The organism is Micromonospora sp. NPDC049051 (assembly GCF_043197575.1).
In the GTDB taxonomy this organism is placed as follows: domain Bacteria; phylum Actinomycetota; class Actinomycetes; order Mycobacteriales; family Micromonosporaceae; genus Micromonospora.
The window spans coordinates 1-102,836 of the sequence record NZ_JBICTL010000011.1 but is presented as its reverse complement, the minus strand read 5'-3'; the positions used below and the strand labels follow the sequence as shown (position 1 = coordinate 102,836).

The window sequence follows — 102,836 nt, the reverse complement described above, 5'->3', positions numbered from 1 at the left end:
GCACCACCCACTCCTTCGAAGGCGGCCACTACATCAGCGTCGTCGGCTACCGCGACAACGGCAACACCGTCACCATCGCCGACTCCGCCAACCCCGACCAGGCCTCCTACCGCATGAACATCGACAACCTCGCCGACTGGATCGCCACCCGCGGCTACACCTCCTGACACCCACCACGAACGAACGAAAGGGCCGGCCCCCGACCACGGGGACCGGCCCTTTCGGCGTCTACGCGTGCCGCGCACGCATCGCGCGTCCCTCAGCCGCCCGAGTCGGCCAGTTCCGCGCCCTCGGGGACCGTGTCGTCGTCGCGGCTGGCCAGCCACCCGTCCGGCAGGAAGACCTTGCCGGGCGAGTTGGTACGGCCTCGCGGCTGGCCCAGCGTGGCCACCGGAAAGGGCTCGGTCGGTTCCAGCTTGCCGAGCAGGTCGTCGAGCTGGGCCAGGCTCTCGATCATCGCCAGCTCACGGCGCAGTTCGCTGCCGACGGGGAAACCCTTGAGGTACCAGGCGACGTGCTTGCGGAAGTCGGTGCAGCCGTCCCGCTCGCCGCGACTGGGTGTGCGGGAGCCTGCGGTGAACTGGTCGACCAGCAGTTCGGCGTGGCGGCGCATCGTCCTGGCGACCTCGCCGAGGGTGGGCAGCCGCCGCTCCGGGCGGCCGTCGAACGCGGCCTCCAGGTCGGCGAAGAGCCACGGCCGGCCGAGACAGCCCCGGCCGATCACCACTCCGTCGACGCCCGTGTGCGCCACCATCCGCAGCGCGTCGTCGGCCTCCCAGATGTCGCCGTTACCGAGCACCGGCACGTCGAGGGCCTGCTTGAGCGTGGCGATGGCGTCCCAGTCCGCCGTGCCGGAGTAGCGCTGCGCGGCCGTACGCCCGTGCAGGGCGACCGCCGCCACGCCGGCGTCCTGGGCGGCGAGGCCCGCCTCGACGTACGTCAGGTGGTCGTCGTCGATGCCCTTGCGCATCTTGACCGTGACCGGCACCCCGGCGGGTGACGCGGCGTCCACCGCGGCCCTGACCAGCCGCGCGAAGAGCCGGCGTCGCCACGGCAGCGCCGAGCCGCCGCCCTTGCGGGTGACCTTGGGCACCGGGCAGCCGAAGTTGAGGTCGATGTGATCGGCGAGGTCCTTCTCCACCACGATCCGCACGGCGGCGGCGGTGATCTCGGGGTCCGTGCCGTATAGCTGGAGGCTGCGGGGGCGCTCGTCGTCACCGAAGGCGATCATGCGCAGCGTCTTCGGGTTCCGCTCGACCAACGCGACCGTGGTGATCATCTCGCAGACGTAGATGCCGCCGCCCTGTTCCCGACAGAGCTGCCGGAAGCCGACGTTGGTGATGCCGGCCATCGGCGCGAGCACCACCGGCGGCCACACCTCGTGCCGCCCGATGCGCAGCCCACGCCCCTCGCCCGCCCCGCTCCCAGTCACGAGGACAAGTGTAGGGAGGGGTTCCTGCCCGACGTCCCGCGCACCGGCGCGGAGCGCCCGTACCGCCGGGGTGCCCTGTCGGTCGGTGCGTCCTTCGTCACGGCAGAGCAGACTGACGTCGAACGAGTCGATGCGACGCGAGCGCGGGAGGACCCATGACCTCAGCTACTTCAGAACAAGATCGGCGCCGTGCGCAGCGGCTCGCACGCTACGACGAACTCCGTGTCGAACGACCGGAGCTGTTCGTGAACCCGGCCGGCGCGGCCTACGAGATCATGTTCGACCCGGACGTCCAGACCCTCGTGGCGGACAACTCGGCGGCGATGCTGCGCGAGCGCGGTAAGCCCGAGGAGCACGGCGACATCGGTGTCGTCTACGAGGACGCCTTCGTGATCGCCCTGCGCGACGCCGTGCGCTTCCGTAACGGACGGTTCGGGCCGTACATCCGCGTCCTGCCGGCGCATCCGGGCACGGGCGCCGCGGTCCTGCCGGTGCTGGCGGACGGCCGCCTGGTGCTGGTCCGCCACTTCCGGCACGAGTTGCGGACCTGGCAGTGGGAGATCCCCCGGGGCTTCGCCGAGCCCGGATCCGACGGTGCCACCACCGCCGCCCGCGAACTCGAGGAGGAGGTCGGCCTCCAGTCGGACAAGGTGGAACTGCTCGGCAGCCTGACGGGCGACGGCGGCAGGGACGAGGTGTACCTGGCCCGCCTCGACGCGCGGGCGCTGCCGGAGACGGGGCCGGCCGGCGCCACCGAGGAGGGCATCGACGAGTTCCGCCTGGTGACCCCGATGGAGCTGGCGCGGATGATCGCCGCGGGCGAGGTGTCCGACTGCTATCTGCTCGCCGCCTTCGCGTTCGCCACGGCCCAGGGTCACCTGGGCGGGTGAGGCCGGCCGTACGATCCATTTTGGATGGTGGATCCGGCGTTCAGTCGTACGTCCGACAGAACAAGCGCCACTGCCTGTGATCTCGTTGATGCCCTCGGCGAGGCGAAGGGCGGATGCGGATGACAGGGAACCGGCTCCCCGTGCCGTGGTCCGCGACCGACGCCGCCTTCGACCTCGCCGCGTTCACCAGCGAACTGCGCCAGCAGGGCAGCCCGGAGTCCCTCGATCTGGCCAGCGCGCTGACCTACGCGCAGCAGCGGGTGGGCGGGCCGGACCCGGGCTCGGCGACGGATGGCAGCGTCCAGCACGCCCAGGCGCTGGTCGAGCTCGCCGTCGAGTGGCAGCTGCCGCACGTGGAGTCGTGGGCCGTCTCCTGGCTGGCGGCCCTGGCCGTTCCCCATCTGCGGCTGCGCTGGTCGTCCCGTTCCCACGACGGCCGGTTCCGCCGCACGGGCCGGGCACCGCAGCTGGTCAACACGCTCAGCGCCGCGCCGGGCGGTGTGGTGCTCGGCGGCCGGGACGGCTCGCTCGACAGGTGGGCCGGCGAGGAGGGCGTCACGCATGTGGGTGACCTGGGAAGCCCGGTCTGGGTGATCGCGGCCGACGCCGGGCGCGTCGTCGGGGCGGGGCCCCACGGACGCCTCGTCTCGGTCGGATCGTCACTGTCCGGCCCGCCCCCGCGGCGGGCCGGCATCCGGGCCCTCGCCCTGGGCGCGGACGGCAGCCTGGCGTGCGGCGACGAGGAAGGGCACGTCTTCGTGCAGCCGCCCGGCCACCCGTGGGTGACGACACCCGTGCGCCCCGGTGTCGTGGTGCGGGCCATGGCCTTCCACGAGAGTGTCCTGCGGGTCGCCTGGGCTGACGGCCTGGTGACGGAGATCGACAAGGCCGCGACTGAGGCAGGCTGGCGATCGGTCGGGCAGCTCGACCGGCCGTTGGCGACCGCCGCCTGGGACAGCACGGGCACCCGCCTCGGCTGGATCTGCGGGTCGGAGATCGGTGTCTGGCACGACGGGACAACTCACCAGCTCTGGGAACACCGCGGTGGCACCTGCCTCGCGTGGTCCGGCGACGGCCTGCTCGCCTCAGGAGGGGCCGACGAACGGATCCGGTTCGGGGCCGCCGTACCGGAGGCCGAACAGGAGCACATCAGCACCGAGGGTGCCGTGGACGCCCTCGCCTTCGCGGGCGATCACCTGCTGGTCAGCGCCCACGGTGACGAGATCGTCCACTGGGACCTGCACCGGACGGGCAACGACGACCCGAGCTTCTCGGCGTCCGACGCCATCACGGCCGTCGCCACGGATCCCGCCGACCGGGGACGGACGGTCGCCGGCAGCCGGCTCGGGACACTACGGGAGTTCGACCGCTACGGTGCGGTCGTCCGGCAGACCTGGCGCCGTCTGGGGCGCGTCCATCAGGTGGTGCCCTACGACGACGGTTGGCTGGTCGCCGCGCAGCACGGCCTGCATTTCTGGCAACCGTCGACCGACGAGGTCTCGCTGAAGGGCTCCGTCAGGACCCTGTGCCTCGCCGTCGCGGTTCTCGGTGACCGCTACGCCTACGCGGCAGCCAGCGAGGTGCGGGAGTCGACCGGCACGAGATTCCAGATGCGGGCCACGGTCAGGGACATCAGGTACGGCCCCGACGGGTCACTCGCCGCCCTGGCCGAGGACGGGCAGCTGAGGGTCGTCCGGACGGACGGCTCCGAGCACGTGGCACGGGTCGACATGGCGGCCCGGTTGCTCGAGCTGAACGCCGACGAGGTCGTCCTGTTCCTGCCGGACGGCTCCGTGGAACGGCTCGACGCCCACGATCCGTACCTCGCACGCCGGGCGATCGTCCCGGCCGCCACGGCCCGCGCCCGGCACGCCGCGCTGCTGCCGGACGGGCGGCTGGCCATCGCCGACGCCGGTCGGGGCCTCGCCATCCTGACGCCCGACGGTGCCCGCAGCCTGGAGGCGACCGGCCGGCTGGAGCTGATCGCCACGGCCGACCGTCGGGTGGTCGTCGCAGGCGGCGTACGGCTCGCGGCCTACGACCTCATGGACACCCCCGACGGGGACCCGGCGGAGACGACAGTCCCCGCGGAGGTCGAGGTGAAGGTCGACGTCGGCCTGAAATGGCGGCTACGGCTGCCCCACGACGACGGGTCCGTCGACCTGGAGGCCGACGTGGTGCAGGAGCTGCGGAGCCTGGCCGACAGCCAGGAGATCAGGAGGCTCTCCGAGGGCGTCCGGCTGTCGGGGATCCTGGGCGACCGGCTGTGGTCGGGCGGACTGGACCGCGCCGTCGACCGCGCCCGTGGCCGATGGCCGCACCGTCCGGTACGGATCGCCTGGTCGGCCCGCGACGGGCAGGGCTCCGAGGTGCCCTGGGAACTCCTGCACCCCTCCGCCGAGCCGCTCGGCTGGTTCGGCGACCCCCTGGTGACCTCCGTGCGGCGCGTGCCGGGCGCACCACCCGCCGAGCGCCCCGAGGACGCCCCGCTGCGGCCCCACATGCTGGTCCTGCGCGGTGAGGACATGCGGCGGGGCCAGGACCGGCTCCGCCCGGTCGATGTGGCCTTCGAGCAGCTACGGCGACGGACCCGACGCATCGGTGTCCGGCTGCTGGACGGCATGCCGCGGGTCGTACGCCAGCGTGGGGATCTTCCCGACGGGGGGACCACCGCCCACATCGTGCACCTGTGGGCGCACAGCGGAGCGGCCAGAGTGAGGTTCACCGACGACTTCGCCATGACGACGGCGGAGTGCGGTCAGGCCCTCGCCATGCTGCGCCCCCGCCTCGTGATCCTGCTCGGCTGCACCTCGGCCGCGCTCGCACGGGAGCTGCTCCGGCACGGAGTCGAAGCGGTGATCGCGATGCGGACCGCCGTGTTCCAGGAGACGGTGCAGCCGCTCGCCGAGGACGTCACCGTCCGGGCGCTGGCCGGCGAGCCCGTCGACGTCGCCTTCGCCGCCGCGCTGCGTCGCTACGTCCTGACCGGGCAGCCCGGCGCGGCGGCCGTACCCCTGTTGCATCTGGCCGCCGGCTCCACCGGCGTGCTCTTCCCGCGTCCTGAGGGAGTGTCATGAACATGGTCTTCCACGAGTCGTTCGACTCCACCCGGGCGACCGCCGAGAACCAGGCCGACCATCCCAACCTCGCCCAGGCCCAGGCCGAGGCGGTCATCAGCCTCCTGCTCGGTCGCACGATCTCGGTCAGTCAGACGTACGCCTTCGACTCGCGCAGCTTCCTGGTCCTGGCCGAGGCGGTGCTCGGGACCTACGACGAAGCACGACGGGAGGCCAGCGCGAGTGCGGCGGAGCGCATGCGCGCCCAGCGGCCCTTCGCGCTGCACCGTTTCCGGCAACCGAGCTATCTGGCCGCCTGCGCCAGCATGCTCGCCAACCTCCGGGACAAGGCCGAGGGGGAAGGGCTGCGGCTGTCGGCCTGGCAACCCATCGACTACGACGACTCGGCCCGCACCGAACTGGCCCGCGTCCTCAGGACGGCCGACGCGGGCGGCGGGCCGACGGGCGGGGTGCCGTCGTTGCTGACGCGTCACTACCCCGGGCTCGCCGAGCACTGGGAGACGGTGATCCGGCTCGACGAGTACTTCACCGGTCCGCAGCGGGACGCCGAGGCTGAGTTGCCCGAGGTCAGCCTCGTCGACTACCTGAGCCGCCTGGCCGGGCTGGACGACGCCGGCCTGGGCGTCCTCGCCCGGGGACGCTGCCCGGTCGACACGGCCATCGATCTGCGCGACCGCGTCAAGGCCCAGTTGGCCAGGCACAGGAACGACGCGAAGAAGGCGTTCAACAGCCGGGCCTGGGCCCATGACGCCATCACCGAGCTCACGGCGGCGCGCGGCACCGACGCCGGCGCGGACGCCGACGAACTGCTGCGCCGGGAACTCGTACGGGAACTCGTCGACACCCTCTACAACGCGGTGCTGGCCTACTCCGGCCGGGCCCAGTGGGGGTACATGTCCTCGGTGCCCCGCTCGGACGGACGCGACGAGCTGAAGGAGGTCAACGCGTTCGCCCTGGCGCTGGTACGGCTCCGCCGCGACGACGAGGCGCAGAGCGAGCCCACCATGTCGGGCGCGTTCTCGGCCGCCGAGACCCTGCCGAACCTGCCGGTGCGGCCCTTGCGGCAGGTCTTCGCGGCGTACTGGGAGCTGGTGGCCGACGACGACCGCTGGCCCGCCTGGGAGGCCTCCTGCGAGCGACTCGACCACCTCCTGCACAACCGCCCCGCCAGCCGCGGGACAGGTGCCACGAGTGCGCTGCGTGACGCCTGGGCAGCGCATCTCGACACGCTGGCCGGAGCGCTGCCGCACGTGGTGCGCGCCGACCGCGGCGAGTTCCTCGTCGCCGGTCGTCACGAGGGTCACGAGTACCAGCAGACGCACCAGCTCGCCGCGCTTTCCGCCCGGAGCATGGACGACTCGCTCGCGGCCGGTGAGTATCTCGACGGCCTGCGGCGCACGGTCGTGGACTGACGACGACCCGGGACGGAGGACGCGAGGATGACGGCGGCACAGGACGAGTTCCGGCGGTTGGTGTGGGCGGACGGCGACCCGGAGCGCCCCGACGCACCCGAGCCGACTCTGCTGCCCTGGCTGGCGGCGCACACGCCGCTCGACGACCACGCGGTTCGGCTGATCTCCGAGGCGGCAGCGCGGTGCGGCGACCTGGCCACTGCCCCGGGCTGGCCGGTCGTCTCCGACGCGACAGCCGAGCTCCTTGCCGAACGAGCGGTCGCCTCCGCCTACCTTCCGCCCGCCGGGTTCGACCCGGCCGACCCCGCGTCGCTGGACCGGCTGTCGCTCACGGAGATCGCGTACCTGTTTCCCCGCTTGTCGCCCGCCGTCCGCGCGGCGGGCGCGGACCTCGCTGTTTCCGCCGTCCGGAACGCCCGCCGCCGGGAACCCTGGTACGTCAGCGCGCTGTGCGCCCGGATCGCCCCGTTCCTTGCGAGCAGGGACCGCAACAGGTTGCTCGCGGTCGCCGAGGGCCTGCCGCGCTCCTGGACCCGTCGCCTCGACGGCACGATCCGGCGCCAGGCACTCTGGTCGTCGGCCCGGGAGGAGATCGCCGCGAGTCACCCGGCGACGGCGCGGCTCGACGAGATCGCGGCCCGCCTGCCGGCGGCGCCACTGGCCGCGCTCTGTCTCAGTGCGATCGAGGCCATCCACCAGCGCGCGTCCACCGGGCCCGTGACCGATGCCGCGGTCGCCTGGCCCGTGACCGATGCCGCGCCCATCCAGGCCATGCCGTTGGAGGACAGCCCGCCCAGCAGAACGACGAGGCCCAGGCTCACGCCGGACCGGCTTCCGGGGGTCTGGCTCGAAGACACGGCGGCCGAAGCGCCAGCGAGGTGGGTCAGCACGGGAATCGCCGACGTGGCGACACCGGGGATCCCCGTCGACCCGACGACCAGTCTCGCCCCCGACACCGCGTACGTGTTCTGGCTCCAGGTCGGCGAACCGGTGGACGGCGCCATTCCGGTCGAGGAACCCCGCAGCCTGGTGATGCCACCCGACGCCGGCCCGGGATCCCTGCTCACCGTGGCGGTCTTCGGCTACCCCGGCGGGCTGCGGCCCCGGGCCGGCGCGGACGTCGGCAGCCTGGTCCTCCGCGAGGACGGCACGCTGGCGGTGCACCGCCAGCCCGACGGCCGCCCGGCAACGGGAAGCCGCCTGTACTTCCCGGTCAGGACCGGTGCCGGCGCCGGCGACCAGCGGCTGCGCTGCAACATCTACTGCAACGGGACGCTGCTGCAGTCCCGGGTGGTCACGGTCTCCACCGCGCCCGGCGGGCCCGCACGGTGGTCCTCGGTGCTGGACTACGCCGTGGAGACCCGGCTGGGAGCGGACAGGTTGAGCCGGATGCCGGCGACCACCCTGTCGGTGTTCGTCAACGACAACGGCGGCGGCACCCACGGATTCCGGTTCCTCAGCGGTACGGACAACCTCAAGGGCGACGTCGTGCTGGGCGACGAACTCCAGGGGCTCGTCGACGGCGCCCGCCGGGCGCTGCGCCGCACCAGTTGGGGAGACGAGCATCCGATGCGCGGGGACACCGTTTTCCGCTACCACGACAAGGTCCCCGCCGACTTCGACCGGGACCTGATACGTCTTGCCGTACGGGGTTGCCTGCTCTGGACGAAGCTCGCCGGAGAGGTGGCGGAGACGATCGGCGCCGATTCGCCGGACGAGGCACCGATCCGTTGGCTACGGGACAGGATGCGCCGTCCGGGGATCGTCGAGATGGCGAGCAAGGTGACCTCCCGCCTCGTCGTGCCGGCCGCCCTGTTCTACGACCATCCGCTCGACCAGGGGGCCGACGGGCTCCGGCTCTGCCCCGACGCGGCGCGAGCCATCGCCCACGGGGCCGACCTCGCCAGCGAGCCGTGCTTCCTCGGCGACTGCCCCCACTACGACGACAGGACCGTCGTCTGCCCGGCGGGGTTCTGGGGCTTCCGCCACGAGATCGGCCTGCCCCAGTCCGTGCTGCCAGCCACCCAGGGACTGTCGAACCCGCTCGTGAGCCACAGCCACGAGATCGACTGCGGGCCCCGCCCGCGCTGCCTGGTGCCCATCTCCACTGAGTTCGACGGCGACCACGTGAACTGGGTGAAGAATCTCGGCGACCACGACTCCAAGGTGCTCCGGGACCGCGGTGAGGCGCTGGTGGCGCTCGAGTCGGACCGCCCGCCCACCCATCTGATCTATTTCTTCGGCCACGGCGCGATCGTCGACGGGCAGCCCGTCCTGCTGGTCGGCCCGCCGACGGCGAACGGCATCGGATATCCACAGATCAGCGACGGCGGGATGTGGTGGCCGCAGGGTCGACCCCTGGTCTTCCTCAACGGGTGCCGGACCGCCGCGACCGAGCCCCGGTACGCGATGAGCTTCGTCGAGGCGTTCGTCCGGCGGGCCAGGGCGTCCGGGCTGGTCGGCACGGAGATCGAGACGTACGACTCACTCGCCGTCGAATTCGGGAGGGCCGTTCTCGACCGCTTCGTCACCCGGCGGCTGAGCCTGGCGGCGGCGATCCGCGGCGCCCGGCTCCAGCTTCTCTCCCGAGGCAACCCGCTCGGCCTGATCTACGTGCCGTACGCGTCCCCGCACCTCCGCCTGGTCGGCACGCCGGCGGGGTGATCCGTCGCGGGATCAGTCGAATTCGCTCGTCCGGATGGCGCCGTCCGCAGCCTCACGGGCCCGGGGAGGCGCCTCGGTCACGACGCCCATCCCCCGCCCGGCCCTCGCGACAGCCTCGACCTTGTCCTCGAGCGGTGGCCGGCGCCCGTCGAGGAACCACTCCATCGTCCAGCCCTTCGACGTCCGCACCAGGATCAGCAGCACGAGGAAGTAGGCGAAGTAGCCGGTGGCGAGGCCGATCCCGTACGCCGCGAAGGAATCCGTCTCCTCGGGGAAGAGCGTCAGGACCGCGCCTCCGCCCAGCGCGCCGATGATGGTCAGCACATCGGCCAGCTTGATGTCCGTGCGGTAGCGGGTGACCTGGTAGGTGAACCAGCCGATGACCGCCCCGAAGGCGAAGGCGCCCCACTGCAGGAACGTCATCGTGCCGCCCCCGCCCCGGTCCGCACGGCGGCGCGCATCAGCAGGTGCGCGGCGGCGCCCGCGAGCACTCCGGCGATGACGACCGGCACCGCCGCACGCCCCTCGTTGAGATCGACGAGCACGGCCGCCACGACGACGAGCGCGGGGACGGCCCACCGCTGCGAGCGCCCGGGCCGCAGCCACGCGGCCCACCACCCGAGCACCGCGCCGAAGGCGGCCACACCACCGGTCACCATGTCGCATCACCCCACATCGCCCGCCGCACCGTCAGTCGATTGTGGACAGCATAGAGTGTTCGGGCGGAACCGGGTGCAGTCGGAAAAGGGACACCACCCGCGGCGGAAATGCCCTCCCGATCCAGCTCAGCAGCCGGGCAGCCGCTCCATGAGGTAACGCTCGACCTGGTCCAGCGCGATGCGCTCCTGGGCCATGGTGTCCCGGTGCCGCACGGTCACCGCGTCGTCGTTCAGCGAGTCGAAGTCGACCGTCACGCAGAACGGGGTGCCGATCTCGTCCTGGCGGCGGTAGCGGCGACCGATCGCCTGGGAGTCGTCGAACTCCACCACCCAACGCTTGCGCAGATCGGCGGCGAGGCGCTTCGCCTTCGGCGAGAGCGCCTCGTTACGCGACAGCGGCAGCACCGCCACCTTGACCGGGGCCAGCCGCGGGTCGAAGCGCAGCACCGTGCGTTTGTCCACGCCGCCCTTGGTGTTCGGCGCCTCGTCCTCGTCGTACGCCTCCAGCAGGAACGCGAGCACCGCGCGGGTCAGCGCGGCGGCCGGCTCGATGGCGTACGGCACCCAGCGCTCGCCCCTGGCCTGGTCGAAGTAGGACAGGTCGACGCCGGAGTGCCTGCTGTGTGCGGTCAGGTCGAAGTCGGTGCGGTTGGCGATGCCCTCCAACTCCGCGAACTCGGTGCCGTCGAACTGGAAGCGGTACTCGATGTCGACCGTGCGCTTCGAGTAGTGCGCGAGCTTCTCCTTCGGGCGCTCGCGGAAGCGCAGGTTGCCCTCCGACAGGCCCAGGTCGACGTACCAGTTCCAGCGCTCGGCGAGCCAGTACTCGTGCCACTGCTCGTCGGAGCCCGGCTCGACGAAGAACTCCATCTCCATCTGCTCGAACTCGCTGGTGCGGAAGATGAAGTCGCCCGGGGCGATCTCGTTGCGGAACGACTTGCCGGTCTGGGCGATACCGAACGGCGGCTTCTTGCGGGCGACGGTCTCCACGTTCCGGTAGTTGACGAAGATGCCCTGCGCGGCCTCGGGTCGCAGGTAGTGCACGCCCTCCGGGCCCTCGACCGGGCCGAGGAAGGTCTTCATCAGGCCGTTGAACATCTCCGGCTCGGTGAAGGCGCCCCTGGTGCCGCAGGTGGGGCAGTTCAGCTCGGTCAGCGCGGTTGGCGGCCTGCCGTGCCTGGCCTCGTACGCCTCCTTCAGGTGGTCGGCCCGGAACCGGCTGTGGCACGACTGGCACTCGGTCAGCGGGTCGACGAAGGCGTCCAGGTGGCCGGAGGCGGCCCAGACGTCGCGGGCCAGGATCACGGCGGAGTCGAGGCCTACCACGTCGTCGCGCTGCTGGACCATCGTCTTCCACCACTGCCGGCGGATGTTCTCCTTCAGCTCCACGCCGAGCGGACCGTAGTCCCACGCCGACCGGCCGCCGCCGTAGATCTCGCTGGAGGCGAAGACGAAGCCTCGGCGCTTGGCGAGGCTGACGACGGCGTCGATGCGGTCGGCTGGCATGTTGACCTCCTACACCGACTGGCGGTCGGCGGGGACGCGGTTAGGACGGAAGGAACAGTTCGGACAACCGTATGACGCGCGCCGTCCCGGACCCAGCAGGATACCGGCGGGTCAGCTCACGCCGCACACCTCCATGCCGCCGGTCTGCTGGTCCTGCCCGAGGGTGACCTGCTGCCGGTCCTGCTGGCCGCCCCGGTAGGTGACGTCGACCGGCACGGTGAGGGAGACGGCGTCCACCTCGCCCACCCGGAAGGTCGCGATCTGCGGCTCGGCGGCCACCCGGCGCTCGAACTCCCGGCGTGACTCGCGCCGCTGCGCGTCGTCGCAGAGCTGGTCGTACGCCGCGCCGTACTTCCGGTCGACGAGCGCCTGGTAGTAGTCGGTGGAGACGGTGCGACCCTGCTCACGTACGGCCTGCACCCCGGTCACGACCAGGCCGACCACGGCCGCGCCGCCCCCGCCGCAGCAGATCAGCACGGCGAGCGCCCCGGCGCCCAGCCCGAGCCACAGCCGGGTGTTGCGCCCCTCGGTGGGTGGCGCCGCGAAGGGCGGGGCGACGCCCGGTCCGGCCGGCGGGGCGGGCACGCCCGGGTCCGCCGGCGGGCCGGGCACGGCGGGCGGCGACGCCCCCTGGTGGCCGGGCGACGGAGGGTACGGCGGTGGGTTCGCCGGTCCGGGAGCGCTCATGCAAGCAATGTAGTGCCCACGGGCTCAGCGGTAAGGACCAGCGGCCCGATCGCTGGCGGTCGGAACGACGGCCCCGCCCGGGGCGGCGCTGGCGAGCGCCTCGTACGCCGACGGCTCGTCGATCGACTCGGCGAGCAGCGGCACCGCCGTGATCTTGACGTCGAAGCCGCCGAGGGCCCGCCGGTAGGTGCCGACCGACTCCCACTCGGTGACCAGGCACCAGTGCCGCGGGTCGTCGAACGCCCGGACGAGCTGACCGCGCAGGTAACCGGGGCGGGCCGCCAGCGCGGCGAGGGCGGCGTGCGCCCGCTCGGTGAACTCGTCGGCGACATCGACGTCGACCACGAACCGGTTCGTCACCAGCACGGGGTTCCTCCTCGTAGAGTCTGTGGCATGCAGCGTACGCAGAGCCCCCTGCCGGCCCGGCTGGCCCGGGCGAACCCGACGACGGTGTTCCTGGTCACCCTGGTGCTGGTGCTGGTCGCCTTCTTCACCCCCGGCGTGGTCGGCGGGCTGCTCACCCTGCTGCTCGCCGCGGCCGTGGCCGCGCTGTTCGTCACCACCTGGTCGGTGCAGACCGTGCCGACCCGGGTGATCCGGCTCGTGGCGCTCACCCTGATGGTCACCGCGGGCCTGGTGAAGCTGTTCTGACATGCAAGCATGCGTTTTTGACAATCATTATCGTTGTCGCGGACAGTTCATGGCATGAACATCCGCTCCGCCCCGCGCACCCTGGCCGCGGCCACCACCGCCCTGCTCGCTCTGGGCGGCGTCACGGCCTGCTCGGACGACGGCGCGGCCGGCGCCGACCCGCAGCGGGTCGACGTGGTGGCCGCCTTCTACCCCCTGCAGTTCGTCGCCGAGCGCGTCGGCGGTGACGCGGTGAAGGTCAGCAACCTCGTCAAGCCCGGGGCGGAGCCGCACGACCTGGAGCTGAACCCGGGCCAGGTCGGCCAGGTCGTCGAGGCGGAGCTGGTCGTGCTCCTCAAGGGCTTCCAGCCCGCGCTGGACGAGGCCGTCGAGCAGAACGCCGGAGACCGCGCGTTCGACGTGTCGACCGTGCAGCCGCTGCTGGACGCGGCGGCGGGCGGCCACGACCACGACCACGAGGGCGGGGAGCACGGCCACCCCGAGGAGTCGGGCGGGGCCGAGGAGCCCGGCCGCGACGAGGGCGCCGCCAAGGACCCCCACCTCTGGCTCGACCCGACCCGCCTGGCCACGGTCGGCGACAAGCTCGCCGAGCGGCTCGGCCAGGTCGACCCGGACCGCGCCGCCGACTACACCGGCCGCGCCCGGGCGCTGCGCGCCGAACTGGAGAAGCTCGACGCCGAGTTCAGGGCCGGGTTGAGGACCTGCCAGCGGCGGGAGATCGTGGTCAGCCACACCGCCTTCGGCTACCTCACCTCGCGCTACCAGCTGGCGCAGATCGGCATCTCCGGGCTGAGCCCGGAGAACGAGCCCTCCCCGCAGCGCCTCGCCGAGGTGATCGAGGAGGCCCGGAAGCACCAGGCCACCACGATCTTCTTCGAGACGTTGGTCAGCCCGAAGGTGGCCGAGACCATCGCCAGGGAGGTCGGCGCCAGGACCGCCGTGCTGGACCCCCTGGAGGGGCTGACGCCCGGCGCCGGCGACTACCTTTCGGTGATGCGTACCAACCTTGCGACCCTGAGGACGGCGTTGAGCTGCTCGTGACAACCCCAGTCATCACCGTCGCGAACGGGGTGGTCGGCTACGACGGCCGCCCCGTGCTGCGCGACGTCTCCCTGACCGTGACCGCCGGCGAGGTCGTCGCGGTGCTCGGCGCCAACGGCTCCGGCAAGTCCACCCTGGTCCGCGCCGCGCTCGGCCTGGTGCCGCTCAGCTCCGGGTCGGTCACCCTCTTCGACCGCCCGTTGCGCCGCTTCCGGCAGTGGCACCGCATCGGGTACGTCCCGCAGCGCCTCGGCGCCGGCAGCGGCGTGCCGGCCACCGTCCGCGAGGTGGTGGCCTCCGGCCGGCTCGCCCGGCGCGGGGTGCTGCGACCGCCCGGAGCGGCGGACCGGGCCGCGGTGGCCGCCGCGCTGGAGGCCGTCGGGCTCGCCGACCGGGCCCGTGAACCGGTCGCGACGCTTTCCGGCGGGCAGCAGCAGCGCACCCTGATCGCGCGCGCGCTGGCCGGGCAGCCGGAGCTGCTCGTCCTCGACGAGCCGACCGCCGGGGTGGACGCGGCCAGCCAGGAGGCGTTCGCCAAGGCGCTGCACGGTTTCGTCGCCGACGGCGGCACGGTGCTGCTCGTGGCCCACGAACTCGGGCCGCTACGGCCGCTGATCAGCCGGGCGGTCGTCGTACACCAGGGTGGGATCTGCCACGACGGCGCGGTGCCCGAGCCCGCCGGCCACCACGCGGAGCCCGACCACGACCACGTGCACCCGCACGGTCCCGACGAGCCCGCCGGGCTGTGGAGCAACTGAGCATGGAACTCTTCCAGTACCCCTACATGCAGCGCGCCCTGGTCGGCGCGCTGATCATCGGCCTGGCGGCCCCCGCGCTCGGCATCTACCTGGTGCAGCGGCGGCTCGCCCTGATCGGCGACGGGGTGGGGCACGTGGCGCTCACCGGCGTCGGCGCGGGCCTGCTGCTCAACCGCTCGCCGGTGCTCGTCGCGGTGCTCGTGGCGACCGCCGGCGCGATCACCATCGAGCTGGTCCGCGCGCGCGGGCGCACCTCCGGCGACCTGGCCCTGGCCCTGCTCTTCTACGGCGGTATCGCCGGCGGCGTGACGCTGGTCGGGCTCTCCGACAGCACCAGCGCCAGCCTCAACGCCTACCTCTTCGGGTCGCTGAGCACCATCAGGCCGGCCGACCTGACCACCATCGCGGTGCTCGGCGCGGCGATCGCGGTGACCATGCTGGCGCTGCGCCCGGCGCTGTTCGCGGTCTGCCACGACGAGGAGTACGCCCGCGTCTCCGGCCTGCCGGTGCGTACGCTCAACCTGCTGCTGGCCGTGGCCACCGCGGTCACCGTGACGATCGCCATGCGGGCCGTCGGGGTGCTGCTGATCAGCGCGCTGATGGTGGTGCCGGTGGCCACCGCGCAGCAGGTGACCCGGGGGTTCCGCAGCACGATGACGGCGGCGATGGCGCTCGGGCTCTTCGCCGCCGGCTCCGGGGTCTGGGTGGCGGCGAACGCCGACACCGCCCCGGGCGCCTCGGTGGTGCTGATGGCGATCGCCTCGTTCGGGGTGGTCGCGATCGGCGGCGCCGGATGGCGGATGCTGCGCCGGCGACGTACCCCCGATGCCGCGCCCGCGCCCGAGCCGCACGAGGTCGTGCTCCAGTGATCCTGGTCAGGGGCGTGTCGGTGGGATTGGTTACCGTTACGGGGTGACCGACGGATCAGGCTACGACGCCTTCGAGGGCGCGAGCGAGCTGTTGCGTGCCCTCTCGGCGCCGATCCGGCTGGCCATCGTCAGCGAGCTCGCCGACGGCGAGCGCTGCGTGCACGAGCTGGTCGACAAGCTCGGCGCGGCGCAGCCGCTGGTCTCCCAGCACCTGCGGGTGCTGCGGGGCGCCGGCGTGGTACGCGGCTCCCGGCGGGGTCGCGAGATCGCGTACGCGCTGGTCGACGAGCACGTCGCACACATCGTGGCCGACGCGGTGAGCCACGCCGGGGAGGGATCATCGTCATGACGGGTGCCACGATCCGCAACACCCGGCAGCGCTCGGCGGTGAGCGCGCTGCTCGGCGAGCTGGAGGGCTTCCACAGCGCGCAGGAGCTGCACGCGATGCTGCGCGAGCGCGGCGAGCGGGTCGGGCTCACCACCGTCTACCGCACCCTCCAGGGGCTCGCCGACACCGGCGAGATCGACGTGATGCGCCCGCCGGGCGGCGAGCACCTCTACCGCCGGTGCAGCGAGGGCCACCACCACCACCTCGTCTGCCGATCCTGCGGCCGCACCGTGGAGGTGGCGGGGCCGACGGTGGAGAACTGGGCCGAGCGGGTGGCGGCGAAGCACGGCTACGCCGACGTCAGCCACACCCTGGAGATCTTCGGCACCTGCCCAACCTGCACGGGCTGACCGCTACGAGCCCACGATCGCGGCGCGTGCCGGGCGGCGCCGGACGTGACACGCTGTCCGGCGTGAAGATCTACGCTGATCGTTTCCCGACCGCCGTCCGACAGTTGATCACCGACCTGCTCGTCGTCGCCTGGGTGTACGGAGCGATCCGTGGCGCGCTGTGGCTGCACGACCTGGTGCAGAAGCTCGCCGTACCCGGGCAGAAGCTGGAGGGTGCCGGTGGCGGCCTGGCCGACAACCTGGCCGAGGCGGGCGGCAAGGTGGGCCGGGTGCCGCTGGTCGGCGACGAGCTGACCGCGCCGTTCGAGCGGGCCGCCACCGCCGCCCGGTCACTCGCCGACGCGGGCCGTGACCAGCAGGAGCTGGTGGACCAGCTCGCCCTCGCGCTGGCCGTGGCCGTGCTGGTCTTCCCCCTCGGCCTGGTGCTCTTCGGCTGGCTGCCGCTGCGGGTGCGCTGGATGCGCCGGGCCGGCTCCGCCGTGAGGCTGGCCGCCGCCCCCGCCGGCCGGGACCTGCTCGCGCTGCGCGCGCTGGCCACCCAGCCGTTGGGGCGGCTGACCCGCATCGCGCCGGACGTGGCCGAGGCGTGGCGACGCGGCGACGACGACACCATCGACGCCCTGGCCACCCTGGAACTACGCCACCTGGGCCTACGCCCCCGCTGACCCACCCAACCCCACCCCACCCCCACCCGGCCCGGCGCAGCCCCGCCCCGCCCCGCCTCGCCCCGGCCCGCCCCAGCCCAGCCCAGCCCAGCCCAGCCCAGCCCCGGCGATCATGCAGTTCTGGTGCCCGGAGCGCCCGTTTCCGCCCCTTTCGCGGGGCACCACAACTGCATGATCGACGCCCGGGTGAGGGGGTGGGGTGACGGGGTGGAGTGACGGGGTGGGTCAGGAGGTGGGTGGGGGCGGGACGCGGCGGCGGACGTCGTCGGCGGCGGACGGGCCCGGCGACCAGCGGGCCACCCACGGCAGGTCGTCGGCGGGAGTGAGGACGCCGTCCTCCAGCGCGGCGTAGCGCCCGGCCAGGATCCGCTTCGCGGCCGCCGTGTCGACGGAGTCGGTGTTGTCCCAGAGGGCGGCGAAGAGGGCGTCGACCCGTACCCGGGCCTGCCGGCAGAACAGGTCGGCCAGCTCGACGTTCTCGGGGCGGGTGTCCCGCTCGGCGTAGGCGCGTACGCACACGGCGGACATGGCGAACAGCTCCGCGCCGATGTCCACCACCCGGCCGAGGAACGCCTGCTTGCGCTCCATCTTGCCCTGCCAGCGGGACATCGCGTAGAACGTCGACCGGGCGAGCTTGCGCGACGAGCGCTCCACCTGCCGCAGGTGACCGGCGAGGGGACCGAACTCGGCGTACGCCGAGGGACGCTGTCCCCGGCCGACGGCGAGGGTGGGCAGCCACCTCGCGTAGAACGCGCCCGCCCGCGCCCCGGCCTTCGCCTTGCGGCCCAGCCCGGCGTCCGGGTCGATGATGTCGCCGGCGACCGACAGGTGCGCGTCGACCGCCTCCCGGGCGATGAGCAGGTGCATGATCTCGGTGGAGCCCTCGAAGATGCGGTTGATCCGCAGGTCGCGCAGCAGCTGCTCGACGGCGGCGGGGCGCTCGCCCCGAGCGGCGAGCGAGTCGGCCGTCTCGTAGCCGCGACCGCCGCGGATCTGCACCAGCTCGTCGGCGATCTTCCAGGCCATCTCGCTGGCGTAGAGCTTGACCAGCGCGGCCTCGATCCGGATGTCGTTGCGGTCGTCGTCGGCGAGCAGGCAGCAGAGGTCGAGCATCGTCTCCATGCCGTACGTCGTCGCGGCGATGAAGGAGAGCTTCTGGGCCACCGCCTCGTGCTCGCCCACGGGCCGCCCCCACTGCACCCGGTCGGCGGCCCACTCCCGGGCCACGTTAAACGCCCACTTACCGGCGCCGACGCACATGGCCGGCAGCGACAGCCGCCCCGTGTTCAGGGTGGTCAGCGCGATCTTCAGGCCCTTGCCCTCGCCGCCGATGACGTTCTCCTTCGGCACGAAGACGTCGTGGAAGCGGGTGAGGCTGTTCTCCAGCCCACGCAGGCCGATGAAGGCGTTGCGCCGTTCGACCGTGATGCCCTCGGTGTCGCCCTCGACGACGAAGGCGGTGATCCCGCCGCGCCGGCCCTCTGCGGCGGGCACCCGGGCCATCACCACGAGCAGGGTGGCGACGGTGCCGTTGGTGGCCCACAGCTTCACGCCGTTGAGCCGGTAGCCGGTGCCGTCGGGCGTGGGCTCGGCGGTGGTGGCCAGCCGGGCCGGGTCGGAGCCGACGTCGGGCTCGGTGAGCAGGAACGCGGAGACCTCACCGCCGGCGAGCCGGGGCAGGAAACGCTGCTTCTGCTCGGCGGTGCCGAACATCTTCAGCGGCTGCGGCACCCCGATCGACTGGTGCGCCGAGAGCAGCGCGCCGATCGCCGGGCTGACCGAGCCGGCGAGCATGAGCGCCCGGCAGTAGTGCAGGTTGCTCAGCCCGAGCCCGCCGTACGATCTGTCGATCTTCATGCCGAACGCGCCGAGCCGGGCCAGGCCCTGGAACACCTCGTCGGGGATGGACGCGTCCCGCTCGATGGCGGCGCCGTCCACCTCGGAGGCGAGGAACTCGCGGAACCGGCCGAGGAACTCGTCGGCGCGGGCCACGTCCGCCGGGTCGGAGCGCGGCCAGGGGTTGATCAGGTCGAGCCGGAAGCGGCCGAGGAAGAGTTCCTTGCCGAAGCTGGGACGGTCCCAGGAGGACTCCCGGGCCGCCTCGGCGACCTGGCGGGCCTCCTTCTCGGAGACCTGACCGGCTTCCGTCGGCAGTGGCCCGGCCGCGCCGGTGGTCGGCGGGCTGTCGGCAGCGGTCGTGGCCGGCTGCTCGGCGCCTGATCCGTCGGGCGCGGGTCGGCTGTTCTCTGTCGTGGTCACGGCGGCCCCCTCGAAACCTCGGTCCGGCTGCGTCAACGTCTGGTCCTGGCTGCGCCACGTCGACCAGAGCGGCGTGCTCGACAAACAGCACGCTACCCCCGGGTGTTACCCAGAGGTAGCGCTCGGTAAATATCGAGTCTGATCGACTTCGGTCAGTCGGACAGGGAGGACGGATCGTTGTCGTCGTCGTCCTCGTCGTCGTCGCCCCAGTTGCGCCGGGCGAACGGCAGGAACGCCCAGAAGGTGAGGAACCAGAGCCCGATGAAACCGCTGAGCACCAGGGCGACGCTCCGGTCCAGCACGAAGTCGGTGATCAGCAGCACCGCGCTGACCATCGAGATCAGCATGAAGGCGAGGCCGCCGGTGGCCATCCGGTGGGCGAAGCGGACCAGCTCCGGCTTGCGGCCCTGCCGGAACAGCGCCCGGTGGAACGCCACCGGCGAGATGATCATCGCGGTGGCGGCGGCCGCCGCCAGCAACGCGACGATGTAGACGTCCTTCTGGAAACCGCTGGTACGGGTGAAGCCGTTGCTGAACGGCAGGGTGAGCAGGAAGGCGAAGAGAATCTGCACGCCGGTCTGGGCGACCCGGAGTTCCTGGAGCAGGTCGGCGAAATTGCGCTGCCAGCGCTGCTTCTCGGTTTCCTTGGACACGCGCTACCTCCGGTCAGACGGTACTGCCGGCGGGGGCGGCCGGCGGCAGCATCGCTGATGCCCCACCCGTCGACGCACGAAACCGACTCGCGTCGCTGTCTGCCGCGCGGGCTCCCGGCGTCGGCGAACCGCGAGCACGGCGAACTGTGACCCGGCTTCCGGCGTCGACGAACCGTGAGCACGGCGAACTGTGCCTCGGCTCCCAGCGTCGGCGAACCGCGAGCACGGCAACTGGCACCCCCGGCTCGCGCCGTCAGGAGCCCCGCCGGATCCGGCCGGACGCCGTCAGGAGCCCCGCCGGATCCGGCCGGCGTACCGGGCCTCCAGGGCGTTGTTGTGCTCGTCGCCGCCGGCGATGTTGGCCGACAGGTAGACCGGGGGCTTCTCCCCCGCCGCCAGCAGCCGGGCCACCACCTCGACCGTGATCTGCTGGGCCAGCAGCGCGGCGGTGATCGACGAGACCGCGCCGACCGCGCCGCCACCGGGCAGCGGCAGCGTCGCGTCGCCGTACGGGGCGCCGTTGTCGAGCACCACGTCGGCGAAGTCGGCGAGCTTGCGCCCCGACGGGTGGCGCGAGGTCATCTGCCCGGAGTGCTGCGCCGAGGTGATCGCGATCAGGCCGTGGCCCTTCTCCTTGACCAGCGACGCGAACTCCACCATCGCGCCGTTCACGCCGGAGTTGGAGGCGAGCACGAAGACGTCGCGTGCGCTGACGGGGGCCAGCTCGTAGAGGCGGTGCGCCACCGACGGGTCGCGCTCCAGCAGCGGCCCGAGCACGTCCGCCGGGGCGCCGCCGAGCAGCACCAGGTCCCGCAGGGCGATGCGGTTCGTCGGGACCAGCCCGCCGGCCCGCCCGGCGATCTCCATCGCCAGCGCCTCGGAGTGGCCCGTGCCGAACGCGTGGACCACGCCGTCGGCGCGTACCGCGTCGGCGATCAGGTCAGCGGCCTGCCCCACCGCCTCGCGCTGGCTCTCGGCCACCCGGTTCATCGTGGCGGTCACCACGGCCAGGAATTCCTCGGCGCTCACCGGCATGTTCGCTGCGTCCATTCGTAGCTCCGTCGAAGGTGGGGGCCCGGCGTCCACCGGGCGGTGTCGGGGGCGCTCGGACCGGGTCGTAAACCCGGGCGGGATCGCCTCGGGGCGGTCAGACCGGGTCGTGCACCCGGGCGAGGATCGCCTCGGCCAGTGGGGCGGGCGCCTCGTCGGGGATCCAGTGACTCACCCGGGGCAGCTCGACGAAGCGGTAGTCGGCCCGTACGTGCTCGCCGCACGCCTCGGCGGCGGTCCGGCCGATCGCGATGTCGCGACCGCTCCACACGTACGTGGTCGGCACCGTCACCGGGCCCGTGGCCGCCAGGTCCCGGCGGGACATGGCGCGGTACCAGTTCAGGGCGGCGGTCAGCGCGCCCGGCTCACGCATCGGGTCCGCGTACGCGGCCACCCGCGCGTCGTCACCGACCCCGTGCAGCATCCGGCGCAGCCCGGTCGCGTTCAGCGCCAGCAGCGCCCTCTCCGCCGTGCCCGGCTTGCGGAACACCGTCATGTACACCGAGCGCGCCTTCTGCCCCGCGTCCTCGGCCAGCGCCCAGGCCATCGCGGCGGGGTGCGGCACGGAGACGGCGGTCAGCGTACGGACCCGCTCGGGGTGCTGCGCCGCGACGGCCCAGGCCACGATCGCGCCCCAGTCGTGTCCCACCAGGTGCGCCGCGTCGACGCCCAGCGCGTCGAGTACGCCCACCGCGTCGGCGACCAGTTCCGGCAGCCGGTACGCTCCGACCGCCTCGGGCCGCGCGCCCGGCGAGTAGCCGCGCTGGTCCGGCGCGTACGTGCGCAGCCCGGCGGCGTGCAGCGCGGGCACCACGTCGTCGAACTCCCCGCCGTGCTGGGGGAAGCCGTGCAGCAGCAGGACGGGCGTGCCGCCCTCCGGTCCGCCGACGCGGACGTCGAACGTGCATCCCCGGGCCTCGATCCGCATGATCGTGAGCCTACCCACGGCCGCACCCGGCCGCCCGGGACCGAGGGCCGCCGTCACTCGTACTGTTGCCGGGGTACGGGCACCTGCCGCCAGGACTCCACGTCCAGGTAGGGGATCTCCGCGTCGTTGACCGGGTCCCGGGCGACGCGGTCGCTGTAGCGGCCGGTGGCCTCGATCCAGGTGTCGTCGGCGAGCCCGTCGGGGACCGCGCCGGTGAGGCCCAGCTTGACCGGTCGCCCGTCGGCGGCGCAGCAGGAGAGCACCATCCGGGCCAGCAGCGGCCGGCCGTCGGGGCCGGTGGTCACGAAGCCGGTCAGTTGGACCCGGCGGTCGCCGATCGAGGTGCCCCGGTCGAACAGGGCCCGGGAGGCGTAGTCGAGTACGGCGACGCGCACCGGGTCGCCGTCGGGCAGCGGCGGGTAGTCCGACGGCTGCTGCCGGGTGGCGACGACGGTGCCGGCCTGCCCGGCCGCGTACGAGCCCAGGGCCGGCGGGGCCACCAGCAGCAGGCCCAGCACGGGCAGGATCAGCAGCCAGCCGGCCCACGGCTCGCGATGCCCGTGCCCGTCGTGCCCGTCGCCGTCGTGCCCGTCATGGTCACCACGAGCGTCGTGGTCGACGGGCGTGCGCCGCAGGAGCGGGCTCAGCTCGTACCAGAGGGTCATGACCGCGGCGGCCACCAGCAGCAGGCCGGCGGCGACCAGGAAGGGTCGCAGCCCTTCCTTGACGTAGCGCAGGTGCAGGTCGGTGAGGCTGGCCCGGATCACCGCGCCGCCGAGCAGCAGCAGGACGACCGCCTGCGCCTGCCGGTTCACAGCAGCACCGCCCCGGCCGCGGCGGCCACCACGACGGCCACCGCGAAGGTGGTCGGGGCGAACCGCAGCGCGAACCGCCGGCCGAAGACCCCGGCCTGCATCGAGATGAGCTTGAGGTCGACCATCGGCCCCACCACCAGGAAGACCAGTCGGGAGGTCAGCGAGAACTGCGACAGCGACGCGGCGACGAAGGCGTCCGCCTCGGAGCAGAGGGAGAGCAGCACGGCGAGCGCGGCCAGCGCGAGCACCGACAGCACCGGCTCGTCGGCGAGGGTCTGCAACCAGCGCTCGGGCACCACGACGTTGATCGTGGCGGCGGCCGCAGCGCCGATCACCAGGAACCCGCCGGCGTGCGTGACGTCGTGCCGGACGGCCCCCCAGAACGCCCGCCCGCGCGAGCCGCCGTCGAGTTCCGGCCGGCGCGGCAGCCGGATCCAGTCGGCCCGGCCGAGACGCAGCCACAGCCAACCCATGACCATGGCGACGAGCAGGCTGGCGACGGCCCGGCCGAGGACCATCGCCGGGTCGTCGGGGAAGGCAACGGCGGTGGCGGTGAGCACGATCGGGTTGATCGCCGGGGCCGCGAGCAGGAACGCCAACGCGGCGGCCGGGGTGACCCCGCGCCGGATCAGCGACCCGGCGATCGGCACCGCGCCGCACTCGCAGCCCGGTAGCACCACGCCGGCCGCGCTGGCCACCGGCACCGCGAGCGCGGGGTGGCGCGGCAGCGCCCGGGCCCAGAACGACCGGGGTACGAAGACCGCGATCACCGCGGAGAGCAGCACGCCGAAGACGAGGAATGGCACCGCCTGCACCAGGACCGAGACGAAGACGGTGGTCCAGGTCTGCAACCGGGGCGCGGACAGGGCCCGGGCGACCGGCTCGCGGAAGACGAACAGCAGGATCAGCAGGCCGGCGAGCACCTCCACCGACCCGATCCGCCGGTCCGGGCCGCGCGGAGCCGCCGGCGTCTCCCCGCGTACGCCCGGGGCACCCACCCCGTCCGGCGCGCGGCGGTCAGCCTCGGATGTCACGTACGTGTCCCTCTGCCGGGTTCCCAGTGGCCGCCCGAGAGTACCGGGGGAACCGACAGCGTCGGTTCCCCCGCGTGGTGAGCAGCGCAGAGATCACCTTTGCTGGATGATCTTCGAAGGTGTTAGCGTCGGGCCACAACTTCACATCCGACAGGGGAGCGCACAGCGCTGAGAGTGCGGGCACCGCCCGCAGACCCTCGAACCTGATCTGGGTAATGCCAGCGCAGGGAGTTCGGTCGACCTCCAGCCGCGTCGACGTCCGGCACGTTCCGGGCGCGGCGTGCGTCTTCTCCTGGTTCTCGTTCGGGACTGGGAGCAATCATGCGAGACAACAACACCGCCACCCGGTGGCGTACCGTCGACGTCGTCGTCGCCGCGGTGATCGCGGTCGCCTTCGGCGTCATCTTCTGGGCGTGGGGCCTGCTGTGGCGGGCCGTCGACCCGGCGTTCGCGTTCTTCCCCGCCGGTCAGGCGATCATGTACGGCGTGTGGCTGGTCCCGGCCGTCCTCGGCGGCCTGGTGATCCGCAAGCCCGGGGCGGCCCTCTTCTGCGAGGCGGTGGCCGCGACGGTCTCCGCGCTGCTCGGCTCGGAGTGGGGCGGCGTCACCATCGTGCAGGGCCTGATCCAGGGGCTCGGCGCCGAACTGGCCTTCGCCGCGTTCCGGTACCGCTCGTTCCGGCTGCCCACCGCGCTGATCGCGGGCGCGCTGACCGGCCTCGGCGCGGCGCTGTTCGACTTCGTCGTCTGGAACAGCGAGACCGCCCTGGCCAGCTACCGCATCCCGTACGCCCTGCTCACCGTCGTCAGCGCCACGATCGTGGCGGGCGCCGGGGGCTGGGCCCTGACCCGTTCCCTGGCCACCACAGGCGCCCTGGACCGCTTCCCCGCCGCCCGCGACCGCACCCCGATCTAACCCCCACCCACCCGCACCGGCCGCGTTGATCATGAAGTTGTTGCCACGACACGCCGCGCCGAAGGACAACAACTTCATGATCAACGCCTGCGGGCGGGCAGGAAGGAGGACGGCGTGGGGGCGGTGACGCTGCGAGGGTTCGGGTGGCGGCACGCCGGACGTCGGGCGTGGGCCCTGCGCGGGGTCGATCTGCGCGTCGAGGCCGGCGAGCGGGTGCTGCTGCTCGGGCCCTCCGGGGCCGGCAAGAGCACGCTGCTCGCCGCGCTGGCCGGGCTGCTGCCCGAGGACTCGGGCGAGCAGGAGGGCAGCGTCGAGATCGACGGGCTCGACCCCCGCAAGGCCCGGGAGCGGGTGGGCATCGTCTTCCAGGACCCGGAGACCCAGCTCGTGATGGCCCGCAGCGGCGACGACGTGGCGTTCGGGCTGGAGAACCGCGGCACCCCCGCAGGGGAGATCTGGCCCCGCGTCGACGAGGCGCTCACGCGCGTCGGCTTCCCGTACCCCCGGGACCGCCCCACCGCCGCCCTCTCCGGCGGCGAGCAGCAGCGGCTCGCCCTGGCCGGGGTGCTGGCCCTGCGCCCCGGGTTGCTGCTGCTCGACGAGCCCACCGCCAACCTCGACCCCACCGGCGCGGCGCTGATCCGGGCGGCGGTGGCCGGCGCGCTGGACGCCGAGACCACGCTGATCCTGGTCGAGCACCGGGTCGCCGAGGCGCTGCCCCTGGTCGACCGGGTGGTCGTGCTCGAACCCGGCGGCGGCGTCCGCGCCGACGGCACGCCCGAGGCCGTCTTCGGCACGCACGGCGACGCGCTCGCCGCCGAGGGCGTCTGGGTGCCCGGGCGGCCCGTGCCGCCCCGCCACGCCACCGCGCCGGCCGGCGACGTGTTGCTCACCGCCGACCGGCTCGGCCTGCCGCCCCGGCTGGCCGCCGTCGATCTGACGGTACGCGCCGGCGAGGCGCTCGCCGTCGTCGGTCCCAACGGGGCCGGCAAGTCGACCCTCGCCCTGCTGCTCGGTGGCCTGCTCAGACCCGGAGCCGGCCGGGTCACGGCGACCACGGCACTGGCCGGCGGCGACGCCCGCACTCCCCCGCACCGCTGGCGCGCGCCCGCGCTGGCCCGCCGGATCGGGTCGGTCTTCCAGGACCCCGAGCACCAGTTCGTCACCAACACCGTCTTCGACGAGCTGGCTCTCGGCCCGCGCCGCACCGGCCAGCCCGAGGCGGCCGTACGCTCCACTGTCGACGACCTGCTGGGCCGGCTGCGGTTGGCGAAGCTCGCGGCGGCCAACCCGTACACCCTCTCCGGCGGGGAGGCGCGGCGGCTGAGCGTGGCGACCGCCCTGGCCACCGCGCCCCGCCTGCTCGTCTGCGACGAACCGACCTTCGGCCAGGACCGGCGCACCTGGCTGGAGCTGGTGGATCTCTTCGCCGAGCTGCGCGACGCCGGGCACGGCCTGGTCGCCGTCACCCACGATTCGGAGTTCGTCGCCGCCCTGGCGGATCGCCGCCTCACCCTGGAGCGCCCGTGATCAGCGACAGGACCGCCGCACCGGTCACCCACCCAGATCGCCGCGTCACCCTGGAACGCCCGTGACCAGCGACAGGACCGCCGCACCGGTCACCCACCCAGATCGCCGCGTCACCCTGGAACGCCCGTGATCAGTTTCGAGGCGGTCGCCGCGCCGGAGGCGCCGCTGGCCCGGCGCAATCCGGTGGCGAAGCTCGTTGCGGCGCTGGTGTTCTCGTTCATCCTGATCGCCACCGTGGACCCGGTGGCCCCGGCCATCGCGATCGCCGTCGAGCTGGCCCTGCTGCCGCTGTTCGGGGTACGGCTGCGGGTGTTGGCGCGGCGGGCCTGGCCGCTGCTCGTCGGCGCGGTCGGCGTGGTGGTGACGCTGGTGCTCTTCGCGGCCGAGCGCTCCGGCCGCGTACTGGTCGAGGCCGGCCCGGTGGTGGTCACCTCCGGTGTGCTGCTCACCGCGCTGGGCCTGGTGCTGCGCATGTTCGCGGTGGCGCTGCCCGGCGTGATCGTCTTCGCCACCACCGACCCGACCGACCTGGCGGACGCGCTCATCCAGAACGCGAAGGCGCCGGCCCGGTTCGCCATCGGGGCGCTGGCCGCGTTCCGGCTCGTGCCGCTGCTGGGCCAGGAGTGGCAGATGATCTCCGTGGCGCGCCGCGCCCGGGGGGTCGAGGCCGGCCGCAACCCGCTGGCGAAGCTGCGGCTGTTCGTGTCGACGGCCTTCGCGCTGCTGGTCGGGGCGATCCGGCGGGGCACCCGGCTGGCCGTGGCGATGGACGCCCGGGGCTTCGACGCCGGAGTCCCCCGCACCGTCGCCCGCCGGCAACGCTTCGTCGCCGCCGACGGGCTGCTGATCGTCGGCGCGGCGGTGCTCGCCGGGGCCGCGCTGACCGTCAGCGTGCTGCTCGGCACCTTCCGCCCGCTGATCGGCTGACCCGCCACGGCAGGCCAGGTCCACGATCGCGATCCGCTGATCGGGGTCGGCGGGCGAATTGCGGACGGGTCGGGTCGGCGAGGCACGAACCGGGGAGCCGTCGCCCGTCCGATCCGCCGACGGGCCGGGCGGAGCCGCCGGTGACGAAGACTCCGCCCGGGCCGGCACCGTCAGCTGCGCCGGAAGGCGTACCGGCGGGTCTGCCCGGCCTTCTGGCCGCGCAGCGCGCCGGCACGGCCGGCGCCGGAGACCGGCGGACCTGCCTTCGGCGGCGCCGGCCGGTCGACCGGCAGCACCGGCACGACCGGCGCGACCGCCACCTCGTCGAGGTTGGCGGGCTTCAGGTCCGCGCCGAACGGCGTGGCGACGGTGGTACGGGACTTCTTCGGGTTACGCCTGGCGGGCATCCGGTGCCTCCTCGGTCTGCGGGACCTCCCGTACCGGAGCGACGTCCGGTGAGCGGGGCCCGACTCGTTAGGCGACCGTCACGCGACGGTCGGGGCGGGACGGACTGCTGCCCGGGACCGACCACGGAAGACACCACCGTCTCGACGGCAGGTGCGGAATGCGGACGCCCGGGAGCACGCGGACCCGCGGCGATGCGGCGGGTCGGCTCGGAGGTGGGGCGTCAGTTACGCATGCCCACACGCTAGCCGCCCGGCCGGCACCGCGCACCCGAATTAGCGGCACGGTCAGCGGGCTGCCCGAGACGGCCTCCGGGCCGTCGCGCCCGCGATACGGTCGCAGCGGCGGTGTCGACGGTGGAAGGTGTGCGGATGGCCGGGCGGGCGGCGGCGCGGATCGGCGTGACGGGACTGGCGGTGATGGGCCGGAACCTGGCCCGCAACCTGGCCCGCAACGGCTTCGTCGTGGCGGTGCACAACCGCTCGCCGGAGCGCACCCGCAGCCTCGTCGCGGAGCACGGCGACGAGGGGACCTTCCTACCCGCCGAGTCGATGGCCGACTTCGTCGCGTCGCTGGAGCGACCCCGGGCGGTCATCGTGATGGTCAAGGCGGGCCGTCCCACCGACGCCGTGGTCGACGAACTGGTCCCGCTGCTCGACGCCGGCGACATCGTCGTGGACTGCGGCAACGCGCACTTCGCCGACACCCGCCGGCGGGAGGAGGCGCTGCGCGCCCACGGCCTGCATTTCGTCGGCACCGGCGTCTCCGGTGGCGAGGAGGGCGCCCTGCGCGGCCCCAGCATCATGCCGGGCGGGTCCGCGGAGTCGTACCGCACGCTCGGGCCGATCTTCGAGCGGATCGCCGCCCAGGTGGACGGGGTGCCGTGCTGCCGGCACATCGGGCCGGACGGCGCCGGACACTTCGTCAAGATGGTGCACAACGGCATCGAGTACGCCGACATGCAGCTCATCGCCGAGGCGTACGACCTGCTGCGGGCCGGGCTGGACGCGCAGCCGGCACAGCTCGCGGAGATCTTCCGCGGGTGGAACTCCGGCGAGCTGGAGTCCTTCCTGATCGAGATCACCGCGGACGTGCTGGCGCACACCGACGCGGCCACCGGACGGCCGTTCGTGGACGTCGTACTGGACCGCGTCGAGCAGAAGGGCACCGGCCGCTGGACGGTGCAGAGCGCGCTGGACCTGGGCATCCCCATCACCGGCATCGCCGAGGCGACCTTCGCCCGCTCGCTGTCCGGGCACGCCGACCAGCGCGAGGCGGCCCGCCGGGCGTTCCCGGACGCGGGCACGACCTGGCGGGTGGAGGACTCCGACGCCTTCGTCGAGGACGTCCGCCGGGCGCTGCTCGCCTCGAAGATCGTCGCGTACGCGCAGGGCTTCGACCACATCCGGGCCGGCTCGCGGGAGTACGACTGGGGGATCGACCTGGGCGGCACCGCGACGATCTGGCGGGGCGGGTGCATCATCCGGGCCCGCTTCCTCGACCGCATCCGGCAGGCGTACGACGAGCGGCCCGACCTGCCGACGCTGCTGGTGGCGCCGTGGTTCGCCGACACCGTCAACGACGGCGTGCCGAGCTGGCGGCGGGTGGTGGCCGAGGCGGCCCAGGCCGGGGTGCCGGCTCCGGCGTTCGCCTCGTCGCTGGCGTACTTCGACGCGCTGCGCGCCCAGCGGCTCCCCGCCGCCCTGATCCAGGGACTACGGGACAACTTCGGCGCGCACACCTACCAGCGCGTGGACCGCGAGGGCACCTTCCACACCGAGTGGCCCACCGACCGCACCGAAACCAAGACCTGACCCACCCCACCCCACCCTCCCCGCCCGCCCAGCGGTCGATCATGCACTTCTGGTGGGCGGAAGGCCCGATACGGGGCTTTCGCGGGGCACCACAACTGCATGATCGGCCGCGCGGGGCGGGGCCGGGTCGGGGTGGGGTGGGTGGCAGGCTTAGAAGAAGCGGCGGCGCTTGGCCTTCTGGGGGCGGAGCATGTCGGCGCCCTTGGTGAGCAGGCGGCTCATGCCGGACGGGCCACGACGGGCCTCCAGCGTGTGGCTGAGCCGGCGCGCGCCCGCCGCCGCCAACGGCACGGCGACGGCCATCATCGCCCACTGGGCAATACGCTTCTGGATCATGTGGGTTCACCTCCGTCGGTGGCTGCTGGTCACCGTGGTACCCCGTACCGGCGAGCGGTAAGCCTCAGACCGGCGGGGCGACGGGGTTGGGCAACGCGCCGCCGAAGCGCCGGTCGCGCTGCGCGTACAGCTCGCAGGCGTACCAGAGGTGGCGGCGGTCGAAGTCGGGCCAGAGCGTGTCCAGGAAGATCAGCTCGGCGTACGCGGTCTGCCAGAGCAGGAAGTTCGAGATCCGTTCCTCGCCGGACGGGCGCAGGAACAGGTCCACCTCCGGGATCTCCGGGTGGTAGAGGTACTTCGCGACGGTCTTCTCGTTGACCTTCTCCGGGTCCAGCCGGCCCGCCGCGACGTCGCGGGCGATCGCGGCGGCGGCGTCGGCGATCTCGGCCTGGCCGCCGTAGTTGACGCAGAACTGGAGGGTCAGCGTCGAGTTGTCCCGGGACATCTCCTCGGCCGTCTGCAACTCGGAGATGACGCTCTTCCACAGCCGCCCGGCCCGACCGGACCAGACCACCCGCACCCCCAGGTCGACCAGCTGGTCGCGGCGGCGGCGGATGACGTCGCGGTTGAAGCCCATCAGGAACCGGACCTCCTCCGGCGAGCGCCGCCAGTTCTCCGTGGAGAAGGCGTACGCCGAGAGGTAGGGGATGCCCATCTCGATGGCGCCCTCGACCGTGTCGAAGAGGGAGAACTCCCCCGCCTCGTGGCCCTTGGTGCGGGGCAGCCCGCGATCCTTGGCCCACCGGCCGTTGCCGTCCATGACCACGGCGACGTGCTTGGGCACCGCGTCGGCGGGCAGCGCCGGCGGTCGGGCGCCCGACGGGTGCGGTGTCGGCGGCACCGGCTCACGACGCCCGGCCCTCAACGATCGGATCACTCAGTTCCCCCTGTTCACACCGTCTGCACCGGAGCCGACGCCGGGCGGCGGCGGGACCGGACCGGCCGCCGGGGCGCCCCGGTCGACCAGCGGCAGCGAGCGTAGCGCGCGCTCCAGGTGCCACTGCAGGTGCGCCGCGACCAGCCCGCTGCACTCCCGGCGTACGCCTGCCTCGGTGGCGTCGGCGACCCGCCAGTCGCCGGTGGTCAGCGCGGACATCAGGTCGACGGTGGCCGGGGCGGGATGGGCCGCGCCGGGCGGCCGGCAGTCCGGGCAGACCGCGCCCCCGGCCGGTACGGAGAACGCCCGGTGCCGGCCCGGCGTGCCGCAGACGGCGCAGGCGGTCAGCGCCGGCGCCCAGCCGGCGAGCGCCATGCCCCGCAGCAGGTACGCGTCGAGCACCAGGGTCGTGGCGTGGCTGCCCTCGGCGAGCGCCCGCAGCGCGCCCAGGGTGAGCTGGAACAGCCGCAGCGACGGCTCCCGTTCGACGGGGGTGAGCCGTTCGGCGGTCTCGGCGATCGCGCTGGCGGCCGTGTAGCGGGAGTAGTCGCCGAGGAACCGCTTGCCGTAGAGGTCGATGCCCTCGACCTGGCTGACGGTGTGCAGCGAGCTGCCGTGGTTGCCCTTCGGGTCGCCGGCGAGCTGGAGGTCGACGTGACCGAACGGCTCCAGCCGGGCGCCGAACTTGCTGCTGGTGCGGCGGATCCCCCGGGCCACCGCGCGCAGCCGGCCGTGCCGGCGGGTGAGCAGGGTGATGATCCGGTCGGACTCGCCGAGCTTCTGCACGCGCAGGACCACCGCGTCGTCGCGGTAGAGCTGTCGGCGGTACCCGGCCATCGGACCATTCTCTCTCGGGGTGCGGAATCAGGGTCAGCTCGGGGTGTCGGCGCGGCGAACCCCGATGCGCGCGGCGCGGCCCGCCTCGTAGCGTGCTTCCCATGGCTCTGCACCGCACCGCCGCAGCGCTCGCCGCGGCCACCGCCCTGATCGTCTCCGCCGGGTGCGACAACCTGTCCTTCCGCCGGCTCGACTACGACAACACCGAGGCGGTCCGGATCAGCAGCATCCGGGTGCTGCCGGGGACCGGCGACGTGACCGTCCGCGCCACCGGCGCGCAGGACGAGGTGCGGATCAAGCGGGTCGTGCGCTACCAGGGCGGCCAGCCCGACGCGACGTACGAGATCAAGGGCACCGAGCTGGTGCTCGACACCGACTGCGGCTCCCGGTGCAGCGTCTCCTACGAGGTCACCGCCCCGGACGGGGTGAGCGTGAAGGGCGAGACGGGCTCCGGTGACGTCGACCTGAGCAGGGTGGGCCCGGTCGAGATGCGGCTCGGCTCGGGCAACATCCGGGTGACCTCCTCGACCGGCCCCGTACGCGCCGAGACCGGCTCGGGCAACGTCCAGGTGTCCGGCGCCGGCGGCCCCGTACGCGCGGAGACCGGTTCCGGCAACGTCGAGGTCAACGAACTCTCGGCCGCGGCCACGCTACGCACCTCGTCCGGCGACATCACGGGGCACCGCCTCGACGGTGGGGTGGACGCGGAGACGGGCTCCGGAGACATCACCATCGACCTCACGACGCCCGCCTCGGCGCGGGTGCACGCCTCCAGCGGGAGCGTCGAGCTGGTCGTGCCGACGGGCCGCTACCGGGTGCGCTCCAGCACCGACGGCGGTGACGCCGAACTGGGCGTCACCGACGACCCGTCCGCCGCGCTGCTGCTCGACCTCTCCACCGGCAGCGGCGACATCACGGTCACCCAGCGTTGATCTCGACGGTCTCCGGTTCCCGGGCGGACCGGGGCGACGGCACGGGCGCCCGCCCGGTGACCGGGGCGTCGCCGCTGCCGGTGTCGCCCGCGTGGACAGGGGCGGGGCGGGCGCGGGCGCGGGCACGGTCGGGGGCGGGGCGGGCGCGGCCGGGGAGCAGTTCCGGCGGCCTGTGGGCCGCCACGTCCTCCACCCAGCCGACCATGGCGGTCACCGCCGCGACCAGCGCGAAGACCAGCACCACCCGGATCGCCAGGCCGACCGGGTCCTGGTGCGACCAGCCCACCACGTCGACCAACGGCGTGAGCACCACCACGAAGGGCATGTGCCACAGGTAGACGGTGAGCGCCCGCCGGTTGAACACGGTCACCACGCGGCTGAACGCGGCGTTGCGGTCGACCCAGGCCGCGCTGGCCGGCCCCCGACCGAGCAGCACGAGGACGAAGGCCGCCGACCAGAGGGCGTTGCCGAGGGGGTTGTCGTTCAGGTCGTACCCGCGCGGCCCGGGGTGGGTGAAGATCCAGGCGGCGCCGGCGGCGGCGAGGGCCAGCACGACCGGCACCAGCACCCGGTTGGCCATGCGGCGCAGCATGCCGGCCTGGTGGGCGAAGCCGAGCAGCCAGGCCCCGAAGTAGAGCCCGAACTGGTGCAGGGCCACCGGCAGCGCCGGGAGCAGGCCCAGTTCGGCCGCCACGAGCAGCGCGTACGGGGCGATCAGGGTGGGCACCGGGGCGCGCCGGAACAGCCAGAGGGCCACCGGCGAGGCGAGCACGAACCAGAGGTAGTCACGCAGGTACCAGATCACGCTGAGCGCGATCGCCCCCCAGCCGTTGGCCGGCGGATCGGCGATGGGGAAGAGCCAGAGCAGCACCTTGGGGGTCAACGGCAACCCGGTGAGCAGCATGGCGGGCACGAACACGGCGGCGAGCACCCAGAGCGACGGCAGCAGGCGCCGTAACCGGCGTACGACCGCACCCGGCCCCCATCTGTGCAGCGAGGCCGCCATCAGCGAACCGGCGAGCGCGAACATCACCGACATCGCCGGGAAGACGAGGGTCAGCGTTGCCCAACCGGTGACGTGGTAGACGACGACTCGAACGATGGCCAGGAAGCGGAGCAGGTCCAGGTATCGGTTTCGCATCAGCCTGCATCTATGTCCGGGGATACGGGGGTGCTGTCCTACCCCTACCCTCCGGGCCGCGTACGGCAAACAAAAGGGAACCCGCCAGAAGGTGACATCTCCCATATTCCTGACCGTTACCGATCAGGCGGCATGCGACGGGTCAAAGGGGGCGGCCACGCGCCGGACGGACACCGGCGCCGGGACCCGTCAGCCCCGGCGCCGGCGTCAGAACCCCAGCTTGCGCAGCTGTTTCGGGTCCCGCTGCCAGTCCTTCGCCACCCGCACGTGCAGGTCGAGGTAGACCCGGGTGCCGAGCAGCTCCTCGATCTGCCGGCGGGCCGTGGTGCCGACGTGCTTGAGCCGGCTGGCCCGGTGGCCGATCACGATCGCCTTCTGGCTCGGCCGCTCGACGTAGACATCGGCGTAGATCCTCATGAGCTGCCCCTCGGGGACCATCTCCTCGACGACCACCGCGATGGAGTGCGGCAGCTCGTCGCGGACACCCTCCAGGGCGGCCTCCCGGATCAGCTCGGCGACCAGCACCTGCTCCGGGTCGTCGGTGAGCATGTCGTCCGGATAGAGCTGCGGCGACTCGGGCAGGTAACCGGTCATCACGTCGACCAGCGTGTCCACCTGGTGCCCGGAGACGGCACTGACCGGCACCACCTCGGCGAACTCGCCCAGCTCGCTGACCGCGAGCAGTTGCTCGGCCAGCCGCTTGCGGTCCACCAGGTCGGTCTTCGTGACCACCGCCAGGACGGTGGCCTTCAGCTCGGCCAGCTCGCCGGTGATGAACCGGTCGCCCCGCCCGATCGGCTCGTCCGCCGGGATGCAGAGGCCGATCACGTCGACCTCGCTCCAGGTCTGCCGGACCAGGTCGTTGAGGCGCTCGCCGAGCAGGGTGCGGGGCCGGTGCAGGCCAGGGGTGTCGACCAGCACGAGCTGGGACTCCGGGCGGTGCAGGACGGCCCGGATGATGTGCCGGGTCGTCTGCGGCTTGTTCGAGGTGATGGCGATCTTCTGCCCGACGATCGCGTTGGTCAGCGTCGACTTGCCGGCGTTCGGCCGGCCGACGAAACAGGCGAACCCGGCCCGGTAGGGACGCGGCTGGAGATCACTCACGCCGCCGCCCCGCTCCACGTGGCCCGAGGTGCCACGAGGCCCCGCCCGCTCACTCGACCACCGTGCCCAGGACGGTCCCGTCCGGGGCGGCTACGTGGACCGGCGCGTCCGCGGCGAGGTCGCGTACCGCCGCGTGCCCGGCGCCGTCCAGCGTCGACGCCTCGGTGACCACCACGGCCGCCTCCAGCCGGGTCGCGCCGGCCGCCACCGCCGAGGCCACCGCGAGCTGGAGCGCGGTGATCGTCAGCGAGGGCAGCGAGACGCTGGCCGCGGCGTACGTCCGGCCGTCCTGGTCGCGGACCGCCGCGCCCTCCACGGCGCCCACCCGGCCACGCGCGCCCCGCGCCAGGACGACCAGCTTGCCGTCCTCGGCGCTCAGCTCGACCGGGTCGGACGGGGTGGGCCGGGCGGCCGGTACGGCGGGTGACTCAGGCATCGGCGGGTTGCCTCTCCTCGGATCGGTTCGTGTCGTCCCGGGGTTCGGCGGACTCGCCACGGCCCGGGCCGTTGTGTGTGTCGGTCGACTCCGCCCGGCTCACCAGCACGGTGTCGATCCGGTTGCGTCGGCCGGTGGTCCCCTCGGCGATCAGTCGGAGCCCGGCGACCTCGACCTGCGCCCCGGGGATCGGGACCCGGCCCAGGGACTGGGCGAGCAGGCCGCCGACGGTCTCCACCTCGTCGGTGGGGAGCTCGGTGTCGAACAACTCGCCCAGGTCCTCCACCGGAAGCCGCGCGGTGACCCGCACCGCCCCGTCGTCGAGGTGCTCGACCGGCGGGCGCTCGACATCGTACTCGTCGGTGATCTCCCCGACGATCTCCTCCAGGATGTCCTCGATGGTGACCAGCCCGCCGGTGCCGCCGTACTCGTCGACGACGATGACCAGGTGGTTGCGGGCGGCCTGCATCTCCGAGAGCAGGTCGTCGACCGGCTTCGACTCGGGCACGAAGGTCGCGGGGCGCATCAGCTCCGCGACCGGAAGCTGCCGGTCCTCCGCCGCGCCGCCCTGCGTACGCCGGATCAGGTCCTTGAGGTAGAGCACGCCGAGCACGTCGTCGACGCTCTCGCCGATGACCGGGATCCGCGAGAAGCCGGAGCGCAGGAAGAGCGCCAGCGCCTGGGAGAGCGTCTTGCGCTCCTCGATCCACACCATCTCGGTACGCGGCACCATCACCTCGCGCGCGATGGTGTCGCCGAGCGCGAAGACCGAGTGGATCATCTGCCGCTCGCCGTGCTCCACGACACCGCGCTGCTCGGCCAGGTCGACCAGCTCGCGCAGCTCCACCTGGGTGGCGAACGGCCCCTCCCGGAAGCCCCGGCCCGGCGTGACCGCGTTGCCGATCAGGATCAGCAGCGAGGCGAGCGGATTGAGCGCCCGGCCCAGCCAGCGCACCAGCGGGGCGACCGAACGCCCGACCACGTACGCGTGCTGCCGGCCGATGGTCCGGGGGCCGACGCCGACCACCACGAAGCTGATCACGGTCATCGCGCCGGCGGTGACCAGCGCCGCACGCCAGCCCGCGCCGAAGGTGTCCACCGCGACCAGCGCCACCAGGGTGGTGGCGGTCAGCTCGGCGAGCAGCCGCAGCAGCAGGAGCAGGTTGAGGTGGCGGACCACGTCCCCGGCGACGGCCTGGAGCGTGCGCGCGCCCCGCGCGCCGTCGCGGGCCAGCTCGGCGGCGCGGGCGGGCGAGACCGCGGCGAGCGCCGCCTCGGTCATGGCGATCAGGCCGGCCAGCACCACGAGGCCGGCGGCGAAGACCAGCAGTTGCAGGTCGGGCAGGCCGGTCGCGCCGGCCGCCAGTGTCGGGGTGGTCATCACCGGGACCGCGTCGACCGCCAGCTGGCCAGCAGCCGAGCCTGGAGGGCGAACATCTCCCGCTCCTCCTCCGGCTCGGCGTGGTCGTAGCCGAGCAGGTGCAGCACGCCGTGCACGGTGAGCAGGTGCAGCTCGTCGGCGGAGGTGTGGCCGGCGGTGGCCGCCTGCTTGGCCGCCACCTCCGGGCAGAGCACGATGTCGCCGAGCAGCGCGGGCTCGCCGCCGGCGGTGGACGTCTCGCCGGGCCCGTGGTCGACGCTGCCCTCGTCCATGGGGAAGGCGAGCACGTCGGTCGGGCCGTCGCCGCCCATCCACCGGTGGTTGAGCTCGGTCATGTAGTCGATGTCGACCAGCAGCACGGACAACTCGGCGAGGGGGTTGACCCCCATCTCGTCGAGGGCGTGCCGGGCGACGGCGAGCACGGCGTCGGTGTCGACCTCGACACCCGACTCGTTGGCGATCTCGATGGACAACTGTCTTCCCTCGGTCTTAGCGGCGCCGGCCGGCCCGGCCGCCCTGGGCGGAGCGCCCCGGCACGGCGTGCACGCTCTGCGCCTGCTGGTTCTCCCGCTCGTCCCAGCGGGCGTAGGCGTCGACGATCTCCCCGACCAGCCGGTGGCGGACCACGTCGGAGCTGGAGAGCTGGGCGAAGTGCACGTCCTCGACGTTCGCCAGGATCTCCCGGACCACCCGCAGGCCACTGGTCGTGCCGCCGGGAAGGTCGACCTGGGTGACGTCACCGGTGACCACGATCTTGGAACCGAAGCCGAGCCGGGTGAGGAACATCTTCATCTGCTCGGGCGTCGTGTTCTGCGCCTCGTCGAGGATGATGAACGCGTCGTTCAAGGTCCTGCCCCGCATGTATGCCAGCGGCGCGACCTCGATCGTGCCCGCCGCCATCAGCTTGGGGATGGTGTCGGGGTCGAGCATGTCGTGCAGCGCGTCGTAGAGCGGGCGCAGGTAGGGGTCGATCTTCTCGTTGAGCGTGCCGGGCAGGAAACCCAGCCGCTCCCCCGCCTCGACCGCCGGCCGGGTCAGGATGATCCGGTTGACCTGCTTGGCCTGCAACGCCTGGACGGCCTTCGCCATGGCCAGGTAGGTCTTGCCGGTGCCGGCGGGGCCGATGCCGAAGACGATCGTGTGCGCGTCGATCGCGTCGACGTAGCGCTTCTGCCCCAACGTCTTGGGACGGATGGTGCGACCGCGCCGCGAGAGGATGTTGAGCGTCAGGACCTCGGCGGGTCGCTCGGCGCCGCCCTGCTCGAGCATGCCGACGGTACGCCGGACGGCGTCAGTGGTCAGGGTCTCGCCTTTCTCGATGAGTTCGAGCAGCTCGCTGAAGATCCGCTCGGCGAGGGCGTTGTCGGCGGGGGCGCCGGTGATGGTGATCTCGTTGCCCCGGACGTGCACGTCGCTGTTCACGGAGCGCTCGACCAGCCGCAGGATCTCGTCACCCGCGCCGAGCAGGTTGACCATGATCTTGGAATCCGGGACGGTGATCCTGGTCTGCACGCCGGGCTGGCCAGGAGGTGGGGTGCCGGTCATAGGTCGGGCCGAGGGGCCCTGCGCCACCTGCTCTCGATCTCGGCACCGGCCTGCTGGCGCGGCGCGCTGACGTTACTGCCATCTTATCTTTCCAAAAGCGGTGGCACCCTGCCCATTTCAGCGTCAGGCGCCGGATCGGAAGTCGTACCGCTCGAAGGTCTCCTGGTGGCGGGTGAACCGGTAGGTCGCCCAGTGCATCCGTACCACCGTGCCCTGCTCGTCCCGGGTCAGCCGGAGCAGTTCGCCGGCCTCCCGGCCGGAGACGGTACGGAACACGTCCGGCCGCTCCGGCAGCGGGACGAACACCGAGGGCGGCCGGCCCGCCGGATCGTCGGCGCCCCGCGCCCGCAGCTCGCCGTCGTGCCAGGAGAAGACGTACTCGAAGCCCTCCCCCCACCAGCGGCCGAGCAGCCCGCGTACGCCCTCGGGGGCGGGCGGGCCCGGCCGCCACGGCGTGATGTCGGCCGGGTCGTGCTCGACGGCGGCGGCCAGCAGCCGGTGCGGCAGTTCGAGGACCTCGCCGGCGGTGCCGGAGGAGCCGAGCACCGCGACCCCCATCGCGCCGGGGGTGCCCTCCCCGCCCCGCCGGCCGTAGACGCCGGCCAGGAAGCCGGGCATCGCGCCGTCGTGGCCGACATGCATGATCCGCTCACCCTGCGGCACCAGGATCAGCCCCAGCCCGAACCCTCCGGCCCAGAGCGTCTCGTCGGTGACCGTCGCCGGCCAGCGCATCTCGTCGAGCGTCGCCGGGGCGAGTACGGCACCGGCCGGGTCCAGCGCCGCCGGATCGGCGAGGAAGGCCGCCCAGCGGGCCATGTCGGAGGCGGTGCTCCAGAGCTGCGCCGCCGGGCCGACCGCCCCGAAGTCGGTCGGCGGCTCGGGGCGCGCCTCGTCGGAGTAGGCGTCCACCAGGAAGCCCGTCGCGGCGTGCGGCCCGGGCACCGCCGAGGTCGCGGCCAGCCCCAGCGGGGTGAGCACCCGCTCGCCGAGCACGTCCGCCCAGGTGCCGCCCCGCAGGTGACCGACGAGCCGGCCGAGCAGCGCCATGCCCAGGTTCGAGTAGTGGTAGCGGCGGCCCGGGGGCAGCACCCGCTCGGCCCGGGCCAGGTCGGCGACCAGCCCGTCGATGTCCGGCGCGCGCAGGGTGTCCCAGATGTCGCCGTACGGTTCCCGTTGCAGGCCGGCGGTGTGCGACAGCAGCCGGCGCACCGTCAGTTCGCCGTGGGCCGGCAGGTCCAGGTGCCGGCCCAGCGGGTCGTCGAGGTCGAGCAGGCCGTCATCACGGCACTGGAGCGTCAACACGGCCGTGAACGTCTTCGTGACCGAGCCGATCCGGAAGCGGGTGCCCGGCCCCAGCTCGGTGTCGTTGCCGGTGCCGCCGACGGCGCACGTCCAGAGCGGCCGGTCCGCCCGGTGCAGGGCCGCCGACACCGCCGGCACCCGGGCCTGCGCCTGGACCGTACGGACCATCCGCGACAGCCGGTCGGCGACCACCGTCACGCGAGGTTCCGGGCCAGCATCGGGCCCAGCGGCGCCCCGCCGAGCACGTGCGCGTGCGCGTGGAAGACCTCCTGGCCGCCGTACGCGCCGGTGTTGAACATCAGCCGGAAGCCGTCACCGAGCAGCCCCTCGTCCTCGGCCACGGCGGCGGCGGTGGCGAGCACCTCCCCGGCCAGCCCCGGATCGCCCTGGCCGAGCGTCGCCACGTCGGCGTAGTGCTCCTTCGGGATGACCAGGACGTGCACGGGCGCCTTCGGGTCGATGTCGCGGAAGGCGAGCGTGGTGGCGGTTTCCCGGACGATCGTGGCCGGGATCTCCCCGGCGACGATGCGGCAGAAGAGGCAGTCGGTTCCCATCGGGGCAGTGTAAGGAAGGGCCCCCTGTCGACGCCTCCGGCGGAGGGCGGTTCCTTGCTGACGACGGACAGGCCGGCGCGCCCGCGCGGAACCGGCGCACGCCGGACAGGCCGGGCTCGGGCCGGGGCGGGGGCCGGCACGCGGCGGACAGGCCGGCGCACGAGGCGGGGCCGACGCACGAGGCGGGGGCCGACGCACGAGGCGGGGGCCGGCCAGGCATGATGGCCGGCGTGACTTCACGGGCGGTACTGGTGACGGGGGCCTCGCGCGGCATCGGGCGGGCGGTGGCGACCGCGTTCGCGGCCGGCGGCGACCGGGTGGCGATCCACCACCGGGACTCCGCGGAACTGGCCGAGGGGCTGCGCGCCGAACTGCCCGGTGAGGGACACGTGGTGGTCCGCGCCGACCTGACCGACCCGGAGGCCGTACGGGCCATGGTGGACGAGGCGGCCGACCTGCTCGGCGGGCTGGACGTGCTGGTCAACAACGCCGGCGTGTACGGCGAACGGGATGCCCCGCACCCGGTCTTCGGCGCTTCCTACGAGCAGTGGCGCGCGCAGTGGCGGCAGGTGCTGGAGACCAACCTGACCGGCGCCGGCAACGTCATCTGGTGCGCCGCGCAGCACATGCGCGCGCGGGGCGGGCGGATCGTCAACGTCTCCTCCCGGGGAGCCTTCCGGGGCGAGCCGGAGCAGCCGGCGTACGGGGCGAGCAAGGCGGGGCTGAACGCGCTGGGGCAGTCGCTCGCGGTGGCCCTCGCTCCGTACGGCATCACGATCGCGACGGTCGCGCCGGGCTTCGTGGAGACCGACATGACGACCGAACACCTGAGCGGAGAACGAGGTGCCGCGATCCGGGCGCAGAGCCCGTTCAACCGGGTGGCCCGCCCAGAGGAGATCGCCGCCGCCGTGCACTGGCTCGCCTCCCCGCAGGCGGAGTGGGCCTCCGGCACCATCGTCGACCTCAACGGCGCCTCCTACCTCCGCAGCTGACAGCCCTCACCCCACCCCACCCCCGCCGGCCTTCCCTGCCCTGTCCCCCGCGATCATGCAGTTGTGGTGCCCGAAAAAAAGGCCGAAAAGGGGTTTCCTGCCCACCAGAACTGCATGATCGACGCGGCGGGCGGCGGCGCGAGGCCCGCTGACAGGGGGCGCGGGCAGCCCGGACGGAGGCGCGCGGACGGGGCGGGCGGCGCGGGGGCTACCAGTGGTTCAGGCGGGTGGCGAGGACCGTTAGGGCCGCCACGCCGGCGGTGGAGGTGCGTAGCACCGAGGGGCCCAGGCGGACCGGGCGGGCGCCGGCGGCGCGGAACGCGTCCAGCTCCGCGTCGGCGATGCCGCCCTCCGGGCCGACGACCAGCACGATCTCCCCGGCGGTGGGCAGCTCGACGCTCGTCAGCCGCTCCTGCGCCTCCTCGTGCAGCACGAACGCGGCGGCGGCGCCCGAGATGCGGCGGGCCACCCGGGTCGTCGACTCGTCCGGCGTCCCGGCGACCACGGGCAGCCAGGCACGGCGGGCCTGCTTGGCCGCCTCCCGGGCGGTCGCCGCCCACTTCTCCCGCGCCCGTACGCCCCGGTCGCCGCGCCACTGGGTCACCGAACGGGCGGCCGCCCAGGGCACGATCTCGTCCACGCCGACCTCGGTCATCGCCTGCACGGCCAGCTCGCCCCGGTCGCCCTTGGCGATGCCCTGCACCACCACCAGGCGCGGGACGGACGCGTCGACGTACCCCCGCGAGGTGATCTCGACATCGAGGGTGCCCCGGCCGACGGCGGTGACCACCGCGGCGGCCGTGCCGCCCCGGCCGTCGGCGAGCAGCAGCCGCTCGCCGACGCGCAGCCGTTGCACGGTGGCGGCGTGGTGCCCCTCGGGACCGTCGAGGGTCAGCCGGTCGTCGGTGGGCAGCGGGTCGACCAGGAACAGCGGCGCGGACACGACGATCAGGCTAGCCGCCCCGGCGGGCGCCGGGGCGGTGAGCCCGGGAGGGGCCGACAGGCAGGCGAGCCGCCAGGTGCGAGCAGGCGGGCGCTGGCACAGGCGGGCGGGCCGTCCCGGTGAACGGGCAGGCCGGCACGGTGAACGGGCGGGCCGCCGCGACTGTGGGCGGCGACCCGAACTCCGTCAGGCGTGGCCGTTGAAGGCGTCGCGCATCCGGGAGAAGAAGCCGCCCTGCTTGGTCAGCTCGGCCACCTCTTCGCCCCGGGTCTTGGCGAAGTCGCGCAGCATCCGCTCCTGGTCGGCGTCGAGCTTGGTGGGGGTGCGCACGTCGAGGTGGACGTAGAGGTCGCCCCGGCCGGTGCCGCGCAGGTGCGGCACACCCCGGGCGCGCAGCCGCAGCGTGCTGCCCGGCTGGGTGCCGGCCTTGACGTCGACCGTCTCCTCGCTGTCCAGCGTCTTGATGGTGAGCCGGGTGCCGAGCGCCGCCGCCGTCATCGGCACGGTGACGCGGCAGTGCAGGTCGTCGCCCTTGCGGGAGTAGACGTCGTGCGGCCGCTCGTGGATCTCCACGTAGAGGTCGCCGGCCGTGCCGCCGCCGGGACCGACCTCGCCCTGCTGGGCGAGCCGGATGCGCATCCCGTCCTCGACACCGGCCGGGATCTTGACGGTCAGCGAACGCCGGGTGCGGACGCGGCCGTCCCCGGCACAGGTCGGGCACGGGTGCGGGATGGTGGTGCCGTAGCCCTGGCAGACCGTGCACGGCCGGGCGGAGACCACCTGACCGAGGAAGGTGCGCTGCACGGACTGCACCTCGCCCCGGCCGGCGCACGCCTCGCAGGTGGCCAGGTGGGTGCCGGCCGCCGTGCCGGCGCCGGAGCAGGTGGTGCAGAGCACGGCGGTGTCGACGGTGATCGGTGCCTCGACGCCGAACGCGGTCTCGTGCAGGTCCAGTTCCAGCCGCAGGATCGCGTCGGCGCCGGGCCGGGTCCGGGGCCGGGGGCCACGCGAGCCGCCGGCCGCGCCGCCGAAGAACGCGTCCATGATGTCCTGGAAGCCGACGAACGGCCCCGCGCCGCCCGGGCCGCCGGGGCCGCCCGCGCCCCCGCCGCCGGGGGCGAGCGGGTCGCCGCCCAGGTCGACGATCTGCCGTTTCCGGTCGTCCGAGAGGACCTCGTACGCGGCGTTGATGTCCTTGAACTTCTCCTGTGCCTCCGGATCCGGATTCACGTCCGGGTGGAACTGTCGCGCCAACTTGCGGTAGGCGCGCTTGATCTCGTCGTCGGAGGCTTCCCGGCTCACGCCGAGAATGCCGTAGTAGTCCCTGGCCACTGCGTTCCGTGTCCTCATGTTCGTCTCGCGTTGCGCCGGTCGGCGGCCGGAGCCGGCCGTCGGCCCTGACTGGTCAGTTCTGGGCCAGCAGCTCGCCCACGTAGCGTGCCACGGCCCGCACCGTGGCGATGGTGCCGGGGTAGTCCATCCGGGTCGGCCCGAGCACGCCGAGGCCGCCGACGCTGGTCGTACCCGGCCCGTAGCCGGTGCTGACCACCGAGGCGGCGCGCAGGTTGTCGACCTCGTTCTCGTCACCGATGAGCACCCGGGTCGTGCTCGGCTCGGCCTCGCCGATGAGCTTGAGCATGACGACCTCCTCCTCCAGCGCCTCCAGGATGGGGCGCAGGGAGCCCTGGAAGTCGAGCAGCCCGCCTCGGGTCAGGTTGGCCGTGCCGGCCAGCGCGATCCGCTCCTCGTGCCGCTCGATCAACGTCTCGAGCAGCACGCTGGAGAGGGTGGTCATGGCCGGCCGCAGGTGCGGCGTCGACTCCTCGACCAGCGCCTGCACCAGCGGCGGGGTCTCCGACAGCCGGGTGCCGACCAGCTTCTCGTTGACCAGCCGGCGCAGGTCCGTGACGTCGTCGGGCGGGATCGGCGCGGGCAGCTCGACCAGCCGCTGCTCGACCCGGCCGGTGTCGGCGATCATGACCAGCATCAGCCGGGTGGTGGAGATCGGCACCAGTTCCAGGTGACGCACCGAGGAGCGGGCCAGGCTCGGGTACTGCACGACGGCGACCTGCCGGGTGAGTTGCGCCAGCAGCCGGACGGTGCGGTGCACCACGTCGTCGAGGTCGACGGCGCCAACCAGGAAGCGCTCGATCGCCCGGCGCTCGGCCGGACTGAGCGGCTTCACCCGGGACAGCCGGTCCACGAAGAGCCGGTAGCCCCGGTCGGTGGGCACCCGGCCGGCGCTGGTGTGCGGCTGGCGGATGTAGCCCTCCTCCTCCAGCACGGCCATGTCGTTGCGGACGGTCGCCGGCGAGACGCCCAGCTGGTGTCGCTCGACCAGCGCCCTGCTGCCGACGGGCTCCTGCGTGGCGACGTAGTCCTCGACGATCGCGCGCAGCACGGCGAGCTTGCGGTCGTCGAGACCCATCCTCCCCACCTCCTGTCGCTCGTCGGCCCCCGCAGGCGGGGGCCGGGCGGGCTGCTGGCACTCGACTGTAGCGAGTGCCAGTCTACGTCGGCGGGGCCGCCCGCGCGATGATCGACCTGGGGCGACCAGTCCGATCAGCGACCGTGGGTCCGGCCGCCAGTGGTCGGGAACCCGGTCTTTCGGACATGTCGACGACGTCAGGCTGGTGCCGAGTTGCCGGCTGCCCCTACCGTGACCTCCATGACCGAACCACCTCGCCCTCCCGGAGCAGGGGATCCTGGCCTTCCGCCGGACCCGACCGCCCCGTCCGGGTTTCCCGGCCCCTCCGGCTTCGCCGAACCCACCGCACCACTGTCCGGGGCCCCCGGCCCGGGAAGCTATCCCCCGCCCGGTGGCTATCCGCCGCCCACCGGTGACCAGCCGCCGTCGGGCGGTTACCCCCCGCCCGGCGGCTTCCCCCCGCCCGGGGCCGGCTACCCGGGCGCTGGCGGCTACGGCCAGCCGACGGGCGGCTACGCCAACAACGACGACAAGACCTGGGCCCTGATCGCCCACTTCGGCGGCCCGCTCGGCGTGATCGTCGGCGGCGGCCTGCTCGGCTGGGTGGCGCCGCTCATCGCGCTGATGGTCCGGGGGCAGCAGTCGCCGACGGCCCGGGCGCACGCCGTCGCGGCGCTGAACTTCCAGCTCACCTGGGCGATCGTCGGGGTGCTGAGCTGGGTGGTCGCGCTGATCACCTGCGGGGTGCTGTTCTTCGTTCCGATGCTCGTCTGGCTGGTGCCGCTGATCTTCGGCATCATCGGCGGCGTCAAGGCCAACGAGGGCGTGCTCTACCGCTACCCGATGACCTACGCCTTCACCAAGTGACCCGGGCCGGCCGCTCCCCCGGCCGGCCCCGGCACGCGGTTCAGGGCAGCAGGTCGCGCACGACCGCGTCGGCGAGCAGCCTGCCCCGCAGGGTCAGCACGGCCCGGCCGGCCGCGTGCTCGTCGGCCGCCAGCAGCCCGGCGTCAAGGGCCCGCGCGGCACCCGCCCGGCCGGCGTCGTCGAGGGCGTCCAGCGGCAGCCCCGAGGCGAGGCGCAGCCGGAGCATGACGTCCTCCATGTGCGCCTCGTCGGCGGTGAGCACCTCGCGGGCCAGGCCGGGCGACCCGCCGCCGGCCAGCCGCTTCGCGTACGTCGTGGGGTGCTTGACGTTCCACCAGCGCACGCCGCCGACGTGGCTGTGCGCCCCCGGGCCGAGGCCCCACCAGTCGGCGCCCGTCCAGTAGAGCAGGTTGTGCCGGCACCGGGCCGCCTCGTCGCGGGCCCAGTTGGACACCTCGTACCAGGAGAGACCGGCCGCGCCGAGAGCGGCCTCCGCGGCGAGGTAGCGGTCCGCGGCGACGTCGTCGGAGGGGTACGGCAGCTCGCCGCGCCGCATCCGGCCGGCCAGCCGGGTGCCGTCCTCCACGATCAGGGCGTACGCGCTGACGTGGTCCACCCCGGCGGCGACGACCTGGTCGAGGGAGGCGGCGAAGTCGGCCTCGCTCTCCCCCGGCGTGCCGTAGATCAGGTCGAGGTTGACGTGGTCGAACCCGGCGTCGCGCGCCTCCCGGGCGGCGGCGACGGCCCGGCCGGCGCTGTGCGTACGGTCGAGGATCGCCAGCACCCCCGGCGCGGCGGACTGCATGCCCAGCGAGATCCGGGTGTAGCCGGCGGCCCGCAGCGCCTTCAGCGACTCCGGCGTGACCGACTCCGGGTTGGCCTCGGTGGTCACCTCGGCGTCGGGCGCGAGCCCCCAGGTGCGGTCGATGCCGTCGAGGATCCGCGCCAGGTCGTCGGCGGGGAGCAGGGTCGGGGTGCCGCCACCGACGAAGACCGTGTCGACCCGGGGCGGTGGGGCGTCGCCCAGCACCCGGCGGGCGAGCGCCAGCTCGGCCAGCACGGTGTCGGCGTACGCGTCCCGGTCGGCTCCGCCGCCCAGCTCGGCTGAGGTGTACGTGTTGAAGTCGCAGTAGCCGCAGCGGCTGGCGCAGAACGGCACGTGGACGTACACGCCGAAGCCGCGCGCGCCGACGGCACGGGTGGCGGTGGCGGGCAGCGACCCGTCGACGGGGACGGTTTCGCCTTCTGGAAGGACGCCGGGCATGGCCACTAGTGTGCCCTTCCATGACCTCTCCCGACGTGCTCGTACGGGCCGCCACGGCCCGCGGCGTGACCACGCTCACCCTGGACAGCCCGCACAACCGCAACGCGCTCTCCACGCCGCTGATGACCCAGCTGCTGGCCGGCCTCGCCGAGGCGGTCGCCGACGACGCCGTACGGGTGATCGTGCTCGACCACGCGGGCCCGGTCTTCTGCTCGGGGGCGGACCTGAAGGAGACCGCCGCCGCCTACGCCAGCGGGACCGTGCCGGCCGGGATGCTCGGCGACGTGCTCGCGGCGGTCTGGGACTGCCCGAAGCCGGTGGTGGCGAAGGTGGCCGGCCCCGCCCGGGCCGGCGGTCTCGGCCTCGTCGCGGCGGCCGACCTGGCGGTGTGCGCGCAGGAGGCCACGTTCGCCTTCACCGAGGTGCGGATCGGCGTGGTGCCGGCGGTGATCTCCGCGACCGTGCTGCCCCGGCTGCACCCCCGCGCGGCGGCCGAGCTCTACCTGACCGGCGACACCTTCGACGGCCGGCGGGCCGCCGAGATCGGCCTGGTCACCGCCGCGGTGCCGGCGGCCGGGCTGGACGCGGCGGTTGCGGGGTACTGCGACTCTCTGGTGCGGGGGGCACCGAACGCGCTGGCCGGGGCAAAGCAGTTGCTGCGCCGACCGCCCGCCACGGACCTGCGGGCGGAGATCGCCGAGCTGTCCGCCCTCTCGACGGGGTACTTCCTGTCGGAGGAGGGACGCGAGGGCGTCCTGGCGTTCCGGGAGAAGCGGCCGGCGCGCTGGGTGCCGGCCGACGGCGACGCCACGGCGGGCGACGACCGGTAGGGCGCGCGACGACCGGTAGGGCGGGCAGCGGGCGGCGCGGGGCCACAACGCGGCGGGGCGGCTGCGCGGGTCACGGCTGGCGGGCGGGGGCGGGGTGAGGCCAGGCGGGAAACGGGAACGTCCGGACTCCGCCCCGGCGCCCCGCCGGGCGGCCGGTGCCACGCCCGATGCTCCCGGAGAACCGGTCGGACGCCCCGGAAGGCGCCACGGGGGACGTACGCTTGGCGGACTGTCGATCAGGGGGTGTGGGTGCGTACTCGCGCAGTCGTGGCGGGCGGCGTCGTCCTCGTCGTCCTCGCCGCGGTCGGGATCTGGGTCGTCATCCGGCAGGTGGGCGGAGAGCTGCGTCTCCCCCTGGCCAGCCGGACGTGCACGGTGCAGGCGGACGGCCGGGTGACCCTGGACGCCGACCAGATGGCCAACGCGGCCACGATCGCGGCCATCGGCATCCAGCGCAAGATGCCCGAGCGGGCCGTCGTCGTCGCGCTGGCCACCGCCTACCAGGAGTCCGGCCTGCGCAACCTGACCGGCGGCGACCGCGACTCGGTCGGGCTGTTCCAGCAGCGCCCGAGCCAGGGTTGGGGCACCCCGGAGCAGATCCGCGACCCCCGCTACGCGGCCCGCAAGTTCTACGCCGCGCTCAAGAAGGTGCGCGGCTGGGAGCAGATGCGGGTCACCGACGCGGCGCAGAAGGTGCAGCGGTCGGCCTTCCCCGAGGCGTACCAGAAATGGGCGGACGAGTCCGAGGTGCTGACCCGGGCCCTCGTGGGGCACGCCACCGGCGCCGTCGCCTGCACGGTGGGCCGCGACCCGGCGATGCGCGGCGAGGCCGCGGCGAACGCGCTGACCCGCGGCCTGGCGCTGGACTGGGGGCTGGCCGGCGCGAGCACGGCGGCGGACCTGACGGGCCTGACGGTCCCGGCCGCCGACGAGCGCCGGGGCTGGCGGTACGCGCACTGGCTGGTCTCCCACGCCCAGGACCACGGCGTGAAGCGGGTGCGCTTCGGCGGCCTGGAGTGGACGGCGCGGGGTGGCACCTGGAACCGCATCGACGACGCCCAGGCCGACGGTCGGGTGGTCGCCGAGGTCTTCGCCGAGGCGTAGTGGCTCTGATCTCTTTACCGGCAGTCACCGCGTAAACCGGCATTCCAGTCGATAAGGCTCGCCGCAGCGCAGGCGCGCGACTCCGCGTCACCGGACTGCTCCCCACGGTCCCGACAGCAGTCGCATATCGGGCCCGGCAGTGTCCCGGCCCGGAATGAGCGCGTTACGATCGGCGGCCTGTGCCAGGAATGCATTCGCCTCATGGGGAGGGGTACGTCGAGGTGTTCGACTACGGCGACCGGACCGGTTACGAACCGATCAGTGACACCGACCGCAAGGAGTTCCACGAGCAGGGCTTCCTCCTGCTGCGCAACGTCCTGACGGAGGACCACCGGGCGGCGCTGGAGGCTGCGGTGGACCGCGTCTACGCCGAGGAGCAGGCGAAGGGCACCACCACCAAGGACGGCACCCTGCACCTGCTGGGCTTCCTGGAGCGCGACGAGCTCTTCGGCGACCTGCTGACCCACCCGATCGCGTTCCCGTACATGTGGGGCCTGGCCGGCTGGAACATCTACACGCACCACAACCACCTGGACGTCACCCCGCCGGCGGCGGAGCCGGAGAAGCCCTACTGGGGGTGGCACCAGGACGGGTACCGGCAGAACTCCGACCCGGAGACGATGGACCCGAACCTGCCGCGGCCGATGTTCTCGCTCAAGGTGGCCTACGTCCTGTCCGACCTGTCGGAGAAGGGCCGGGGCGCCACCAAGGTGATCCCGGGCAGCCACCTGTGGAACTCGCTGCCCCGCCCGGAGGACACCTCCGTGCACAACCCGGACCCGGAGGGCACGGTGGAGATCACCGCCAACCCCGGTGACGCCTTCATCTTCGACCGCCGCCAGTGGCACTCGCGTTCGACCAACCTGTCGACCATCACCCGCAAGATGCTCTTCATCGGCTACACCTACCGGTGGATCCGGCCGCTGGACGAGCTGCACATCGACAAGGACGGCGAGTGGTGGGCCAACCGCACGCCGGTGCAGCGCCAGCTCTGCGGTGAGGGCACCCACACCGCCAACTACTGGGGCATCAACTGGAACGGGTACGTCGACGACGAGATCCCGCTGCGCAAGGAGCTCAAGGAGCGCGGCCTGCTCGACCGCAGCGTGCCCTGGCTGCGCTGAGCCGAATCCGGCGCGCGCCGAACGGGCCCCTTCCCCCACGGGACGGGGCCCGTTCCCGTAGGCGGCGGCCAGCCCGACCCGGGGAGACGGCAGCAGTCGGCCCGGGGAAGGCGAGGCGGCGGTGGTCAGCTCCCGCCGGCGAGGCGGCGGCGCGCCTTGTCGCGGATCTTCTCCGGCAGGTCCGGCACGTCGACCAGCCGGGGCAGCAGCTCCGGCTCCAGGCTCATGGCGCGGAACACCTCGCCGATCGTCACCCCGTGCGCGGGCCGGTCCACCACCTCGACCGGATCTCCCGCGCCGACCTCGCCCTCGCGCAGCACCCGCAGGTAGGCCCCGGGGGTCGCCCGCGCCGTGAACCGCCTGATCAGGTCGGGCATGCCCCAGAAACCGGCGAAGGTGGTGCACGGCGTGCGCGGCTTGGTCACCTGGAGCAGCGCCGACCCGACCGCCCACCGCTCGCCGATCACGGCGCCCGTCACGTCCACCGCGTACGTGGTCAGGTTCTCGCCGAAGCCGCCGGGGCGGATGCTGCGGCCGATCTCCCCGGCCCACCAGGACGCGTCCTCCTCGGCGTACGCGTAGACCGCCTGCTCCGGGCCGCCGTGGTGGGCGCGCTCGCCGATGAAGTCGCCGGCCACGCCGTCCACGCGCAGCAGCACCGGGCCGTCGACCGGCCGTTTGTCGATGCCGCTGCGACCGCTCGCGTCGCCCGCCCACTCCGCCTCGGTCACGACGCCGATGTTCACCGCAGCCAGCCTGCCCGTCATGGCGGTCAGCCTAGCCGGCCCGACGGACACCTCCGCCGCGCCGCCGGCGTGAGCCCGGTCCTCAGCCCTTGACGGCTCCGGCCACGAGCCCGGAGACCATCCGCCGCTGCACCAGCAGGAAGAAGACGATCACCGGCAACGTGAACAGCGTGGAGGCGGCCATCACCGGGCCCCAGGCGGTGTCGTCACGGCCGAAGAAGAACGTCATCGCGACCGGCAGGGTGTAGCTCTCCTGGTCGTTGATGAAGGTGAGCGCGAAGATCAGCTCGTTCCAGGCGGTGATGAAGGAGAAGATGCTGGTGGCGACCAGTCCGGGTGCCACCAGCGGGAAGAGGACCTTCCGGAAGGTCTGCGCCCGGCTGGCCCCGTCGATCGCGGCGGCCTCCTCCAGCTCCTTGGGTACGGCGGCGACGAAGCCGCGCAGCATCCAGACCGCGAAGGGCAGCGAGAAGCCGAGGTAGGTGAGGATCAGGCTGGGCAGGGTGTTGTAGAGCCCGAGCCGCTGGATCATCAGGAACAGCGGGATGACCAGCGCCTCCAGCGGGATCATCTGCACCACCAGCAGCATGATCAGGAAGGTGGTGCGCAGCTTGAACCGGAACCGGGCCACCGCGGTGGCGGCCAGCAGGGCCACGAGGCCGCTGAGCACCACCGTGGAGACCGCCACCAGCGCGCTGTTGAGGAAGAAGTCGGCGAAGGTGACGCCCGGGATCAGGTTCCCGGTGAGGATCTGCCGGTAGTGCTCCAGGGTCGGCTCGGCGGGCACCGGCCGGGGGGTCGACGAGAAGATCTCCGAGCTCGGCTTCAGCGAGGTCGCGATCATCCAGTAGACCGGGAACGCGGCGAAGAGCGCCACCAGCAGCCCCGCGCCGTTGAGGGCGAGCCGCTTCGCGCCCCCGCCGCCTCCGCGTCGCGTCACGCGTCCTCCTCCTGCTTGAGCACCATGCGGACGTAGAGGCCGGTCACCACCAGCAGGATCAGGGTGAGGATCACCGCGATCGCGGCGCCGAGACCGTACTTGGGTGGGGGCGAGAACGCCTCCGCGTACGAGTAGATGGAGAGCATGAACGTCGGCCGGTCCTGCGTACCGCCGGCCAGCACGAACTGCTGGGTGAAGACCTTGAAGTCCCAGATGGTGGAGAGCACGATCAGGATGCCGAAGACCGGCCGCAGCAGCGGGAAGGTGATCTTCCAGAACACCTTCCACGGCCCGGCCCCGTCGACGCGGGCCGCCTCGTGCAGCTCGCTCGGCACGCTCTTCAGGCCGGCGAGCACGCTGACCGCGATGAACGGGAACGAGTGCCAGACCACCACCAGCGTCAGGATCGTGAAGAACAGCAGCGGCGAGTTGAACCAGCCGTAGCCCGTCCAGTCGCTGCGCCCGAAGAGGCTCTGCGACAGCCCGTCGGGCAGCGCGTTGAACAACCAGGTGACCAGGCCGCTGGTGTCGTCGAAGATCCACTTCCAGACGATCGTGCCGGTCAGCGCCGGGGTGGCCCAGGCGAGCATCACGCAACTGGCCACGAAGGCGGCCATCCGCTTGCCGAGCCGGTTGAGCAGCAGCCCGACCAGGGTGCCCAGGACCATCGTGAGCACGACGTTGGCCACGGCGAAGAGGACGGTGTTGCGCAGCACCGTCAGGAAGAACGGATCGCTGAGGATCTCGGCGTAGTTGCCGAAGCCCACCCACGGCCACTCGCGGTCGCCGCGCAACTGGCGGACGTTGTTGAGCTGGTGGAAGGACATCACCACCACCTGGCCGAGCGGCCAGAGCAGCAGCACGCCGATGATCACCAGGCAGGGCAGGAGCAGCAGGTACGGCAGGCGGTCGACCCGGCGACGCCGCCGCGCGGAGGTCTTCCGCGCGGCGGCCGTCTCCGGCGCCTCGGTCAGCGTGGTCACTTGGAGTTGAGGATGCTTTCCATCTCCGCGGCCGCGTCGGCGGTAGCCTTCTCGACCGTCTTCTGACCCTTGATGACCGAGCTGTTCATCGCCTGGGTCACCGTCTTGGTACGGCTGACCTCCACCCACTTCGGGGTGAGCGGCGTGAGCTTGGTGTTCTGCATCGTCGTGGCGAACGCCGACATGATCTTGTCGTTGGCGTACTTGTCGCCACCGACCAGGTCCTTGTAGACCGGGAAGAAGCCGAGGCTGTCGGCGAAGGCCTGGTCGTTCTTCTTGCTCAGCAGCACGGTCAGGTAGTCCCAGGCGAGGTCCTGCCGCTCGCTGTCCTTCCAGAGGGCGATGTCGGAGCCGCCGGCGAAGGCGGGCGCCGGCTTGCCGTCCGGGCCGGGGATCGGGAACGTGCCCCAGACCTTCTCGATCTCGGGGTTGTCCTTCTTGATGGCGCCCTGCTGCCAGCTACCGCCGAAGGCCATCGCCGCCTTGCCGGTGGCGAACTGGGTCCGGGCGTCGATCTCGTTCCAGCCCGCGGCGGCCGGCGGGGCCACCTTGTGCACGGTCACCAGGTCGGTCCAGAACTTGACGGCCTTCTGCGCCTCGGGCGTGTTGTAGCCGGACTTCCACGAGTCGCCCTGCTGCGTCGCGATCTCCGCGCCGGCGCCCCAGAGGAACGAGTAGAAGGGCAGCTCGGAGTTGCCGGGCAGCGCGAGGCCGTAGGTGCCGGGCTTCTTGGCCTGCACGGTCTTGGCGGCCGCGACCAGTTCCTCCCAGTTGGTCGGCGGCTTCACGCCCGCCTCGGCGAACCAGTCGGTGCGGTAGTACATCCCGCGCACACCGGCGTACCACGGCACGCCGTACTGCTTGCCGTCGAGCTGGGCGTTCTTGACCAGGTCGGGGAGGAGGTCCTTGCCCTCGGTCCAGCCGTTCATCCGGTCGGTCACGTCGGCCAGGGCCTCCTGCGCCGCCCAGCCCTGGGTCTCGGTGTTGCCCAGTTCCGTGATGTCCGGCCCCTCACCGCCGGCGAGGGCGGCCTGGAACTTCTTCGGCGCCTCGAGCCAGGGGATGTACTGGACCACCACGTCCGTGTTCGGGTGCTTCTGCCGGAACTCGGCCTCGACGCCGTCGAGGAACTTGGTCTGCGCCTCGCTACCCTCGCCCATCATCCAGACCGTGAGCTTGCTGTTGTCGGCAGCCTTGTCGTCATCGGAGCCACCGCAACCGGCCAGGACCATCGCGGCCGAGGCCACGACGGCGGTGACCGGGGCCAGCCGCTTCCACCTGTTCACGCCACATCTCCCTCGCGCCGCTTGGCACTAACCTTCTCCGCCGCACCCTAGTACGTAAATTTCCTTTACGACAGTGGTGGCCGGCCAAGGAGAGGCGACGGTACCGCAACGGATTGATCACGCGCCGGTCGACGCGAGGGTGGAACCACTCAGACCAGGACCATCCCGGCGTACGCGAACGGGCGCCCGACCTGTCGGTCGGACGCCCGTCGAAGCGGTACGACGATTACCGGTGGGTGACGCTGCGGCGACGACCCACACCGGCGACCAGCGCCACGGCGATCGCAGCCAGCACGACCTGCACCAGCAGCTCGCCCCAGTCGATACCGGCGGTCTCGGTCGCGATACCCATCGCCCGAGCCAGCACGGTACCCAGCAACGCGGCGCCCACACCGATCAGCATGTGCAGCCACATCGGCATGTTCTGGCGGCCCGGCACGACCAGGCGACCCAGAGCACCGACGATAAGACCAACGACGAGCGCAGTGATGATGCCCCAAACGGTGAGCTCCACGTCGCCCTCCTCCTTCAAAAACAATCAGATCCACGGTCTGTGGTGTTCCTGTCGTGACCGCTAAGTTCCCGACCCACCGAAAAACCAAACCGACTTTCCGGGACACCCTTTCGAGTCGCGGACTCCCGGCAGCGGAGGCCCTTTCGCCCGGGGTGCGCCGACGCGACGCCCCCGCAACGACGGGATGTCCGGGACACCTCGGCACCCGCCGGCCCACCACATCGGACACCGGAGGTCTCCCCCGACCCCGCGTACGCGAACGGGCGCCCGACCTGTCGGTCGGACGCCCGTCGAAGCGGTACGACGATTACCGGTGGGTGACGCTGCGGCGACGACCCACACCGGCGACCAGCGCCACGGCGATCGCAGCCAGCACGACCTGCACCAGCAGCTCGCCCCAGTCGATACCGGCGGTCTCGGTCGCGATACCCATCGCCCGAGCCAGCACGGTACCCAGCAACGCGGCGCCCACACCGATCAGCATGTGCAGCCACATCGGCATGTTCTGGCGGCCCGGCACGACCAGGCGACCCAGAGCACCGACGATAAGACCAACGACGAGCGCAGTGATGATGCCCCAAACGGTGAGCTCCACGTCGCCCTCCTCCTTCAAAAACAATCAGATCCACGGTCTGTGGTGTTCCTGTCGTGACCGCTAAGTTCCCGACCCACCGAAAAACCAAACCGGCTGGACCGACGAGAGACGACGTCGCACATCAATGGTTGGCCGCGCGCCGACCACCCCGGGCGATCATCACCGCAGGTGGCGCCCTTCGATCGGCGGCCGGGGTCCGGGAGCGGACGGGCCGGAAAAATCCCCGACGCGAACGGCCGGCGCCCTGGGCCGGGCGGGGACCGTCGAGGGGTCCGCAGCCCGGCCGGGGCGCCGGCCGTCGTACGCCGTCAGCCGCCGGCGCACCGGCGGCGCATCACTTCTTGCCGGGCGCCTTGGCGTCGCCGGAGTCGGAGGAGAGCGCGGCGATGAAGGCCTCCTGGGGAACCTCCACCCGGCCCACCATCTTCATCCGCTTCTTGCCCTCCTTCTGCTTCTCCAGCAGCTTGCGCTTACGGCTGATGTCACCGCCGTAGCACTTGGCGAGCACGTCCTTGCGGATCGCCCGGATGGTCTCCCGGGCGATCACCCGGCTGCCGATCGCCGCCTGGATCGGCACCTCGAACTGCTGGCGCGGGATCAGGTTGCGCAGCTTCGCCGCGATCGTGACGCCGTAGTTGTAGGCCTTGTCCTTGTGCACGATCGCGCTGAACGCGTCGACGGGCTCGCCGTGCAGCAGGATGTCGACCTTCACCAGGTCGGACGCCTGCTCCCCGGAGGGCTCGTAGTCCAGCGAGGCGTAGCCCTTGGTGCGGCTCTTCAACTGGTCGAAGAAGTCGAAGATGATCTCCGCGAGGGGCAGCGTGTAGCGCAGCTCCACCCGGTCCGCCGAGAGGTAGTCCATGCCGAGCAGGCTGCCCCGGCGACCCTGGCACAGCTCCATCACCGCGCCGACGTAGTCGTTCGGGGTGAGCACCGTGGCGCGCACGACCGGCTCGAACACCTCGGCGATCTTGCCCGTCGGATACTCGCTGGGGTTCGTCACGACGATCTCCTGGCCGTCCTCGGTGATGGCCCGGTAGACCACGTTCGGGGCGGTGGAGATGAGGTCGAGGTTGTACTCCCGTTCCAGCCGCTCCCGGATGATCTCCAGGTGCAGCAGGCCGAGGAAGCCGCAGCGGAAGCCGAAGCCGAGCGCGCCCGACGTCTCCGGCTCGTAGTCGAGCGCGGCGTCGTTGAGCTTGAGCTTGTCGAGTGCCTCGCGCAGGTTGGGGTAGTCGGAGCCGTCGATCGGGTAGAGGCCCGAGTAGACCATCGGCTTCGGGTCCTTGTAGCCGCCCAGGGCCTCCTTCGCCGGCCGGGAGTTGATGGTGATCGTGTCACCGACCCGGGACTGGCGGACGTCCTTCACCCCGGTGATCAGGTAACCCACCTCGCCGACGCCGAGCGCGTCGGCCTTCACCATCTCCGGCGAGATGACGCCGATCTCCAGCAGCTCGTGCACGGCGGCCGTGGACATCATCTTGATCCGGTCGCGGGCGCTGATCCGCCCGTCGATGACCCGGACGTAGGTGACGACGCCCCGGTAGACGTCGTAGACCGAGTCGAAGATCATGGCGCGGGCGGGCGCCTCCGCGTCGCCGACCGGGGGCTTGAACTGCCGGACGATCTCGTCGAGCAGGTACGGCACCCCCTCGCCGGTCTTGCCGGAGACCCGGATGCAGTCCGCCGGGTCGCCACCGATGAGGTGCGCGAGCTCCTCGGCGTACTTCTCCGGCTGGGCGGCCGGCAGGTCGATCTTGTTGAGCACCGGGATGATGTGCAGGTCGTTCTCGAGCGCCAGGTAGAGGTTCGCCAGGGTCTGCGCCTCGATGCCCTGCGCGGCGTCGACCAGCAGGATCGCGCCCTCGCAGGCGGCCAGCGACCGGGACACCTCGTAGGTGAAGTCGACGTGACCCGGAGTGTCGATCATGTTGAGCACGGCGGTCTCGCCGGCCCGGTCGCCCTCGCGGACGGTCCAGGGCATCCGGACCGCCTGGCTCTTGATCGTGATGCCGCGCTCGCGCTCGATGTCCATCCGGTCGAGGTACTGCGCACGCATCTGCCGGGGGTCGACCACGCCGGTGAGCTGCAACATCCGGTCGGCCAGGGTCGACTTCCCGTGGTCGATGTGGGCGATGATGCAGAAGTTCCTGATGCGCGCCGGGTCGGTGGCACCAGGAGCGTTCGCGCCGGAATCGAGCGTCGGTGGCACAGCGGTCCGTTCTGGTCGGCTGACGTGAGCGGGCCGGCACGACGCCGGCCCCCTCTATGCTCCCACGTCGCCGCCGCGCGTCCGCTGTGCGGGCGATCCCCACCGCCGCGACCACCCTGGCGGAGCCGCCCAGCCCCGGACCGCGCCGATGGCGGAGGCCCAGCCGGGTCTACTCGGCCGGGGGCTCGACGAAGAGGGCGGCGAGCTTCGGCAGCCGCCGCTTCGCCTCCTCCTCGTCGTCGAAGTCCCAGAAGTCGTTGAGGTCGGGCACCGGCGCCGGCTCGCGGTCCGCCGGCAGTTCGGCGGCGGTGGCCAGGCGGTACGCGTCCCACGGCACCGCCAGCATCTCGGCGGCCGAGAACTCCTCGCCGCTGAGCGAGGCCGCCCTGACCCGCGGCAGCCCGGCCAGCGAGTCCGGGTCGGCGACGGCGCGTGCGAAGACCTCGCGGCCCTGGGTCATCAGCCAGCCCCGGAAGTGGTGGAAGCCCTCGTCGGAGACGCCACCGTTGATCAGGTAGGCGGCGCCCCAGAGGTCGACCTTGTGCGAGGCGGAGAGCACCCGCGCCTGGTGGCGGGCGTACCCGACGATGTCCTCCGGGTCGCGCTCGGCGAGCAGGGCGACGGCCCGCGCGGCGACCGCGTGCGGCTCTCCCCCGCCGCCGGCCCGGGCCCGGTCGATCAACTGCCAGAAGTCGTCGGTCCTCATGGCCTGGGAGTCTGGCAGACCGCGCCGCCACCTCGCCCCGCCACGGCACCACCCCGGCGGGTCGCGGGCGGCGGCGCGACGGCCGCCGGACGACCCCCGGTGGCATGCTCCGACGCGCGAGAGCAGATCGCCGCGACGGCAGGCCCAGCGAAGCGGCAGCATGGTGGCGTGACCTCGACGTCCCCGCCTCCCGTGCCGTACCACGCGACCGCCCGCCGGCCGGGGTGGGCGACGCTGCCGGCGGCGCTGCGTACCGCCATCGGCGACCGGCTGGGCGCGCCGGTGGTCGAGGCCCGGGTCGCCGCGGCCGGCTTCACCCGGGGCTTCGCCGCCGTGCTCCACACCGCCGCCGGGGGCCGGGCCTTCGTGAAGGCCGCGGCCACCGCCGAGCAGCCGCGACTGGTCGACTGGTACGCCCGGGAGGCCGCGATCCTCGACCGGCTGCCGGCGGGGCTGCCGGTGCCCCGCCCCCGGTGGACGCTGCACGAGGCCGGTTGGTTCGCGCTCTGCCTGGACGCCGTCGACGGGCACACGCCCCGGCTGCCCTGGGATCCTGCCGAGCTGACCGCGACCCTGACCGGGTACGCCGACGTCGCCGCCGCGCTGGCCGCCGCCCCGGCGGGGCTGCTCGGGCTCGGGCCGCCCCACCTCGCCGACCTGGCCCGCGACGACATCCTCTGGTGGGGCGAGGTGGCCGCCGGCCGGGAGCCGGCACCGCCGCTGCCCACGCCGGTCCGGGACCGCCTGCCCGAGCTGGTCGCGTTGGAGTCCCGCCTCCCGGCGTACGCCGCCGGCGCGACCGGCCTGATCCACGGCGACCTGCGGCTGGACAACGTGCTGATCGACGGGGCGGGGCGGGCGTGGTTCTGCGACTGGACGTGGCTCTGCCAGGGGCCGCCCTGGTTCGACCTGGTGACCCTGCTGCTCACCGCGTACGCCGACGGCCTGGACGCCGACGCGCTCTTCGCGCGGCACCCGGCGTCGGCGGGCGCGCCCCCCGACGCGCTGGACGCCACCCTCGCCGCCCTGTCCGGCTACTTTCTCACCACCGCCGCCTCGACGCCCTCGACCGCGTCGCCGCACCTACCGGCACATCAGCGGTGGAGCGGCGAGCAGTCCCTCGGCTGGCTCGCCCGCCGGCAGGGCTGGACCTGACCGGACCCGTGCGGCCCGGGTGTCGCCCCGGCACCGGGCAGGGTCGTCGCCTGCCTCGGCAGGGCTGGGCCTGACCGGGCCGCCCGTCGGCGAGGGCGGGGACCGAGCCGTTTTGGCTCGTCCCGGGCGACCTGGTAACCTGGCTCTTCGCGCAGCGATGACGCATGCTCGTCGCGCGCGGAAGCAGACCAACCCGAGCTATCAAGACGAGGCTGTCGCGTGGCGAACATCAAGTCCCAGATCAAGCGCAACCGGCAGAACGAGAAGCGCCGGCTGCGTAACAAGTCGGTCAAGTCGTCGCTGAAGACCGCCGTCCGGAAGTTCCACGAGGCCGCTGAGGCCGGTGACGTCGAGAAGGCCACCGTCCTCATGCGGGAGGCCTCGCGCAAGCTGGACAAGGCGGTCAGCAAGGGCGTCATCCACTCGAACCAGGCTGCGAACCGCAAGTCGGCGATCGCCAAGCGCGTGGTGTCGCTCTCCGCCTGACGAGGCGACCTCAGACCTGACCGGAAGCCCCGGGTAGCACCCGGGGCTTCCGGCTGTCTGCGTGTCCGCGTACGGGATGTGCGCGATGGCCGCCCAGCGGTGCCGGCCGCACGCGTCGCCCCGGCGTCCGCAGAGGCATGCCCGACGTCCGATCTCGGCTGCGCGCCCGGTCTTGGTAGGAACGGGCCCTCAGCGGGGCCGTTTCCCACCAGGATCTGGACCGACGCCATGCAGGTCGCCGGTCTGCCGGGCGGACACGCCGTGTGTGATCCAGTCGACCCTGGCCCGCCCGACCACGGGCTCCATCTGCTGGCGGAAGCGGTCCCGTTCCTGCTCGGGCACGAGGGCGGCCGACCGGATCACCATCGCGGCCACCATGTCGTTGAGCTTCACCATCGCCGCGACCGTGGCGGGCAGGACGAGCACCGCCCACCAGGTGACCAGCTCGGCGAGGGCCAGCAGCGCGGCGAGCGCGACGGCGCCCTCGAAGAAGAGGAAGCAGAGCACCCCGCCCGGGTTGACGAAGCGCAGCCCGAGCACGCGCGCGTAGAGCGGACGGTAACGCTCCTCGTCGGCGGGGATCGTGGCCCACGAGCCGCGGGGCGATCCGCTCACCGCGCCCCGCCCTGCCGGGCGGCGGCGACCGAGAAGACGGCCCGCTCCAGCGCGTACGCGCGGTCGTCCGAGCCGCCCTTGACGGCCGCGTTGCACTCGGCGGCCGCCCGCATCGCCTGGACCAGGCCCTCGGGCGTCCAGCCCCGGGCCCGCTGCTGGGCGGACCTGATCTTCCACGCCGGCATGCCGAGGGTGCTCGCCAGCTGGAAGGGGTCGCCCCGCCCGGCGGACGCGACCCGGGCCACGGTGCGTACGCCGTCGGCGATCGCGTCGGCGATCGGCACCGGGTCGACGCCCACGTGCAGCGCCCAGCGCAGCGCCTCCAGCGCCGCCGGCACGTCGCCCACCATGGCGGCGTCCGCGACGGTGAAGCCGGTCACCTCGACCCGCCCCCGGTAGTAGCGGGCGACCGTGTCGGCGCCGATCCGGCCGTCGGTGTCCGCCATCAGCTGCGAGCAGGCGGCGGCCAGCTCGCGCAGGTCGTTGCCGACCGCCGCGATCAGCGCCTCGGCGGCGTCGTCGGTGCACTTCCCGCCGGCCCGGCGGATCTCGTCCCGGACGAAGGCCACCCGCTCCCGGTGCCCCTTGAGCTTGGCCGCCGGCACCACCGTGGCGCCGGCCGCCTTCAGCCCGTCGGCGAACGCCTTGCCCTTGGCCGCGCCGAGGTGCAGCACGACCAGCTGCACGTCCGGGTCGGGGTTCTTCGCGTACGCCAGCAGGGCCGCCACCAGGTCCTTGCGGGCGTCCTGGCCGGCGCGCAGCACCAGCACCCGGCGCCCGCCGAAGAGGGAGGGGCTGAGCATCTCGGCGAGCTCGCCGACCACGAGGGCACCGGCCTGGTATTCGCGGACGTCCACGTCGGGGTCGACGCTGCGGGCCTTCGCCACGGCTTCGGTGACCGCGCGCGTGGCGAGCAACTCCTCGTCGCCGAGGACGAGCAGAATAGGAGCGAGGCTGGCGGTCACGCCGCCCATATTCGCACGGCCGGCGACCGGATCCAGTCTGCTCGTGACCACTCCGACTGCGGAGCCCGCACTCAGTGCAAATCCAGACATTTACCATAGTCCACCGCTAAAGCGGAGAATCCGCATCGATCTCTAGGGTTGTCGCCCCGGTGACGTGCCCCGCGTCACCACCCCGAGACCGGCCCGACCCCACACCGCCGCCACGTCCCCCTCCGTGTCGGTACGCAGCACCCGCGCCCCGCCGCGGGCCAGCCGCCCGAGCACGGCGGGATTGGGGTGCCCGTAGGTGTTGCCCGTCCCCACCGGCACGAGGGCGATCCGGGGACGGACCGCGTCCAGGAATGCCGGGTCCTGGTAGGCCGACCCGTGGTGCGCGACCTTGAGCACCTCCGCCCGCAGCCCGCCCGGCGCTGTGTCGTCCAGCAGCGCCCGCTGCTCCTCGGTCTCGGCGTCCCCGGCGAGCAGGATCCGTACGCCGGAGACGGTGGCGAGCAGCATCAACGAGTTGTTGTTGGGGTCCGACCGGGTGCCCCGCAGCGGGCGGGGCGGACCGATGACGGTGAACTCGACGGCACCCTCCCGGTAGCGCCAGCCGGCCGCACCCGCCACCACGTCGACGGAGTGCGCCGCGGCCTCGGTGTGGACCAGATCCCGCCCGGCGGCGGGCTCCGACCACTGCGGGACGAGCACCGCGCCGACGGCCCGGTTCCGGAACACGCCCGCCACGCCACCGGTGTGGTCGACGTGGAAGTGGCTGACCACCAGCAACGCGACCTCCCGTACGCCCAGCCGGCGCAGGCAGCCGTCGGCCGCCCCCGGGTCGGGTCCGGCGTCGACCACCACCGCCCGGCCGGCCGCCACCGGCAGCACCACGGTGTCGCCCTGGCCGACCGCGCAGGCGGCGACCACCCAGCCCGCCGGAGGCCAGCCGGGGGCCGCCAGCCGTACGGGTAGCGTCCCCGCCACCACCGCGACGACGACCACCGCCACCAGCCGGCGGACCACCGGGTGCCGGGTGGCGACCAGCAGCGCGACGGTCAGCCCGGCCAGCAGCAACGCCCCCGTCACCCCACCCGGCCACGGCAGCGTGCCCGCCGGCAGCCGCGCCCCGTGCCGCGCCACCATGACCAGCCACCAGGCCGGCCAGCTGGCCAGCCACGCGACGAACTCCGCCCCGGCCGGCCAGACCGGCGACACCGCTGCTGCCAGCACGCCGAGCACCGTGGCGGGCGCGATGGCCGGCACCGCGAGCAGGTTCGCCGGCACGGCCACCAGGCTCACCGTGCCCGAGATCCCGGCCACCACCGGGGCGCAGGCGAGCTGCGCGGCCGCCGGCACGGCCAACGCCTCGGCGAGCCCGGCCGGCACCCCGCGCCGACGCAGCCCGTCGCGCCACCTCGGGGCGAGCAGCAACAGGCCACCGGTGGCCAGCACGGAGAGCGCGAAACCGGCGTCGCCGGCCAGCTCCGGGTCCACCAGCACCAGCACGACGACCCCGGCGGAGAGGGCGGGCAACGCCGCCCGGGGACGCCCGGCCGCCAACGCGGCCAGCCCGATGGCGCCCATGGTGGCGGCCCGTACCACGCTCGGCGAGGGGCGCACCAGGATGACGAAGCCCACCAGGGCCAGCCCGCAGAGCCCGACGGCCAACCAGGGGCCGGCCCGCGCCCAGCGGGCCAGCAGCAGCACCGCGCCGACGACGATCGCCACGTTGGAGCCGGAGACCGCGTTCAAATGTGTCATGCCGGTGGCGAGGAAGTCCTCCTCGACGGTGGGCGGCAGCCGGCTCGTGTCGCCGACCACCAGGCCGGGCAGCAGACCGCCCTGCTCGTCGGGGAGCGGGGCGCAGGCGCGTTGCAGACCGGCGCGCAGCGACCCGGCGGCCCGCTGCGGCGACGGGGCGGCTCCCTGCGGCACCGGCGGCCCGGCCGCGCTCAGCACCGCCGCGGTCAGGTCGCCACCGCGTGGCGCGGCGAGCCGTCCTTCGGCGGTCAGTCGCTGGCCGGGCAGCAGCCCCCGCCAGCCGGGATCGGTGGCGAGGACCAGCACGCGGGCGGGCGTGGCGACCCGTCGCCCGTCCGGGCCGGTGAATCCCGTCGACTCGGCCGGTACGAGCAGGGTGGCCGGGCGCCCGGCGACGCCGCGTACGGGACGGGGATCGTCGCGGACGACCAGTTCGGCGGTGACGAGGGCCCGCTCCTCGACCAGGGCGCGGACCGGTGCGGCGTCGCGGACGGACAGCCGCGCGGCGGTCGCCGTCGCACCGCAGACCACGCCGAGCAACACGGCGACGGCGATCCAGCCGTACCGCCGGACGGGGCCGGACGGCCGCCCGAGGACGCCCGACAGGTGCAGCGCGCCCAGCCCGGCCGCCCCGGCCGCCACCGCCGCCAGGAGCAGGGTCCCGCCCACCGTCAGGTGCAGCCCGGCCAGCGCGGCGAGCCAGGTGGCCACCGCGAGGCCGGCCAGCCGCAGGTCCACGGTCGCCGCGGCCCGCTCGTCCCCGCCGTCGACGCCGGACGTCCCGGGGCCAACCGTTGCGAGCCCGGACGTACCGACGCCGGACGTCCCGGGGCCAACCGTCCCGACGCCGGACGTCCCGAGGCCGGACGCGCCGGGCACACCGCCGGCCGTCACACCGTCACCAGGTCCTTGAGCTGCTCGTAGCGGGCGTCGCCGATGCCGTCGACCTGGCGCAGGTCGCCGACCGAGCGGAAGCCGCCCTGCTGGTCGCGGTGGGTGAGGATGCGCTGGGCGAGCACCGGTCCGACGCCGGGCAGCGCGTCGAGCTGCGCCAGCGTCGCGGTGTTCAGGTTGACCCGGCCCCCCGCGCCGGGAGCGCCGGGAGCGCCCGGTGCGGCTCCGGCAGCCGCCCCGGGCGGGGCTGCCGCGCCCGGTGGTGCCGCGACGCCGACCAGGATCAGCTCCCCGTCGGTGACCTTGCGGGCCGGGTTCAGCAGGGCCACGTCCACCCCCGGCAGTGCCCCGCCCGCCGCCTCCACGGCGTCGGCGACCCGCGCGCCGGCGGGCACCCGGACCAACCCGGGACGGCGTACCTTGCCGGCGACCGCGACCACCAGCTCGCCGGCGGGAGTCGCGGCCGGTTCCGCGAGGCCGGACACCGCCGCCCCGGACGCCTCCACGGTGACCATCGGGCTTACCGGCTCGGTCTGCGGCCGGGACCGCCAGGCCCAGAAGCCGGCCCCGGCCACCACCAGCACCGCGACGGCGGCCAGCGCCCGCACCCCTCGCCGGCCGGGGTCGAACGCTCCTGGCCCCGGCAGCCGGGACGCCGCGCCCGGGACGCGGGTCGGCGGTTCGGGCTCCGGCAGCGCCACCGCGCCGGCCGGCGACGCCGATGCGCGGGGCGGCAGCGTCACGACCGGCTCCGGCACCCCGACCGAGCCCGGACGGTCTCCGGGCAGCCCGGCGGGCCTGCGACGGTCACCGGACAGCCCAGCGGGCCTGCGATCATCGTCAGACAGATCGGCCGTCCCCTGACGGCCGTCGGACGGCCCGGTGGGTCCGCCGGGCCATTCCAGGGGATCGGCGGGCCCACCGGGCTGCGCCCGTACGGCGCGCGACGACCGGCCCGCCACCAGCCGGCGCAGTCGTTCCCGGACCACCGTCTCCTCGTCTTCTGACACGACGCGAAGCTAGGTCCGCGAGCCCGGGGCGCGCGGCCGGCCGGGGGCCGGCTGTGGATGACGGCACCGCCTGTGGACAACCCCCTGATCATGCGGGCGATGTGCTAGGGCGGCGACGAACCGCAGTTCAGCGCGCATCGGGACCGGGACCGCCAACCTGCCCCGTCCGCGGCATCCGTCACGCGACGCGCTCGCTGCTCCGCGCCGGCCCCGGTCCTCTCACCGCCATCGTGTGGCTTTCAGGACGACGGAAACCTAACGGTCGCCAGCATCGCGGGCAGCCTGCTCCACCCGCTGGCGGTGCTCCCGCCACCACGGCTCGTCGGCGGGTGGCAGGTTGTCGTTCCCGGGCAGCAGCCCGGCCGCGCCGTCGATGAGCTCGCGCACGATGTCCGCGTGGCCGGCGTGCCGTTGTGTCTCCGCGACGACGTGGACCAGGACGCGGTGCAGTGTGACCGCCGCATCGCCCCACCACGGCACCCGGCCGACGTCGTCGAGCGCGAGGGCTTCGATGGTGGTGTCGGCGTGGGAGCTGGCGCGACGGTACAGGGCGACGATCTCTTCACGGGTCTCGTCCGCGGTCGCCCACATGTCGGCATTGGTCTCGGCGGCGTCGCCGGTGTACGGCAGCTCCTGGCCGAACGGCCGGCCGAACACGACGCCGAAGTAGAGGATCTCCATGGCCGCCGCGTGCTTCACCAGGCCGAGCAGGTTGGTCGCGGTCCGGGTCAGCGGGCGCCGGGCGTCGTACTCGCCGAGCCCGTCGAGCTTCCACAGCAGCGCGTCACGGCCGCCCTTCAGGTAACTGTGCAGGTCGTCCTTCATCGGGTCACGATGTCAGCCGGACGGATGTCGGCGCTGCCCCGCGCGATGGACAGAGATCATGACCGGGAGGACAGACCCTGGCCGGCGGTCCTAGGGCCGGCGGTGCACGACGACGCAGGCCAGGCCGGGCCCGGCGTGCGCGGCGACCACCGCGCCGGCCTCCGAGACGTACGAGTCGCGCAGGCGGTCGCCCAGCCGGACCCGGAGCGTCTCCAGCAACGCCTCGGCCCGCTGCGCCGCGGCGAGATGGTGCACGGCCAGGTCGACCTCGGCGTCGCCGGCCGCCTCGACGGCCAGGTCGACCAGCCGCGCCACGCCCCGGCTGGCGGTACGCACCTTGTCTCTGAGCACGATCGCGCCGTCCGGCATGTGCATGATCGGCTTCACGGACAGGGCGGTGCCGAGCAGCGCCTCGGCGGCGCCGATTCGGCCACCCCGGCGGAGGAACTCCAGCGTGTCCACGTAGAACCAGATGCTGGTGCGGGCGATGTCGTCCCGCGCGGCGTCGCGTACGCCTGCCAGGTCCTCCCCCCGCTCGGCGGCCGTGGCGGCGGCGACGGCGGGAAAGCCGAGGCCCATGCCGGTCGAGCGGCTGTCGACGACGGCGACCCGGTCGTCGAAGCCGGCGGCGGCCAGCCGGGCGGCCTCCACCGTGCCGGAGAGCTCGGCCGACAGGTGCACCGAGACGATCCCGTCGGCGCCGGCGTCGAACAACTCGCGGTACGTCCGGGCGAACTGCTCCGGCGCGGGGCGGGAGGTGCTCACCGAGACGCGTCGGCCGCCGAGCGCCCGGGTGGCGTCGGCCGGGGTGGTCTCCACCCCCTCCAGCCCTTCGGCGCCGTTGAGTACGACGGTCAGCGGCACCACCGTCAGCCGGTGGACGCGCAGCAACTCGGGCGGGAGGTAGGCGGTGGAGTCGGTGACGACCGCGACGGGCATGCCCGGCACGCTAGCCGATGTCGCTGAGGAACGCCGGGGTCAGACGGCCTCGGCGGCCGGGACGGTGACCAGGCCGACGTTGTGGGCCCGCAGGTGCCAGCCCCGGACGTCGTCGTGACGCAGCTCCGTCCAGTGGCAGTTCTGCAGCGCGCCGACGGTGCGCAGCACGGCGGGCTCCCAGCCGAGCAGGTGCCCGCAGCCCTGCCGGGCCGCGCCGCCGTGGGTGGCCACCACCACGGTGCCGCCGGGCACGGCGTCGGCGGCGTCGGAGAGGGCCGCGCCGACCCGCTTGCCGAGGTCGTCGAGGGTCTCGATGCCGGCACCCGGGTCCGGGTCGCCGGCCCGCCACCGGGCGAACTCGTCGGGGTGGCGTTCGGCGGCCTCGGTGATGGCCAGCCCCTGCCAGGATCCGAAGTGTCGCTCCCGCAGCCGCGGGTCGGTGCGCACCGGCAGCCCGGTCAGCGCGGCCAGCGCGGCGGCGGTGTCGGCCGCGCGGCTCAGGTCGCTGGCCACGATGGCGTCGGGCCGCAGCCCCGCGAGCAGGGGTGCGGCGCTGCGGGCCTGCTCGCGGCCGAGGTCGTTCAGCGGTACGTCGGTCTGCCCCTGGATCCGGTTGGCGGCGTTCCAGTCGGTGTTGCCGTGCCGCCAGATGATCAGGCGGGTCATTCGGCCGTGGCGGAGCCGGTGCCGGACTCGGCGTCGACGAGGTCGCGGTCGACGAACGGGATCGTCGGGCAGTCCTTCCACAGCCGGTCGAGGGCGTAGAACTCGCGCTCCTCGGTGTGCTGGACGTGCACCACGATGTCGACGTAGTCGAGCAGCACCCACCGGCCGCCGCGCTCGCCCTCGCGCCGGACGGGCTTGGCCTTCTCCGGCAGTTCGAGCAGCCGCTCCTCGATGGCATCGACGATGGCGAGCACCTGACGCTCGTTGGGAGCCGCGGCGAGCAGGAACGCGTCGGTGATGGCGAGCTGGTCGCCCACGTCGATGATGACGATGTCCTGCGCCTTCTTGTCGGCCGCGGCCTGGGCGGCGGCGAGAGCCAACTCGTGGGCGCGTTCGGAAACTGTCACCGTTCTCCTTCGATCAACCGTGCGATGCTCCAAGCGTCTCACACCCGGCGGAATCCCGACTCGTCAGTTCTGGCGCGTTACCCACCCGAACCAGCCCGGAACGGGACGAATCACGGCTGGTAGAGGCGCCGCTTGGCGATGTACTGCACCACACCGTCCGGCACCAGATACCAGACCGGCTCCCCCCGGGCGACCCGCGCCCGGCAGTCCGTGGACGAGATGGCCATGGCCGGAACCTGCACCAGGCTCACCGTGTCGGCCGGCAGGTGCGCGTCGGTCAGCTCGAAGCCCGGCCGGGTCACCCCGATGAAGTGGGCCAGCTCGAAGATCTCGTCCAGGTCCTTCCAGGAGAGGATCCGCTCCAGCGCGTCGGCCCCGGTGATGAAGTACAGCTGCACCTTCGGGCCGTACTCGGCGTGCAGGTCGCGCAGCGTGTCGACGGTGTAGGTGGGCCCGCCCCGGTCGATGTCGACCCGGCTGACCTGGAAGCGCGGGTTGGAGGCGGTGGCGATGACCGTCATCAGGTAACGGTCCTCGGCCGGGCTGACCGGCTCGTCCGCCTTCTGCCACGGCTGGCCGGTGGGGACGAAGACCACCTCGTCCAGACCGAACCGGTCCGCCACCTCGCTGGCCGCGACGAGGTGGCCGTGGTGGATCGGGTCGAAGGTGCCGCCCATGATGCCGACCCGCCGGGTGTCTTCCTCCACCCCGCGATCGTAGGCCGGGCGGAACCGACGTTTTCTCGGGGTCGCCGGACCGTCCCGCTCGGCGTGCGGCGTCAGGCCGCCGCCGCGGCGACCGCCGTCCGGGCGACCAGGGCGCGGCGCAGGTCGTCGTCGGCGTCGGTCACGACCCGGCGCAGGCCGGGGGTGACGTCGTCGCGGGCCAGCAGTGCCGCGGCCGCCTCCCGGGTGGGCTGCGCCACGGCGTGACGGGGGAAGGCCAGCTTCGCCACCTGGTCGGCCACCCACGGCGTACGCGACCGCGCGGCGGCCGGCATGTCGGCGAAGTAGCGCTCGACGTAGCCGGCGGTCAGCTCGGCCTGCTCGGGCTGCCAGAACCCCTGCGCGGTCGCCTCCACGAGCCGGTTGGACAGCTCGGTGTTCGACACGACGATCTCCCACGCGGCCCGCTTGGCGGCCGGGTCGGGCAGCGCGGCGCGGCAACGGGCGGCCCGCTCGGCGCCGCTGGCGCTCGGATCGGCCGCGGCCTCGGCGGCGATCTCCGCCGCGCCGGCCGCCCCGAGCACCACGAGCCGGAGCAGCAGCGCCCAGCGCAGCTCGGCGTCGACCGCCAGCCCCGGCGGGACGTCCCGGCCCGCGAGCCAGCCGGCCAGCCGGTCGGTGTCGGTGCTGGCGGCGATCCAGCCCCGGGCCGCCGCGAGCTGGAGCGACCCGCCGGCCGGCGCGTCGTCGAGCAGCTTCCGGCAGGCGCCGGCCACCTGCGCCAGGGCGGCCGCGCGGGCGAGCGGTTCGAGGTAGCGGTCGATCAGCGAGCGGCTGAGCGCGAGCACGTCCTCGGCGATGATCACCTCGGTCTCGGCGGGGAGGGCGGCGGCGAGCAGGGCGACGAGGCCGGCGACCGGCCGCTCCCCGTCGGTGGCGGCGTCCAACGCCTCGCCCCAGAGCAACGCCCGGGCCAGCGGGTCGGCCAGGCCGGGCAGCACCAGCGGCACGGCGTCCGCCGAGGCGGGGTCGAGCCGGATCTTGGCGAACGTCAGGTCGCCGTCGTTGGGCAGCAGGAGCCGGGCCGCCGGCCCGCCGGCCAGCGCGGTGAGCACCGTCCGGCCGCCGTCGGCGTCCGGGTCCAGGTCCACCTCCGTCCGGACGACCGTCCCGTCGGCGGCGTACCGGCCCACGCCGATGCGGTGCGGGCGCAGGACCGGGTGCGAGGCGGGGGCGGTCTGCGCGATCGCCACCTCGGCGTAGCGGCCGTCCGCGTCGACGGTGACCTCGGCGCGCAGCGTGTTGACCTGCGCCGTACGCAGCCAGCGCCGCGCCCAGCCGGACAGGTCACGCCCGCTCGCCGTGGCGAGACTGTCGAGCAGGTCGGCGAGGGTGGCGTTGCCGAAGCGGTGCTTGGCGAAGTGGGCGTTGAGGCCGACGAGGAAGGCGTCGTCGCCCAGCCAGGCGACCAGCTGCCGCAGCACGCTGGCTCCCTTGGCGTACGAGATGCCGTCGAAGTTGAGCAGGCCCTCGGCGGCGTCGGCGACCTGCTCGGGCGCCACGGGGTGGGTGGAGGGGCGCTGGTCCGCCGCGTAGCCCCAGGCCTTGCGGCGCAGGGCGAAGGTCGTCCAGGCCCGGTCGAAACGGGTCGCCTCGGCGGTGACCCGGGTGCCGAGGTACTCCGCGAAGGACTCGTTGAGCCACAGGTCGTCCCACCAGCGCATGGTGACCAGGTCGCCGAACCACATGTGCGCCATCTCGTGGGCGATGGTGGTGGCGCGCTGCTCCCGCTGGGTGTCGGTGACCGCGGAGCGGAAGACGTAGTCGTCGCGGTGGGCGACGAGGCCCGGGTTCTCCATCGCGCCGAGGTTGAACTCCGGCACGAACGCCTGGTCGTACTTGCCGAACGGGTAGCGCTCGGCGAAGAGCTGGTGGAACCGGTCGAGGCACTGCTTCGTGACGGTGAGGATCTCCTCGGCGTCGGCGTCCAGGTGCGGGGCGAGGGAACGCCGGCAGTAGAGGCCGAGCGGGATGCCGTCGTGCTCGTCGCGGCGGACGTGCCAGGGACCGGCGATGAGCGAGACGAGGTACGTGGCCAGCGGCTGCGTCGGGGCGAACTCCCAGCGCCCGGGGCGCGGGGTGGCGGCGAGCTGGCCGTTGGCCGCGACGGTCCAGTGCTCCGGGGCGGTGACCGACAGGGTGACCGGGGCCTTCAGGTCGGGCTGGTCGAAGGCGGCGAAGAGGCGCTGCACGTTGTCCAGGAAGGACATGGCGTAGAGGTAGGTCTCGCCGTCGGCCGGGTCGACGAAGCGGTGCATCCCCTCGCCGGTGTTCGAGTACGCCATCTCGGCGGAGACGGTGAGCGTGTTGGTCGCGGCGAGGCCGGTCAGGGGCAGCCGGTTGTCGTCCAGCGTGGACGGATCGACGTCGCGGTCGTCGAGGCGTACGGCCAGCAGTTTCGCGGGCTGGACCTCGACGAAGGTCTCCGCGCCGGGGGTCGCCCGGAACCGGATGGTGACGTCGGAGCGGAACCACTCGCCGTCGCCGGTCAGGTCGAGGTCCACCTGATAGGACTCGACGGTGATCGCCGCGCCACGCGCGGTCGCCTCTACACGGGTCAGGCTCGGCATCCGCTTATCCTGCCCGATGGGGAACCGTACGTGTCTCCCCCATGACCCGGTGGCACTGGAGGAATCAACGATGGCTTCGCACCCCAAGGGCGACTTCGACCTCTCGCGGGCGGTCTGGCAGCGGGCCGAGGGCGACACCTCCGAGAGCGCGGTGGAGGTCGCCTTCGTCGACGACCTCATCGGCATGCGCAACTCCGCCGAGCCGGACGGCCCGGTCCTGGTCTTCACCCAGGCCGAGTGGGACGCCTTCGTCGCGGGTGCCCAGGACGGCGAGTTCGACCTGGACTGACCGCCGCCGGCCGGAGGGATCGACCCGACCGGGCGACGAGGGGTGGGGTGCGGGGCGGCGCGGGTGCGCCCCGCTCACTCGCCCGGCAGCCGTGGCCGTACCCGCTTGGCCATGGCCGACCAGAGCGGGCCGCCGAGCCGGGTCCGTTTGATCCACCGCAGTCGGGCGATCGCGCCGCCGGCCGGCTGACGTTGCTGCGGGGGCGCGGTGATCCGGGCGTACGCGGCGCCGGTGGCGGGCCGGGTGGTGCCCGGTTCGAGCCGCTCGGAGGCGAGCGCCAACCAGGTGAACTGTTGCAGCGTCCGCTGGTCGGGTCGGCCGCCGCGGGCCGCCGTCCGTAACGCCTTCTCCACGGCGGGCCGGCGGACGAGGTGGGTCAGCGGCCCGTGCGCGGTGTCCAGCAGGCCGGCGATGGCCTGGAGACCGTCGCCCTCCCACACGCGGACGGCGGTGGACGGGCCGGTGGAGACGCTGACGAACGGGACCTGCGCCCATTCGGGCACCAGGCGCGCGATCAGCCCGGTGTGCATCAGCCGCTCGCGCTTCTGCGGTGGGGTCAGCGCGAAGGTGGCGGCGACGAAGCCCGGGGAGAGGAACGGGGTGACCATCCCGATCGCGTAGGCCGAGGTGTACCAGCGGCGGACCCGTTCCACCAGGTAGATGTAGTCGACCAGGCGCAGGTCGTGCAGGCCGAGCCCGCTGCCGTGGTCGAGCAGGGCGCCGATCCGTTCCCGCTCGGCGGTGACGACGGCCGCGTCGGCCACGCCCGTCGGCACGGCGTTCAGCAGCCGGGTCAGGGCCGTCTCCCGTGGCGACGGTTCGCCGTCGTCGTCGGTGGGGGGATACCAGTATTCGGTGGCGAGTTCACCGGCGGCGCCGGTGAAGGTCGCCGGTCCGGCCTGGTCGACCAGGCGGCCCGGGCCGGCGGGGCGCACCAGGTAGCTGGAGGGGAACTGGTGGTCGGTCAGCCGTTGCAGGCGCCGGGCCCGCTCGTGCAGGCCCGTCCCGAGCACGTTGGCCGGCGCCCCGGCGAGGCGCAGCGTGTGCTCGGGGTGCAGTCCCCGCTTGTCGCGCAGGATCCGCACCAACTCCCGGGCGACCTCGCCCTCGGCCCGGGTGTCCTCGTTGGTGAGGAACCGGGGGGTCCGGCCGGCCGCGATCAGTGCGGCGGCGATGAGCCGCGAGTCCTTCCCGCCGGACAGCCCGAGCGTGATGTCGTCGTCGTAGAGGCCGTGGATGCTGGCGGCGGTGGTCGTGATGGCGTCGGCGGCCCGGTCCAGCAGTTCGCCCACCGGCCGGCCCTGTGCCGCCAGCCCGTCCCGCACCACGTCGTCGGTGGCGTACCCGGTCGTGGTGGCGAGTTCCCACCCGCCGCCGGCGCGCCGGCGGCCGGTCACCCGCTCGCCCGCGCGGAGCAGTCGGGCGCCCCGCACGGGGGAACTGTCGCCGCCGAAGTGCCCGCAGAGGGTGTACGACGTCCAGCCGTCCAGGTCCGGCCGCAGGTCGCCGTGCAGGAACGTGGCCAGCAGGCTGGGCCGGGTGCAGAGGGCCGTGACGCCGCCGTGCCGGCCCGTGAAGATCCGGCACATGCCGATCCAGTCCTGTTGCAGGGCGAAGGCCCCGCCCGCGTCGAGAGCCAGCAGGCCGAACGGCGGCACCACCTGCCGGTGCACCTCCTCGCCGGCCAGCAGGCGGCCGGCCAGCGCCGCTGGGCCCCCCGTCACGTCCAGCCCCACGGGCAGCCCGAGGGACACGGCTGTGACCGGCCCGACGGTGTCGACGGTCGGCCATCGGTAGTGGCCGGGGTCGCTGCGGTGCAGGACCGTGACGCCCCAGTCGTCGGCCCCGAACTCGTGGCGTACGAAACTGTCCGGCACCACGTCGGCGACGGCCGTTTCGAAACGTCGCCTCGCGGCGTGCCGGGCGCTGTCCGACAGATTGTCGTCAGCGAACCAGGCCAGCATCACGTGCATGTGCGATTCCCCCCGGAAAGCGCAGGAACGGATCGTCCGCCAGAGGGATTGAACCTCTCCGCCCTCCGGCGCGGGTGCCTGGTGACCAAACGAAGCACTTCCGGCATTGGTGATTCCGGACGACCTTTCGGCGGCGAAAGCGGCGGAGAATAAGCCCACAAATGACACCGAAACGGGCGCGTGAGGAAAGGGTTGCCCCGAGGCGGAAATTGAGATCAATTCCTCGGCCGGACGTCCCCGTCGAATCTCGCATGGGATTCCCATTGAATCCGTTTCCCATTTGAGGCCCCTGCGGATTCGCGCAGGCAGTTGGCGCGCCGGGCCGATCGAAGAATGGCGGGTCAGTCGCCGTCGCCCCAGCCGAGCCCACCCGGACCCGGGGCGTGATGGAAGCCGGGATGCCCGGCGACGTCGGCGCAGCGCTCCCCGTCCGGGCCGGCCGCGCCGCAGAACAACCGCTCGGCCTGCCACCACGACTCGGCCGGCGACAGCGCCGACGCGCCCAGGGCCAACTCGGGTCGTAGCAGGCTCAGCGCCTCCGCGTACCCGACGGCCAGCTCCCGGGCCGACGCCAGGTCGGGGGCGGTGAAGCCGAGGTGCACGGTGAAGAACCGGTCCGGCCGGGCCGCACGGCGTGCCGGCGTGATCAACGAGGCTTCGGCGGCCTTCCGGGCCCCGCCGAGCGCCTCCAACGCCTGCCGTTGCCGCCAGTACGCCGGCCTGTTGTCGCGCATACGTCCTCCCCGTGGCGATCGTGGGCGGCCCCCGCCCTCCGGTGGGTTGCCGATCCGTCCCGGCTCCCGCCGGCGGACCGGCGAACCGCTCCCTGCGAGACAACCAGCTCTGCGCGTCCCTGGGAGGGGCCAGCAGGCACCTCGCCCGCTGGCCCCTCCCCCGCCCCGCCACAGGGGGCACGACGACGGCGGGATTGCGTCACGGTGGCCTGGGTAGACACGGACAGGACCAGGCCGGCGACGGCCGCCACCCCTCGGTCAGGAGGCCCGATGGCGACCATCCCGACGGAGCGCAGCCCGGACAGTTCACTGGCGTTCCTGCGCGAGGGCTACCGCTTCATCGGTCGACGCTGCGACCACCACGGCAGCGACATCTTCCAGGCCCGGCTGCTGCTGGAGCCCACCATCTGCCTGCGCGGCCGGCCCGCGGCGGAACTCTTCTACGACACCGAGCGTTTCGTGCGGGCCGGCGCGATGCCGAAGCGGGGCCAGCACACCCTCACCGGGCGCGGTGGCGTGCAGGGCCTCGACGGGGCCGAGCACGCCGACCGCAAGGCCATGCTCATGTCGCTCATGACGCCGGTCGCGATCCGGCACCTCGCCCAGCTCTTCGACGACGAGTGTCGCTCCCGCGTACCGGCCTGGGAGTCGGGCGGGCCGGTGGTGCTGTACGACGAGGTCGGCCGGATGCTGACGCGCGCGGTCTGCGCCTGGGCCGGCGTACCGCTCGCGAACTCCGAGGTGGACCGGCGCACCGCCGACCTGCACGCGATGATCGAGGCGGCCCCGGCCCTCGGACCCCGGCACTGGCGGGGCCGGCGGGGCCGCCGCCGGAGCGAGCGCTGGATCGGCCAGGTCGTCGACCGGGAGCGGGTCGGCACGCTTCCCGCCCCCGACGGCAGCGCGCTGCGGGTCATCGCCGAGCACCGGGACGCCCGGGGGCGGCTGCTCCCGCGCCGGACCGCGGCCGTCGAACTGCTCAACGTGCTGCGCCCCACGGTCGCCGTCGACCGCTTCGTCGTCTTCGCCGCGCTGGCCCTGCACGACCACCCCGCCTGGCGGCGGCGCGTCCGCGGGAACGACGAGGCCACCGAGAGCTTCGTGCAGGAGGTGCGGCGCTACTACCCCTTCTTCCCGGTGGCCGCCGCCCGGGTCCGCCGCTCGTTCGACTGGCAGGGCCACCACTTCCCGCGCGGCCGGCGGGTGCTGCTCGACCTGTACGGCACCAACCACCACCCCACCCTCTGGCCCGAACCGGAGCGGTTCCTCCCGGAGCGGTTCACCGGTTGGCGGGGCGACCCGTTCGCGCTCGTGCCGCAGGGCGGCGGCGAGCACCTGGCCGGTCACCGCTGCGCCGGGGAGTGGATCACGATCGAGCTGATGAAGCGGGCGGTGACGAACCTGACCACCACGATGCGCTACGACGTGCCACCGCAGGACCTGGCGCTGAGCCTGCGCCGGCTGCCGGCGCTGCCCCCGAGCCGGTTCGTGATCACCAACGTGCGCCGCACGGCCTGAGCGACACGACACACCGCGCCCGGGTTCCCGGTCGGGCCCCCGGGCACGGTGCGGCGCCGCTCAGGCGGGGTGCAGGACCGTACGCAGGCAGCCGTCCTCCTTCTTCTCGAACATCTCGTAGCCCCGCGCCCCCTGCTCCAGCGGCATCGGGTGGGTGGCCAGGTAGCCGGGATCGATCTCGCCGGCCGCGATCCGGTCCAGCAGCATCGGGATGTAGCGCTGGGCGTGCATCTGCCCCATCCGCAGCACCAGCGCCTTGTTCATCGCCGCGCCGAGCGGGAACTTGTCCACCAGACCGGCGTAGACGCCGACGATGCTCACCGTCCCGCCCTTGCGGCACGCCATGACCGCCTGCCGGACCGAGGTGGGGCGGTCGGTCTGCAGGCGGGCGCTCTGCTTCGCCCTGTCGTACGCGTACGCCGGGCCGACGTCGTGCGACTCCATGCCGACCGCCTCGATGCACGCGTCCGGGCCCCGCCCGGCGGTCATCTCCCGCAGCGCCTCCAGCACGTCGGTCTCGGCGTAGTTGACCGTCTCCACACCGAGCCGGTCGGCGGCGGTGGCGAGCCGCTCCGGCAGCCGGTCGATCACGATCACCCGCTCGGCGCCGAGGAGCTGCGCCGAGCGCGCCGCCATCTGTCCGACCCCGCCCGCGCCCCAGACCGCGACCACCTCGCCGCCCTTCAGGGCGCAGAAGTCGGCGGCCATCCAACCGGTGGGCATCGCGTCGGAGGCGAACACCACCGAGTCGTCGGGCACCCCGTCGGGCACCGTGAACGCCCCGACGTCGCCGAACGGCACCCGGACGTACTCGGCGTGGCTGCCGGAGTAGCCCCCGGCGGCGTGCGAGTAGCCGATGATGCCGGCCGGCGAGTGGCCCCAGAGCTTCTCGGTGAAGACCGGCTGCGGGTTGGAGTTGTCGCAGAGCGAGTACTGCTCGGTGCGGCAGTACCAGCAGCCGCCGCAGGCCACCACCGAACCGACCACGACGCGGTCGCCGACGCGCAGCCGTCGTACGCCAGGCCCGGTCTCCACGACCTCGCCCATGAACTCGTGGCCGAGGATGTCGCCCTCCCGCATCGCCGGCAGGAAGCCGTTGATCAGGTGCAGGTCGGAGCCGCAGACGCTGCTGGCGCCGACCTTGACGACGATGTCGCCCTCGGCGCGGATCCGCGGCTCCGGCACGTCGCGTACGGCCAGTTTGCCGACGCCTTCCCAGCAGAGCGCCCTCACGCCCGTCCTCCCGTCGTCAGCTTCTCGCGGAGCTTGTCGGTCGCCTTCTCCTGGGCCGCGCTCCGCCCGGACGGGTCGCGCCGGGTGTCGATCACCTGCCCGCACTCCACCAGCGCCTTCACCCGGCGCAGCGCGTCCCGCAGCCCCTGGTCGGGATCGTCGCCGCCGAGGATTCCGAGGGTCCGGCGCAGCGGTCCGGAGCGCCACCGGAGTTCGGCGCGGACCTCCGTACCCCGGTCCCGGGGTGCCGGGGCCAGCCGGACGGTGCCCTCCTGCTCGGGCCCGTCGGTGACCCGCCAGCGCAGCCGCCCGGGGCCCTCGACGGTGATCTCGGCCCGCCATCCGGTGCCCCCACCGGCCTGGTCCCGCGCCACGCAACGCCACCGGTCGCCGTCGAGCTGCTCCAGCGTGGCCCACTCGGCCAGCGCCCGGTCCATCCGCTCCCGGTCGGTCCAGAAGCCGATCACCGCCTCCACCGGCCGGTCGATCGTCACCCCGCGCCGCACCACGTACCAGCCGTCGCGGCGCTCGGGCTGGTGCCGGCGCCGCCGACGGGCCACCGCCCGGCCGACGCCGGCCACGGCCACCGTGGTGGCACCGAGCAGCGCCCACCTCGTTCCGTTGCTCGTCATCACGTCTCCTCCACCCGGGTGCCCCGGGGTGGGACCACCCGCACCGATTGCGCTACCCGGCGCCGCCCGACCGAAACGACACGCCGGTTTGGTCGCCGCATAACCGGGCACCTGCTGCGGGCACCCACCGCCATCGGGAGGCACCGTGTCCTTCGACGCCAGCGCGTACGGCCGGCAGGTCGCGGACGTCTACGACGAGACGTACGCGCACCTGACGCCGGACGCGGCGGTGGCGCGGCTCGCCGAGCTGGCCGACGGCGGGCCGGTGTGCGAGTTCGGCATCGGCACCGGTCGGCTGGCCCTGCCGCTGGCCGCCCGGGGGCTGACCGTCGCCGGGGTCGAGGGTTCCCCGGAGATGGCCGCCGGGCTGCGCGCCAAACCCGGCGGGGACGCGATCGAGGTGGTCGTCGGCGACTTCTCCACGACCCGGGTGCCCGGCGAGTTCGCCCTGGTGCTGCTCGCGTTCAACACGATCTTCGCGCTGCCGGACCAGGCCGCCCAGGTGGCCTGCTTCCGCAACGCCGCCGCCCACCTTCGTCCCGGTGGTCGGTTCGTGGTCGAGGCCTGGACGCCCGATCCCGGCGCGTTCCACGCCGGTGCCGCCCTGCGGCCGGTGCGGGTGGCCGAGGACGCCGTACTGCTGGAGGCGGCCCTGTTGCACCCCGCCGAGCAGCGGATGACCACCACGAAGATCCGCTTCAGCAACGACGGCGTGCAACTGCTGCCGGCCAACCACCGCTACGCCTGGCCGGCAGAGCTGGACCTGATGGCCGAGCTGGCCGGGATGCGCCGGGAGCACCGGTGGGAGGACTGGACCGGCCGGCCGTTCACCGACCACAGCCGCGAGCACGTCTCCGTCTACCGGCTGCCGGAGTCGGCGTGAGCGCGCCGGCCCGCCCGACCGGTCCCCCGCACGACGGCGGCACCGCCGATGCCGCCCGCGGCGCGCCCGGTGCCGCTCGCCGGGATGGCGCCGCCGGCGTCGAGGGCGGTGCCGTCCCGGCGCCGGGCGTCGACCGGCTCCCCATGGCGTACGTCCTGCCGCTGCGCTGGACCGACGACGCCGGCCTGGCCGGGCTGACCGGGTACCTGCGCTGGTTGGCCACCCGGGTCGACGTGACCGTGGTCGACGGGTCACCCCCGGAGCGGTTCGCCCGGCACGCCCGGGCCTGGCGTGGCCTGGTCCGGCACCTGCGGCCGGATCCCGCCCTGCGCGGCGTCAACGGCAAGGTGACCGGGGTGCTCACCGGCGTCAGCGCGGCCCGGCACGAGCACGTGGTGATCGCCGACGACGACGTCCGGTACGACGACGCGGGGCTGCGCGCCGTGCACCTGCTGCTGGACCGGGTGGACCTGGTCCGGCCGCAGAACTACTTCGACCCGCTGCCCTGGCACGCCTGGTGGGACACCGGGCGTACCCTGCTCAACCGGGCGCTCGGCGCCGACTATCCCGGCACCCTGGCGGTACGCCGGAGCACCTTCCTCGCCATGGGCGGGTACGACCCGGACGTGCTCTTCGAGAACCTGGAGCTGATCCGCACCGTGCGCGCGTACGGGGGGACGGAGGCGGCACCCGCCTGGCTGCACGTACGCCGGCTGCCGCCCGACACCGCCCACTTCCTGGGTCAGCGGGTCCGCCAGGCGTACGACGACCTGGCCCAGCCGGTCCGCCTGGTGGCCTCGCTCGCGGTCCTGCCGGCGCTGGCGACGGCGGTCGCGCGCCGGCGACCGGGGCTGGTGTTCGGGGCGGCCGCGACCACGGTGGCGCTGGCCGAGGTGGGCCGGCGCCGGGGCGGGGGCGGCGCGGTGTTCCCGCCGCGGACCGCTCTCGCCGCCCCGCTCTGGGTGCTGGAACGCGGCGTGTGTGGCTGGCTCGCCGTCGGCCGGCGGCTGCTCTTCGGCGGGGTCCGCTACGCCGGCGGCCGGGTACGCCGCGCCGCCCACTTCGAGCGCACCCTCCGCCGCCACCACCGCTGACCCCGCGCGACCCGGCACACCGCCGACCCCGCGCCCGCACGCCGCGCGTGCCGGAGACACGGCCGGGACGCACACGACAGCTCGCGGCCACTACCCGGGACGGTGTTCCGGGAGTGGCCGCGAGCTGCGGCGTACGGTGACCGGCCGGTCAGTACCGCACCTGTTCGCGGGACTGCTGCGCCTGGTCCCTCACGTCGTGCGCGGCCGAACGGGTGTCGTCCTTGACGGCGTGCACCGCGTCCTGGGCGGTGGACCGGACCGCCTCGGTGGCGTGCTGCGCCGGCTCGCGCAGCTCCTCCTTCAGCTCGTTGGCGACCTCACCGAGCTTCTCCTTCACCACCCCGGCGTGCTCGCCCGCCCGCTCCTTGACCTGCGACGCCACCTGCTGCTCGCGGCGGGTCGCCGGGATCAGCGAGGAGGCGAGCCAGCCGACGCCGAAGGCGATCAGGCCGGCGGCCAGCGGGTTGCCCTCGGACTTCTGCCGGATCACGTGCGGCGCGCGGTGCGCGGCGTCGCTGACCGTCGAGGCCGCCGAGTGCGCCTTGTCGCTCACGGTGGATGCCGCCGAGGAGGCGTGGTCACCCACCGTGTGGGCGCCGTGCTTGGTGCTGTGACCCAGGTCGGAAGCGGTTCCCATCACCTTGTCCCTCACATTCTGCAGTGCGTTGCGGGCCCGCTGCTTACGGTCGTCGACGATGCGGGCGGGGCTGACCTTGTACGCCAGCGCGTCCACGTCGGAGCTCAGGTTGCTCCGGGTGGCTTCGATCTCCCGGCGGATCTGGTCCGGGTCGGTGCTCATCGGGTGACCTCCTGCGGGTGGGGCTTGAGCGCGTCGGGAATCCGCTGCACGCTGTCGTTGGTCTGCTTGAGGCCGCGGATCTGCTCGGCGCTCCTCTTGGCCTTGGTGTAGAGGACCGCGGCGATCGCGCCCCAGATGACGGCCACGATCAGGGCCGCCCAGCCGGCGTCCATCACGTTGGACAGCCCGGCCCAGAGGGCCAGCGAGAGGAAGAGGGCCACCATGTAGCCGCCGAAGCCGGCGCCGCCGAAGAAGCCGGCGGTCTTGCCCGCCTTCTTGCCCTCCTGGCGGATCTCGGCCTTGGCCAGCTCGACCTCCTGCCGCATCAGGGTGGACAGGTCACTGGTGACCTGGCGCATCAGCTCACCGATCGAGCTGCCCCTGACCTCGTCCGCGTCATGGGGGTGGTGACCGGAGTTCAGCCCCGCCCCCTGCGTCGGCATGCTCATGCCGCCGCCTCCCTTCGGGTGGTTCGTGGGCTCACGGACGGGTGGTACCGGTCGACGGGACGCCCGGCAGCGGGTCGGTCTGGCTCACCGGCGGCAGCGGCTGGCCGACGCCACCGGCGGGGTCGGCGTAGCTGGTCGTCGTCTGCGGGTCGGCGTACGCGCCCGGGGTCGGGTCGAGGTAGCCGCCCGGCGGCACGGCGTCCGGCACGGCGCGCGGGGCCGGCGGGGTGGGGATGACCGCGGTGCGCTCCGGGTCGTACGCGGGGTAGCCGTTGCCGTCCTGGCCGTCGCCGGCGGAGATGTTCTTGGTCAGCCGGCCGGCGAGTACGCCGAGCACGGCGGCGCCGACCAGGAAGGTGCCCGGGTTGCGACGCGCGTAGCCACGCACCTCGGCGATGATGTCGCCGGGTTCGCGCTGCTCCAGCCAGCCGGCCACGCCGTGCACGCGGTCGGCGGCCTGGCGGGCGATCTCGCTCACCGGGCCACCCTGGCCGCCCTGCTCGGCCATCGAGCGCATCTCGTCGGCCAGCGAGCGGAGCCCACCGGCGGCCCGCCGCTGCTGCTCACCGGTCTGGCTGGCGAGCTGGCTGCGGGCCTCGCCGTAGAGGTCGCGCGCCTGGCGCTTCGCCTCGCCGACGACCTCCCTGCCCTGCTCCTTGGCGGTCTCGGCGACGGCGCCGCCGGCGTGCTTGGCCTCCGAGCCGACCTGACGGGCCTGCTCGCGGACACCGCTGCCGTTGGTCGACTCCTGCCCGTACGTGGAGGTCGTGGGTGACAGATCGTAGGTCATGATTTCCCTTCCGCTCGGAAAGTCTTCGCGGTTCTGTGCTGGGGGGATGCGCCGGCCGGTTCCTGCCGTCGCAACTGTTGACCTACCCTGCGTATCCAGTTCCATACCTCCTTCGTGACTTTCCCTGCGGAGCCGCCGCCGGGCCGCTACAAAATGGAGGATCGCCGGATTGCGCGTCGAATCCGTCGCGCAGAGTGACGGATCCCCCTCGCTGCCGGTGCCGCGAACAGGGCGTTCCGCGGGTCCACGGAGGTGAATCGATGGCACGGAACGCACGCGGCGGCCCCCGGGGACGCAAGCCGCGGGTGCAACTGGCCGCCGTGGCCGCGGCCGGGATCTTCATCCTGGTCGGGGTGCTCGGGTTCATCCCGGGCGTCACGACCGGCTACGACGACATGACGTTCGCGGGTCACCACTCCGAGGCCCGGCTGCTCGGCCTGTTCCAGGTGTCGATCCTGCACAACGCGCTGCACCTGGGCTTCGGGCTGGCCGGCCTGGTGCTGGCCCGCAGCATCGCCGGGGCCCGGCTCTTCCTGGCCGGCGGCGGCGCCCTCTACCTCGGGCTCTGGCTGTACGGCTTCGCGATCGACCGGGAGAGCGCGGCGAACTTCATCCCGGTCAACGACGCCGACAACTACCTGCACCTGGTCCTCGGCTTCGGCATGCTCGCCCTCGGGCTGCTGCTCTCCAACCAGTTCGGCACGGGCACCCGGCTGGACGACCCCTTCGACCGCCCCTGACTCCTCGCCGCACCGCGGCGTTCACCCGGTGCCGAATCCGGGCAGAAAGGACGTTTGCCCGGCACCGCGTCCGGGCAGGGAGGTCGGAGGCCCGTCAACTGGGAGGTCGTCATGCCGAGGTGGCTGCGTGACAACGCATTGACCGTGGCGATGTTCGGGGCGTTCCTGGTCTTCCTGGTGCTCCAGAGCGTGTTCGGCTGGCAGACCCGCAACGAGGAGCTGGCGGAACTCGGGGCCGCGCCGACGAGTTGGCTGGCGTACCTCGGCAGCGGGCACTTCGTGGAGTCGGTCTTCGAGAACTGGGAGTCGGAGTTCCTCCAGATGGGCGGCTACGTCCTGCTCACCGCCTACCTGGTGCAGCGCGGGTCGGCGGAGTCGAAGCCGGTGGGGCAGACCGACCGGCCCGAGGACGACGAGCGGCGCGCCACCGTCGACTCGCCCTGGCCGGTACGCGCCGGCGGGCTGCCCCTGGTGGTCTACCGCAACAGCCTCTCCATCGCGCTGCTGTTGATCTTCCTCGGTTCGTTCGTCGGCCACCTGCTCGGCGGGACCGCCCACTACAACGAGGAGCAGGCGATGCAGAGCGGGGCGCCGCCGGTCGGCGTGTGGGAGTTCCTCGGCACCAGCGAGTTCTGGTTCCAGTCGATGCAGAACTGGCAGAGCGAGTTCCTCGCGGTCGGCACGCTGATCGTGCTGAGTGTCTTCCTCCGTCAGCACGCCTCGCCGGAGTCGAAGCCGGTCACCGCCGCGCACGCGCACACCGGCGACTGACCCGCCGGACCGGGCGCCGTCAGGCCGGCACGCGCAGCCGCTTGGCGAAACAGAGGCTGTACGGGTTGCTGACGTACTCGCCGTAGACCGGGATCGGCTCGTACCCGCTGGAGGTGTAGAGCCCGATCGCGGCCGGCAGGTACGTGGCAGTCTCCAGGCGGAGCACCCCGTACCCCTGCTGGAAGGCCAACTCCTCCAACGCGGTCAACAGCTGCCGGGCGATGCCCCGCCCCCGGTACGCCGGGCGGACGTACATCCGCTTCACCTCGGCGGCGTCGGCGTCGAGCGCCTGGATCCCGCCGCAGGCGACCGCCCGCCCGTCGGCGACCACCACCAGGTAGCGGATGTCGTCGTGGGTGGCGGTCGCCTGGCCTTCCAGCCCGCCGTCGGCCACCCGCAGTTCGCGCTGCTGGGCGGTGACCAGGGCGTCGATCTCCGGGTCGGTGGCGGGGCGTGACTCGATCAGCATCAGGCCACGCTAGGTGGCGGGGATTTCGGGCAGGTTTCCGGCAGTCGACCCGCTCGCGGAGCGCGCCGAGCTATTCGGCGTCGTCCTGCGCGGCGGTGCGGGACAGGCCATACCCCTGCGTCGGGCCCGCGTCGCCGGAGCCGCCGGCCTCCCGGGTGGGGCCGGCCTCGTCGAAGGCGTCCCCCGGCGCCGGGTCGAGGTCGTCCGAGACGTCGGCGTCGGTGCCCTCGAACTCGTCCTCCGGGCGCTGCCGGCGGGCCTTGCGGGCCGCCAGCCGCTCGGCGGCCGAGGCCCGGCTGGACTTCTCCTCGAGCCGGACGTCGGTGCCCCGGTTGCCGGGGATGAAGTCGGCACCCGCGTAGAGGGTGGGCTGCCAGTCGAACTCCCGCTCGCCGATGCGGACCAGGTCGCCCGGCTCCGCACCGGCCTTGCCCAGCTTCTCCTCGACGCCCAGGCGGGCCAGCCGGTCGGCCAGGTAGCCGACGGCCTCGTCGTTGTCGAAGTTGGTCTGCCGCACCCACCGCTCGGGACGGACGCCGCGTACGACCCAGGCGCCGTCCGGCGCGGCCTCGATGGTGAAACCGGCGTCGTCGACCGCCCGGGGCCGGATCACGATCCGCGTCGGCTCGGCCGGCGGGGCCGCGGTGCGTCCCTGCTCCACCAGCTCCGCCATGGCGTACATGAGTTCCTTCAGCCCTTCCCGGGTCGCCGCGGAGACCTCGAACACGCGGAAACCGCGCTCCTCCAGGTCGGGGCGGACGATCTCGGCCAGGTCCCGGCCGTCCGGCACGTCGACCTTGTTGAGCGCCACCAGCCGGGGACGGTCGGCCAGGCCGCCGTACTCGGTCAGCTCGGCCTCGATGGTGTCGATGTCGGCGACGGGGTCCCGGCCGGGCTCCAGCGTGGCGGTGTCGATGACGTGCACCAGCACCGCGCAGCGCTCGATGTGCCGGAGGAACTCCAGGCCCAGCCCCTTGCCGGTGGCCGCACCGGGGATCAGGCCGGGCACGTCGGCGACGGTGAAGGTGTGGTTGTCCAGCCGCACCACGCCCAGGTTGGGCACCAGCGTGGTGAACGGATAGTCGGCGATCTTCGGCTTGGCCGCGGAGATGACCGAGATCAGCGACGACTTGCCGGCCGACGGGAAGCCCACCAGCCCGACGTCGGCGACGCTCTTGAGCTCCAGCACCACGTCGAGCTGCTCGCCGGGCTCGCCCAGCTCGGCGAAGCCGGGGGCCTTGCGCCGGGCGTTCGCCAGCGACGCGTTGCCCCGGCCGCCGCGCCCGCCCCGGGCGACCTCGAAGGTCGTGCCGGCGCCGACCATGTCGGCCAGGACCGTGCCGTCGGTGGCCTGCACGACCGTGCCGTTCGGCACCTTGAGTACGAGGTTGCGGCCGTTGGCGCCGTCCCGGTTCGATCCGGCGCCGCCCTTGCCGTTCTCGGCCTTCACGTGCGGACGGAAGTGGAAGTCCAGCAGCGTCGTCACCTGCGGGTCGACCACCAGGGACACGCTGCCGCCGTGCCCGCCGTTGCCGCCGTCGGGGCCGCCGAACGGCTTGAACTTCTCCCGGTGGATCGAGACACAACCGTGCCCACCATCGCCGGCCTGCAGGTGCAGGACGACCCGGTCAACGAACGTCGCCACGGACGTCAATCCTTCCAGCGAGGTTCACGCCCCGCACGAAAAAAGCAAAGCGGGCCGGGACACGAGGTCCGCGGCCCGCAACGCCTTCGAACTACTGCTGCGGCACGATGCTGACGGTCTTGCGACCGCGCTTGGTGCCGAACTGGACCGAACCGGCGGCCAGCGCGAAGAGCGTGTCGTCTCCGCCGCGGCCGACCAGGTCACCGGGGTGGAACTTGGTGCCACGCTGACGGATGAGGATCTCACCCGCGCTGACGACCTGACCACCGAAGCGCTTCACGCCGAGCCGCTGCGCCGCGGAGTCACGGCCGTTGCGCGAGCTGGACGCACCCTTTTTGTGAGCCATCTGAGGACGACCTACTTCCCGCTGGAGATGCCGGTCACCTTGACCTGGGTCAACGGCTGGCGGTGACCCTGGCGCTTGTGGTAGCCGGTCTTGTTCTTGAACTTGTGGATCCGGATCTTCGGGCCCTTGGTGTGCGCGGCGATCTCGCCGGACACCGCGACCTTGGCAAGCTTCGCCGCGTCGGTCACCAGGTCGTCACCGTCGACGAGGAGCACCGCGGTGAGCTTCACCGCGTCGCCGGGGGCACCGACGAGCTTCTCGACCTCGATCACGTCGCCCTCGGCGACCTTGTACTGCTTGCCGCCGGTCTTGACGATCGCGTACATCGGAGGCGGACTCCCTGTCGTTGAGGCTGCTAGCGTCTTTTCCCACCGTTGCCGGTCGGTCGTTCCCGCGGCGGCTCGCCGGGTAGCAGAGGCACGGCGGCGCGGGCACGCGAGAACTCGGCACACCAAAGTGCGCCGCAGGTCAGCGTACGCCATGGGAGGGCCGACGCCCAAACCGGGCCCGCCCGTCAGCGGGCGCAGAGCTGGTCGAGGCGCTGCCGGAGCCGGTCCAGCTCGGTCTCGTCGATCGAGTCGACGTCGGTGCCCAGCGTGCCGACCTCCGCCGCCATGTCCGCGAGAAGCGTCTTGAGCTGCGCGTCCTCGGCCCGGGTCGACTCGCGCCGCAGCGCGCTGCGCCACTCGGTCAGCGCGGTGGAGATGCGCTCGCGGGCGGTCCGCGCCTCCGCCGCGTCGTCCGCCCCGACCGCCGCGACCATCTTGCCGAGTTCCTCGACGTACGTCCGCACGGCGGTCTCGCCGGCCCGCTGTGCCGAGGCGCACACCTCGGGGGCGTTGCCGCCGGCCGCCCCGCTGCCGGCTCCCGGGGCCCCGCCGCCGGTGGACCCGTCCGGGACGGCGCCGCCGGCCGAGGTGCCGCCGGGTGGGGCGGCCCGTTCCGGTCGCTCGGCCGCGCACCCGCCGCCGGCGAGCAGGACAGCGGTGAGCGCGGTGACGGCGAGCAGACGGCGCATGGTTCTTCTCCTGACCGCAGGCGGCCGATCATTGGCCGGAGATCGACCATACGACAGGGCCCCTCCCGCCGGATATCACCGGGAAGGGGCCCTGTCACACGCCGGGTCGGTCAGCCGGTCACGGCCGGGTACGCCGCCGCGCGCCGCTACGGCGCGAACGACGCCGGCCGGTGCCGCCCTCCGACTCGTCGCCGTCGGCGTCGGAGAGCGCGTCCGGGTCGTCCGGGGCGGCCAGCCGGGCCGACTCGCCCGTCTGGCTGTCGGCGACCCCGGCAGCGGCGGTGGTGTCCGCCTCGTAGCGGGACAGGTCGTAGCCCATGGTGTCGTGGTAGTCGGTGTCCGGGGTGGCGTCGGCGACGGGCTCGGTCACCTCGGCCACGGTGCGCTCGGCCGGCGCACTCTTGCGCGCCCGGCGCCGGGACGAGCCGGCGGCCGGCTCCGCCGCCGGGGCGGCCACCGCCGAGGCGACCGCCTTGACCTTCTCCCCCGCGCCGCCACCGCCCGTACGCGGCTTCTCCGGCACCGGCTCGGTGTGGATGATCAGGCCCCGGCCCTTGCAGCACTCGCAGGTCTCGCTGAACGCCTCCAGCAGGCCCGCGCCGATCCGCTTGCGGGTCATCTGCACCAGCCCGAGCGAGGTGATCTCGGTGACCTGGTGCTTGGTGCGGTCCCGGCCCAGGCACTCGGTCAGCCGGCGCAGCACCAGCTCACGGTTGGACTCCAGCACCATGTCGATGAAGTCGATCACCACGATGCCGCCGAGGTCGCGCAGCCGGAGCTGGCGGACGATCTCCTCGGCCGCCTCCAGGTTGTTCCGGGTGACCGTCTCCTCCAGGTTGCCCCCGGAACCGGTGTACTTGCCGGTGTTGACGTCGACGACCGTCATCGCCTCGGTGCGGTCGATCACCAGCGAGCCGCCGGAGGGCAGGAAGACCTTGCGGTCCAGCGCCTTGATGATCTGCTCGTCGATCCGGTACTCGGCGAAGACGTCGGTGGTGCCGACGTGCCGACGCAGCCGGGGAACCAGGTCGGGCGAGACGTGCGACAGGTACGACTCGACGATGTCGTACGACTGCTCGCCCTCGATCACCAGCTCGCGGAAGTCCTCGTTGAACAGGTCCCGGACGACCCGGATGACCAGGTCCGGCTCCTCGTAGAGCAGGACCGGGGCGCCGCCCTCGGCCGCCTTGGCCTGGATGTCCTCCCACTGCGCCTGGAGCCGCTTGACGTCGCGCGCCAGCTCGTCCTCGCTGGCGCCCTCGGCGGCGGTCCGGACGATCACGCCCGCGCCGTCCGGCACGAGCTTCTTCAGCACGTCCCGCAGCCGCTTGCGCTCGTTGTCGGGCAGCTTGCGGCTGATCCCGGAGGCGTTGCCGTGGGGCACGTAGACCAGGTGCCGGCCGGAGAGCGCGATGTGGCTGGTCAGTCGGGCGCCCTTGTGCCCGATCGGGTCCTTGGTGACCTGCACGAGCACCGAGTCGCCGGAGCGCAGCGCCTGCTCGATGGAGCGGGCCCGCCCCTCCAGCCCGGTGGTGTCCCAGTTGACCTCGCCGGCGTACAGGACGGCGTTGCGCCCGCGCCCGATGTCGACGAAGGCCGCCTCCATACTGGGCAGGACGTTCTGCACCTTGCCGAGGTAGACGTTGCCGGCCATCGTGCCCGAGGAGCTGCGGGTGACGTAGTGCTCGACGAGCACCCCGTCCTCCAGGACGGCGATCTGGGTCCGGTCGCCGCGCTGGCGTACGGCCATCACCCGGTCGACCGCCTCGCGGCGGGCCAGGAACTCCGACTCGCTGAGGATCGGCGGCCGCGTACGGCGCTGCTCGCGGCCGTCGCGGCGGCGCTGCCGCTTGGCCTCCAACCGGGTGGAGCCGGAGACGCCCTGCACCTCGTCGACGGTCTTGCGCGGCTCGCGGATCTTGACGACGGTCGGCACGCCGTCGTCGGCGCCCGCCTCGACGTCACCGGCGCCCCGGCGGCGGCGACGGCGACGGCGGCGCGTCAGCGCGTCGCCGTCGGCCTCCTCGTCCTCGTCGCCCTCGGCCTCCTCCGCCTCGGCCTGCGCGGTCTCCTCGGCCTCCTCGTCCTCGGCCTCGTCCGCGCCGCCCTTGCCCCGGCCCCGGCCACGGCGACCGCGCCGGCGCCGGCGGCGGGCCGCGGCGCTCTCGTCCTCGTCCTCGTCCTCCTCGGCGGCCTCGTCGGTCTCCTCGGCAGCTTCCTCGGGCTCGACGACCTCGGCCGCCTCGACGTCACGGCGGCCACGCCGGCGACGGCGCGCGGGCTCGGCCGGCTCCTCGGCGGCGGGCTCCTCCGGCTCGGGCTCGGGCTCCGCAACGGGGGCCGGGGCCACGACCCGGACGACCGGGACGTCCTCCGGCTGCGGCGCCATGAAGAGGACGGTGGGCGCGGAGAGCGCGGCCCGCCGGCGGCGGGTGCGGGGCTCGGGCTCAGGCTCGACGACCGGCTCGGTCGCCTCGGTCGGCTCCTCCTCGACGGGCGGGGTGACCGTCACGCCCGGGGGAACCTCGCCGGCGCGGGCCTCGGCGCCGCTGGCGGCGACGGGCGGCGCGGCGGCGCCGAACCCGGTGCCGGCCTCCGGCGCGACCCCGGTGTCGACCGGCGGCTGCCCGGCGGCGTCGGTCGGGGCCTCCGCGGCCGGCTCGGCCGCCGCGGGGGCGGCCTTCTTCCGGCGGGTACGCGTCGCCTTGACCGGCGGCGCGGCCGGCTCGGCGGGCGCCTGGTCCGCTACGGCCGGCGCCTCCCCGGCGGCTGGCGCGGCGGTGTCGGCGGCCTGTCCGGCGGCGTCGGCGGGCTGCGCCGCGGTGGCCTCGGCGGCCTTCGCGGTGGTGGCCTTACGGCGGCGGCGCGTCGCCTTCGGGGCGGCGTCGAGGTCGCCGGAGACGGGGGCCAGCACCTCGGCCTGCGGGGCCTCGCCGCTGCCCGGCACGGGCGTCGTCGACGCCTCGACCGGCGCCTCGGTCTGCTCAGGCTGGTTCAGCGGTGCGGTCCGCCGCCGGGTGGTACGCCGCCGCACCGGCGCGGCGGGAGCCTGCTCGGCCTCGCCGGTCGCGGCGTCGGCCGCGTCCGGCCCCCCGGCGGGGTTCTCGACGGTGCTGCTGTCGGCGGTCTCACCGGCCGGCTGTGAACCGGTCCGTTCGCCGCCCTCGGGCTCGTTCTCGAGCATGGACGTTCTCCAGTTCTGGCTGCCCCGGGCGCGGGTGAGCGCTGCCACGCAGGGTTGCCGCAAAAGTGTTTCCGCCGGGCGCGCACGGTGCGCGACCGCCGAAGTCTGCCTACCTGAACGCCGACCGACGGTCAGCGTTCACCGATGGTTGCCCCGTCGCGGTCCGCGTCCAACGGATCCGCGATCGCATCCTGCGCGGTCAGCGTGCCCTGTGCCAGCCGGATCACCCTCGGCGAGACCGGCGGCTCCAGGTCGGCCACCACGCGGAGGCCGGAAAGGACGTCATCGGGCCGTACGGAGGGGGTGACCTGCCGCACGACCAGTTCGAGTATCGCACACGGTACGGCTGCGGCCCCGGAAGGCGTCTCCGGCGACGCGATCACATCGATGCGGATCACCGCCGCCCGCGCGTCGAAGGTGCGCCGACCCTGCTTGGTCATCCGCTCGACCAGCACCTCTTCGGCGGCCGTGAAGGCGGAAACCGCCCGTTGCAGGACCGACGGGTCGACCTCGGGCAGCTCGATACGCCAGTGTGACGCCTCGATCCGGTCGGCAAGACTTCCCCCGGTGGCCACGACGGCGTCGAGCACGTCGAGCCCCGGCGAGAGGGCGGCGTCCAGTGCCGCGCGCAGCTCCCCCGGGTCGACCTGCTCGCGCAGGCCGATCTCCAGGTACTCGGCCTCGCTCGCCACGCCCGTCGGGGCCGCGCTGGCGTACGAGATCTTGGGGTGCGGGGTGAAGCCCTGGGAGAAGGCGATCGGCACGCCCGCCCGGCGCAGCGCCCGCTCGAACGCCCGGGCGAAGTCCCGGTGCGAGGTGAAGCGCAGCGGGCCGCGCTTGGCGTACCGGATCCGGACCCGCTGCACGACGGGTGCCTGACCGCCCTCTGGCTGTGGTTTCCTGCTGATCGTCGTGCTCCTCGTTCGGTCAGTGCTCGTTGGTCATGACGTTGTCGTCGACGACCCGCCGTGGCGGTGACGACAACGTCATGACCAACGGAGATGGGGCCCGGGTGGGGGGGGGATCAGTGCTGGGCGGGGGTGGGGAGCTTCAAGCCGTTGACCGGGGTCAGCGGGAGCAGCTTCCTGCCGGTCGGACCGATCTGGATCTCGGTGTCCATCGACGGGCAGACGCCGCAGTCGAAGCACGGGGTCCACCGGCAGTCGTCCTGCTCGTACTCGCTGAGCGCGTCCTGCCAGTCCTGCCAGAGCCAGTCCTTGTCCAGGCCCGAGTCCAGGTGGTCCCACGGCAGGACCTCCAGCTCGTCGCGCTGCCGGGTGGTGTACCAGTCAAGGTCGATCCCGAAGGTGGGCAGCACCTCGGCCGCCGCGGTCACCCAGCGCTGGTAGGAGAAGTGCTCGCTCCAGCCGTCGAACCGGCCGCCGTCCTCCCAGACCCGGCGGATCACCGCGCCGACGCGGCGGTCGCCCCGGCTGAGCAGGCCCTCGATCAGCGACGGCTCGCCGTCGTGGTAGCGGAAGCCGATCGCCCGCCCGAGCGACCGGTCCGCGTTGATCGCCTGCTTGAGCATCCTGAGCCGGCCGTCGATGACCTCCGGCCGCTCCATCGGCGCCCACTGGAACGGGGTGTGCGGCTTCGGCACGAACCCGCCGATGGAGACCGTGCAGCGGATGTCCTTCGAGCCGGTGGCGGCCCGTCCGGCCCGGATCACCTCGTGGGCCATGTCCGCGATCTCGAGGACGTCCTCGTCGGTCTCGGTGGGCAGGCCGCACATGAAGTACAGCTTCACCTGCCGCCAGCCGTTCGTGTACGCGGTCACGACGGTGCGGATCAGGTCTTCCTTCGACACCATCTTGTTGATGACCTTGCGGATCCGCTCCGACCCGCCCTCGGGGGCGAAGGTCAGACCGGTGCGCCGGCCGTTGCGCGACAGCTCCTGCGCGAGGTCGATGTTGAACGCGTCGACCCGGGTCGACGGCAGCGAGAGCGAGACGTTGGTGCCCTCGTACTGCTGGGCCAGGCCCGAGCACATGTCGCCGATCTCGGAGTGGTCGGCCGACGACAACGACAGCAGGCCCACCTCGTGGAAGCCGGAGAACTCCAGCCCTTCGCGCACCATCTGCCCGACCGTGGTGATGCTGCGCTCGCGCACCGGCCGGGTGATCATGCCGGCCTGGCAGAACCGGCAGCCCCGGGTGCAGCCCCGGAAGATCTCCACCGCGTACCGCTCGTGCACCGTCTCCGCGAGCGGCACCAGCGGCTTCTTCGGGTACGGCCAGGCGTCCAGGTCCATGGTCGTGCGCTTGTGCACCCGGAACGGCACGTCCGCCCGGTTCGGCACGACCCGCTGGATGCGGCCGTCGGGGAGGTAGTCCACGTCGTAGAAGCGCGGCACGTAGACGCTCTCGGTGCGCGCCAGGCGCAGCAGCAGCTCGTCACGCCCGCCCGGGGAGCCCTCGGCCTTCCACTCCCGCACGATCCCGGTGATCTCCAGAACCGCCTCCTCGCCGTCGCCGAGCACGGCGGCGTCGACGAAGTCGGCGATCGGCTCCGGGTTGAACGCGGCGTGGCCGCCGGCCACGATCACCGGATCGGCGTCGGTACGGTCGGCGGCCAGCAGCGGGATGCCGGCCAGGTCGATCGCGGTGAGCAGGTTCGTGTAGCCCAGCTCGGTGGAGAACGAGACGCCGAAGACGTCGAAGTCGCGCACCGAGCGGTGCGCGTCGACGGTGAACTGCGGCACGGCGTGCGCGCGCATCAGCTTCTCCAGGTCCGGCCAGACCGCGTAGGTCCGCTCGGCGAGCACGTCGGGCAGCTCGTTGAGCACCTCGTAGAGGATCTGCACGCCCTGGTTGGGCAGGCCGACCTCGTATGCGTCGGGGTACATCAGCGCCCAGCGCACGGTCGCCGCGTCCCAGTCCTTGACCACCGCGCCCAGCTCGCCACCGACGTACTGGATGGGCTTGGTCACCTGGGGCAGCAACGGCTCCAGCCGTGGCCAGACCGACGGCTCGTGGTCGCGGCGCGGCGCCACGCTGGTGCCGTCGCCGGAATTGGCCGCGGCGGGGCGCGGCGTGGTGGACGGGACGCTCATGATGCCCAAGGGTACGCGGCCCGACGGCGGCCACCGCGCGCACGCCTTGCGCCACGCCACGGGCGGGCGCGGCGGCCCCGTGACCCCGCGCGGGATGCCAGCTCGCCGGTCGGGTCGGACGCCACCGGCAGGCGACGGGTGGTGACCCGGATCGCCCCGCTGGCGCGTCGGTACTAACCTCGGACCGGCGCGAGAGGAGATTGCCGCGATGCCGCAGCCGCAGCCGGGCACGGACCGGCCGGCCGACGGGAGCCCCCCGGGTCGGGACCAGGGTCAGGATCCGGCGGTCACCGAGGAAACCCCGACCTCCCCCGCAGCGCCCGCCGCCGACGGCGGCCCGGGCCCGGAGGGCACTCGTGAGCTGCCCACCGACGAGACCGGGCCAGCCGCGACGGCCGACCTCGGACAGGACGGGGGCCACGTCGGGCCGCAGGGCCGCGCCGACGCCACCGCACGGCAGGATCCGGGCGGGGCCGGGGCGCGGGACGCCGGGCCGGAGGAGCCGCGGCACCCGGCAGCCGAGCGCACGGCCGACACCGGTCCCGGGGGCACCCGTCTGCTGCCCGGGGACGACCTGCCGGCCGCCGGTCCCGAGGGCACCCGTCTGCTGCCCGACGACGACGTGCCGGCCGTCGGGCCGCAGGGCACCCGGATGTTCCGCGCCGACGAGCAACCGGCCGAGCCGCCCACGCCCCGGTGGAGCGGTTCCGCGGCGGTTCCCCCGCCGAAGCCGCGCAAGCGGGCCTGGGGCGAGTCCGCCGAGATTCCCCCGGTCCCGGTCCCGGCGCCGGAACTCCCGCCGGAGCCGCCCGAGCATCTCACCCCGGTCGATCCGTGGGCGGGCGCCGACACCGGCGGGTGGGACCTCCCGCCGGCCGCACCGCCGCCCCCGCCGACACCGACGCTGCCGTACCCCACGGCGCCGGCGGCCAGGCCGTACTCCGGGCCACCGGCGCCGCCCGTCCACTCCCCCGCGGCGCCGGAGCCGCCGCGCCCCGAGCCGCCCCGGGTCGGGTACCCGGCCGCCCCACCGCCCGCGTACCCCGTCTCCCCGCCGCCCTCGGCCTACCCGGTCTCGCCGCCGCCGGCGTCCCGGACGCCCGTGCCTTCCCGGCCGGCGCCACCCCCGCCCGCGCCACCCCCGCCCGCGCCGCCGAGGCAGCGCCGGGCGACAACGCCCCCGGCCGGGCCACCACCACAGCAGCAGGCCCCCAAGGGGTACGCCCCGAAGCCCGCCCGCCGGCGACGCCGCTGGCCGTGGTTCCTGCTGTTCATGGTGGCCTGCTGCTGCGGCTGCCCGGCCTACTACGGCGTGCCGATGGCGTCGCAGTACCCGGCCGACGCCGCCCTGCCCGCCGAGGTGGCCGACCTGCGGCTGCGCGACGACAACACCAGCAAGGCGACCGCCAAGCAGCTGGAGGCCGAGGTACGCAAGGCGCACTGGCTGGCCGAGGACACCTTCGCGGGCGTCTACGGCACGCCCGCCGGGAAGCGGGTGACGGTCTTCGGCGGCACCGGGTTCCGGTTCACGCCGGAGTCGGACGCGGAGGACGAGATGGTCCGGCTCACCGAGCAGTACTCCCTCGGCGAGGCCCAGGTGGTCGACACCGGCGTACGCGGCCGGCACCAACGCTGCGCCGTGGGCCGCGCCGACGGTCAGGACGTGGTGGTGTGCACCTCGGTCGACCACGGCAGCATCACCACCGCGGTCTTCACCCGCCTCTCCCTCGACGACAGCGCCACCCTGCTCGGCACCCTGCGGGATCAGACGGTCACGACCAACCAGAAGTAGGCTCTCGCCGCCCGACCGACGCCACGCGAGCAGGGCGGTGGCTGTCGCCGGCTGATCGCGGCCTGCCGCGGGGCGTCACGTCGGGCCGCGACGTCGGTGGGAGAAGCTGCGCGGCGGGACAAGCTGCGCGGCGGGCAGCCTCACCCGTGGCGGCTCAGGCCGGGGCGTCGCCTGAGGTGGCGGAGTGCGCGCGCGGCGGGGCGTAGCGGGGCACGTACTCCTGGCCGGTGAGCTTCTGGATCTCGGCCATGACCTCGTCGGTCATCTCGCGCAGCGACGTGCGGTCGTCCGGCCGGCCCGTGAAGTCCAGCGGCTTGCCGAACCGGATAGTGATCTTGGCGCGGCCGGGGCGGGGCACCCGGGTCCCGATGGGCTGGGCCTTGTCGGTGCCGGTCATGCCGACCGGGATGATCGGCACGCCGGCCGCCACCGCCAGCCGGGTCGCCCCGGTGCGCCCCCGGTAGAGCCGGCCGTCCGGCGACCGGGTCCCCTCCGGATAGACCGCGACCAGGTCGCCGGCCTTGAGCACCGGAATGGCGGCGTCGAACGCCGACAGCGCCGCGCGCCCGCCGGCCCGCTCGACCGGAATGGCGCCCAGGCCGGTGAGCACGAACTTGGAGAAGGCGCCCTTCGGGCCGGTGCCGGTGAAGTACTCCGACTTCGCCCAGAACGCCAGGTGCCGGGGCACCACGGTGCCGAGGAAGAGCTCGTCGGCGACCGAGAGATGGTTACCCGCGAAGATCGCTCCACCGGTCTCCGGAATGTGCTCCAACCCCTCCACGGTCGGACGGAAGGCCAGCCGGAGCGCGGGCGCCACGGTGAGCTTGCCGATGGTGTAGAGCAGCGGCACTGGTCCTCCGGCGAAGTGTGTGCGAGCAGGCGGTGTCACCGTAACCGACGGGTCCACGAGGTGTCGCCCGGGTGGCGGGTCGACCGCCTGGTGAGCTGGCGTGAAAAGGGCGCGGGCGGACTCCGTGACCGGGGTCACGTCCGGCTCGTGTCACGCCGCGCCCTCCGTACGCCGTCGGGTGGGTGTCGACACCGACCGGACCGAGGAGATCGTCATGCAGCGGATGAACGTGGCCGAGGTGGCGCCGCAGGCGTACCAGGCCGTGCTGGGGCTGGAGAAGTACGTGCGGGCGAACGTGGGGCACACCGTACTGGCGCTGGTGAAGCTGCGGGCGTCGATGCTGAACGGCTGCGCGTTCTGCGTCGACATGCACAGCCGGGACGCGCTGGCGGCCGGCGAGTCCGACCGGCGGCTCTTCGCCGTCGCCGCCTGGCGGGAGGTGCCCTTCTTCGACGAGCGGGAACGGGCCGCGCTGGCGCTCACCGACGCGGTGACCCGGCTCGGCGAGCACGGCGTGCCCGACGACGTCTGGGACGCGGCGGCCAAGGTGTGGTCGGAGAAGGAACTCGCCGACCTGCTGATGGCGATCGCCACCATCAACGTGTGGAACCGCATCGCCGTGACCTGCCGCAACGACCTGCCCACGGAGGTGTGACGGCCCCCGCCACGACGCAAGGCGGCCGGTGCGCTCGACGCGCACCGGCCGCTGGCACACCTGGGCGGATCAGCTCAACTCGGGGAACCAGAGCCCGATCTCGCGCTTCGCGCTGTCCGGCGAGTCGGAGGCGTGCACCAGGTTCTCCCGGTTGGACAGGGAGAGGTCGCCGCGGATGGTGCCGGCCGCCGCCGCGCGCCCGTCGGTCGACCCCACGAGCCCGCGTACCACGTCGATGACCTGGTCGCCGGAGAGCACCAGCGCCATCAGCGGGCCGCCGGTCATGAAGTCCTTCAGCGGCGGGTAGAACGGCTTCTCGACGTGCTCGGCGTAGTGCTCGTCGGCCAGCGCGGCGTCCATCGTCCGGAGCACCATGGCGTCGATCCGCAGCCCCTTGCGCTCGAAGCGGGAGATCACCTCGCCGACCAGCCCGCGACGGACCGCGTCGGGCTTGATCAGTACGAGGGTGCGCTCATCGGGGCTGCTGCTGGACACGCTGGGTTCCTCCTGTACGCACAATGCGGTCGGGGTCGGTACGGTCAGCCTAGCGACCCGGTCCCGGCGCCGGCGCGGCGGCCGGTTCTTCCTCCGGCGGCCGATCCGGCCTAGCCTGGCCCTTGACCCTCGGGAGGTCCACTGTGGCGAATGGCGGGAACCGACCCATCGCACCGGTACGCAAGCTGATCGCCGCGGTGCTGGGCACCGTGGCCACCTTCGTCGTCCTCTTCGGCCTCGGCATGACGAGCTGGGCGATCGTGGCGCTCGGGGTGGCACTGCTGGTGCTGGCCATCGCGCTGGCCACGGTGCGCGGGGGCGGTCGCACCTGGGTGGTCGGCGTCGGGCACGTGCACAGCGCCTCCGAGCCGCCCACCCAGTACGCCTTCGGCCGCTGCGAACTCCAGCTGGTGATCGACGCCCCGGGGCTGCCGCCCCGCTCCAAGAAGATCATCGAGCCGCGGGTGCCGGTGGCGAAGTGGCCGTCGCTGGGCCAGACGCTGCCGATCCGGGTGGCCCTCGACGACCAGCGGCACGTCCGCGTGCTCTGGGAGGACGTGCCCACCCACGCGGAGACCGCCGCCGCCGTCGCGGCCGACCTGCCACCCGAGTACGCGGGCGCCGAGCCGATGGACGACGTACTGATCCAGCAGGAGGCCCCGCCGTGGGCGGACCGGACGCCGGACGACGACTTCCGGGACGACTTCCGCGACGACCTGCGGGCGCCGGTCGGCGACCCGCTGGGTGACCCCGTCGGCGACCCGCTGGGCGATCCGCTCCGTGAGGACCAGGTCACGCCGATCGAGAAGCGCGAGCCCGTCGTGGTGCACCAGCGACCGGGTGGGCCCGTCGTGCTGGAGGGCACGCTCGTCGAGCAGCCCGCCGCCGCCACCCTGCCGCGCCGGGCCACCCCGACGCCCCGCCCGCCCGCCGAGGAGCGGTTCGACGCGCCTGGCGAACGCCTCGATCCGCCCGCGCCTGCGGACCCGCTCGACCTGCCCCTGGACGACCCCGCGCCGCCCCGTGACCGGATCCGCGAGGAACGGATCAGCCCAGAGGAACTGGACGAGGCGATCTTCGGTCCCGGGCCGGCGGCCGGTGCCGACGATCGGGACGCGGAGAGCGCCACGGCCGGCGACGAGTTCGGCGCCCCGATCGCCGGGGTGGGCCTGACCCTGCTGGTCACCGACCTGCCCCGCTCGCTGGCCTTCTACCGGGACCTGGGCTTCACCGAGGTCGACCGGGGCTCCGGCAACGCGGTCCTCGCCTCCGGGACGACCCGCCTCGTGCTGCGGGAGGTCACCGAGGCGGCACCCATCAGCCGCCGCCTGGTGCACGTCAACCTCGAGGTCGACGACATCGGCTCCGCGTACGAGCGGCTGCGCGGGACGGGCGTCCGCTTCACGTACGCCCCCCGGGTGGTCAACCGGGGCACCAAGCTGGAGGTCTGGGCGGCGGCGTTCCGCGACCCGGACGGCCACGGCATCGCCCTGACCCAGTGGCGCGAACGCGCCGAGGCGTGAGGCGTCAGCCCAGGATGACCCTGCGCACGTGCAGGGCGTAGGCCCACACCAGGGCGAAGACGACGCCCAGCACGAGCAGCGACCAGTGCAGCAGGCCGGCCAGCATCAACAGCCCCTGGAGGGCGGTGCCGGCGTGCCAGGCCCACGGCCGGCGCATCATGCCGGCCAGCAGCACCGCCGCCACGGCCAGCGCCACGACCGCCCCGATCGCCGCGCCGCCGAGGTCGCCGCCGACCACCCGGATCGGCTGGATGGCCAGCACCAGCACCAGCGCCTCCAGGCTGAGGGTGCCGGCGCCGAGACCACGGACCGCCCGCTCCGGGTTCCGCAGGCCGGAGCGGCGCGGCGGCCGACCTGCGGGACTGCCGTCCGCCGTCCGGGCCGCGCCGTCGTCAGAAGTACCGTCCGCCGTACCGGCGGGAGGGTCGCCGGCCGGGCGGTCGTCGTCCGCGGGGACGCGCTGCGGCCCCGTCATCGCTTCAGCAGCCGGCGGGCGTCGGCCACGGTCACCACCGACCCCGTGACCAGTACCCCGACCCCGCTCAGCTCCCCCGGTACGTCCTCCTCGGCCAGCGCCACCGCCGCCTCGATCGCGTCCGGCATCTCCTCGGCCATCTCCACCCGCTCCGGTCCGAAGACCTCGGCCGCCAGCGTGGCCAGTTCCCGGGCCGGCAGCGCCCGCGGCGAGCTGTTGCGGGTCACCACGACCTGATCGACCACCGGCTCCAACAGCTCCAACAGGCTGGCCGCGTCCTTGTCGGCGAGGACGCCGACCACCGCCACCAGCCGGCTGAAGGCGAACTCCTCCTGGAGCGCCGCCACCGTGGCGGCCATCCCGTGCGGGTTGTGCGCCCCGTCGAGCAGGATCGTCGGCGCACTGCGTACGCGCTCCAGCCGCCCGGGCGAGCTGGCGGTGGCGAAGCCCTCCCGGACCGCCTCGACGTCGAGCTGCCGCTTGGCCCCGGCGCCGAGGAACGCCTCGACCGCCGCCAACGCCATCGCGGCGTTCTGCGCCTGGTGGGCGCCGTGCAGCGGGATGAAGACCTCCTCGTAGACCCCGCCGAGGCCCTGGAGGGTGAGCACCTGCCCGCCGACCGCGACGGCCCGCCGGAGCACCCCGAACTCGGCACCCTCCCGGGCGATGGTCGCGCCGACCTCGGCGCAGCGCTCCAGGATCGGCCCCGCGGCCTCCTCCTCCTGCGCCGCGGAGATCACCGTCGCGCCCTTGTGGATGATCCCCGCCTTGGCCAGCGCAATGTCCTGGATCGTGTCGCCGAGCCACTCGGTGTGGTCGAGCCCGACCGGGGTGAGTACGCACACCCCGGCCTGGATCACGTTCGTCGCGTCCTCGGCCCCGCCCAGGCCCACCTCGACCACCGCCACGTCCACCGGGGCGTCGGCGAACGTGGCGAAGGCCAGCGCGGTGGTCATGTCGAAGTACGTCAGCGGCTCCGCCGAGCGCTCGTCGACCAGCCGGGCCAGCGGCTCGACCTCCCGGTACGTGGCGACGAAGCGCGCCTCGTCCACCGGCTCGCCGTCCAGGCTGATCCGCTCCCGGACGGTCTCCAGGTGCGGGCTGGTGTAGCGGCCGGTGTGCAGCCCGAACGCCCGCAGCAGCGAGTCGATCATCCGGGCCGTCGAGGTCTTGCCGTTGGTGCCGGTCAGGTGGATCGACGGGTACGCCCGCTGCGGGCTGCCGAGCAGGTCCAGCAGCGACTCGATCTTGTCCAGCTCGAAGGCCATGCGGGTGAACCCACGGCCGGCCAGCTCGGCCTCGACGGCGGCGAAATCGGTGCGGTCGGTCACGAGGGCAGCGCCTCCAGAGCGGCGTCGATGCGGACGAGGTCGGCCTCGGCGACGGCGAGCCGGTCGCGGATCTTGGCGACCACCGGCTCCGGCGCCTTGTCGACGAACGCCGGGTTGCCGAGCTTCGCCCGCGCCTGCGCGGCCTCCTTCTCGGCGGCGGCCCGGTCCTTGGTCAGCCGGGCCCGCTCGGCGGCCACGTCGATCGTCCCCCGGGTGTCCAGGGCCACGCTCACCTCACCGGGCATGGCGAGCGTCGCGCTGGCCTGGAAGCCGTCGCCGGCCGCGTCGAGGCGCACCAGCGACCGGATCAGCGGCTCGTGCGCGGCGATGCCGGCGGCGGCCAGGCCGTCGAGCCGCGCGGCGACCCGCTGCGTCGGGCGCAGCCCCTGGTCCGAACGGAACCGCCGGATCTCGGTCACCACCCGCTGGAGGGTGCCGACCTCGACCTCCGCGGCGTCGTCGATGCCGCTACGGTCGGCCACCGGCCACGCGGCCGTCATCACCGTCTCGCCGCCGGTCAGCGCGGTCCACAGCTCCTCGGTGACGAACGGGATGACCGGGTGCAGCAAGCGCAGGATCTGGTCGAGCACGTGACCGAGCACCCGGCGGGTGGCCTCAGCGGCCGGGCCCCCCTCGGCGAGCACCGGCTTGGTCAGCTCCACGTACCAGTCGCAGACGTCGTCCCAGGCGAAGTGGTAGAGCAGGTCACAGACCTTCGCGAACTCGTACGCCTCGAACTGCTCGTCCACCTCGGCGGTGACGTGCGCCAGCCGGGACAGGATCCACCGGTCGACCGTCGACAGCGTGTCGGCTGCCGGCAACGGACCCTCGGTGTGCGCGCCGTTGAGCAGCGCGAAACGGGTGGCGTTCCAGAGCTTGTTGCAGAAGTTGCGCGAGCCCTGGCACCACTCCTCGCTGACGGGCACGTCCCCACCCGGGTTGGCGCCCCGGGCGAGGGTGAACCGGGTGGCGTCGGCGCCGTAGCGGTCGATCCAGTCCAGCGGGTCGACGACGTTGCCGAACGACTTCGACATCTTCTTGCCGTACTGGTCGCGGACCATGCCGTGCAGGGCCACCGTGTCGAACGGCTGCCGGCCGTCCATCGCGTACAGGCCGAACATCATCATCCGGGCGACCCAGAAGAAGAGGATGTCGTAGCCGGTCACCAGGACGCTGGTCGGGTAGAACTTCGCCAGGTCCGGGGTCTGCTCCGGCCAGCCGAGGGTGGAGAACGGCCACAGGCCGCTGGAGAACCAGGTGTCCAGCACGTCCTCCTCCTGGTGCCAGCCCGCGCCGCTCGGCGGCTGCTCGTCCGGGCCGACGCAGACGATCTCGCCGTCCGGGCCGTACCAGACGGGGATGCGGTGGCCCCACCAGAGCTGCCGGGAGATGCACCAGTCGTGCATGTTGTCGACCCAGGCGAAGTACCGCTTTGCCAGCTCGGCCGGCTCGATCTTCACCCGCCCGTCGCGCACCGCGTCGCCGGCCGCCTTCGCCAGCGGGGTGGTGTTGACGAACCACTGGAGCGACAGCCGCGGCTCGACGGTCGTCTTGCACCGGGAGCAGTGCCCCACCGCGTGCACGTACGGCCGCTTCTCGGCCACGATCCGGCCCTGCTCACGCAGGGCCGCGACGATCGCGGGGCGGGCCTCGTAGCGGTCCAGGCCCTCGAACGGGCCGGGCGCGGTGATGACGCCCCGCTCGTCCATGATCGTCAGCGACGGCAGGCCGTGCCGCTGGCCGATCTCGAAGTCGTTCGGGTCGTGCGCGGGGGTCACCTTGACCATGCCCGTGCCGAAGCTCGGGTCGACGTGCTCGTCGCCCACGATCGGGATCCGCCGGTCGGTCAGCGGCACGGCGACCTCGGTGCCGATCAGGTGCCGGTAGCGCTCGTCGTCGGGGTGTACGGCGACCGCGGTGTCACCGAGCATCGTCTCGGCCCGGGTGGTGGCCACCACGACGTCGTCGCTGTAGCGGATCGACACGAGCTCGCCGTCGTCGTCGGTGTGCTCCACCTCGATGTCCGAGAGCGCGGTCAGGCAGCGCGGGCACCAGTTGATGATCCGGTTGGCCCGGTAGATCAGCCCGTCGTCGAAGAGCTTCTTGAACATGGTCTGGACGGCCCGGGACAGGCCCTCGTCCATGGTGAAACGCTCGCGGTCCCAGTCGACGGAGTCGCCGAGGCGCCGCATCTGGCCGAGGATCGCGCCACCGGACTCGGCCTTCCACTGCCACACCCGCTCGACGAACTTCTCGCGCCCCAGGTCGTGCCGGGAGAGGCCCTCGCCGGCGAGCTGCCGCTCGACCAGGTTCTGGGTCGCGATGCCGGCGTGGTCCATGCCGGGCAGCCACAGCGCCTCATGGCCCTGCATCCGCTTGCGGCGGGTCAGCGCGTCCATGAGCGTGTGCTCGAACGCGTGGCCCATGTGCAGAGAGCCGGTGACGTTGGGCGGGGGGATGACGATCGTGAAGGGGGGCTTGTCGCTGTCCGCCGACGCCCGGAAGTGGCCGGCGGCTACCCACTGCTCGTACCGCCGCTGCTCTACCTCGCCGGGCTGGTACTGGCCGGCAAGGGTCGGGGCGTCGGGGCGTCGGGCATCCAGTCTCTCGGTCACCCTGAAAGTCTACGGAGCGCTTCCCGGGACCCGACGTGCGCCACCTGCCCTTCGCGTACGGTGTCGGCTATGTCCGACGCACATCTCACCGATCGCCCGGCCGTCGACGGGCCTGCACCGATCGACCTGACCGACGAGCCCATCCAGCTCAGCAACCGGGACCCCGGACGCTCCCCGGAGCGGCGGGCGGGACGGTCGAGGCGGCGGCAGGTGGCGTGGACCCTGGCGGCGCTGGTCGGGCTCGCGGGAGCGGCGGTGCTCGGCACGGCCGGCTGGCGGGTGGCCGAGCAGAAGGACGCCGACCTGGCCACCCCGGACCGGGTGGCGAGCCTCCTACGCGACGACAGCGAGCGGGCCCGCAGCACCTCCGACTACCTGCGTAGCGGCTTCGCCGCAGACATCGACCTGGACAGCAGCTTCGGTACCGTCTACCGCGACCCGGCCGACGAGAAGCGCTCGGTGCTCATCTTCGGCGGTACGACTCTGCTCTGGCAGCCGGAACGTGACCTGGACAGTCTCTTCAAGCTGCTCACCGACGAGACCGGCAAGGTGACGGGACTGCGCGAGGTGCCCGCCGGCCGGTTCGGCGGCGTGATGAAGTGCGGCACCACCAGCGGCGACGGTGGCGACTTCGCGGTCTGTGGCTGGGCCGACCACGGCAGCGTGGTGATGGCGATGTTTCCGGGCCGCTCGATCGACGACGCCGGCGGGCTGTTCCGCGCCATGCGCGAGGAGATGCAGACCCGCGATTGAGCGGTACGCCACACGGTCAGCGGGGCGCCACACGGTCAGCGACACGCCGGCGAGGGCGGCGTCGCGCAGCCTCTGGTGCGCGAGCTACCCGGCCCGGCGAAAGCCGGCTGTCCCAGCGCACCAGTCGCCCGCCGTCGACGTCCGTCAGCTGGCCGGACGGACGTCAAGCGCCTTCAGTGCTTCGCCGGCACGCCAGCTCGACGCCGAGACCCTGCCTCGCTGGCCACGACCTAGCCGATCCACCCGGCGAACGGCCGAGCGAATACGGCTGATAACGCAGTTCAGGGTCACCCCGAAGGGTGACCCTGAACTGGAAGATTGTCCGGCGGTGTCCTACTCTCCCACACCCTCCCGAGTGCAGTACCAT

Annotated in this window: 98 protein-coding genes, 2 pseudogenes and 1 riboswitch; of the genes and pseudogenes, 34 read left to right on the top strand and 66 right to left on the bottom strand. The window is 73.4% G+C overall.

Features of this window, described 5'->3' with window-relative positions:
• Nucleotides 1–167 (top strand): annotated as a pseudogene (locus ACGFIR_RS29995) (phytochelatin synthase); the annotation flags it as partial.
• Nucleotides 168–259: 92 nt separating this feature from the next.
• Here ACGFIR_RS29995 and dusB read toward each other — a convergent pair.
• Nucleotides 260–1,432, bottom strand: coding sequence for a tRNA dihydrouridine synthase DusB (gene dusB, locus ACGFIR_RS29990; protein WP_393001593.1), 1,173 nt, complete (start codon nucleotides 1,430–1,432; stop codon nucleotides 260–262).
• Between the two features lie 155 nt (nucleotides 1,433–1,587).
• On the opposite strand from dusB, the gene ACGFIR_RS29985 reads away from it, so the two are divergent.
• From ACGFIR_RS29985 to ACGFIR_RS29970, 4 genes are all read left to right on the top strand, one after another.
• Nucleotides 1,588–2,322: an NUDIX hydrolase gene (locus tag ACGFIR_RS29985; protein ID WP_393148583.1), complete on the top strand. Its 735-nt coding sequence runs from the start codon at nucleotides 1,588–1,590 to the stop codon at nucleotides 2,320–2,322.
• A 119-nt stretch (nucleotides 2,323–2,441) separates the two neighbouring features.
• The gene (locus ACGFIR_RS29980) at nucleotides 2,442–5,399 is read left to right on the top strand and encodes a hypothetical protein (RefSeq protein ID WP_393148581.1); all 2,958 of its coding nucleotides are present in this window, start codon (nucleotides 2,442–2,444) and stop codon (nucleotides 5,397–5,399) included.
• Complete coding sequence (locus ACGFIR_RS29975) at nucleotides 5,396–6,811, top strand: hypothetical protein (RefSeq protein ID WP_393148579.1); 1,416 nt, start codon at nucleotides 5,396–5,398, stop codon at nucleotides 6,809–6,811. Before ACGFIR_RS29980 ends, ACGFIR_RS29975 begins: the two co-directional genes overlap by 4 nt.
• Nucleotides 6,812–6,838: 27 nt before the next feature.
• Complete coding sequence (locus ACGFIR_RS29970; RefSeq protein ID WP_393148577.1) at nucleotides 6,839–9,475, top strand: hypothetical protein; 2,637 nt, start codon at nucleotides 6,839–6,841, stop codon at nucleotides 9,473–9,475.
• Between the two features lie 12 nt (nucleotides 9,476–9,487).
• Here ACGFIR_RS29970 and ACGFIR_RS29965 read toward each other — a convergent pair whose 3' ends face one another.
• From ACGFIR_RS29965 to ACGFIR_RS29945, 5 genes are all read right to left on the bottom strand, one after another.
• Nucleotides 9,488–9,898, bottom strand: coding sequence for a hypothetical protein (locus ACGFIR_RS29965; RefSeq protein ID WP_393148575.1), 411 nt, complete (start codon nucleotides 9,896–9,898; stop codon nucleotides 9,488–9,490).
• Nucleotides 9,895–10,134, bottom strand: a complete 240-nt coding sequence (locus ACGFIR_RS29960) for a hypothetical protein (RefSeq protein WP_393001581.1) — start codon at nucleotides 10,132–10,134, stop codon at nucleotides 9,895–9,897. The genes ACGFIR_RS29965 and ACGFIR_RS29960 overlap by 4 nt, the downstream gene beginning before the upstream one ends.
• A 126-nt stretch (nucleotides 10,135–10,260) precedes the next feature.
• Nucleotides 10,261–11,640, bottom strand: a complete 1,380-nt coding sequence (locus ACGFIR_RS29955; RefSeq protein ID WP_393148573.1) for a glycine--tRNA ligase — start codon at nucleotides 11,638–11,640, stop codon at nucleotides 10,261–10,263.
• 111 nt (nucleotides 11,641–11,751) lie between these two features.
• Nucleotides 11,752–12,225 carry a hypothetical protein gene (locus ACGFIR_RS29950; protein WP_393002873.1) on the bottom strand — a complete coding sequence of 158 codons (474 nt, stop codon included), beginning with the start codon at nucleotides 12,223–12,225 and terminating at the stop codon, nucleotides 11,752–11,754.
• 126 nt (nucleotides 12,226–12,351) lie between these two features.
• Nucleotides 12,352–12,693, bottom strand: a complete 342-nt coding sequence (locus tag ACGFIR_RS29945; protein WP_393001577.1) for an antibiotic biosynthesis monooxygenase family protein — start codon at nucleotides 12,691–12,693, stop codon at nucleotides 12,352–12,354.
• 27 nt (nucleotides 12,694–12,720) lie between these two features.
• Here ACGFIR_RS29945 and ACGFIR_RS29940 point away from each other — a divergent pair, with 27 nt between their 5' ends.
• The 7 genes from ACGFIR_RS29940 (at nucleotide 12,721) to ACGFIR_RS29910 (ending at nucleotide 17,049) form a co-directional block, all read left to right on the top strand.
• The gene (locus ACGFIR_RS29940) at nucleotides 12,721–12,978 is read left to right on the top strand and encodes a hypothetical protein (RefSeq protein WP_393001575.1); all 258 of its coding nucleotides are present in this window, start codon (nucleotides 12,721–12,723) and stop codon (nucleotides 12,976–12,978) included.
• Between the two features lie 54 nt (nucleotides 12,979–13,032).
• Nucleotides 13,033–14,019, top strand: a complete 987-nt coding sequence (locus ACGFIR_RS29935; RefSeq protein WP_393001573.1) for a metal ABC transporter substrate-binding protein — start codon at nucleotides 13,033–13,035, stop codon at nucleotides 14,017–14,019.
• Nucleotides 14,016–14,777, top strand: a complete 762-nt coding sequence (locus ACGFIR_RS29930) for a metal ABC transporter ATP-binding protein (RefSeq protein WP_393001571.1) — start codon at nucleotides 14,016–14,018, stop codon at nucleotides 14,775–14,777. Before ACGFIR_RS29935 ends, ACGFIR_RS29930 begins: the two co-directional genes overlap by 4 nt.
• A 2-nt stretch (nucleotides 14,778–14,779) precedes the next feature.
• Nucleotides 14,780–15,646, top strand: a complete 867-nt coding sequence (locus ACGFIR_RS29925; RefSeq protein ID WP_393148571.1) for a metal ABC transporter permease — start codon at nucleotides 14,780–14,782, stop codon at nucleotides 15,644–15,646.
• Between the two features lie 43 nt (nucleotides 15,647–15,689).
• The gene (locus ACGFIR_RS29920; protein WP_393001567.1) at nucleotides 15,690–15,995 is read left to right on the top strand and encodes an ArsR/SmtB family transcription factor; all 306 of its coding nucleotides are present in this window, start codon (nucleotides 15,690–15,692) and stop codon (nucleotides 15,993–15,995) included.
• Nucleotides 15,992–16,384, top strand: coding sequence for a Fur family transcriptional regulator (locus ACGFIR_RS29915; RefSeq protein WP_393001565.1), 393 nt, complete (start codon nucleotides 15,992–15,994; stop codon nucleotides 16,382–16,384). The genes ACGFIR_RS29920 and ACGFIR_RS29915 overlap by 4 nt, the downstream gene beginning before the upstream one ends.
• Nucleotides 16,385–16,446: 62 nt before the next feature.
• Nucleotides 16,447–17,049: a hypothetical protein gene (locus tag ACGFIR_RS29910; protein WP_393001563.1), complete on the top strand. Its 603-nt coding sequence runs from the start codon at nucleotides 16,447–16,449 to the stop codon at nucleotides 17,047–17,049.
• Between the two features lie 225 nt (nucleotides 17,050–17,274).
• Here ACGFIR_RS29910 and ACGFIR_RS29905 read toward each other — a convergent pair whose 3' ends face one another.
• From ACGFIR_RS29905 to ACGFIR_RS29880, 6 genes are all read right to left on the bottom strand, one after another.
• Nucleotides 17,275–19,308 (bottom strand): acyl-CoA dehydrogenase family protein, encoded by a 2,034-nt coding sequence (locus tag ACGFIR_RS29905; RefSeq protein ID WP_393148569.1) that lies wholly within the window; start codon nucleotides 19,306–19,308, stop codon nucleotides 17,275–17,277.
• 152 nt (nucleotides 19,309–19,460) lie between these two features.
• Nucleotides 19,461–19,961, bottom strand: a complete 501-nt coding sequence (locus ACGFIR_RS29900; protein WP_393001559.1) for a DUF6328 family protein — start codon at nucleotides 19,959–19,961, stop codon at nucleotides 19,461–19,463.
• 285 nt (nucleotides 19,962–20,246) lie between these two features.
• Nucleotides 20,247–20,996, bottom strand: coding sequence for a sugar isomerase domain-containing protein (locus ACGFIR_RS29895; protein WP_393148591.1), 750 nt, complete (start codon nucleotides 20,994–20,996; stop codon nucleotides 20,247–20,249).
• 112 nt (nucleotides 20,997–21,108) lie between these two features.
• On the bottom strand, nucleotides 21,109–21,939 hold the full coding sequence (locus ACGFIR_RS29890) for an alpha/beta fold hydrolase (RefSeq protein ID WP_393148567.1): 831 nt from the start codon (nucleotides 21,937–21,939) through the stop codon (nucleotides 21,109–21,111).
• Nucleotides 21,940–21,992: 53 nt separating this feature from the next.
• Nucleotides 21,993–22,754 carry a TIGR03943 family putative permease subunit gene (locus ACGFIR_RS29885; RefSeq protein ID WP_393001555.1) on the bottom strand — a complete coding sequence of 254 codons (762 nt, stop codon included), beginning with the start codon at nucleotides 22,752–22,754 and terminating at the stop codon, nucleotides 21,993–21,995.
• Entirely contained in the window at nucleotides 22,751–23,752 is a 1,002-nt protein-coding gene (locus tag ACGFIR_RS29880) for a permease (protein WP_393148589.1), read from the bottom strand. Before ACGFIR_RS29880 ends, ACGFIR_RS29885 begins: the two co-directional genes overlap by 4 nt.
• Before the next feature lie 178 nt (nucleotides 23,753–23,930).
• Nucleotides 23,931–24,036: riboswitch (TPP riboswitch) on the top strand.
• A 73-nt stretch (nucleotides 24,037–24,109) separates the two neighbouring features.
• Between ACGFIR_RS29880 and ACGFIR_RS29875 the strand changes: the two genes are divergently transcribed.
• The 3 genes from ACGFIR_RS29875 (at nucleotide 24,110) to ACGFIR_RS29865 (ending at nucleotide 27,160) form a co-directional block, all read left to right on the top strand.
• Nucleotides 24,110–24,703, top strand: a complete 594-nt coding sequence (locus ACGFIR_RS29875) for an ECF transporter S component (RefSeq protein WP_393001553.1) — start codon at nucleotides 24,110–24,112, stop codon at nucleotides 24,701–24,703.
• A gap of 114 nt (nucleotides 24,704–24,817) precedes the next feature.
• On the top strand, nucleotides 24,818–26,233 hold the full coding sequence (locus tag ACGFIR_RS29870; RefSeq protein ID WP_393001551.1) for an ABC transporter ATP-binding protein: 1,416 nt from the start codon (nucleotides 24,818–24,820) through the stop codon (nucleotides 26,231–26,233).
• Between the two features lie 126 nt (nucleotides 26,234–26,359).
• Nucleotides 26,360–27,160: an energy-coupling factor transporter transmembrane component T family protein gene (locus ACGFIR_RS29865; protein ID WP_393001549.1), complete on the top strand. Its 801-nt coding sequence runs from the start codon at nucleotides 26,360–26,362 to the stop codon at nucleotides 27,158–27,160.
• 170 nt (nucleotides 27,161–27,330) lie between these two features.
• On the opposite strand, the gene ACGFIR_RS29860 is transcribed toward ACGFIR_RS29865, so the two are convergent.
• The gene (locus ACGFIR_RS29860; protein WP_393148565.1) at nucleotides 27,331–27,567 is read right to left on the bottom strand and encodes a hypothetical protein; all 237 of its coding nucleotides are present in this window, start codon (nucleotides 27,565–27,567) and stop codon (nucleotides 27,331–27,333) included.
• Between the two features lie 369 nt (nucleotides 27,568–27,936).
• Between ACGFIR_RS29860 and gndA the strand changes: the two genes are divergently transcribed.
• Nucleotides 27,937–29,379, top strand: a complete 1,443-nt coding sequence (gene gndA, locus ACGFIR_RS29855; RefSeq protein WP_393148587.1) for an NADP-dependent phosphogluconate dehydrogenase — start codon at nucleotides 27,937–27,939, stop codon at nucleotides 29,377–29,379.
• A 150-nt stretch (nucleotides 29,380–29,529) separates the two neighbouring features.
• Here the strand turns inward: gndA and ACGFIR_RS29850 are convergent, their stop codons facing one another.
• The 3 genes from ACGFIR_RS29850 to recO form a co-directional block, all read right to left on the bottom strand.
• Nucleotides 29,530–29,715, bottom strand: a complete 186-nt coding sequence (locus tag ACGFIR_RS29850; RefSeq protein WP_088998900.1) for a hypothetical protein — start codon at nucleotides 29,713–29,715, stop codon at nucleotides 29,530–29,532.
• A gap of 64 nt (nucleotides 29,716–29,779) precedes the next feature.
• Nucleotides 29,780–30,556 carry an isoprenyl transferase gene (locus tag ACGFIR_RS29845; protein ID WP_393002865.1) on the bottom strand — a complete coding sequence of 259 codons (777 nt, stop codon included), beginning with the start codon at nucleotides 30,554–30,556 and terminating at the stop codon, nucleotides 29,780–29,782.
• Nucleotides 30,557–30,592: 36 nt separating this feature from the next.
• Nucleotides 30,593–31,429: a DNA repair protein RecO gene (gene recO, locus ACGFIR_RS29840; RefSeq protein ID WP_393001545.1), complete on the bottom strand. Its 837-nt coding sequence runs from the start codon at nucleotides 31,427–31,429 to the stop codon at nucleotides 30,593–30,595.
• A gap of 101 nt (nucleotides 31,430–31,530) precedes the next feature.
• On the opposite strand from recO, the gene ACGFIR_RS29835 reads away from it, so the two are divergent.
• A complete protein-coding gene (locus ACGFIR_RS29835; RefSeq protein ID WP_393148563.1) occupies nucleotides 31,531–32,361 on the top strand; it encodes a DUF4097 domain-containing protein in 831 nt (276 codons plus the stop codon).
• Here ACGFIR_RS29835 and ACGFIR_RS29830 read toward each other — a convergent pair.
• The 8 genes from ACGFIR_RS29830 to ACGFIR_RS29795 all read right to left on the bottom strand — a co-directional run bounded on the left by ACGFIR_RS29830 (nucleotide 32,348) and on the right by ACGFIR_RS29795 (nucleotide 39,824).
• On the bottom strand, nucleotides 32,348–33,502 hold the full coding sequence (locus ACGFIR_RS29830) for an acyltransferase (RefSeq protein ID WP_393148561.1): 1,155 nt from the start codon (nucleotides 33,500–33,502) through the stop codon (nucleotides 32,348–32,350). The genes ACGFIR_RS29835 and ACGFIR_RS29830 overlap by 14 nt on opposite strands.
• 207 nt (nucleotides 33,503–33,709) lie before the next feature.
• Nucleotides 33,710–34,606 (bottom strand): GTPase Era, encoded by an 897-nt coding sequence (era, locus tag ACGFIR_RS29825; RefSeq protein WP_393001539.1) that lies wholly within the window; start codon nucleotides 34,604–34,606, stop codon nucleotides 33,710–33,712.
• Nucleotides 34,607–34,655: 49 nt separating this feature from the next.
• The gene (locus ACGFIR_RS29820; RefSeq protein WP_393001537.1) at nucleotides 34,656–35,042 is read right to left on the bottom strand and encodes a cytidine deaminase; all 387 of its coding nucleotides are present in this window, start codon (nucleotides 35,040–35,042) and stop codon (nucleotides 34,656–34,658) included.
• On the bottom strand, nucleotides 35,035–36,447 hold the full coding sequence (locus tag ACGFIR_RS29815) for a hemolysin family protein (RefSeq protein ID WP_393002863.1): 1,413 nt from the start codon (nucleotides 36,445–36,447) through the stop codon (nucleotides 35,035–35,037). The genes ACGFIR_RS29820 and ACGFIR_RS29815 overlap by 8 nt, the downstream gene beginning before the upstream one ends.
• Nucleotides 36,423–36,896 carry an rRNA maturation RNase YbeY gene (gene ybeY / locus ACGFIR_RS29810; RefSeq protein ID WP_393001536.1) on the bottom strand — a complete coding sequence of 158 codons (474 nt, stop codon included), beginning with the start codon at nucleotides 36,894–36,896 and terminating at the stop codon, nucleotides 36,423–36,425. The genes ACGFIR_RS29815 and ybeY overlap by 25 nt, the downstream gene beginning before the upstream one ends.
• Before the next feature lie 16 nt (nucleotides 36,897–36,912).
• Nucleotides 36,913–37,968, bottom strand: coding sequence for a PhoH family protein (locus ACGFIR_RS29805; protein ID WP_393001534.1), 1,056 nt, complete (start codon nucleotides 37,966–37,968; stop codon nucleotides 36,913–36,915).
• Between the two features lie 123 nt (nucleotides 37,969–38,091).
• Nucleotides 38,092–39,468, bottom strand: coding sequence for a serine hydrolase domain-containing protein (locus tag ACGFIR_RS29800; protein WP_393148559.1), 1,377 nt, complete (start codon nucleotides 39,466–39,468; stop codon nucleotides 38,092–38,094).
• Nucleotides 39,465–39,824 (bottom strand): histidine triad nucleotide-binding protein, encoded by a 360-nt coding sequence (locus tag ACGFIR_RS29795; RefSeq protein ID WP_393001530.1) that lies wholly within the window; start codon nucleotides 39,822–39,824, stop codon nucleotides 39,465–39,467. Before ACGFIR_RS29795 ends, ACGFIR_RS29800 begins: the two co-directional genes overlap by 4 nt.
• 230 nt (nucleotides 39,825–40,054) lie before the next feature.
• Here ACGFIR_RS29795 and ACGFIR_RS29790 point away from each other — a divergent pair, with 230 nt between their 5' ends.
• Complete coding sequence (locus ACGFIR_RS29790) at nucleotides 40,055–40,816, top strand: SDR family NAD(P)-dependent oxidoreductase (RefSeq protein ID WP_393001528.1); 762 nt, start codon at nucleotides 40,055–40,057, stop codon at nucleotides 40,814–40,816.
• Nucleotides 40,817–41,024: 208 nt separating this feature from the next.
• On the opposite strand, the gene ACGFIR_RS29785 is transcribed toward ACGFIR_RS29790, so the two are convergent.
• The 3 genes from ACGFIR_RS29785 to hrcA all read right to left on the bottom strand — a co-directional run bounded on the left by ACGFIR_RS29785 (nucleotide 41,025) and on the right by hrcA (nucleotide 44,187).
• Nucleotides 41,025–41,759: a 16S rRNA (uracil(1498)-N(3))-methyltransferase gene (locus ACGFIR_RS29785; RefSeq protein ID WP_393001526.1), complete on the bottom strand. Its 735-nt coding sequence runs from the start codon at nucleotides 41,757–41,759 to the stop codon at nucleotides 41,025–41,027.
• Nucleotides 41,760–41,945: 186 nt separating this feature from the next.
• Nucleotides 41,946–43,091, bottom strand: coding sequence for a molecular chaperone DnaJ (gene dnaJ, locus ACGFIR_RS29780; RefSeq protein WP_393002861.1), 1,146 nt, complete (start codon nucleotides 43,089–43,091; stop codon nucleotides 41,946–41,948).
• A gap of 73 nt (nucleotides 43,092–43,164) precedes the next feature.
• Complete coding sequence (hrcA, locus tag ACGFIR_RS29775) at nucleotides 43,165–44,187, bottom strand: heat-inducible transcriptional repressor HrcA (protein WP_393001524.1); 1,023 nt, start codon at nucleotides 44,185–44,187, stop codon at nucleotides 43,165–43,167.
• A 240-nt stretch (nucleotides 44,188–44,427) separates the two neighbouring features.
• Here hrcA and ACGFIR_RS29770 point away from each other — a divergent pair, with 240 nt between their 5' ends.
• Complete coding sequence (locus tag ACGFIR_RS29770) at nucleotides 44,428–45,054, top strand: DUF4870 domain-containing protein (protein ID WP_393148557.1); 627 nt, start codon at nucleotides 44,428–44,430, stop codon at nucleotides 45,052–45,054.
• 40 nt (nucleotides 45,055–45,094) lie between these two features.
• On the opposite strand, the gene hemW is transcribed toward ACGFIR_RS29770, so the two are convergent.
• The gene (hemW, locus tag ACGFIR_RS29765; RefSeq protein ID WP_393001520.1) at nucleotides 45,095–46,318 is read right to left on the bottom strand and encodes a radical SAM family heme chaperone HemW; all 1,224 of its coding nucleotides are present in this window, start codon (nucleotides 46,316–46,318) and stop codon (nucleotides 45,095–45,097) included.
• 20 nt (nucleotides 46,319–46,338) lie between these two features.
• Here hemW and ACGFIR_RS29760 point away from each other — a divergent pair, with 20 nt between their 5' ends.
• The 3 genes from ACGFIR_RS29760 (at nucleotide 46,339) to ACGFIR_RS29750 (ending at nucleotide 49,376) form a co-directional block, all read left to right on the top strand.
• Nucleotides 46,339–47,148: an enoyl-CoA hydratase-related protein gene (locus tag ACGFIR_RS29760; RefSeq protein WP_393148555.1), complete on the top strand. Its 810-nt coding sequence runs from the start codon at nucleotides 46,339–46,341 to the stop codon at nucleotides 47,146–47,148.
• Nucleotides 47,149–47,391: 243 nt separating this feature from the next.
• Nucleotides 47,392–48,252, top strand: coding sequence for a hypothetical protein (locus ACGFIR_RS29755; protein ID WP_393001516.1), 861 nt, complete (start codon nucleotides 47,392–47,394; stop codon nucleotides 48,250–48,252).
• Between the two features lie 188 nt (nucleotides 48,253–48,440).
• A complete protein-coding gene (locus tag ACGFIR_RS29750) occupies nucleotides 48,441–49,376 on the top strand; it encodes a phytanoyl-CoA dioxygenase family protein (RefSeq protein ID WP_393001514.1) in 936 nt (311 codons plus the stop codon).
• Nucleotides 49,377–49,501: 125 nt separating this feature from the next.
• Here the strand turns inward: ACGFIR_RS29750 and ACGFIR_RS29745 are convergent, their stop codons facing one another.
• From ACGFIR_RS29745 to ACGFIR_RS29710, 8 genes are all read right to left on the bottom strand, one after another.
• Nucleotides 49,502–50,143 (bottom strand): MOSC domain-containing protein, encoded by a 642-nt coding sequence (locus ACGFIR_RS29745; protein WP_393148553.1) that lies wholly within the window; start codon nucleotides 50,141–50,143, stop codon nucleotides 49,502–49,504.
• A 61-nt stretch (nucleotides 50,144–50,204) separates the two neighbouring features.
• A complete protein-coding gene (locus ACGFIR_RS29740) occupies nucleotides 50,205–51,062 on the bottom strand; it encodes a carbohydrate ABC transporter permease (protein WP_393001510.1) in 858 nt (285 codons plus the stop codon).
• A complete protein-coding gene (locus tag ACGFIR_RS29735) occupies nucleotides 51,059–52,045 on the bottom strand; it encodes a carbohydrate ABC transporter permease (RefSeq protein ID WP_393001508.1) in 987 nt (328 codons plus the stop codon). Before ACGFIR_RS29735 ends, ACGFIR_RS29740 begins: the two co-directional genes overlap by 4 nt.
• The gene (locus tag ACGFIR_RS29730; RefSeq protein WP_393148551.1) at nucleotides 52,042–53,331 is read right to left on the bottom strand and encodes a sugar ABC transporter substrate-binding protein; all 1,290 of its coding nucleotides are present in this window, start codon (nucleotides 53,329–53,331) and stop codon (nucleotides 52,042–52,044) included. The genes ACGFIR_RS29735 and ACGFIR_RS29730 overlap by 4 nt, the downstream gene beginning before the upstream one ends.
• 226 nt (nucleotides 53,332–53,557) lie before the next feature.
• The gene (locus ACGFIR_RS29725) at nucleotides 53,558–53,845 is read right to left on the bottom strand and encodes a GlsB/YeaQ/YmgE family stress response membrane protein (RefSeq protein ID WP_393001504.1); all 288 of its coding nucleotides are present in this window, start codon (nucleotides 53,843–53,845) and stop codon (nucleotides 53,558–53,560) included.
• Between the two features lie 307 nt (nucleotides 53,846–54,152).
• Nucleotides 54,153–54,440: a GlsB/YeaQ/YmgE family stress response membrane protein gene (locus ACGFIR_RS29720; RefSeq protein WP_393001504.1), complete on the bottom strand. Its 288-nt coding sequence runs from the start codon at nucleotides 54,438–54,440 to the stop codon at nucleotides 54,153–54,155.
• 334 nt (nucleotides 54,441–54,774) lie between these two features.
• On the bottom strand, nucleotides 54,775–56,652 hold the full coding sequence (gene lepA, locus ACGFIR_RS29715; protein ID WP_393001502.1) for a translation elongation factor 4: 1,878 nt from the start codon (nucleotides 56,650–56,652) through the stop codon (nucleotides 54,775–54,777).
• Nucleotides 56,653–56,821: 169 nt separating this feature from the next.
• Nucleotides 56,822–57,358 carry a DUF4240 domain-containing protein gene (locus tag ACGFIR_RS29710; RefSeq protein WP_393001500.1) on the bottom strand — a complete coding sequence of 179 codons (537 nt, stop codon included), beginning with the start codon at nucleotides 57,356–57,358 and terminating at the stop codon, nucleotides 56,822–56,824.
• 168 nt (nucleotides 57,359–57,526) lie between these two features.
• Between ACGFIR_RS29710 and ACGFIR_RS29705 the strand changes: the two genes are divergently transcribed.
• Together ACGFIR_RS29705 and rpsT are read left to right on the top strand one after the other, a co-directional pair.
• Nucleotides 57,527–58,513, top strand: a complete 987-nt coding sequence (locus ACGFIR_RS29705; protein ID WP_393148549.1) for a phosphotransferase family protein — start codon at nucleotides 57,527–57,529, stop codon at nucleotides 58,511–58,513.
• Between the two features lie 219 nt (nucleotides 58,514–58,732).
• Nucleotides 58,733–58,999 (top strand): 30S ribosomal protein S20, encoded by a 267-nt coding sequence (rpsT, locus tag ACGFIR_RS29700; RefSeq protein WP_393001496.1) that lies wholly within the window; start codon nucleotides 58,733–58,735, stop codon nucleotides 58,997–58,999.
• Nucleotides 59,000–59,188: 189 nt separating this feature from the next.
• Here rpsT and ACGFIR_RS29695 read toward each other — a convergent pair whose 3' ends face one another.
• The 10 genes from ACGFIR_RS29695 to pepN form a co-directional block, all read right to left on the bottom strand.
• Entirely contained in the window at nucleotides 59,189–59,614 is a 426-nt protein-coding gene (locus ACGFIR_RS29695; protein WP_393001494.1) for a hypothetical protein, read from the bottom strand.
• The gene (gene holA, locus ACGFIR_RS29690) at nucleotides 59,611–60,588 is read right to left on the bottom strand and encodes a DNA polymerase III subunit delta (protein WP_393001492.1); all 978 of its coding nucleotides are present in this window, start codon (nucleotides 60,586–60,588) and stop codon (nucleotides 59,611–59,613) included. The genes ACGFIR_RS29695 and holA overlap by 4 nt, the downstream gene beginning before the upstream one ends.
• A gap of 123 nt (nucleotides 60,589–60,711) precedes the next feature.
• Nucleotides 60,712–63,060 carry a ComEC/Rec2 family competence protein gene (locus ACGFIR_RS29685; RefSeq protein WP_393148547.1) on the bottom strand — a complete coding sequence of 783 codons (2,349 nt, stop codon included), beginning with the start codon at nucleotides 63,058–63,060 and terminating at the stop codon, nucleotides 60,712–60,714.
• 152 nt (nucleotides 63,061–63,212) lie between these two features.
• Entirely contained in the window at nucleotides 63,213–64,226 is a 1,014-nt protein-coding gene (locus tag ACGFIR_RS29680; RefSeq protein ID WP_393148545.1) for a helix-hairpin-helix domain-containing protein, read from the bottom strand.
• A gap of 255 nt (nucleotides 64,227–64,481) precedes the next feature.
• Nucleotides 64,482–65,051, bottom strand: coding sequence for a DinB family protein (locus tag ACGFIR_RS29675; RefSeq protein WP_393148543.1), 570 nt, complete (start codon nucleotides 65,049–65,051; stop codon nucleotides 64,482–64,484).
• A 90-nt stretch (nucleotides 65,052–65,141) separates the two neighbouring features.
• Nucleotides 65,142–65,990 (bottom strand): DegV family protein, encoded by an 849-nt coding sequence (locus ACGFIR_RS29670; protein ID WP_393001486.1) that lies wholly within the window; start codon nucleotides 65,988–65,990, stop codon nucleotides 65,142–65,144.
• A gap of 39 nt (nucleotides 65,991–66,029) precedes the next feature.
• The gene (locus ACGFIR_RS29665; protein WP_393148540.1) at nucleotides 66,030–66,656 is read right to left on the bottom strand and encodes a histidine phosphatase family protein; all 627 of its coding nucleotides are present in this window, start codon (nucleotides 66,654–66,656) and stop codon (nucleotides 66,030–66,032) included.
• Complete coding sequence (gene rsfS / locus ACGFIR_RS29660; RefSeq protein ID WP_393001482.1) at nucleotides 66,653–67,063, bottom strand: ribosome silencing factor; 411 nt, start codon at nucleotides 67,061–67,063, stop codon at nucleotides 66,653–66,655. Before rsfS ends, ACGFIR_RS29665 begins: the two co-directional genes overlap by 4 nt.
• Before the next feature lie 110 nt (nucleotides 67,064–67,173).
• Nucleotides 67,174–67,770, bottom strand: a complete 597-nt coding sequence (nadD, locus tag ACGFIR_RS29655) for a nicotinate-nucleotide adenylyltransferase (RefSeq protein ID WP_393001481.1) — start codon at nucleotides 67,768–67,770, stop codon at nucleotides 67,174–67,176.
• A 71-nt stretch (nucleotides 67,771–67,841) separates the two neighbouring features.
• A complete protein-coding gene (pepN, locus tag ACGFIR_RS29650) occupies nucleotides 67,842–70,358 on the bottom strand; it encodes an aminopeptidase N (protein ID WP_393001479.1) in 2,517 nt (838 codons plus the stop codon).
• 70 nt (nucleotides 70,359–70,428) lie between these two features.
• On the opposite strand from pepN, the gene ACGFIR_RS29645 reads away from it, so the two are divergent.
• Nucleotides 70,429–70,647 carry a DUF397 domain-containing protein gene (locus ACGFIR_RS29645; protein ID WP_088992395.1) on the top strand — a complete coding sequence of 73 codons (219 nt, stop codon included), beginning with the start codon at nucleotides 70,429–70,431 and terminating at the stop codon, nucleotides 70,645–70,647.
• A gap of 74 nt (nucleotides 70,648–70,721) precedes the next feature.
• Here ACGFIR_RS29645 and ACGFIR_RS29640 read toward each other — a convergent pair whose 3' ends face one another.
• Both ACGFIR_RS29640 and ACGFIR_RS29635 read right to left on the bottom strand, forming a co-directional pair.
• Nucleotides 70,722–72,620: a hypothetical protein gene (locus tag ACGFIR_RS29640; protein WP_393148538.1), complete on the bottom strand. Its 1,899-nt coding sequence runs from the start codon at nucleotides 72,618–72,620 to the stop codon at nucleotides 70,722–70,724.
• Between the two features lie 341 nt (nucleotides 72,621–72,961).
• Nucleotides 72,962–73,354, bottom strand: a complete 393-nt coding sequence (locus ACGFIR_RS29635; RefSeq protein WP_393148536.1) for a hypothetical protein — start codon at nucleotides 73,352–73,354, stop codon at nucleotides 72,962–72,964.
• Nucleotides 73,355–73,624: 270 nt separating this feature from the next.
• Between ACGFIR_RS29635 and ACGFIR_RS29630 the strand changes: the two genes are divergently transcribed.
• On the top strand, nucleotides 73,625–74,872 hold the full coding sequence (locus ACGFIR_RS29630) for a cytochrome P450 (RefSeq protein ID WP_393148534.1): 1,248 nt from the start codon (nucleotides 73,625–73,627) through the stop codon (nucleotides 74,870–74,872).
• A gap of 60 nt (nucleotides 74,873–74,932) precedes the next feature.
• Here the strand turns inward: ACGFIR_RS29630 and ACGFIR_RS29625 are convergent, their stop codons facing one another.
• Both ACGFIR_RS29625 and ACGFIR_RS29620 read right to left on the bottom strand, forming a co-directional pair.
• The gene (locus ACGFIR_RS29625) at nucleotides 74,933–76,105 is read right to left on the bottom strand and encodes a zinc-dependent alcohol dehydrogenase (protein WP_393148531.1); all 1,173 of its coding nucleotides are present in this window, start codon (nucleotides 76,103–76,105) and stop codon (nucleotides 74,933–74,935) included.
• On the bottom strand, nucleotides 76,102–76,737 hold the full coding sequence (locus tag ACGFIR_RS29620) for a cyclase (RefSeq protein ID WP_393148529.1): 636 nt from the start codon (nucleotides 76,735–76,737) through the stop codon (nucleotides 76,102–76,104). The genes ACGFIR_RS29625 and ACGFIR_RS29620 overlap by 4 nt, the downstream gene beginning before the upstream one ends.
• Nucleotides 76,738–76,882: 145 nt before the next feature.
• On the opposite strand from ACGFIR_RS29620, the gene ACGFIR_RS29615 reads away from it, so the two are divergent.
• Both ACGFIR_RS29615 and ACGFIR_RS29610 read left to right on the top strand, forming a co-directional pair.
• Nucleotides 76,883–77,620: a class I SAM-dependent DNA methyltransferase gene (locus tag ACGFIR_RS29615; protein ID WP_393148527.1), complete on the top strand. Its 738-nt coding sequence runs from the start codon at nucleotides 76,883–76,885 to the stop codon at nucleotides 77,618–77,620.
• Complete coding sequence (locus ACGFIR_RS29610; protein ID WP_393148525.1) at nucleotides 77,617–78,714, top strand: glycosyltransferase; 1,098 nt, start codon at nucleotides 77,617–77,619, stop codon at nucleotides 78,712–78,714. The genes ACGFIR_RS29615 and ACGFIR_RS29610 overlap by 4 nt, the downstream gene beginning before the upstream one ends.
• A 148-nt stretch (nucleotides 78,715–78,862) precedes the next feature.
• Here ACGFIR_RS29610 and ACGFIR_RS29605 read toward each other — a convergent pair whose 3' ends face one another.
• From ACGFIR_RS29605 to ACGFIR_RS29595, 3 genes are read right to left on the bottom strand one after another with little or no spacing between them, the layout of a single operon-like run.
• Nucleotides 78,863–79,513: a DUF3618 domain-containing protein gene (locus tag ACGFIR_RS29605; RefSeq protein ID WP_393148522.1), complete on the bottom strand. Its 651-nt coding sequence runs from the start codon at nucleotides 79,511–79,513 to the stop codon at nucleotides 78,863–78,865.
• The gene (locus tag ACGFIR_RS29600) at nucleotides 79,510–79,962 is read right to left on the bottom strand and encodes a phage holin family protein (protein ID WP_393001461.1); all 453 of its coding nucleotides are present in this window, start codon (nucleotides 79,960–79,962) and stop codon (nucleotides 79,510–79,512) included. The genes ACGFIR_RS29605 and ACGFIR_RS29600 overlap by 4 nt, the downstream gene beginning before the upstream one ends.
• A gap of 31 nt (nucleotides 79,963–79,993) precedes the next feature.
• The gene (locus ACGFIR_RS29595) at nucleotides 79,994–80,752 is read right to left on the bottom strand and encodes a hypothetical protein (RefSeq protein ID WP_393001459.1); all 759 of its coding nucleotides are present in this window, start codon (nucleotides 80,750–80,752) and stop codon (nucleotides 79,994–79,996) included.
• Between the two features lie 260 nt (nucleotides 80,753–81,012).
• On the opposite strand from ACGFIR_RS29595, the gene ACGFIR_RS29590 reads away from it, so the two are divergent.
• The gene (locus tag ACGFIR_RS29590; RefSeq protein WP_393001457.1) at nucleotides 81,013–81,492 is read left to right on the top strand and encodes a DUF4383 domain-containing protein; all 480 of its coding nucleotides are present in this window, start codon (nucleotides 81,013–81,015) and stop codon (nucleotides 81,490–81,492) included.
• Between the two features lie 111 nt (nucleotides 81,493–81,603).
• On the top strand, nucleotides 81,604–82,263 hold the full coding sequence (locus ACGFIR_RS29585) for a DUF6766 family protein (RefSeq protein ID WP_393001455.1): 660 nt from the start codon (nucleotides 81,604–81,606) through the stop codon (nucleotides 82,261–82,263).
• Nucleotides 82,264–82,282: 19 nt separating this feature from the next.
• Here ACGFIR_RS29585 and ACGFIR_RS29580 read toward each other — a convergent pair whose 3' ends face one another.
• From ACGFIR_RS29580 to ACGFIR_RS29545, 8 genes and pseudogenes are all read right to left on the bottom strand, one after another.
• The gene (locus ACGFIR_RS29580; RefSeq protein WP_393148520.1) at nucleotides 82,283–82,732 is read right to left on the bottom strand and encodes a GNAT family N-acetyltransferase; all 450 of its coding nucleotides are present in this window, start codon (nucleotides 82,730–82,732) and stop codon (nucleotides 82,283–82,285) included.
• 202 nt (nucleotides 82,733–82,934) lie between these two features.
• A pseudogene (gene obgE / locus ACGFIR_RS29575) lies at nucleotides 82,935–84,377 on the bottom strand (GTPase ObgE); the annotation flags it as partial.
• A 91-nt stretch (nucleotides 84,378–84,468) separates the two neighbouring features.
• A complete protein-coding gene (gene rpmA / locus ACGFIR_RS29570; protein WP_013288010.1) occupies nucleotides 84,469–84,723 on the bottom strand; it encodes a 50S ribosomal protein L27 in 255 nt (84 codons plus the stop codon).
• 11 nt (nucleotides 84,724–84,734) lie between these two features.
• Entirely contained in the window at nucleotides 84,735–85,049 is a 315-nt protein-coding gene (gene rplU, locus ACGFIR_RS29565) for a 50S ribosomal protein L21 (protein WP_088975625.1), read from the bottom strand.
• 188 nt (nucleotides 85,050–85,237) lie between these two features.
• On the bottom strand, nucleotides 85,238–85,741 hold the full coding sequence (locus tag ACGFIR_RS29560) for a hypothetical protein (RefSeq protein WP_393001451.1): 504 nt from the start codon (nucleotides 85,739–85,741) through the stop codon (nucleotides 85,238–85,240).
• A 118-nt stretch (nucleotides 85,742–85,859) separates the two neighbouring features.
• A complete protein-coding gene (locus tag ACGFIR_RS29555; RefSeq protein WP_393148518.1) occupies nucleotides 85,860–88,925 on the bottom strand; it encodes a ribonuclease E/G in 3,066 nt (1,021 codons plus the stop codon).
• 131 nt (nucleotides 88,926–89,056) lie between these two features.
• Nucleotides 89,057–89,791 carry a TIGR03936 family radical SAM-associated protein gene (locus ACGFIR_RS29550; RefSeq protein WP_393148516.1) on the bottom strand — a complete coding sequence of 245 codons (735 nt, stop codon included), beginning with the start codon at nucleotides 89,789–89,791 and terminating at the stop codon, nucleotides 89,057–89,059.
• A gap of 158 nt (nucleotides 89,792–89,949) precedes the next feature.
• On the bottom strand, nucleotides 89,950–91,980 hold the full coding sequence (locus ACGFIR_RS29545; RefSeq protein WP_393148514.1) for a TIGR03960 family B12-binding radical SAM protein: 2,031 nt from the start codon (nucleotides 91,978–91,980) through the stop codon (nucleotides 89,950–89,952).
• A 652-nt stretch (nucleotides 91,981–92,632) separates the two neighbouring features.
• Here ACGFIR_RS29545 and ACGFIR_RS29540 point away from each other — a divergent pair.
• On the top strand, nucleotides 92,633–93,772 hold the full coding sequence (locus tag ACGFIR_RS29540; RefSeq protein WP_393148585.1) for a hypothetical protein: 1,140 nt from the start codon (nucleotides 92,633–92,635) through the stop codon (nucleotides 93,770–93,772).
• Nucleotides 93,773–93,926: 154 nt separating this feature from the next.
• On the opposite strand, the gene ACGFIR_RS29535 is transcribed toward ACGFIR_RS29540, so the two are convergent.
• Nucleotides 93,927–94,622 carry a lysophospholipid acyltransferase family protein gene (locus ACGFIR_RS29535; protein WP_393001443.1) on the bottom strand — a complete coding sequence of 232 codons (696 nt, stop codon included), beginning with the start codon at nucleotides 94,620–94,622 and terminating at the stop codon, nucleotides 93,927–93,929.
• A 214-nt stretch (nucleotides 94,623–94,836) separates the two neighbouring features.
• On the opposite strand from ACGFIR_RS29535, the gene ACGFIR_RS29530 reads away from it, so the two are divergent.
• The gene (locus ACGFIR_RS29530; protein ID WP_393002855.1) at nucleotides 94,837–95,277 is read left to right on the top strand and encodes a carboxymuconolactone decarboxylase family protein; all 441 of its coding nucleotides are present in this window, start codon (nucleotides 94,837–94,839) and stop codon (nucleotides 95,275–95,277) included.
• 69 nt (nucleotides 95,278–95,346) lie between these two features.
• Here ACGFIR_RS29530 and ndk read toward each other — a convergent pair whose 3' ends face one another.
• Nucleotides 95,347–95,772 carry a nucleoside-diphosphate kinase gene (gene ndk, locus ACGFIR_RS29525; RefSeq protein ID WP_393148512.1) on the bottom strand — a complete coding sequence of 142 codons (426 nt, stop codon included), beginning with the start codon at nucleotides 95,770–95,772 and terminating at the stop codon, nucleotides 95,347–95,349.
• 143 nt (nucleotides 95,773–95,915) lie between these two features.
• On the opposite strand from ndk, the gene ACGFIR_RS29520 reads away from it, so the two are divergent.
• The gene (locus ACGFIR_RS29520) at nucleotides 95,916–97,295 is read left to right on the top strand and encodes a VOC family protein (protein WP_393148510.1); all 1,380 of its coding nucleotides are present in this window, start codon (nucleotides 95,916–95,918) and stop codon (nucleotides 97,293–97,295) included.
• Nucleotides 97,296–97,299: 4 nt separating this feature from the next.
• Here the strand turns inward: ACGFIR_RS29520 and ACGFIR_RS29515 are convergent, their stop codons facing one another.
• The 3 genes from ACGFIR_RS29515 to ACGFIR_RS29505 are packed head-to-tail and all read right to left on the bottom strand — an operon-like array spanning nucleotide 97,300 to nucleotide 101,716.
• On the bottom strand, nucleotides 97,300–97,770 hold the full coding sequence (locus tag ACGFIR_RS29515; protein WP_393148508.1) for a DUF4233 domain-containing protein: 471 nt from the start codon (nucleotides 97,768–97,770) through the stop codon (nucleotides 97,300–97,302).
• Entirely contained in the window at nucleotides 97,767–99,101 is a 1,335-nt protein-coding gene (locus ACGFIR_RS29510; protein WP_393148506.1) for a bifunctional folylpolyglutamate synthase/dihydrofolate synthase, read from the bottom strand. Before ACGFIR_RS29510 ends, ACGFIR_RS29515 begins: the two co-directional genes overlap by 4 nt.
• Nucleotides 99,098–101,716, bottom strand: coding sequence for a valine--tRNA ligase (locus ACGFIR_RS29505; RefSeq protein ID WP_393148504.1), 2,619 nt, complete (start codon nucleotides 101,714–101,716; stop codon nucleotides 99,098–99,100). The genes ACGFIR_RS29510 and ACGFIR_RS29505 overlap by 4 nt, the downstream gene beginning before the upstream one ends.
• 69 nt (nucleotides 101,717–101,785) lie before the next feature.
• Between ACGFIR_RS29505 and ACGFIR_RS29500 the strand changes: the two genes are divergently transcribed.
• Nucleotides 101,786–102,469 (top strand): hypothetical protein, encoded by a 684-nt coding sequence (locus tag ACGFIR_RS29500; RefSeq protein ID WP_393148502.1) that lies wholly within the window; start codon nucleotides 101,786–101,788, stop codon nucleotides 102,467–102,469.
• The last annotated feature ends 367 nt before the right edge of the window (nucleotides 102,470–102,836 follow it).

Bases quoted from the DNA above. Each gene is read 5' to 3' on its own strand.
- ACGFIR_RS29985 (WP_393148583.1), top strand. From the start codon at position 1,588: ATGACCTCAGCTACTTCAGAACAAGATCGGCGCCGTGCGCAGCGGCTC.
- ACGFIR_RS29675 (WP_393148543.1), bottom strand. From the start codon at position 65,051: ATGAAGGACGACCTGCACAGTTACCTGAAGGGCGGCCGTGACGCGCTG.
- pepN (WP_393001479.1), bottom strand. From the start codon at position 70,358: ATGCCGAGCCTGACCCGTGTAGAGGCGACCGCGCGTGGCGCGGCGATC.
- holA (WP_393001492.1), bottom strand. From the start codon at position 60,588: ATGGGCGGCGTGACCGCCAGCCTCGCTCCTATTCTGCTCGTCCTCGGC.
- ACGFIR_RS29830 (WP_393148561.1), bottom strand. From the start codon at position 33,502: ATGCGAAACCGATACCTGGACCTGCTCCGCTTCCTGGCCATCGTTCGA.
- ACGFIR_RS29980 (WP_393148581.1), top strand. From the start codon at position 2,442: ATGACAGGGAACCGGCTCCCCGTGCCGTGGTCCGCGACCGACGCCGCC.
- ACGFIR_RS29940 (WP_393001575.1), top strand. From the start codon at position 12,721: ATGCAGCGTACGCAGAGCCCCCTGCCGGCCCGGCTGGCCCGGGCGAAC.
- ACGFIR_RS29960 (WP_393001581.1), bottom strand. From the start codon at position 10,134: ATGGTGACCGGTGGTGTGGCCGCCTTCGGCGCGGTGCTCGGGTGGTGG.
- ACGFIR_RS29560 (WP_393001451.1), bottom strand. From the start codon at position 85,741: ATGCGCCGTCTGCTCGCCGTCACCGCGCTCACCGCTGTCCTGCTCGCC.
- ACGFIR_RS29820 (WP_393001537.1), bottom strand. From the start codon at position 35,042: ATGCCTGAGTCACCCGCCGTACCGGCCGCCCGGCCCACCCCGTCCGAC.
- ACGFIR_RS29935 (WP_393001573.1), top strand. From the start codon at position 13,033: ATGAACATCCGCTCCGCCCCGCGCACCCTGGCCGCGGCCACCACCGCC.
- ACGFIR_RS29850 (WP_088998900.1), bottom strand. From the start codon at position 29,715: ATGATCCAGAAGCGTATTGCCCAGTGGGCGATGATGGCCGTCGCCGTG.
- ACGFIR_RS29640 (WP_393148538.1), bottom strand. From the start codon at position 72,620: ATGCACGTGATGCTGGCCTGGTTCGCTGACGACAATCTGTCGGACAGC.
- ACGFIR_RS29895 (WP_393148591.1), bottom strand. From the start codon at position 20,996: ATGCCGGTGAGCGCCGAGGAATTCCTGGCCGTGGTGACCGCCACGATG.
- recO (WP_393001545.1), bottom strand. From the start codon at position 31,429: ATGGCCGGGTACCGCCGACAGCTCTACCGCGACGACGCGGTGGTCCTG.
- ACGFIR_RS29515 (WP_393148508.1), bottom strand. From the start codon at position 97,770: ATGACGGGGCCGCAGCGCGTCCCCGCGGACGACGACCGCCCGGCCGGC.
- ACGFIR_RS29860 (WP_393148565.1), bottom strand. From the start codon at position 27,567: ATGCCCGCCAGGCGTAACCCGAAGAAGTCCCGTACCACCGTCGCCACG.
- ACGFIR_RS29545 (WP_393148514.1), bottom strand. From the start codon at position 91,980: ATGAGCGTCCCGTCCACCACGCCGCGCCCCGCCGCGGCCAATTCCGGC.
- ACGFIR_RS29835 (WP_393148563.1), top strand. From the start codon at position 31,531: ATGGCTCTGCACCGCACCGCCGCAGCGCTCGCCGCGGCCACCGCCCTG.
- ACGFIR_RS29585 (WP_393001455.1), top strand. From the start codon at position 81,604: ATGCCGAGGTGGCTGCGTGACAACGCATTGACCGTGGCGATGTTCGGG.
- ACGFIR_RS29760 (WP_393148555.1), top strand. From the start codon at position 46,339: ATGACCTCTCCCGACGTGCTCGTACGGGCCGCCACGGCCCGCGGCGTG.
- ACGFIR_RS29915 (WP_393001565.1), top strand. From the start codon at position 15,992: ATGACGGGTGCCACGATCCGCAACACCCGGCAGCGCTCGGCGGTGAGC.
- ACGFIR_RS29645 (WP_088992395.1), top strand. From the start codon at position 70,429: ATGGCTTCGCACCCCAAGGGCGACTTCGACCTCTCGCGGGCGGTCTGG.
- ACGFIR_RS29750 (WP_393001514.1), top strand. From the start codon at position 48,441: ATGCATTCGCCTCATGGGGAGGGGTACGTCGAGGTGTTCGACTACGGC.
- ACGFIR_RS29630 (WP_393148534.1), top strand. From the start codon at position 73,625: ATGGCGACCATCCCGACGGAGCGCAGCCCGGACAGTTCACTGGCGTTC.
- ACGFIR_RS29500 (WP_393148502.1), top strand. From the start codon at position 101,786: ATGTCCGACGCACATCTCACCGATCGCCCGGCCGTCGACGGGCCTGCA.
- ACGFIR_RS29665 (WP_393148540.1), bottom strand. From the start codon at position 66,656: ATGACCCGCCTGATCATCTGGCGGCACGGCAACACCGACTGGAACGCC.
- ACGFIR_RS29925 (WP_393148571.1), top strand. From the start codon at position 14,780: ATGGAACTCTTCCAGTACCCCTACATGCAGCGCGCCCTGGTCGGCGCG.
- ACGFIR_RS29795 (WP_393001530.1), bottom strand. From the start codon at position 39,824: ATGGGAACCGACTGCCTCTTCTGCCGCATCGTCGCCGGGGAGATCCCG.
- ACGFIR_RS29580 (WP_393148520.1), bottom strand. From the start codon at position 82,732: ATGCTGATCGAGTCACGCCCCGCCACCGACCCGGAGATCGACGCCCTG.
- ACGFIR_RS29890 (WP_393148567.1), bottom strand. From the start codon at position 21,939: ATGCGGATCGAGGCCCGGGGATGCACGTTCGACGTCCGCGTCGGCGGA.
- gndA (WP_393148587.1), top strand. From the start codon at position 27,937: ATGGCCGGGCGGGCGGCGGCGCGGATCGGCGTGACGGGACTGGCGGTG.
- ACGFIR_RS29605 (WP_393148522.1), bottom strand. From the start codon at position 79,513: ATGAGCACCGACCCGGACCAGATCCGCCGGGAGATCGAAGCCACCCGG.
- ACGFIR_RS29620 (WP_393148529.1), bottom strand. From the start codon at position 76,737: ATGACGAGCAACGGAACGAGGTGGGCGCTGCTCGGTGCCACCACGGTG.
- ACGFIR_RS29805 (WP_393001534.1), bottom strand. From the start codon at position 37,968: ATGACCGGCACCCCACCTCCTGGCCAGCCCGGCGTGCAGACCAGGATC.
- ACGFIR_RS29955 (WP_393148573.1), bottom strand. From the start codon at position 11,640: ATGCCAGCCGACCGCATCGACGCCGTCGTCAGCCTCGCCAAGCGCCGA.
- ACGFIR_RS29970 (WP_393148577.1), top strand. From the start codon at position 6,839: ATGACGGCGGCACAGGACGAGTTCCGGCGGTTGGTGTGGGCGGACGGC.
- ACGFIR_RS29770 (WP_393148557.1), top strand. From the start codon at position 44,428: ATGACCGAACCACCTCGCCCTCCCGGAGCAGGGGATCCTGGCCTTCCG.
- ACGFIR_RS29875 (WP_393001553.1), top strand. From the start codon at position 24,110: ATGCGAGACAACAACACCGCCACCCGGTGGCGTACCGTCGACGTCGTC.
- rpmA (WP_013288010.1), bottom strand. From the start codon at position 84,723: ATGGCTCACAAAAAGGGTGCGTCCAGCTCGCGCAACGGCCGTGACTCC.
- ACGFIR_RS29540 (WP_393148585.1), top strand. From the start codon at position 92,633: ATGTTCCGCGCCGACGAGCAACCGGCCGAGCCGCCCACGCCCCGGTGG.
- ACGFIR_RS29635 (WP_393148536.1), bottom strand. From the start codon at position 73,354: ATGCGCGACAACAGGCCGGCGTACTGGCGGCAACGGCAGGCGTTGGAG.
- ACGFIR_RS29670 (WP_393001486.1), bottom strand. From the start codon at position 65,990: ATGCCCGTCGCGGTCGTCACCGACTCCACCGCCTACCTCCCGCCCGAG.
- hrcA (WP_393001524.1), bottom strand. From the start codon at position 44,187: ATGGGTCTCGACGACCGCAAGCTCGCCGTGCTGCGCGCGATCGTCGAG.
- ACGFIR_RS29595 (WP_393001459.1), bottom strand. From the start codon at position 80,752: ATGACCTACGATCTGTCACCCACGACCTCCACGTACGGGCAGGAGTCG.
- rplU (WP_088975625.1), bottom strand. From the start codon at position 85,049: ATGTACGCGATCGTCAAGACCGGCGGCAAGCAGTACAAGGTCGCCGAG.
- ACGFIR_RS29600 (WP_393001461.1), bottom strand. From the start codon at position 79,962: ATGAGCATGCCGACGCAGGGGGCGGGGCTGAACTCCGGTCACCACCCC.
- ACGFIR_RS29530 (WP_393002855.1), top strand. From the start codon at position 94,837: ATGCAGCGGATGAACGTGGCCGAGGTGGCGCCGCAGGCGTACCAGGCC.
- ACGFIR_RS29745 (WP_393148553.1), bottom strand. From the start codon at position 50,143: ATGACGGGCAGGCTGGCTGCGGTGAACATCGGCGTCGTGACCGAGGCG.
- ACGFIR_RS29555 (WP_393148518.1), bottom strand. From the start codon at position 88,925: ATGCTCGAGAACGAGCCCGAGGGCGGCGAACGGACCGGTTCACAGCCG.
- ACGFIR_RS29710 (WP_393001500.1), bottom strand. From the start codon at position 57,358: ATGAGGACCGACGACTTCTGGCAGTTGATCGACCGGGCCCGGGCCGGC.
- ACGFIR_RS29590 (WP_393001457.1), top strand. From the start codon at position 81,013: ATGGCACGGAACGCACGCGGCGGCCCCCGGGGACGCAAGCCGCGGGTG.
- ACGFIR_RS29965 (WP_393148575.1), bottom strand. From the start codon at position 9,898: ATGACGTTCCTGCAGTGGGGCGCCTTCGCCTTCGGGGCGGTCATCGGC.
- hemW (WP_393001520.1), bottom strand. From the start codon at position 46,318: ATGCCCGGCGTCCTTCCAGAAGGCGAAACCGTCCCCGTCGACGGGTCG.
- ACGFIR_RS29975 (WP_393148579.1), top strand. From the start codon at position 5,396: ATGAACATGGTCTTCCACGAGTCGTTCGACTCCACCCGGGCGACCGCC.